This window comes from Nocardioides sp. Leaf307, assembly GCF_001423135.1.
Taxonomy (GTDB): Bacteria; Actinomycetota; Actinomycetes; order Propionibacteriales; family Nocardioidaceae; genus Nocardioides; species Nocardioides kribbensis.
The window spans coordinates 285,176-398,815 of the sequence record NZ_LMNY01000003.1 but is presented as its reverse complement, the minus strand read 5'-3'; the positions used below and the strand labels follow the sequence as shown (position 1 = coordinate 398,815).

Sequence of the window (113,640 nt, the reverse complement as noted above, 5' to 3'; positions counted from 1 at the left end):
CACGTACGGCGCCCGCGCCTGCTCGGCCACGTCGACGGCCGAGCACGCGTTGAGCACGAAGTCGCAGTCGAGGCCCTCGACGGTGCGCTCCACCGCCGCGGCCCAGGTGGCGTCGTCGGCGATGTCGTCGACCGAGAGGTCGAGCACGGCGGTCGGGGCGACGGTCGCGGCGGAGTACTGACCCAGGCGGCGGTCGAGCTCGGCCGCGATCGGGGCGTTGCGGGCCACCGCGCCCAGGCGGGCGCCCTGGCCGGTGACGAAGGCCGCGGTGAGCCGGCCCAGGCCGAGCACCGGTCGCGCGAGACCGGCCAGGCCCGCGCCCTCGGCCCCCTCGCCCTCGGCCTCGGCGAGGTCGGCGAGCGGGTCGAGCACGCAGTCGGGGAGGTAGGCGTCCCAGCCGGTGGGGTCGACGGCGGCGTAGCGGGCGTGGAGCGCCCGCTCGCTGGCCCGCACGTCGTCGGCGGTGTCGAGGGCGCGCGGCAGGCGCGGGGTCCGGTCGTCGGGCTCGCCCGTCGGGCCTCCCCCGGAGCTGCCGGCGCTGCCGGAGCTGCCGGGGTCGAGGTGCTCGAGCACGACGGTGACGCCGGCGGGCGCGAGGGCGTCGTAGCGCGCCTGGCGCCGGGCCAGCTCGGCGTCGTCGACGACGATGGGGGTGATGGCGAGCAGTCGCATCAGGCGGGGTCTCCCTGGGTCGGGTGGGTCGGGCCAGCGGGCGGTGCCGCGGGCGTGCCGGTCGCGGCGTACGTCGTCCCCGCGCCGGGCGGCTGCGCCTCGGGGCCGAGGCCCAGGGCGCGGGGGTCGTTGGGGTGCGCGGCGAGCGGGTGGACGGTGATGTCCATCCACGGGTGCAGCGGCAGCGAGGTCAGGCAGGCGTGCAGCTCGGTGGCGTCGGCGACGTCGTAGAGGCTCCAGTTGGCCCAGCGGCCCGGGATGCGCCAGAGCCGGCGCAGCTGGCCGGCGGCGGCGAGGCGCTGGCCCTGGGCGAGCTCGCGGGCGAAGACCTCCTCGCGCTGCTCGACCGGCGTCTCGGGCGGCCAGACGATCTCGATGTGCACCAGGAACTCCACGTGCTCCCCTCTCTTCTCTCTGCTCGCGCCCCTCGACCGTCGGTCGGGCCGGGCGGTCGCGCCGTGCGGTCGGGTCGGGCGGTCGGGGTCAGACCCCGAGGTAGGCCTCGCGCACGCGCGGGTCGTCGGCCAGCTCGGCGCCGGTGCCCTCGAGCACGATGGCGCCGCTCTCGATGACGTAGGCGCGGTCGGAGATGGCGAGGGCCTGGGAGGCGTTCTGCTCCACGATGAGCACGGTGACCCCGGAGTCGCGGATGCGGCGGATGGCCTCGAGCACCTGGGCGACGAGGTTGGGCGCGAGGCCCACCGACGGCTCGTCGAGGGTCAGGCAGGTGGGGCGCGCCATCATGGCCCGCCCGATGGCCAGCATCTGCTGCTGCCCGCCCGACATGGTCTCGGCCTTCTGGGCCCGCCGCGCGGCGAGGATCGGGAAGAGGTCGAAGACCTCCTCCAGGGAGGCCTTCACCGTGGAGCGGGGCTGGGAGTAGGCGCCCATCTCGAGGTTCTCGATGACCTGGAGGTCGCCGAAGAGGGCGCGGTCCTGGGCCACGTGGACGAGCCCGGCGCGCACGACCTGGTGGGGCTTCATCTTGTGCACCGCGGCGCCGTCGAAGCGGATCTCGCCGCCGGTGACCGAGACCAGCCCGGCGACGGCGCGCAGCGTGGTGGTCTTGCCCGCGCCGTTGGCGCCGATGAGGGAGACGATCTCGCCGCGCGCGACGTGCAGGTCGAGGCCGTGGAGGATCTCCAGGCGGCGGTAGCCGGCGTGCAGGTCGCGCAGCTGCAGCAGGGAGTCGCCCGGCGGGCGGTGCGGCGCGGGCGCCGTACCCGGGGTGGGAGCGGGTGTGGGGGTGCTCATGCGTAGTCCTCTCCGAGGTAGGCCTCGACGACCCGGGGGTCGGTGATGACCTCGTGGGGGTCGCCGAGGGCGAGCTCGGCGCCCTCGGCCATGACCAGCAGGCGCTCGGAGAGCGCCATCACCGCGGCCATGATGTGCTCGACGAACATCACCGTCATGCCGTCGGCGTGGATCTCGCGCAGCAGCTCGATCATGGGGGCGCGCTCGGCGGGCACGAGCCCGGCGAGCACCTCGTCGAGCAGCAGCAGCCGCGGCTCGAGGGCCAGGGCGCGGGCGAGCTCGAGGCGCTTGAGGCCGGCGGTGGGCAGGCTGCCCGACGGTGAGTGGACGTAGCGGTCCAGCTGCACCCGGTCGATGACCTCCAGCGCGGCGCGGCGCGCGGCCTTGCGGGAGCGGTGGCGGCCGTGGGCGGCGATGGCGACGTTGTCGAGCACGCTCATCGACTCGAAGGGCCGCATCAGCTGGAAGGTGCGCACCAGCCCGACGGAGGCGACCTTGGCCGGCCCCCAGCCGGTGATGTCCTGGCCGTCGAAGACGACGCGGCCGCGGGTGGGCTCGAGCTGGCCGGCGAGCAGCGAGAAGAGCGTGGTCTTGCCCGCGCCGTTGGGCCCGACGATGCCGAGGAACTCCCCGTCGGTGACGTCGACGTCGACGTCGCGCACGGCGGTGAGGCCGGCGAAGGTCTTGGTCAGCGACTCCACGTGCAGCAGCGTCATGAGCGGAACCGATCGCGCAGGGTGCCGTAGATGCCCTTGGGCATGAACAGCACGATGAGGACGAGCAGGGCGGCGTAGATGGCGACGTCGAGGCCGGTGACGCCCTGGAGGAAGGCGAGGAACTCCGGCGGGTCGCGCAGGATCTGGGCGATCCACTCCGAGAGCGGGCCGACGACCAGGGCGCCGACGAGCGGGCCGAAGACGGTGCCGATGCCGCCGATGACGGCGGGCACGATCGCGTTGACCGAGACCCCGGAGCCGAAGGCCTGCTCGGGGCCGACGAAGAAGTAGTACTGGGTGTAGAAGGCGCCGGCCAGCGAGGTGAAGGCGCAGCTGAGCGCGACCGTGACGAGGCGGTAGCGCATGACGCGGATGCCGAGGGAGGCGGCGGCGACCTCGTCGTCGCGCACGGCCTGCACGTACTGCCCCGCGCGGGAGTTGACGAAGGCGACCGTGCCGAAGAGGCCGAGGGCGAGCACGGCGAGCGGGATCCAGAAGTAGATCGGGCTGCCCTGCTCGAACTGCATCATCGACCAGGAGTCCTCCAGCAGCAGGGGCACGTTGAAGCCCTCGGTGCGGCGCAGGAAGTCGAGGTTCTGCACCGCGAGCAGGAAGACCTGGGCGAAGGCGAAGGTGGCCAGCGCGAAGTAGGCCCCGGCCAGGCGGTAGCGCAGGCACAGGAAGGCGATGAGGGTGCCGGCGGCCGCGGAGATCGCGGCACCCACCAGCATCGAGATCCACGGCGAGACGCCGTGCTCGACCAGGAGGTAGGCGTCGGTGTAGGCGCCGATGCCGAAGAAGGCGGCGTGGCCGAAGCTGAACATGCCGCCGTAGCCGCTCATGAGGTTCCACCCCACCGCCAGGATCGCGAAGATCAGGGTGCGGATGGCCACGGCCTCGGTCTGCTCGTCGAGCAGCAGGGGCAGCACGGCGAGCAGCGCGACGATGAGCGCCAGCGCGGCGTAGGTGCGTGAGGTGGAGCGGTCCTTCAGGCGCGGGTCGTCGAGACCGACGCTGGGGCGGCGCGTGGCGCCGGGGGCCGGGGTGCCGGGCGTGCCGGCGGTGCTGGTGGCGCTCATCGGGTCGCTCCGAAGATGCCCTGCGGGCGGAAGAAGAGGACGAGGACGAAGACGCCGAAGACCAGGATCAGCGAGCCGGTGCCGGGCAGGTAGAGCGCCCCGACGGTCTGCACGAGGCCGATGATCAGCCCGCCGACCACGGCACCGGCGACGTTGCCGAGGCCGCCGAGCACGACGATGACGAAGGCGAGGATGGTGAACTGCTCGCCCACCGACGGGGTCAGGCTGAGGAAGGGCGCCATGAGGCCGCCGGCCACGGCCACGCAGGCCGAGCCGATGCCGAAGGTCAGGGCGTAGACCCGGCTGACGTCGACGCCGACCAGACTGGCGCCCTGGGTGTTGGCGGAGACCGCGCGGATGGAGAGGCCGAAGGAGGTGCCGCGCAGCAGCAGGGTCAGCGCCCCGGCCACGAGCAGCGCTCCGCCGAAGGCGATGAGCCGCTCGTAGGACATGATCGCGTCGAGGATCTCCACGCGGCCGCTGACCGAGCCCGGCACGCGCAGCGGGCGGCCGCCGAAGATCATCAGCAGCACGTTGACGATGAGCAGCGAGAGCCCGAGCGTGATGAGCAGCGGGCCCTCCTCGTTGCCGGCCATGGTCAGCTTGTTGAGCAGGGTGGCCTGCACGAGCACGCCGAAGAGGAACATCACCGGCACGGCCAGCAGCGTCGCGACGTAGACCGGGATGCCGCCGGAGGTCGACATCTCGTAGACCAGGAACATCGCCATGGTGAGCATGGCGCCCTGGGCGAAGTTGACGATGCCGAGCACGCCGAAGATCAGCGTGAGCCCGACCGAGACGAGGGCGTAGACCCCGCCGAGCAGGAGGCCGGTGGCCACCGACTGGGTGACCAGGCCGGTCTCGCGCTGGCCCACGGTGTAGACGAGGGCCAGCGCGACCACGACGGCGGCCAGGACGAAGAGGGGCGCCGCCGGCAGCCTCAGGCTGCGGCGCTCCCGGTCGGGCTCCACGGTGGTGGGGCCTCCGGGATCGGTGGCGGTGGGGCTCGTTGTCATCCGGGTGTCATCCGTTCCTGACGGCGGGGGCCGCCTCAGCGGTTGGTCGGGTAGACGGGCTCGCTGGTCGTGAAGTCCTCGGGGAAGACCTGCTCGACCTTGCCGTCCTGGATCTGCATGACGATGACGGTGGCGTTCTCGTTCTGCCCGGTCTCGTCGAAGGTGATGGGGCCGTCGAAGGCCAGCAGCGGGTCGTCGACCTCGATGCCGGCGAGCGCCTCGCGCACGGCCTCGGGGTCGTCGGAGCCGGCCTCCTCGAGGGCCTGGGCGATGACGACGACGGCCTGGTAGGACAGCATCGAGGCCGTCTCCATGGGCTTGCCGTACTCCTCCTCGAAGCGGGTGCGGATGTCCTGCACGCGCTCGTCGGTGGCGGCGTAGTGGTAGTTGGCGCTGAGCACCTGGTTGCCCGCCTGGCCGGCGTCGCCGGGGAAGGCGCCGTCGTCGAAGCCGCCGTTGGCCACGCCGTAGACCGCGTCGACGTCGGGGCCGAGGGCCTCGACGGCCTGGGCGATGAGAAGGCTGTCGGGGTAGTAGCCGGTGGCGACGATGACGTCGGGGTCGGCCGCGGCGGCCTCGCGCACCTGGGTGGTGGCGTCGGTGAAGTTGGTGCCGGGGTAGGTGACCTCCTCCAGCACCTCCACGCCGTTGGCCTCGGCCTCCTCGGCGAAGGCGTCGAAGACGCTCTGGCCGAAGGCGCCCTCGATGTGGATGTAGGAGACCGACTCGATCGGCTCGTCGTTGGCCTCGGCCAGCGCGATGAGCGCCTTGGCGCCGTCGGTGCCCATGCTCGTGGCGTTGGGCTGGATGCGGAAGGTGTTCTGGTAGCCCTGCTCGAGGATCGAGTCGTCGACGGCGACGTCGATGACCAGCGGCACGCCGGAGCGCTCGGCCACGGCGGAGACGTTGGCGGTGACGTCGCTCTGGTAGGTGCCGACCAGGGCGACCGCGCCCTCGCTGATCAGGCGCTGGGCCTCGCTCTGGCCGCTGTCGGCGACGCCCTTGCTGTCGCCCTCGCCGAGGGTGAGCTGGGCGCCGTCGAGGGCCTCGATGCCGCCGGCGGCGTTGATGTCGTCGACGGCCATCTGGGCGCCGTTGTTCATCAGCGAGCCGACCCCGGCCAGGGCGCCGGTGAGCGGGTGGACCGCACCGATCATGATCTCGCCGTCGGCGCTGCCGGAGGAGCCGGAGCCACCGCAGGCGGAGAGGGCGAGGGCGCTCGCGGCGAGCGCCGCGGCGAGGGAGACCTTATTCATGGTGCTGGACCAACCTTTCGTGCCTGGGGCACAGTGTGCGTTCCTCTTGGGGGAACAGTGGCCTGAGTCGGTGCGTTCCGCTGAGCGGAGCGTCTGACGGGCACCCGAGTGGCCCTCGATCGACGTTCCAGTGAGTATGCACGCCTCTCACGGGGATTTCTAGGGGCTATCCCCCGCGAAACGCAAGCGTTACAGTTCCGGTCAGCGAAACGCTACGACGAAAGAAGGCGCCGTGAGCACAGACCCGATCCGCGGAGAGGCCGCCCGGGAGACCCCGGGCGGAACGGAGTCGGCCGACCGGGTCGCCGACGTACTGCTGCTTTTCGCGCGCTCCGAGGACCCCCTCGGCGTCTCCCGCATCGCCCGCGACCTGGCGCTGAGCAAGGCGGTGGTGCACCGGATCCTGCAGTCGCTGTCGTCGCGCTCGCTGGTGCAGCCCGTGCCGGGCGGCTCCAGCTACGTGCTCGGCCCGGCCGCTGCCGGGCTGGCCGCGCGGGCCTGGAGCCAGCTCGACGTGCGCTCGGTGGCCTCGCCGGTGCTGCGCAAGCTGCGCGACGCGACCCGGGAGACCACGACGCTCTCAGTGCTGGTGGGCGACCAGCGCATCTACCTCGACCAGTTCGAGAGCCCGCAGGAGATCAAGATGGTGGTCGAGATCGGCCCCCGCTTCCCCCTGCACTCGGGTGCCTCGAGCCGCGCGATCCTGGCCCACCTGCCGCAGCCGCTCATCGACGAGGCCGTGCGCCAGCTGGTCGCGCTCAAGCCCGACACCGACGTCGAGGCCTACCTCGCCGACCTCGCCACCTCCCGCGAGCGCGGCTACGCCGTCTCCCTCAACGAGCGCAACACCGGCGCCGCCTCGATCGCCGCGCCCTTCTTCGACGTCGCGGGCAACGTGCTCGGCTCGGTCAGCTCCTCGGGCCCGGTCTTCCGCTACGCCGACCTCGCCGACGGCGCCGACGAGCGCCAGACCCGCCTGGTGGTCGAGGCCGCCAACGACATCACCGACCGCCTCCGCTAAGGACCCCCGTGCTCCCCCGCTCCTTCCTCTACGTGCCCGGCAACCGCCCCGACCTCTTCGACAAGGCCGCCGGCGGCCCGGCCGACGCCGTCGTCCTCGACCTCGAGGACGCCGTGCCCCTGCCCGCCAAGGCCGAGGCCCGCGAGTCCGTACGCCGCTGGCTCGACGCCCGCGACCCGACCACCGGCGCCCAGGCCTGGGTCCGCGTCGACCCCGCCGCCCTCACCGCCGACCTCGACGCCGTCCTCCACCCCCACCTCGACGGCCTCTTCCTCGCCACCGCCACCCCCACCGCCCTCGACGCCCTCACCACCCACCCCCGGTGGTCAGGGAACGAGCGCCAGCGAGCGTCTCGAAACCACGACCCGAGCGGTGACCCGGTGGTTGAGGAGCAGGCGGTGGTTGAGGAGCGAGCGCCAGCGAGCGTCTCGAAACCCCCCACCCCCGCGGTGGTTGAGGAGCAAGCGCCAGCGAGCAGCCACCCGGTGGTTGAGGAGCGAGCGCCAGCGAGCGTCTCGAAACCACCAAGCGTCGTAGCCCTCATCGAATCCGCCGAAGGCCTCCAGACCCTTCAGCAGATGTCCACCCACCCCGCCCTGACCGCCTTCGGCATCGGCGAGGTCGACCTCCTCGGCGACCTCCGTGTCACGCGCACCCACCGCACCGAGACCGTGGTCCTCGCCCTGCGCACCCAGGTCGTCGTCGCCAGCGCCGCCGCCGGCCTGGAGGCCCCGGTCGCCCCGACGTCGACCGACTTCCGCGACCTCGACGCCTTCGCCGAGAGCACCCGCCTCGCCCTCGACCTCGGCTTCCGCTCCCGTACGGCGATCCACCCCGCCCAGGTGCCCGTCATCCATGACGTCCTCACCCCCACCGCCGACGAGGTCGCCGCCGCCCAGGACGTCGTCGGCCGCTACGAAGCCTCGGGAAGCAGCGTCGCCCTGGACAGCGCGGGGCGGCTCATCGACGGCGCTGTAGTACGGGGCGCCCGAGAGACTCTGGCGCGAGCGGGTACATAAGCGGCGGAAAGACGCGGGCCTCGAGCGAGGGTCGGCTGTCTGCGGGTACTCAGCGGTCAGGTGCCTACGCAATGACGCCCGAATCGAGCCCGACAGCAACATTCGGCAGATCCGCAAAGCGTCTAGGGTTCGACCGTGGCTACTGGATTCGATGAGCTCAACTACGTTCGCGAGACGCTCGAACTATTCGATGACGGCACACCGCTGTCGATCATCGTCCGTCGATGCCTTCGGTTGGCGCACGCTCGGGGGGATTGGAAGTCTTTAACATGGCTCGAACTCGAACAGCACGAATTCGGTGGCGACAAGCCCCGAGACAACGGCCTCGCGGCTGACCTGCTTAGGGACCTGGGACGAGATCCTGGTGACGCGGAGCGCATCGCAATCGTCGAGGAGTTCATCAGCCGACGCACCTTCGATGACAGAGCTGACGTCAGGAATGCTGGCCTAGTTTCCGGTCACAGCGTCGAACTGCTGGAGCAGCACATTCAGCTCTTCGATCGCGAGATTGCGAGCAGTGCTGCTGAGGTTGGCGGCTCACACCTCCATCAAGTCGACCGGGCGACGGCACGAACGCGGCTCGAGACGAGCAGGGAGGCGACACGCTCGACGTTGGCGAAGGTACGGAACGCGGTATTCGCGTTCTTGCTTAGAACCGAGCGCGAACTCATCTTCGTCGAGTTCAATGACGCGTTCTTCGCTCGTACCAAGGCCCTGGTCGATCGCCATCTGTCATTGGTATCGGCTGACGCAGTGGAGCGGTTCAACGCGGCGTATAGACGCCTGAAAGACGGGGACGGCGAGTCATTGTCGCAGGCAGCGGCATCCTGCCGACGAGTCTTACATGCGCTGGCGGACGCGGTATGCCCAGCACGAAGTGATCGGCCGCTTGATTCACGAGGGGTCCCGAGGGACCTCACGGCAGACAAGTACCGCAATCGCCTTCTGTGGTTCGTTTACGAAGTCTGTCCGAAGACAACGATGCGGCCGCTCCTCGACGCGGACGTCAAGCTGATGTCCGATCGGCTCGAGGCCCTCGACTCGCTGAGCGGAAAAGGAGTTCACGACGCAGTCTCAGCGCAGGAGGCCGAGGCCTTGGCGAGCCACGTGTACTTGGTGGCTGCCGAGATACTCAATTTGCACGAACGGTTCGGTTCGGCGGTAGCTTCGGACTAGTCTCCCGATTCTCTGCAAAAGGATGTTTGTCTTGCTCAGCGTAGTACGACGGACGCTGCTCCTTTGCGGCGGCGTGACGTTCAATGCCTGGGTTTGGTTGGTCAACCCCGCCGGCTAGCGACACCCGCTGCACACTCCGTTTTCGAGGTCAGGGGCCTTGCAGAAGCAGCTGCTGCACGTCCCTTGCGCGTTGTCACGGCGCTGGCAGTCGCAGTCGCCGCAGCGGGGACAAAATTGGTGACCGCACTTGTCACACGGCCAGCCGGTCGCCGTGCCGGCGAAGCCGCAGCGGCAACGCTTCCCGAGTCGAGGTGCCGCGGACTTCTCAGGTAGGGCCTGGCCTCCGTGGAACTTATCCACACCCCACAAGTCGGAAGTGCTAAACACGGCGTAGACACGCTTCTCGGTGGCTACCGCGCTCACGTAGAAGTCCTGGCGCCGTTCCCACTCGTCAGTCCAGTGGGTTTTCCTCGTCATTGTGTCGCCCGGCTCGAGAGTGAGTAGCGGATGGTCGAGGGGCACGTCTCCGTGCTTCCAGGGGTACACCTTCAGTGAGTCGCCGCGAAGAGCAGAGTGGATGACGCGCGCGTGGGCACGATCGATGATGACTACCGCCCCGGAGGAGAGCCTGTTCGACAAGGCAATGGCGCAGGCTGGGCCGCTCGCGGCCGACCGCGCGACGAGCTTCTTGAGATCTTCGCCGGTGATCGGACCGGTGCCGACGAGGTCGTCGAGCATGTCCTGCGGTACGACCAGGTCTGCTGCGATCTCTTCGCAGAGGCGCTCAACTTCGGCGTCCGGGTCGTCACGGTCGGCGAGCCAGTTGAGGGCGTCGTCGTCGCGTTCGATCAGAATGTGTCCGACCTCGTGAAGGAGGGTGAAGTTCTCCTTCTTCGAGCCTGGTGTCGGCGAGTACATGACGGTGTTGTGTTCGGCGAAGGACAGTCCGTCGCACAAGCCACCGGCGCCTCGCTGGGACGTGAGCGCCGGTTCGGCAACCACGGTGTAGCCGAGGCTTTCGATGCCGGTAAGGGGGTGGTTCGCGATGGCGGCACGTTGCGCCGGCCCGATCGCCGCGAGGAGGCGACGTGCGTGGTCGCGGCGGGTGCTCACGCCGGGTTCTCGAAACCGGGCAGGTTCTTGAAGTGCTGAAGGATCGCCAGGAGCGTCTGGGGTGTCGCAGAGGTGGCGTTGCGTTTGCCGGCGGTGGCAAGCAGTCGCTTGGAATGTTCAGCAAGTCGTCCGACGGGGACGTTGCTTTCCCGGGACCACTGGTCGAGGAAGACGGCGATGATCTCGTCGTCGAAGAGGACGTCGAGGGTCTGCGCCTGCAGTGTGTTGGTCGTCAGGATCGAGTCCGCGGCGACGTTGAGGACTTCGGCGACTGCGTTGATGGTCGCTGGTGGTGGATTGAGCTTGCCGCGTTCCCAGGAGAAAACCGTGTTGGTGGTGACGTCCCAGCCTCGCTGGTTCAATCGCTGTGCAAGCTCGCCGACGGAGAGGCCCGCTGACTTTCGTGCGGCGGCGAGCTGGCGGCCATTGATAAGAACTGCTGGGTCTTCGACGAGGCCGAGCATCTGAGCGATCGGGTCATCGACTCGCACTGGCGCCGGCCAGGTTTGGTCCGTCTCGGCGTCGAGCTCGGCAAGTGCTTCCGGAAGTCCAGGTGCCCACTTGGCAATGGCGGCGATCAAGTCACGTTCGTCGTCGGTGAGGTCGGCGGACGCCGGGTGCCCAGCCACCGTGTCGAGCAGTGCTTCGACGAATGGGTCGGTCGCGGGCGACGTGTTCTCGTTGTTCGGATCATTCATCCTCCGTCACCTCCTCGTGACACTTCTTGATAATGGTCTTGAGCTGGGCGCCGACGGCCTGGCCACTGACGCCGAGCTCCTCGCCGATCTGCTTGTTCGTCTCTCCCCTCAGGACGTGCCGGACGATCGTGACTTGCCGTTCGGTGAGGTTCGCGACAGCGGTGTTCAGTTTCCCCTGCCGTTGACGCGCGAGGTCCTCGGCGGCGGCGTAGTCCCCGAGCGGGTCATGGTCGATGATGCGAGGTGCCTCGGGATCACCGGGAGGGAACCTCTCCCGGGTCTTCTTCTCGGTGCGCACCAGGTCGACGCACCGGTTCAGCACCGCCCTGCGGAGGTAGCCGCGCCAACCCTCGCCCAGCTCGGTGAGCTTTTGCTCCTCGACCAGCTCGAGAAGGTGGGCAAACAGCAGGCCGATCGCCTCGTCGGCCAGGTCGGGCCGGTTGCCGTCAAAGAATCGGTTCGCAACCTTGCGAAGCCAGTCGTGGTGCTGCCGGTACTGGGCGGCGACGTCGGACGGGGTGCAGACGCGCGCGTCCGCACCCGGGTCATCCGGGTCGGCCAGCGCGTCGGTCACCCTTCCAGTATCGGCGATGCGCCTAACAGGGCAGGTGACATTTCGGCTCGATCGGCAGAGGAATCCGCCACACGTCCCACCTCGGTCGCTGAAAGGTCGCCGTACATCGTGCGGTACCAGCGTCGGCGTACGCCGGAGTGGCAGATGCACGTGCCGGTGGCGTCGGCGGGCGGCCGGCGCACGATCCCGGCCGGCAGACCGGCGACGTCAAGGTCTACCCGCCGGTCAGCGGTGGGAAAGCCCAGCATGTGCTTGACCAGCTCGGCGGCGATCAAGGTACCGGCGAACCAGGACACTTGTGGCGACGCAACCGCGATGACGTCGCCGTTACCGTTCGCCGCGTCCGCGCCAGCGTCGCCGCACTGGGGTCGCATCTCGGCCTCGGCGTACGCCTGACGGATCAGGTCGCTAAGCGGGGCGCTGACCAGAGCGTCACGTCGTTGCGCGGGAACGCGGCCGGCGGCGATCGCCATGTCGACGTCTGAGGCCGTCAAGACTGCTCCGTCCTGAAGAAGAGCAAGCACCCGCGGGATCGGGATACCGGTGATCTGGGAGTACACGCCGGCTTGGGTCAGTGGCGGGTCAGCGCGGACGTAATCGCAGAACGGGCAGGCGAACCCGTCAGCGAACCGCTCCCACTGCACGTGAAGCTCGGTGCCCGACACCCCTGCCGACAAGGTCGCCTTGCTAAGCACGTCGGCGACGTCGAGCCGCCCGCTCAGAGTGTCGACGCTTGAGACCACGACGCCGTGCCAGCCGGGCTCGTTCTTGGTGGTATTCCAGGTCGCAACGTCAGTGTCGTGAGCCTCGGCGGTCAGCCCGAGCCGCTGAAGGCGTTCGACCATTCCGGCGGACTTCTTGCCGGTCTCGCCTCCCAGCAGGGCCGGGTAACGGTACGGGTTCCGGTCGGGGTCGAAGACGTCCTTGTCGACCGCGGTCACCTCCAGCGCCGCGGCCAGTGCGGCCGTGGCCGCCGACCCGTTCAACACCGGCGAACATGCCGTCGCGAGCAAGGCCATCGCGCTGGTGCCAACCGATCCGACGCCAAGGAATCCGGTCCGCGCAACCTCGAACCCGGCCGACGGGTTCGTGACCGTAAGGTCGGTGGCGTCGACCAGGCGCAGACGATGGTCGATCAGGTTGGTCTCGACCGTCCCGGTCACCTCCACGCCCGGGAAGCCCAAGTCGGAGAGGACCTTGATGAGGACTTGGCTGACAGCCAGACTCCCTGCGGCATGAAGCCCGAGGCCGTGGACGGTGCTGGTCTCCATGACGACGGGGTGGTCGGCAAGCACGACATTCCAGTCGCCGCCGCCGACATAAACGTCGCAGACGGGCTCGACCATGCCGAAACCGACTGTGATCTGTCGGGTGGGGGGCAGGTCGGTAACCGGGCGCACCGGCGTCACCTTGTCAAGCAGGTCAGCCCACGATGCTGCCTGCCACCAGTTGTTCGGGAGACGACCGTCGCCGGCCGGGTCGTCGACGACGACAACGGGCACCAGGCGGGCAATCATCGTCACGAACGCTGCGACGGCGATGCGCGCAGCATCGTCGGCGTCCGCTGCGACAGCGACGGCGACTTCGGTCTCGTCGAGCCGGCGCAGGACCTGGGTTGCCGGCCCCTGCGCCCCGCCGACGGTCTGGCTCCCGAGGAGCCGCAGACGCGGGTCCGAGGCCGAAGAGTTCACGACGACTCTTCCGCGACGATCCAGCGGTCGCGGTCCGGTCCAGCGTTCAGCACAACCCAGTACCCGCCGTGGAAGAGGTAGACGGCGCAGGCGTCCAGGCCGCGCCGCAGGCCCAGCCCGAAGTACGGGACGACGATCGAGATCCCGCCCTCGAAGGAGATGACCGGGTTGGCGTCGTCGGCGGCAGAATGGAACGCATCACCGGGGTGGCTGTGGATGCGTGCCACGTACAGGTCGTCGGGGCCTAGGGCGAGGGCGAGGTCCATCTGACCTTCGCGGGGAACCTCGACGTTGACGCGGCCGTAGGGGTCGCGGTGGGCGTTCTGCCGAGGTATGACCAGCTCGAGGCCGGTGCCCTTCTTGATCATCGCGGTGCCTTCGAGGCCGAACGTTCCGCGGTCCTCGAAAAAGGTGCGCGCGTCCTGGAGGATCTTCGAGCTCAGCACCAGCGGTGCCCCCGCGGCCGGGGGCGTCGATGCGGGCGTGGAGGGGGTGTGGTTACGCACGGATGCTTGCCTTCCGGAGCAGGGATTCGATCAAGGAGTCGAGCCGCATGCTGAAGCGGTGGGTGTCCCAGCGCTCGGTGAAATGGCTCTCGTGGGCGTAGTAGCCGCGGGTGCCGCTTACGCACACGAACGGAACGCCGAGGCTGGGGTGGATGCCGAGACCGAAGCCAGGAATCCACTTCTCCACCGCAAGGATCTCGCTGGCGTCGTCGACCAGGGTCGCGTCGAACGGCTCGGAGTCGTAGCGGGAACCGTCCAGGAGCAGGTTCCATGAGCCGTCGTCACGGGTCAGGGTCATCACGATGTTCGACCCGTCCCGGTGGAGGTCGCCGGCCAGGTCGCCCAGCTTCAGGCGGGCCCGGCCGACCTCCGCCTCGAGGAGGTCGGCCAGAACAGCCGGGTGAAGAGCCACTGCCTGCTACTTGGTGAGGGGGATGCCGGCGCCGTCGACCTGGGGCTTGCGGTTGATCAGCACCAGGACGTCGCCCTCGACGATGCCGAGGTCGCCGAAGGTCGCCGACGGGTCGAGCTCGTTGTCGGAGACCCGGGGCAGGCTCAGCGAGTAGTCGCCGGCGGTCAGCCAGCCCTTGTCGATGAACAGCTTGACTTCCTTGTCGTCGACCTCGCCAACAGTGTCGGACGGCTTGACCGTCACCTTGTCGCTGTGGCCCGCCAGGGACCGGACGGTCACCTTGAAGGGGTGGTCGTCGCCGTGACCCGGCTTGGACATCGTGTCGCTCTCGGAGTGAGTGCTCACTGTGGGCTCCTTTCTGTTTGTGCCCGCTCTGCCTGATAGACGCCGTCGCGGGGGTCCGTGAAAGCCTGCTGCCGGAGAGAATTCAGCGGCATGCTCATTTCGGCGTCGTTGGGTGACCGCGCTGGGAGAGGCTGACGATCGCCTGACCCGGCACGCCAGAACCCGTCGAACGCGACGGTCCCATGGGCAGGTTCGGCAAACGGCCGGTCGGCGTCCCGTAGCCAGCCTCCAACTGTGCTGCGAGCCCTGAAGACTCCGGCTAACGTCAACTCGGGCGTAGGCGAGCGGGCGTGCTCACACGCCGGCGACGTAGGCCGTGAGGAAGTGGACTGCGTGCCGGTCGAGGTTGCCGCGGGCGCGGTCGTAGTGCTCCGTCGTGCGCGGGTCGGCATGGCGGGCGAGGATCTGGGCGTCTCGGAGTGGGACGCCTGCGTCGAGGGCGTTGGTGATGGCGGCGTGCCGCAGGGAGTGCGGGCTGATGTGGCGCGGGATGCCGGCGACCTTCGCGATTCGGGTGACCATCCGGTAGGCGTCGCGGCGATCGATTGGCTTTCCTGAGACTGGCCGGAGGATGAGCTGCCCGGTGGTGCGCTGGCCGCGGCAAGCCTCCAGGACTCGGAGGACTGGGACGGTGATCGGCATGGTGGCGGGCTTGTTTCCCTTGCCGACCAGGTGCAGCACGCGGTGGCCTCGAAGGGTTTCGGCGTAGTCCTCGATCCGCACGGCGGCGGCTTCGGATGCTCGGAGAGCGTTGATGCCGAGCAGGTAGGCCATGGCGCCGTGGTGAACGGTGAGGGTTTGAGCGACCTGGAGGAACCGGATGAGGTCGAGTCGGTCCAGTCCCTGGGTTCGGGATTCGTCGCGGTGGATCTTCGGGAGGCTCGCGTAGACGGCCGGGTTAGAGATGAGCCCGTCGATGTGCGCGAACCGGAAGAAGCCTCGGACCGCGTGCATCATCGTGACGACTTAGGAGTCCATCAGTCCCGAGTCGCCGAGGTGGCGGATGTAGAGCCCGATGTGAGCGCGTTGAATCCCTTGCAGTGGGTCAAGCCCGTGGTGTTCGCACCAGGTGAACCAGCGTCGTAGCTGGAACGCGTACTGCCGGTGGGTGTGTCCCGAGTCGCGGGCAAGGTAGAAGACCGCCGCGAGCTGGGCTGGGGACATCTCGGTCGGTTGGAAGGGCAAGAGTGCTGTCGTGCTGGACAGAACGCCGCGTCGCGCCGCCCGGCCCTGTCCGGACCGCCCACAGTCAACTCGACCGGACATCGCTGCCAACGGACGCTAGTCCTCTTCACCACCCACCGGCGTCTGTTGAGCGGGGGAATGACCCAGGCCCGCCGAGTTCCCCTTCGTATAAGGGCGAGTGCAGAGGCGAGATCCAAGACTCGTCGCTAGTCTGCCTTCCGTGGCGATTTCTATCGAGGCCTTCACGAATCAGAACGAGTCGTGGCGCGGAGGCAATCCGACCCTAATGAAGTTCGCTGTCGACTCAATCTCCCTGCAAGGGACGACCGTCCGTCTCCCATCGCCGGGCGTGACAGCGTTCGTTGGGGGAAACAACGTCGGAAAGTCCACCATCCTCCGTCAGTTGAACGCGTGGGTTGGTACGGATCCATCGGCTCCGATTCCTGGACCAACCCTGCTCGACAACGTCGACACCACTCGGGCAGGACGAGACGCAGACCTCGCCGCATGGCTCTTTACCCATAGACCGACTGGAATGCAGGGTCCTGACGTCGGAGTCCTGGATCAGGAACGCGGACTTCTAACGACAGCATCTGCGATCCATCAGTGGTCCAGAACGGGGGACGGAAGCCGCTTGGGGCACCTCGGCGCCACGCTGGTGCACTACGCGGGAACTCAGCAGCGACTAGAGATGTCACAACCCGCGGCACGGCGCGCTGACTTTACCGACCCACCGACCAACTCGCTTCAGCGCCTCGAAGACGAGCCAGCTCTCCTTTTGGAACTGTCGCGCATCGCGGAAGATGCGTTCCAGCAGCGTCTCGTGATGGATCCATTGAGCGCTCAACTTATCCTCCGGGTAGGAACTCCCGCTGTCGAAGCGCCGCCGATCGATGCGATTACGCCCGCCTATCGCGACGCGCTTGGGAGCCTTCGACCGCTGCACGAGCAGGGGGATGGAATGCGCAGCATGATAGGTCTTCTGCTGCCGGTCATTGCGAGCACATATCCAGTCGTTGTGGTCGATGAACCCGAGGCCTTCTTGCATCCACCGCAGGCACGCATTCTAGGACGTGAGCTTGCGCTTCTCGCCGAGTCACGTGGCATCCAAATTATTCTCGCCACACATGACAAGAACATTCTGACTGGTCTGCTCGACGCTACGTCCGCATCCGTGTCAGTCGTCCGACTCACTCGCCAAGGCGACCGGACGGCCGCTTCGCAGCTACCAGCGGAGCAGCTCCGCTCAGTGTGGGCCAACCCATCACTCCGGTACTCCAACATCCTCGACGGGTTGTTCCACCGAGCGGTCGTGCTTGCGGAGAACGAGCGAGATTGCCGGTTCTTCGCTGCGTCTGTCGACGCAGCGAATCGGCGAGAGTCTCTGAGCATTGCCCCGCACGACGTTCTGTTCGTGCCCACAGCCGGCAAGACGAACATCAAGCCACTAGCAGAGACCATGAAGGCCTGCGGAGTGCCTACCGTCGCGTGCGCTGACCTCGACCTAATTAACGACGAAGGCACGCTCGTCGGTGTTGTTGAGTCTCTCAATGGTGATTGGTCCGAGCTCGCGACGGACTACCGGATCGCAACGGCTCAGTTCAGGACACCAAGGAGAAAGCGGCAGAACCGCGATGCACTAGGTGCGGTTGCGACAATCCTCGACGAGGACCCAGAGGGTATTTACCATGGGGAAACGAAGTCGCGAGTCACTGAGGCGCTCGGGGTTGAAAGTCCTTGGCAGCCACTCAAAGACCATGGCATGAGTGCGTTTCGGTCCGAGCGCGCGCGAGCGGATTCGCTCGTAGCCTCCCTCGACCACGTTGGTGTGGTGTTAGTCAAGGAAGGAGAACTGGAGGGGCTGGCGCCCGACATCGGAGTTCGGAAGGGCCCCGGTTGGGTCCCGGCGGCCATCGACGCTGGGGCGCACGAGCAGGACCGCGCGCGTGACCACATCCACCGGCTCATTGAGGCTGCGCTCGTTCAGGAGACCGCACTGCTGAACAGGCGCGAACGGGTGTGCGCCTAACTTCAGAGCCAAAACCAAGGGCGTACAGCCGATGCTCGTGACCTGAGGCACAGAATGATCTGCCTCGTCGATCAAGGCGCGCTGTCGACCCTGACGTTTGGCTTTCGGAATCGTCAGCGTGCGAATCACGCCGCAAAACTGCAGCGTTCCCGGCAGTAGACCAGCATGAGTCATTCTGAGCGGAATGACGCGGCCACGGCGAGCCCGCTGGCGGGCCCGGGGGGCGGGTTATGACAGCGGGCCGCTGACCGCCCTTGCCCACGCCACCAGCGCTTGGTGCTACTGCATTGCGGCTGGTGGGAGCACCGCCAGTCGTCAAGCCAACGGAACGGCGCACTTGCGCATGCGGGTCCAGGCGACGACTGCAAGCGCGACGAGGACAGGCCACAGCGCCAGACGTTCGAGCAGGCCAGAGAAAGTCCCCTCGCCGGACAGGATGAACGCCACCGCGGCGGCAGCCGTCACCGCACCTGTCGCGAAAAGGCCTCTCGCCAGCCGCGGCTCACGGCGCCGGAGACGCGCACCGAGGATCAGTAGGGAGAGCGGCTGGGCCACGAAGAGCGGTGTCGCGGCCAGGGCGTGCAGGGTGGCGTCGCGGTCGAGTGGCGCGAGACCGGTGGCCACGGAGCTCAGCCCGGAGACCACCAGCAGCGCGGTGACCCACCAGCCGAGCGACCGGGCGAGCAGCAGCGCGCCGATTGCCAGCAGCAGGCCAAAGCCGATGAAGGAGAGGTTCATCAGCTCGTGGCACGGTGAGCAGTACGCGGCGGTGCAGCCGACCTCGCCGAGGCGGCTGACGGAGTCTGCGACGAAGCTGTAGCCGCCGGTGGTCGCTGCGGCGACGATGAACTCGGTGGCGACGTAGGCGGGCCGAACCATTAGCGCGACCGCACCCCAGCGAGCGGCGGCGTGGGCGGCCCGGCCGTGGCGGCGTACTGGAGGGCGAGGCACGCGCTCACGGTAGGCGCGGGGTGGTTCCGGTCTTGTCGCAGACTGGTCGGGTGGACGGTCAGTCGCGCCAGAACAGGTGGTGGACCACGCCGCTGGGGCTGGGGACGACGTCGCGGTGGTAGCGGTCGAGGAGGTCGTCGGGCGAGGTCCAGAGCCGGGAGCCGGCGCCGATCTCGATCGGGGCGACCGCGACGTGGAGGGTGTCGACCAGGCCGGCGTCGAGGAACTGGCGCACGGTGTCGGCGCCGCCGCCGAGGCGGACGTCCTTGCCGTCGGCGGCGTCCAGGGCCTGGGCCAGCACCGACGCGGGGTCGCCGCCGACGAAGTGGAACGTCGTGTCACCCAGGCTGAACGACGGGCGCGGGTGGTGGGTCATCACGAAGACCGGGGTGTGGAACGGCGGCTCGTCGCCCCACCAGCCCTGCCACTCCTCGTCGGCCCACGGGCCGCGGTGGGGGCTGAACTTGTTGCGCCCCATGATCTCCGCGCCGATGTCGCGGTGGAACTCGCGGACCAGGTGGTCGTCGAGGCCGCGGCTGCCGCCGGGCTCGCTGCGCCCGGGCCAGCTCGCCGTGCCCACAGCCCAGCTCATGAGGTCCCATCGGGTCGACGCTGCCGAAGGGGCGCTCGAGGCTCTGGCCCTCCCCCGCTGCGTAGCCATCGCTCGACACGGTGACGTTGTGGACCCTGACCAGCTGCGTCACGTGGTGCTCCTCGGTTGTCGTCAGGAGCTTCGACCGGCGGCGGGGTGCGGACTCATCGCTGCGGGGCGCCGGCTCGGCGGCCGCGGGCGTAGCCGACCCGGGCGGCGAGGAGGACCAGTCCGAGGGCGGCCAGACCGAGGCCGACGAGCTGCCAGGTGGACAAGTAGGTGCCGTCGGCCGACACGGTGTCGTCCCAGCCCATGACCCAGTCGGTCTGGGGGTCGAGCGGGGCGTAGGCGAACCAGCCGTCACCGGTCGGGTCGGCCTGGGTCGTCAGGAGCAGGACGACGCCGGCGAGCACGAGGGCGGCGGAGGCGAGCCACCAGGCGAGGGGTTTCACGGGGTGAGTATTGCTGGCGGGGCCGTGGTTTCGAGACGCTCGCTTCGCTCGCTCCTCAACCACCGGGGGTTGCGTGGTTTCGAGACGCTCGCTGGCGCTCGCTCCTCAACCACCGGAGGGGTGCGTGGTGGTTTCGAGACGCTCGCTTCGCTCGCTCCTCAACCACCGGGGTCGGGGTGGGTACTGGGTGGGGTGCGGCGGCGTACCGAGGTCGTGGTGTGGGGGGCCGGACCTCGGCACGCCGCGGCCGGGGTCAGGCGGGGTTGCCGGAGCGGCGGACGAACTGGCCGCGGGGGGTGCCGACGACGTCGCCGTCCTGGAGCACGGCGGAGCCGCGCAGGTAGGTGTCGGTGACGCGGGCGGTGAGCTCGAAGCCCTCGAAGGGGGTGTACTCCTGGGTGGAGAGGGAGTCGGCGGCGTGCACCTCGTAGGTGACGTCGTCGTCGACGAGGCAGAAGTCGGCGTCCTTGCCGACGGCCAGGTCGCCCTTCTGCTTCAGGCCGAAGCGCTCGGCGGGGTTGCGGGCGGTGAGCTCGGCGACGGCGCCGTAGGACAGGCCGCGACGGCGGCCCTCGGTGAGCAGGGCGGGCAGGAGGTACTCCGTGCCGCCGAAGCCCGACTTGGCCAGGAAGACGTCGTCCTTCGGGTCGCCGAACTTCGTCTCCTCCTTGCAGCAGGCGTGGTCGGAGGTGACCCAGGAGAAGTGGCCCGCGAGCAGGTGCTCCCACAGCGAGTCGACGTCCTCGGGCGAGCGCAGCGGCGGGTTGACCTTGCCGCCGAGGTTGGCGGTGGTGAAGTCGGCGACGAGGTGGCCGACGGTGACCTCGCGGCGGAAGTCGATGTGGGGGAAGGTCGACTGCATCATCATCGCCGCCTCGATCGCCTTGCGCGAGGTGAGGTGGAGCAGGTTGATGTTGGGCAGCTCGGTCTCGTGGGCGAGGTAGGAGGCGATGGTGATCGCCAGGCCCTCGGAGTGCGGCGGGCGCGAGGCGCTGTAGGCCTCCAGGCCGGTGAGCGTGCCGTCCTTCTCGACCAGCTTGGTGTAGGCCCGCATGATCTCGGCGGTCTCGCAGTGCAGCGAGAGCGAGATGGCATCGCGGTCCTGGGCGAAGCGCTCGTCGTTGCGGGCCTGCTGGATGCCGCGCATCACGAACTCGAAGTGGGCCAGGTCGTAGGACTGGTCCTCGGGCAGCATGAGGAACGAGCCCTGGTCGGCCGAGCGGCCGTGCAGGCCGTGGCTGCCGTAGAACATGAAGATCTTGAACGACGGCACCCCGAAGTCCTCGATCATCATCGGGATCTCCTCGATGTGCTCCTCGAGGATCGGCGCCACGTGGAAGGCGTAGTCGACGTAGGCCCGGCCGTCGGTGGCGGCCAGGACGTCGGGGAAGACCTCGCGGTAGGGGCCCGAGCGGTTCATGTAGTAGGCGCCCGTGCGGATGTAGGTGATGCCGGAGGTCACGCCGCCCTGCGCGGAGGCGCGGCTCTCGCTCTCGGCGTCCTCGCCCAGCTCGTTGTAGATGCCCCAGTGCTGGTGGACGTCGACGACGCCGGGGAAGAGCAGCTTGCCGCCCGCGTCGAGCACCTCGGCGCCGGTCGTGTCGAGGCCGGCCTCGACGGCGGCGAAGACGCCGTCCTTCACCGCGACGTCGAGCCGCTCGGGCTCGGCGTGGCCGGGGCGCACCACGCGCGCGTTCGTGATCACCAGGTCGTAGTCGCTCATGAGGTCACCCTTCACTTCGTGCTGTCGGTCGTGGTCATGGGGTCCACCGAGGTCAACGGCGCGAGCACCGCGCCGATGTCGGTGCAGGTCTCCAGCGCGGCGCACGCCTCGGCGAGTGCGTCGACCTGGTCGTCGGCCAGCGTGCGGCCGGCGTTGGCGCGGAACTTCGCGGCCAGCTCCTCGAAGGACAGCGGTCGCTGCGGCCCCCCGCGGGTGGTCAGGACCTCCTCCACCAGCTCGCGGCCGTCGACCAGGTGGGCGGTCAGCACGGCGGGGAACTGCGTGGGGAAGATGTCGGTGCAGCGCTGGTCGGGCACCACGTCGACCTTGGCCATCAGCGCACGCCGCTGCGGGTCGCGGGCCAGCTCGTCGGTGTAGTCCTCCACGCCGGCGCCGAGCCCGGCGCCGCCGAGCAGGCCGACGGCCACGGCGTACGGCCCGGAGAACTGCGCCATGTAGCCCGTCTCCGGGGTGCGCTTGACCTCGATCGGCTCCCCGATCGTGCGCAGGTTGGGCGCCGGCACCCCGAGCACCAGCCGCTCCACGTCGTCGGGCCGTACGCCGCGGGCGCGCAGCCGCCCGGCAGCGTCGACCGCGGCGTGGGTGAAGTGGTTGGCGGGGTAGGGCTTGAAGAAGATGTCGGGCACCGCCCACGTCTCCCCCAGGCCGTCGACGACCGCGGCGGCGTCGAAGCGCCCGTGCAGCCAGGCCTGGTAGAAGCCGAAGCGGCCCTCCAGCACCGTCGGCGGGCCGGTGAGGCCGAAGGAGACCAGCTCGGCGGCCGAGACCGCGGCGTGGGCGGCCCAGCCGCAGTGCAGCCGCTTGACCGTGCCGCCGGTGCGGTTGGCCTCGATGATGCCCGAGGCCATGGAGGCAGCGACGCCGAGGCTGTCGACCACCGCGTCGGCCTCGCCTCCGGCCAGGACGGTCGCGGCGACCGCGCCGCCCATCGCGCCGCAGATGGAGGTGGCGTGCTGGCCGTGCTCGAAGAAGGTGGAGTTCTTCGCCGCCTCGTCGTAGCCGGCCATGCCCAGGCGCACGCAGGTCTCCAGGCCCAGCGCGATCGCGCGCACCAGCTCCTGCCCGCTCGCGCCCGCGCGCTCGGCGGCGGCCAGCGCGACCGGCACGACCGTGGCGCTGGGGTGCAGCACCGAGGGCAGGTGGGTGTCGTCGTAGTCGAGGGAGTGGGCGAGCACGCCGTTGACGAACGCCGCCAGCCCGGCCGGCAGCCCCTCGGGCACGCCCACGGCCGAGGCCGCGGCGTGGCCGCCCTGGCTGCGCGCCCAGGCGCGGGCCGCGCGGCTGGTCTCCAACGGGGCCGCGGCCACCGCGATGCCGACGGTGTCGAGCACGCGCTTGCGCACGCTGTCGACCACTGCCTCGGGCAGGGCGTCGAAGGTCGTGGCCTCGGCGAAGGCGCCGAGCTGCTGGGCCAGGGTCGCGTCGCTCACGAGGCGGCTCCGCTTTGGTTCTGGCTCTGGCTCTGGTTCTGGCTCTGGGGCTGGGTCGAGCGCAGCGCGAGGGGGCGCACCGGGGAGCCGGTGGCGCCGAAGATGTTCATCGGCACGAGGACGAACGTGAACTCCGCCCACCCGGCCGCGGCCAGGCCCTCGAGGTCGAGCGCCTCGACGATGAAGATGCCCGCCTCGACCAGCAGCACCCGGTGGGCCGGCAGCAGCGCGTGGCCGCCGCCCGGCGCGAGCCGCTCGAAGGCGATGGTGTCGGCGCCCGCGGCGTGCACCCCGCGCTCGGCCAGCCACACGGCGCCGGCCTCCGCGACCCCGGGCACGCCCGAGGCGCCCCCGACGTACGCCGCGCCCTCGGCGAAGCGCGCGCCCCAGCCGCTGCGGACCAGCACGACGTCGCCCGCGCCGACGGTGACGCCGGCGCGCTCGGCGGTGGCCTCCAGGTCGGCGACGGTGATCTCGTAGCCGCCCTCGCAGTGGGTGAGGCCGAGGTGGCCCGCGACGTCGAGCAGCACACCGCGGCGCAGCATCGGGGCGATGGTGTGCACGCCGTGCTCCTCGTACTTGCCGCCCACGCAGGCCGCGGCCGCGTCGGCGCCGCCGTGGAGCTTGCCGTCGAAGGAGACGTGGGCCAGCGCGTCGATGTGGGTGCCGACGTGGGTGCCGGTGGTGATCATGTCGTTGGCGGCGCTGCTGCCGTCGGAGCGCACCATGTCGCCGTGGCGACGCGGCAGGGTGTGCCAGAACTGCGGGTGGTTGGGCGACTGCGGCATGCCCACGCGCAGCTGGCGGCCCAGGTCGATCGTCTCGACCCCGGCCTGCACGGCGCGGAGCAGGTCGTCGGCGCCGGCGACCGGGGCGGGGGCCGGGGTGCTGGCCGGGGTGCTGGCAGCGGTGGGGTCGGCGGGGGTGTGCGGGGTGGTCGTCGGGGTGTCGCTCACCGGACGGCCTCCTCTTCCTTGAGTCGGGTGATGGCCTCGGCGTCGTAGCCGAGCTCGCCGAGCACGGCGTCGGTGTCGTGGCCCAGGGCGCGGCCGGTGAAGCGGATGCGCCCGGGGGTGGCGCTCATGCGCCACATGACGTTGTGCTGGAGCAGGGGGCCGAGGTCGGGGTCGTCCACCTCGAGCAGCATCCCGGTCTCGCGCACGTGGGGGTCCTCGGTGAGGTCGCGGGAGTCGTAGACCGGCGCGATCGCGGCGCCGGCCTCGGTGAAGGCGGCCAGCACGGTCTCGCGGTCGCGCGCGGCGATCCAGGAGCCGACGTGCTCGTCGAGCAGGTCGACGTGCTCCGCGCGCCCGCCGCCGGTGGCGAACCACGGCTCGGCGATGACCTCGGGGTGGCCCACCAGCTCCATGACCCGCTCGGCGATGCGCTGGGCGCTGGTGGAGATCGCGACCCAGCGGTCGTCGGAGGTGCGGTAGGTGTTGCGGGGGGCGTTGTTGGTGGAGCGGTTGCCGTGGCGCTGGGCGATCTCGCCGGTCTGCTGGTAGACCGTCGGGCCCGGGCCGACCGCGGCCATGATCGGCTCGAGGATGCTGAGGTCGACGACCTGGCCCTCGCCGGTGCGGTCGCGGTGGCGCAGCGCCATGAGCACCGCCGAGGAGGCGGCGATGCCGCAGATGGAGTCGGCCAGGCCGAAGGCGGGCAGCGTGGGCGGGCCGTCGGCCTCGCCGGTGGCGGCCGCGAAGCCGCTCATCGCCTCGGCCAGGGTGCCGAAGCCGGCACGGCTGCTGTAGGGCCCGCTCTGCCCGAAGCCGGTCAGCCGCGCGAGGACCAGGCCGGGGTTGTCGGCGTGGAGCACCTCGGGGCCCAGGCCCCAGCGCTCGAGGGTGCCGGGGCGGAAGTTCTCGACCAGAACGTCGGCGCTCGCGGCCAGCCGGCGCAGCACCTCGGCGCCGCCGGGGGCCTTGAGGTCGACCGCGACGGTGCGCTTGTTGCGGCTGATCTCCTTCCACCACAGCGGCACGCCGTCCTTGCTGCGCCCGTGGCCGCGCATGTTGTCGCCGCCGCGGGGGTGCTCGACCTTGATCACCTCGGCGCCGTAGTCGCCGAGGATCTGGCAGCACAGCGGCCCGGCCAGGATCGTCGACACGTCGAGCACGCGCAGGCCGGCGAGCGGCCCGTCGGTGACGTCGACGGCAGCGTCGACCGCGGTGTCGACGGCGGGTGTGCCGTCGGGGCGGGGGTGGGAGTCAGACACGCAGCATCCGTTTCGCTGGAAGAAACGTTCGGGATCGAGACGTCACTCTAACCGGAACGGTCCGATCCGTGAAGGGGCTGCTTTCCGCCGTCTTGTCAGCCCCAGCGCGCGCTACGGTGGGCGCATGACCGATCCGGAGCCGTTCCTACTAGCGGAACGCACGTGCGACGCCATCACCGATCTGGTCGCCGCGGTCACCGTCGCGTACGACGACCTGCCCGCCCCGGTCGCGGCGCGACTGCCCGTGGTGCTCACCGACCTGGTGGGCGTGGCGGCGGCGGGGCTGCGCACCCCGGAGCTGCGCGCCCTGCTCGAGGCGTGGCCGCTGGCGCCGGGCCCGCACCCGCTGCCTGGCAGCGACGTGCGCACCACCCCGGAGACCGCGGCGCTGCTCACCGCGGCCGCGGCCTGCTCCCAGGAGCTCGACGAGGGCAACAAGCACGCCGCCGGCCACCCGGCCGTCCACGTCGTGCCCGCGGCGCTCGCCGCCGCGCAGCAGGCCGGCCGGCCCGTGGGCGGGCGGGACTTCCTGGCCGCGGTCGCCGGGGGCTACGAGGTCGCCGCGCGCTTCGGCCACGCCGTGCGCCGCGACCCCGCCTGGCACACCCACGGCCACTGGGGCGCCACCGGCGCGGCCTACGCCGCCGCCCGCATCCTCGGCGCCACGACCGGGCAGGTCGCCGCCGCCGTCGACGCCGCCACCGGGCTGATGGGCGTCACGCCGTGGTCGGCCGTGCTCTCCGGCGACGTCACCCGCAACCTGTGGGCCGGGCAGGCCGGCCTCGCCGGCCTGTCGGCCGCGCACCTCGCCCGGGCCGGGCTGGTCGCCAACCGCGGCGGCGCCGCGGCCGCCTTCGCCCTGCTCGGCGGGCTCGACCCCGACCTGCTGCTCGACGGGCTCGACCGCGGGGCGGACGGCCGGCCGGACGGTCGGTCGGACGGCCGGATGGGCGACGGGTCGGGGGACGTGGCCGGCCCACGGTGGCTGGCCGCCGAGGGCTACCTCAAGCAGCACGCCGCCTGCTCCTACACCCACGCCGCGATCGACCTCGTGCTCGCGCTGCGTGCCGCCGCGGGCGAGGGCTCGGCGTCGGTCGCCGCCGCCGGCGGGAGTGCCGTGGCCGGCTCGGCCGCGGACGCCGGCCCTGCGGGCGGCGCGGGCGCACCGGGCGGGTGGGAGGCGGGCGAGGTGCTCGGCGTACGCGTCGTGATCCACTCGCTGGCCGCTCCCCTGCTCCAGCGTCACCCGACCAACCGGCTGGCCGCGATGTTCTCGCTGCCCTTCGCCGTGGCCACCGCGGCGGTCAGCGGGGCCGTGACGCCCGCGACGATGGAGCCCGGCACCCCCGCCTTCGCCGCGGCCGAGGCCTTCAGCGACCGCGTGCACGTCGAGGTCTCCGCCGACCTCGACCGGTGGCTGCCCGCCCGCCGGGTCTGCGAGGTCGAGGTCGCGCTGCGCGACGGCCGCACCCTCGCTCTGGCCCAGCCCGACCCGATCGGCGACGCACGCCACTTCCCGCTCGACGACGCGGCCCTGGTGGCCAAGCTCGACGGTCTGCTCGGCCCCGGGGTCGGCGCTCCCCTGCGCGCCGCCGTCGACCGGCTCGTCGACGCCGACGACGTCGTCACCGCCTGGGCGGCCCTCCCGCTGGGGTGAGCGCGCCGCAGCTTCTTACTGACCGTTGCGACCTCTGGACGGGCGTCACGACGGTCAGGTAGTGGTCGCAACGGTCAGTAAGAGGCGGGGCCGCGCGCCTCAGGCGGTCGGCGCCGACGGCGCGGCGGCGTCGATGGCCGCGACCTCGGAGAAGTAGCGGCGGTGGACGTGGAGCACCTCGCCGATCAGGTCGAGGCGGTGCCACAGCAGCCCGCTCGGCGGCCCGACGGGGGTGTCGCGGGGCAGCTCGGCCATGAGCGTGGTGCACGAGGTCTGGGAGAACGTGCCGGAGTCGAAGATCAGCAGCCGCCGGTCGGTCGCGACGACCGTGCGGTAGCGGTCGGTGACCTGGAAGCGGATCGCGGTCTGCCCCGCGAAGGCTCCTTGCACCTGTTCGCCGGGCTCGAGGTGCTCCTGGGCGTTCTCGGTGATCTGGCGGCTCGCGCGTGACATCGGTGGCTCCCTGGGGTCGAAGGAGACCCCCACCGTGCCCAGGAAAGCTAAAGACCCATCTCACCCGACGGGGTGAGATGGGTCCTCGGCTGGTGCAGTGGTTTCGAGACGCTCGCTGGCGCTCGCTCCTCAACCACCGGGGCGAAGCGCTCGCTCCTCAACCACCGGGGCGAGGCGCTCGCCCCCGACCACCGGCGGGGTGGCTCAGGCGGCCTGCGTCATCTGCTTGCGGCGGGCCTGCTGGGTGAGGCGGGCCTGGGCGGCGCGGCGGACCTTGGGACCCTTGGTGGTCATGGCCCACAGGGTCTTGAGCTGCTCGGGGGCATTCTTGACCGTGGTGGTCTCGAGGAAGCCGTTGGGCAGCGAGAGGCGCACGACCTTGTGCCAGGCCGAGTAGACCTGGGCCGGCAGCGAGGCCTCGTGGTAGTTCAGCTCGTACTTGTCGAAGAGGGCCTTCACCTTCGGCGCGACCTCGGCGTAGCGGTTCGAGGGGAGGTCGGGGAAGAGGTGGTGCTCGATCTGGTGCGACAGGTTGCCGGTCATCAGGTGCATCGCCTTGGAGCCGGAGATGTTGGCCGAGCCGAGCATCTGGCGCAGGTACCACTCGCCGCGGGTCTCGTTGTCGGGGATCGACTTCTTCTCGAAGGTCTCGACGCCCTCGGGGAAGTGGCCGCACATGATCACCGAGTGCGACCAGACGTTGCGCACGAGGTTGGCGGTGAAGTTGGCGGCCAGGGTCGGCAGGAAGGAGCCGGTCGGCAGGGCCAGCGCCGGGTTGACCACGTAGTCCTTGGTGGCCTGCTTGCGGATCTTGCGCAGGGTGTTGGCGGCGTTCTTCTTGAAGGTCTCGCTGCGCTTCTCCTTCGGGATCGACAGGTTCTTGCCGAGCTCGAGGTCGTAGGCGGCGATGCCGTACTCGAAGAAGCAGGCGTTGATGAAGTTCCACAGCGGCTGCGCGAGGTACATCGGGATCCAGCGCTGGTCCTCGTCGACGCGCATGATGCCGTAGCCGAGGTCGTTGTCCTTGCCCACGATGTTGGTGTAGGTGTGGTGGATCTCGTTGTGCGAGTGCTTCCAGCCCTCGGCGGTCGAGGCGTTGTCCCACTCCCAGGTGGTTGAGTGGATCTTCGGGTCGCGCATCCAGTCCCACTGGCCGTGCATGACGTTGTGGCCGATCTCCATGTTCTCCAGGATCTTGGCGATCGAGAGACCGACGGTGCCGGCGACCCAGGCCGGCGGGAAGACCGAGGCCAGCAGCACCGCGCGCGAGCCCAGCTCGAGCTTGCGCTGCACGTCGACGACCTTGCGGATGTAGGCCGCGTCGCTGGCGCCGCGGTCGTCGAGCACGCTCTGACGGATCGCGTCGAGCTCCACGCCGATGGCCTCGATGTCCTCGGGGGTGAGGTGGGCGGTCGGGTTGACGGGCTGCTTGGTGATGACGGTCATGGTGCGCTCCTTCGGTGGGACGAGCGGGTGGATCAGGTGCAGGTCAGGGGGTGTCGCGGTGAGTCGGCGAGCGACTCAGTGGGTGATCTCGCACGGCCCGGCGGCCGCGCTGATGCAGGTCTGGATGTTGACGCCGTCGCCGGGCTGGGCCACGGTCAGCTCGCCGTTGCGCAGGTCGCGCACGGCGCCCTCGCGCAGCGGCAGGACGCAGCCGAAGCAGACGCCCATGCGGCAGCCGCTGGGCATCAGCACGCCCGCCGACTCGGCGGCGTCGAGGATGGTCGTGGCGCCGTCGGCCTCGACGACCGTGCCGCCGCCGGTGGGGCCGGTGAAGCTCAGCGTGCCGCCCTCGCCGGTGGCCACGACGGCGGTGCGGAAGCGCTCGATGTGCAGCGGCAGACCGGCCTCGCCGTGGTGGGCCTCGAGGGCGTCGAGCAGGCCGACCGGGCCGCAGGCGTACGTCGTGCGCTCGGCCAGGTCGGGCACGAGCGCGGCCAGCCCCGTGGTGGGGTCGGCGACGTCGAGCATGCCGTCGCGGTCGGTGTGCAGCTCCACGAGGCGCAGCCGGCCCTCCGCGGCGTACTGGCGCAGCTCGTCGCCGAAGATGACCTCCGAGCGCGAGAGCGCCGAGTGCAGCAGCACGATGTCGGCGCGCACCGGGGTGGCGCGGGAGAACATGTTGCGCAGCATGCCGATGACCGGGGTGATGCCGGAGCCCGCGGTGACCATGAGCAGCTTGGTCGGCAGCGGGTCGGGCAGGACGAAGTCGCCGTCGGCCTGGCCGAGGTGGATCATCTGGCCGGGCGCGAGGTGGTGCACGAGGTGGTTGGAGACCACGCCGTCGGGGATCGCCTTGACGGTGATCGAGATGCAGCCGTCGGCGCGGGGGCCGTGGGTCAGCGAGTAGGTGCGCCACAGGCGCACGCCGTCGACGTCGACGCCCACGCGGAGGTACTGCCCCGGCACGTGGCCGGCCCAGTCGCGGCCGGGCTTGAGCACGATGGTGGCCGACTGCGCGGTCTCGGGCTGCACCGCGACGACCTTGGCGCGCAGGTCGGCGCCCTTGCGCAGCGGGTGGAACACGTCGAGGACGTCGTCGAGCTCCAGCGGCGTGACCGCGGCCTCGGCGACGCGGCGCAGGCGCTGGCGCAGCGAGGGACGCCCGGTGGTCGGGCGCGGGCCGGTCGGCGCGGTGGTGGCGGCGCTCGCCGTCGTCGCGGCGGCGGCCGGGGCGGTGGCCTCGGTCGTCGTCTCGGCGGTGGTGGACACAGTGGCGCTCATGGGTTCCACTGTCCTACGCCAGGCCGTTAAAGTCCTGTGCCGGTGATGTGAAGTCACCGGGCTGTTTTGTTCGCAAGTGACAACTTGTGACGGTGACCGCGTCCATGTCGGGGTTGCGGACGGACGGGAGGGTCGGATGGTGCGCCGCATCACCCGTCGTACGGCAGGCCACGGGCTCCAGCTGCCGGCGCGTGCCGTGAGCGAGATGCGCTCGGAGCTGGCGGTCGTGGCCGACCGCGTCGTCGACGCCATCATCGCCGACGTGCCCGGCTACGAGGGCGCGCTCAGCGGCCCCATGGGCGAGAACATCCGCACCGCGGTGCAGCTGGCCCTCGGCGGCTTCCTGTCGCTGGCCAGCGGCCGGCGCGGCGTCGACCCCCGCACCCCCGCCGCGCCGTCGGTCGAGGGCGCCTACCAGCTGGGCCGCGGCGAGGCCCGCAGCGGCCGCTCGACCGACGCGCTGCTCGCGGCCTACCGGATCGGGGCCCGCGTGTCGTGGCGGGAGATGTCGGCCACCGCCGTGCGCAGCGGCATGCCGGCCGAGACGGTGGCCTCCTTCGCCGAGCTGGTCTTCGCCTACATCGACGAGCTCTCCGCGGCCAGCGTGGCCGGCCACGCCGACGAGGTCACCACCGCCGGGCGCGCCCGCCAGCGGCTGCTGGAGCGGCTGGCCCAGCACCTGCTCGACGACGACACCCCGGTGGAGACCGTGCTCGACGCCGCCCAGCGCGCCGAGTGGGAGCCGCCCACCACGCTGACCGCCGTCCTGGTGCCCGACTCCCAGCTGCGGCCCGTGCTCTCGGCGGTGTCCGCCAGCACCCTGGTCGTGCCCGAGCCGCCCGCGCGGCCCGGCGCCGACCGCGAGTCGCTCGTGCTCGTGCCCGACGCCCACGACCACCGCCGCGCGGCGCTGCTGCGCGTGCTCGGCGACCGCGGCGCGCTGGCGGGCCCTGCTCGGCCGTGGCTGGAGGTGCGCGCCTCCTACGAACGCGCCGTGCGCGCCCGCGACCTGGGCATGGAGCTCGACACCGAGGCCCACCTCACCGCCCTCGTGCTCAGCGCCGACGCCTCGGCCCGCGCGGACCTGCGGGCCCAGGTGCTCGCGCCGCTGGGCGACCTGCGCCCGGCCACCGCCGAGAAGCTGGTCGAGACGCTGCGCTCCTGGCTGCTGCACCAGGGTCGGCGCGAGGACGTCGCCGAGGCGCTCTTCGTGCACCCGCAGACCGTGCGCTACCGCATGGGCCAGCTGCGCGAGGTCTACGGCGAGCGCCTGGAGGACCCCGACTTCGTGCTCGCCCTCACCGTCGCCCTGGGCTGAGGCGCGGGCGGGGCGCGGGCGCGGGGCGCGGGCGCGTCCTACTGACCGTTGCGACCTCTACCTGACCGTCATGACTGTCAGGTAGAGGTCGCAACGGTCGGTAACACGAGGAGCAGGGGCCGTCTCCGCGGCCGGCCCGACCGCGGGGGTGAGACCCCCCTCATCCTTTTAGGGGGTATCCCGGGCCAGGTGCAACCGCGGGGGCCCCGGCGGGCGAAGCACAGGCATGGAGGTCATCGGAGCGCTCGAGGAGGAGCCGGTCGGCGCGCGTCTCGCACGCCGCGAGGAGACCGCCCTCGAGGAGGTCTACTCCGCCTACGGCCCCAGCCTGCTGGCCTACCTGCGCCGCTTCGTCGGCGACGACGCCGAGGACGTCCTGCAGCGCACGCTCATGGACGTGTGGCGCCAGGCCGACCGCTACGAGCCCACCATGCGGCTCAGCTCGTGGCTCTTCACGATCGCCCACCGCCGCGCCGTCGACACCCTGCGCACCCGCCGCCACGACGTCGTGCCCGTCGAAGACGCCCGCGACCTCGTGGGCGAGGACGGCCGCGAGACCGCGGAGCGGTACGCCGAGGCCGCCGACGTGCACGCCGCGCTGGCGCGACTGGGCGAGCGCGACCGCGAGGTGCTCGAGCTCGCCTACTTCGAGGGCCTCACCCAGCGCGAGATCGCCGACCACCTCGACCTGCCGCTGGGCACCGTCAAGGCCCGCGCCGCCCGCGCCTCGCGCCGCCTCGCCGACCTCGTGCGCACCGACGACCCGGACGGAGCCGACCGATGACCCCCCGCCGCCCCGACCTCCCCGGACGACCCGGCACCCCCGGCCTGCCTCCGGACGGGGAGGACCACCCCGACCTCCAGGCGCTGCTGCGCGCGGAGCTCGACAACGCCCGCGTGCTCGCCGTCGGCGACCACCTGGCCGGTTGCCCGCAGTGCCGCGCCGAGCTGGCCGAGCAGGCCGTCGGCCACGCCCTGCTGACCCGGGCCGCCCGCACCCTCACCGCCCGGCCGGGCACCGCCGGCGGGGCCGGCGGGGCTGGCGGGACCGTGGGCGCCGGTGGCGCCGGCGCGGTCGGTGGACGAGCTGCCGGGGGCATCCCCGGCGCGGCCGGCCTCGCCGGCCGCCCACCCCGGGGCGGCAGGCCGGCTCCCCGGACGCCGGCGACCGCGGGTGGCACCGCCTCGATGCCCGAGCCACCCCCGCTCGTGGTGTCGTCGCGACCCCGCGGTCGTCGGCCCCTGCTCGCGCTGGCCGCGGCGGTCGCCGTCGTCGCGGCCGGCGTGGGAGCCGCCGGGGGCTGGGCCCTCGCCGGCTCCGGACCCGACGCCACCGGATCCCTCCCCGCCGCGGGCGGCGCACCGCAGACCCCCTCGGCCGGCCCCAACGGCAGCCCTGACGACAGCCCTGGCGGCAGTCCGACCGGCGGGCCGACCGGGCCGAGCACCGGTCCCGAGCCGCGGCCGGTCGGAGCCGACCTGGCCCCGCTCGAGCGCCGCTTCCGCGACTCCGCCGGGGCGGTGGAGCTGGTCGACGTACCCGGAGGCACCCGCGTCACCATCACCGCCTCCGGACTGCCCGAGCCCCGGCGCGGGGAGTTCTACGAGGCGTGGCTGCTCGACCCCGCGACCAACAAGATGCTCCCCCTCGGCACCCTCGGCCCCGACGGCTCCGCGGTCGTCGAGCTGCCCGCCGGACTGGTCTCGGCCTACGCCGCCGTCGACGTCAGCCTCGAGCCCGACGACGGCGACCCCGCCCACTCCGTCACCTCCGCGCTGCGCGGCGCCTACGCCGGCCCGACCCGGGCCTGAGCGCCGCCGACCGGCTCCACCGGGCCCGACCGGCCCGACCGGCCACCACCCAGACCACCACTCGGACCGACCCGCCAGAGAAACACCCACACAGGAGAGAAACCCCATGAAGAAGATCACCACCGCCCTCGCCGCCACCGCCGCTGCCGCGACCCTCGCCGCCGGCGCCCTGGCCCCGGCCTCCGCCGCCCCGTCGGCCAAGCCGCAGGGTGAGACCAGCCTCGCCGAGGTGCTCGCCGCCGACGGCAACCGCTTCGACCACAAGTCGCAGGACTTCGACGTCCTCGAGCGCGCCGTGCTCGCCGTGCTCAAGGCCAAGCCGGAGAGCCCCGTCGGTCTGCTCACCCAGGGCGGGGAGCGCGCCACCGCCTTCCTGCCCACCGACGCGGCCTTCCGCAACCTCGTGCTCAAGCTGACCGGCGAGCGCCCCGGCAACGAGCGCCAGACCTTCCGCCAGGTCGCCGCCGCGGTCGACGTCGACACCCTCGAGGCCGTCCTGCTCTACCACGTGGTCGCCGGCAAGACGCTGGTCTCGGAGAAGGTCGTCGCCTCGAAGGGCGAGCCCACCACCACCGCGCTGGGCGCGACCTGGACCGTGCGGGTCAAGGGCGGTGAGGTGCGCCTGGAGGACCAGGACACCAACGCCCGCGACCCCCGCGTCATCGCCCTCGACGTCAACCGCGGCAACAAGCAGGTCGCCCACGCCATCGACCGCGTGCTGCGCCCGATCGACCTCTGAGTCGACCTCTGAGTCGACCTCTGCGTCCGGCCTCCGAGTCGGACCTGATCGGCCGCTGAACGGCGGGCACCCGCCCGCACCCACGACCGTCCGCCCCGGTGCCGCTGCGCCGGGGCGGACGGTCGTCGTACGCCGGTGGCGTCCTACTGATCGTTGAGCCCTCTGCGTGACCGTCATGACTGTCGGGTAGAGGTGGCAACGGTCAGTAGGCCGCGGGCCGCGGGCCGCGGGGCTGCGGCCGCCGGGGCTCAGAGCGCCAGGGAGGCCTCGGCGGGCAGGGCGAGGGTGAGTACGGCGTCCTCGATCATCGGGTCCTGCTCGACGTCGGCCTCCAGGCCCCGCAGGCGCACCGCGAGAGCCGACTCCGCGTCGTCGCCGACCAGGTCGACGGCGGCGACCACGAAGAGCCGCTGCGGGCCGACGTACTCGACGTGGAGGTAGGTGATCCGCTCGATCTGGGGGTGGGCCAGCAGGCTGCGCAGCACCCGGGCCTGCAGCTGCGGGCCGAGGCCCTCGCCGAGGAGGTAGGCCATGTTGCGCCGCATCAGGAAGACCGCGACCACCGCGAGCAGCACGCCGATGGCGATCGAGGCCAGCGCGTCCCACACCGGGTCGCCGGTGAGCTGGTGCAGGCCGATGCCCGCGGCGGCCAGCACGATGCCGACCAGCGCCGAGGCGTCCTCGAAGAAGACCGCGCGCAGCGTCGGGTTGGAGGTCTCGGCGACGTAGCGCAGCGGGTGCACGCCCCAGCGCCGGGCGTCGCCGCCCACCTGGCGCGAGGCCTGCACGAACGACGTGCCCTCCAGCACCAGCGCCACCCCGAGCACGACGTAGTTGACGACGAACGACGCCTCCTCCTCCGTGCTGCCCAGCTGGGTCACGCCGTGCCAGACCGACACCACCGCGCCCGCCGAGAACAGCCCGAAGGCCGCCACCAGCGACCAGACGTACGTCGCGCGCCCGTAGCCGCGCGGGTGCTCGGCGTCGCGGGGACGGCCTCCCGAGCGCTCGGCCACCAGCAGGAAGACCTCGTTGCCGGTGTCGGCCCACGAGTGCGCCGCCTCGGCCACCATCGCCGCCGAGCCGGTCACCACCGCCGCCACCGACTTGGCCAGCGCCAGCAGCGCGTTGGCCACGAGCGCGACCACGACGGTGAGCAGCGACTCGCCGCCGCCGCCCTCCCCCTCGCCGCGCGGAGGGCCCGCCGACGAGGTCGCGGACGGGTCGGTGGGCGGGCCGGTGGGCGGGTCGGTGGGCGGGTCGGTGGGCGGGTCGGTGGGCGGGTCGGTGGGCGCGGTGGTCGGCGCGGCCGTCGGCGCGGTCGGGCGGGGCGGGGCCGGTGCGGGGTCGGCGACCGGCTCGGGGCCGCCGCGGGTGTCGCTCATGACTCCGTCGTACTCCTGCCGTCCTGAGCGCGACACCCCCGGGTGGGGTGGGGCGACCCGCCGGGCCCGTACCGTCGACGCCATGACCGCTCGCCCCTCGGCCCGCCCGTCCCGCCGCGCCGCGGCCCCCGCCCGCCCCGCGACGCTGCGTCTCGCGGCCGCGCTGGCCGCCGGCGCGCTGCTCGTCACCGGCTGCAGCTCCTCGGGCGGCGACGAGCCCGACGACACCGCCGCACCCTCCCCCGAGACCTCCTCCAGCGCCCCCTCGACCAGCCCCTCGACCAGCCCCGGGTCCACCGCCGACGCGGGCGAGGGCAGCGGCGACTTCCCGCGCTACGTCGCCCTCGGCGACTCCTACACCGCGGCGCCGCTCGTGCCCGACACCGACCCGCAGGACGGCTGCCTGCGCTCCACGGGCAACTACCCCAGCCTCGTCGCCGCCGCCATCGACGGCACCGCGCTCACCGACGTCAGCTGCTCCGGCGCCACCACCACGTCGCTGGTCGGCGTGCAGGAGACCTTCGACGGCCAGGCGCGGCCGGCGCAGTTCGACGCGCTCACCGAGGACACCGACCTGGTGACCCTCGGCATGGGCGGCAACGACTTCAACCTCTTCGCCACCCTCATCGGCCGCTGCGGCCAGCTCGCCGCCGAGGACCCCGACGGCTCGCCCTGCGAGGACGCCGACCTGGTGAAGGACAACGTCTTCCGCCAGATCCGCGGCCAGCTCGCCGCCGCGCTCACCGGCGTCCTCGACCGCTCGCCCGACGCCCGGGTGCTGGCCGTCGGCTACCCCCAGATCCTGCCCGCCGAGGGCACCTGCCCCGACCGCATCGACCTCGCGGTCGGCGACTACCCCTACGCCCGCGACCTCAACGAGCGCCTCGACGCCGCCGTCGAGGGCGCCGCGAAGGACGCCGGGGTCGACTTCGTCGACGCCTTCGCCGCCACCGAGGGCCACGACCTGTGCGCCGAGGACCCGTGGATCAACGGGCGCACCACGCTCGAGGACGAGGCGCTCGCCTACCACCCGCTCGCCGCCGAGCAGGAGGCCGTCGCCGCCGAGGTGCTCGCCGTGCTGGGCCAGGACTGAGCCGCGGCCCCGATCGCCACTTACTGACCGTTGCGACCTCTACCTGACTGTCGTGACGGTCGGGTAGAGGTCGCAACGGTCAGTAACACGTGTCGCCGCCGGCCGGTCCGAGCCCGGGGCGGGTGGGGTCGGGGCGGGCCGGGTCAGAGGGTGGAGTGGACCTCGCGGCCGGCGACGTACGTCGCGGCGACGGGCATGGTGCGCAGCTGGGCCGCGGCCGCGGCGGGCGAGTCGCTGGGGGCCAGCGGGTCGCGGTCGAGCAGCACCAGGTCGCCGCGGGAGCCGGCGCCGACGGTGGGCTGGCCGTCGACGGAGGCGGCGAGCACCTCCTGCGGGGTCAGCGCCTGCTCGCCGTGCCACGCCTCCCGCTCGTCGGCGCTGCGGTGCACCGCGGCGGCCATCGCCAGCCACGGGTCCAGCGGCGAGACCGGGGCGTCGGAGCCGAGGGCCAGCTCGACGCCGTCGTCGAGCATCCAGCGGTAGGCGAAGCAGCGCGCGGAGCGCTGGCCCCAGATCTTCTCGGTCAGGTCGCGGTCGTCGAGCAGGTGGGCGGGCTGCACGCTGGCGCGGATGCCCAGCTCGGCCATGCGGCGCACGTCGGCGCGGTTGACCATCTGCGCGTGCTCGATCGAGCCGCGGGCGCCGGTCACGGCGTAGGCCTCGAGCGCCTCGGCGCAGGCGGCGTCGCCGATGGCGTGGGTGGCGACCTCGAGGCCGTGGGCGTGGGCGCGGGCCAGCAGCTCGCGCAGCTCCTCGCCCGACAGGTTGGGCTGCCCGGCGGGGTACTCCAGCCGGTGGGCGTCGCCGTAGGGCTCGCAGCACCACGCGGTGCGGGTGTTGAGGGAGCCGTCGCTGATGATCTTCAGCGGCCCCATCGTGGCGCGGTCGTCGCAGCCCGGCAGCGGGTCGCCGGTGCGCAGGCCCATGGCGATGACGTCGTCGAGGCCCTCGGCGTAGGTCGACATGCGCAGCCGCAGCAGGTCGCAGCCGTGCGACCAGCGCTCGGCCCACTCCGCGGCGCCCCCGGAGAACTCGTAGTCGACCAGGCCGACGATGCCCAGCGCGGCGGCGTGGTCGAGGGTGCGGCGGTAGGCCTCGGGCGAGGTGCCGTCGTCGCCGATGAGCGAGGACAGGCGCGCGTAGGCGCGGAACCACTCCGCCTCGCGCACCACCGAGTCGCGCACCGGCAGCGCGAGGTGCAGCAGCGCGGTGGTGTTGAGCCAGGCGTGGTGGGCGTCGCCGGAGATCAGCACCACCGGGGTGTCGCCGGTGACGGCGTCGAGCTCGGAGACGGTGACCTCGCGGTCCCAGCCGGCCGAGCGGTGGCCCCAGCCGATCACGGGCAGCTCGGGGTACTCCCGCACCCGCTCGGCCACCAGCGCCGTCGCCTGCTCCGGCGAGCGCGCCCCGGTGAGGTCGAGCCGCGCCGAGGTGAGGGTCCACTGGGCCAGGTGGACGTGCTGGTCCCACAGCCCCGGCGCCACCCAGCGCCCCGCGGCGTCGACCTCGCGGTGCTCGTCGTACGCCGTGGTCGGCGCGCTCAGCCGCGGCCCGACCGCCGTGACCCGGCCGTGCTCGACGAGCACGTCGACGGGGGCGTCGGGGGCTCGGTCGGTGCCGCGGTCGGCCGCGCGGACGGGCACGATCCGGGCGTTGCGCACGAGGAGGCTGCTCATGGGCGCCAACCGTAGGGACGTCGCGCACCCATCGCCGAACCGGCGACGAGGCGTGGACGGGCGTCTCCTGCGCGGTGGGCCGGGGCGGCTCGACGCAGCACCGCGCAGGGGCGGCGCAGGGACGGCGCAGGCGCGGCGCAGAGGCTGCGCTGCGACCGCCGAGGTGCCGCGGGTCTGTGGCGGCGGTCACCGCCGGTGAGAGCCGCAGGCCCGCCGTACGGCGCGGCCCTGGGCGGTCCCGGGGCGGTCCCGGGGCGGCCCGGACCGGGGCCGGAGGGGACCGGCCACCCGCACCTGCCGGGTAAAGACCCTCACGGCGCCGGGGGCCGCGGGGCGGTTACGGTGTCGCCATGGGTCTCCGGGGTGCGCTCGTCGCGATGGCGCTGGCCGTCGTCGGCGCGCTCGCCGGCGGCCTGCTCGCGGGGTCCCGCAGCGACGCCCCCGCGGCCTTCGGCCCGCCCGTGCCGGTGGCCGCCGCCTCCCCGGCCGTGCCCACCGACCCGCCGGTCGAGATCTCCCCCGACCCCGACTACCCCGCGCTGGTGCGGGGCCTGCCCACCACGCGCGTCGTCGTCGGCACCGCCCCCTTCACGCTGTCGGTGCCGATCCCCGACGGCTGGGTGCGCAGCGACTCCGCGGCCGGCGAGTGGCGCTGGTTCCCCGGGCCGCCCGACGACGTGAAGTACACCTACTTCCTGCGGGTGCGGCTGATCGGCAACGACTACCAGAGCATCGAGAGCGCCCTCACCTCACGGATCGCGGCCCTGGAGAGCGCGACCGCGGTGGAGGACCTCGACGTGGAGTACCGCTCGCGCGACACCTTCGTCTCCACCTACGTCGAGGGCGGCTACAAGCGCGTCAGCTACGAGCGCTTCATCGGCACCGGCCCCGCCGACCCCACGGCCTACGCCTCGATCGCCGTGATCGGTCGCGAGTCGGACCGCGACGGGCTCAGCGCGCTGCTGGAGAAGGTCACCGCCGGCGCACGCGCCTGAGACCCGCCCTCGCCGTCGTCCCCGACGCGCAACCGGAGGGGACGTCATGCGCCCGGTGGAGTCGCATCCACCCCTCGTATGACGTCCGCGCCACCCCCGCGAGCGCCACAGCCCCCGCGCCCTCACGCGCGGGCTCGGGCGCGGGCCGGCCCGACCCGGGCGCGGCGGGCCCCGGGTCAGAGCCCGTAGGTGCGGACGCTGTCGAGCACGCGGTAGGCCTCGGCGGTGGTGTCGCTGCGCACCTGCACCCACAGCAGCCGGTTGACCGCGACGCGCACGACCCGCTCCACGGTGACCCCGCCGGGGCAGCCGGTGTGCACGACGGTGCGGGTGGGGCGCCCGTCGACGGTGCTGGTGACCGGCTCCTGCGGGCTCTCGCACTCCGCGTGGCCGGGCATGAGGGTCGGCAGGGCGTCGCCGGCCATCAGGCCGAGGAAGACCCCCTCCCCGTCGCTGTCGGGGTCGGTCCAGGAGGCGTCGGTGCCGACGGAGAGGGCGTCGTACGACGCGTCGCCCGCCGGGCCGGCCCACGGCTCGTCGGCCTCGGCGGCGTCCCAGCCGGCCGGCACCTCGACGGCCAGGCGGCCGGTGGCGTCGCTGACGGTGAGCCGCTCGGGGGCCCGGCCGTCGACCCAGGCGTAGCCCGCGAGGGCGCCGGCGCCGAGGGCCAGCACGCCCGCGGCGGCGCCGACGAGCGCACCCGCGACCCGGCGGCGGCGCGTGGGCCGGGCGGTCCGGGCGGGCGGGGAGGGCTCGGGCAGCTCCCCCGACGGCTGGTGCACCGAGGGCCGCGCGCCGGGCTGGGTCAGCTCGGGGTCGAGGGGCAGCCACGGCCGCGAGATCGAGCCCGTCGACCCCTGCCGGCCCACCAGCGGGTCGAGCGCCGCCGAGAGCGCGGCCACGAAGGCCGTGACGTCGGGCCAGCGCTCGTCGCGGTCGACCGCGAGCGCGCGGCGCACCACGGCGTCGACCTCGGGCGGGAAGGGCCGCTCCTCGGTCGACAGCGGCGCCGGGTCGTCGGGGTGGGCCGCCGCCTGCAGGCTGGTGTGGGCGTGGGCGGGGCGGCCGGTGAGCAGCAGGTAGGCCAGCGCGCCCAGGGAGTACTGGTCGGCGCGGGCGTCGGGCGCCTCCGCGCGGGCCTGCTCGGGTGCGACGTAGGAGGGCGTCCCGGCCACCATCGTCAGCCGGCTCGACACGTCGAGGGCCTTGCCCAGCCCCAGGTCGCCCAGCAGGGCCTGCACGTCGCCGCTCGCGGCGGTGGCGTCGGCGGGGCCGCGGGTTTCACCGGCCGGCTGGTGAAACCCGCACCTGTCGGCCCACGCGTCGGCCGACAGGTGCGGGTCCGGGCCGACCGGTGGGGCGGGTGGGGCGGGCGGGGCGGACGGGGCCGGCCCGGCGTGGCCGCCGCGGGTGGTGCGGAAGAGGACGTTGGCGGGCTTCACGTCGCGGTGGAGGATGTCGAGGTCGTGCAGCGCCTGCAGCCCGAGACCGACCTGGCGGACGACCTCCAGCGCCTGGCGGGCGGTGAGGCCCTCCACCTCGAGGCGGTCGGCGAGCGTGCCCTGGTCGGCGTACGACATGACGAGGTAGGGGCGGCCGTCGTCGAGCTCGCCGGCGTCGTAGACGCGCACGACGTGCGGGGAGTCGACGCGGCGCAGGTAGCGACCCTCCTCCAGGAAGCGGCGGCGCACCTGGAGGTCCTCGGTCCAGTTGTCGGCCAGCACCTTGACCGCCACCGGGGAGTCGAGCTGCTCGTCGTAGGCCAGCCAGACCGTCGCGAAGCCGCCCGAGCCGACGCGTCGACGCACGGCGTAACGACCGAGACGCGAGGGCATGGACACGCGAGCATGATAAGAGCGGTCAGCCCCGGTTGGGGCGCCACCACGAGGGGAAGGAGGTCGGACATGCCCGGCACGCACAGCACCGACACCCCGGGGGCGCTGACCCCCGACGACATCGACGACCTCGCCCGGCGCGCCCAGGACGGCGACCGCGACGCCCTGGAGGACCTGCTGACAGCGGTGCGGCCCCGCGCGCTCAACGTCTGCCGCGGGGTCCTGCCCTACTCCTCCGACGCCGAGGACGCCTGCCAGGAGGCGCTGATCAACATCGCCGCCAAGATCGGCTCCTGGGGCGGCCGCGGCCGTTTCACCACCTGGATGCACGTGGTGGCCGTCAACAGCGCCCGCAGCACCTACCGCCGGATGAAGAACCAGGCCGTCGCCGCCGACCCGCAGGCCGGCGGTCCGCTCGCCGACCGTCCCGACCCGCGCACCACCAGCGTCATCGCCGGCACCCGCCTCGACCTGCTCGAGGCGATGGAGACCCTCGAGCGCGAGCACCCGCAGTACGTCGAGCCGCTCCTGCTCCGCGACGTCTACGGCCTGCCCTACGACGAGATCGCCCGCCTGCTCGCCCTGCCGCTCGGCACCGTCAAGGCCCAGATCCACCACGGCCGCAAGCTGGCCCGGCCGATGCTCAGCGGCGAGGGCTGAGGGCGCGGCTGCGGGTTTCACCAGCCGGCTGGCGAAACCCGCACCTGTCGGCCCACGCGTGGGCCGACAAGTGCGGGTCCGGGCCGACAGGTGTGACGGGTGGGGCGGACGGTGCGGGCCCGGGCGGGGACGGCGGCGCTCGGCCCGGACGACCTGGAGGTCGACCGGGGCAGCACGACCCTCGTGCTCGTTGGCCGCGCCTGACAGGCTCACCCCATGCGCATCCTCGTGCTCGGCGGCTCGGTCTTCCTCTCGCGCGCGGTCGCCCAGGAGGCGCTCGAGCGGGGCCACGAGGTCACCTGCGCCTCGCGCGGTCGCAGCGGCACCGTGCCGGAGGGCGCCGAGCACGTCGAGTGGGACCGCTCGACGCGCGTCGTGCCGCCGGCGCTGGCCTCGCAGCGGTGGGACGTCGTGGTCGACGTGGCCCGCACGCCCTCCTGGGTACGCCGCTCGGTGACGACCTGGCCCGAGGCCCACCACGTCTTCGTCTCCACCGTCAACGTCTACTCCGACGACGCCACCCCCGGCCAGACCCCCTCCCGCGGCGCGCTGCGCCCGGCCCAGCACGCCGACGTCGACCCCACCACCGACCCCGACGCCTACGGCGCCATGAAGGTCGCCTGCGAGGAGATCGTGCTCGCCGGCGCCGCACGCAGCCTCGTGCTGCGACCCGGGCTGCTGATCGGGCCCGGCGACCCCTCGGGCCGCTTCACCTACTGGCCGGCGCGGCTCGCGGAGGCCGGCGACGGCGAGCCCGTGCTGGCCGGCGGCTCGCCCCGCGACGTCGTGCAGGTCCTCGACGCCCGCGACCTCGCCACGTGGGTCGTCACCGCGGCCGAGCGCCGCCTCACCGGCGCCTACGACGCGGTCGGCCCCACCACCACCGCCGGCGAGCTGCTGGCCGAGGTCGCCGCCGGTGTCGGCGTCACCCCGCGGCTGCGGTGGGTCGCCTCCGACCGGCTCGAGGCGGCCGGCGTGCAGCCGTGGTCGGGCCCCGACTCGCTGCCGCTGTGGCTGCCGCGCCCGGCGTACGACGGGATGCTGGCCCACGACGCCACCCCCAGCCTGGCCGCGGGGCTGGTCGTGCGGCCGGTGGCCGACTCGGCCCGCGACACCCTGGCCTGGCTGCGCGCCACCCCCGGCGCCCCCACCACCGGCCTGACGCGCGAGGACGAAGCCGCGGTGCTCGCCGCGGGGTGAGGCTCCGCCCGCGGATCGGCCGCGGGGCGCAGGGTGGACGTCATACGAGGCGTGGATGCGCCTCCACCCCACGCATGACGTCCCACCCAGGAGCGGGCGACCTCAGAACAGCAGCGCCGAGGCGGGGTCCTCGAGGATCGAGGCGACGTCGGCGAGGAACTGCGAGCCGGCCTGGCCGTCGACGTGGCGGTGGTCGAAGGACAGCGCCAGCGTCGTCACCTGACGCACGACGATCTCGTCGACCCCGTCGCGGGTGACCACCCACGGCTTCTTGGTGACCGCACCGAAGCAGAGGATCGCCGACTCGCCGGGGTTGATGATCGGGGTGCCGGCGTCGACGCCGAAGACGCCGACGTTGGTGATGGTGAACGTGCCGCCCGCCATCTCCGCCGGCTGGGTGCGGCCCTCGCGCGCGGTGGCGGTGAGCTCGCCCAGCGCCGCGGCGAGCTCGGGCAGCGCCAGGTCGTGGGCGTCCTTCACGTTGGGCACCACCAGGCCGCGGGGGGTGGCGGCGGCGATGCCGAGGTTGACGTAGTGCTTGAGCACGACCTCCTGGGCGGCCTCGTCCCACGTGGAGTTGATGACCGGGGTGCGACGCATCGCGAGCACGCAGGCGCGGGCGAGCACCAGCAGCGGCGAGACCTTGAGCCCGCGCAGGTCGCGGTGGTCCTTGAGCCGCTCGACCAGCTCCATGGTGCGGGTGACGTCGACGGTGACCCACTCGGTGACGTGGGGCGCGGAGAACGCCGAGCCGACCATCGCGCCGGCCATCATCTTGCGCACGCCCTTGACCGGCTCGCGGGTCTCGCGGGCGCCACCGGCCGCGGCCGGCCGGGGCGTCGAGGCGGGCGTCGAGGCGGGCGTCGAGGCGGGCGTCGAGGCCGACATCGTGGCCGGCGTCGGCTCGGGAGCGGCCCCCCGGCCGGCGGCGGCGTGGACGTCGTCGCGAGTGACCGTGCCGCCGGGCCCGGAGGCACGGCAGGCGGCGAGGTCGACCCCGAGGTCCTTGGCCAGCTTGCGCACCGGCGGCTTGGCCAGGGCGCGTACGGCGGCGGGGTCGGTGGCCCGTGCCGGCACGAGCGCGTCGACCGGCTCGGGCGCCGGCGGGGCCGGGGTGGCGGGCACGGCCGGCTCGTCGGAGGCCACGACCTCGTCGGACTCCGCACCGCCCGGCGCGAAGGCGCCCTGGAGCTGCATCTGGGTGTTGGCGCCGGCCTCGGTCGAGGGCGAGGCCGACCCCTTGCGGGCGCGGCGCACGGGGCCGCGCTCGGCCTTGTTGCGCCCGACGAGGCTCTCTCCCTCCCCGCCCCCGGAGGCGGCGGGGTTGGACAGGTCGATGGCCATCTCGGGCTGGGGCGCGGCGGCGGCCGGCCCCGGCGCGGGCTCGCCGGTCGACGCGGGGTCGCCCACGCGGATGATCGGGGTGCCGACGTCGACGGTGACGCCCGCGTCGACCATCAGCGCGAGCACGGTGCCGGCGTAGGGCGAGGGCAGCTCGACGAGCGACTTGGCCGTCTCGATCTCCACGATGATGTCGTTGATCGCGATGACGTCGCCGACCGCGACCTTCCACTCGACGATCTCGGCCTCGGTGAGACCCTCGCCGACGTCGGGGAGGAGGAACTCCTGGGTGGGGGCCTGGGTGGTGGTCATCAGAACTCCATGCTGCGGTCGACGGCGTCGAGGACCCGGTCGAGGTCGGGGAGGAAGTCCTCCTCGATCCGCGAGGCGGGGTAGGGGGTGTCGAAGCCGCCCACCCGCAGCACCGGGGCCTCCAGGGAGTAGAAGCACTGCTCGGTGATGCGGGCCGACAGCTCCGCGCCCAGGCCGAGGTTGACGTGGGCCTCGTGGGCCACGACGGCCCGGCCCGTACGCCGCACCGACTCCAGCACCGGGGCCATGTCGAGGGGCGAGAGCGTGCGCAGGTCGATCACCTCGAGCGAGCGGCCCTCGGTGGCGGCGGCCTCGGCGGCCTTCATCGCCGTCTTGACCATCGGCCCGTAGGCCAGCAGCGTCACGTCGGTGCCGCGCCGCACCACCCGCGAGGTGAACAGCGGCGCGGGGGTGGCGGTGGTGTCGAGGTCGGCCTTGTCGGCGTGGTACTGCCGCTTGGGCTCCAGGAAGATCACCGGGTCGTCGGAGGCGATGGCCTGCTGGATCATCCAGTAGCCGTCGACGGGGTTGGAGCAGGTGACGACCTTGAGCCCGGGGGTGTGGGCGAACTGCGCCTCGGGCGACTCGCTGTGGTGCTCCACGGCGCCGATGCCGCCGCCGTAGGGGATCCGGATGACCATCGGCATCCTGGAGCGGCCCTTGGAGCGGTAGCTCATCTTGGCCACCTGGCACACGATCTGGTCGTAGGCGGGGTAGACGAACCCGTCGAACTGGATCTCCACGACCGGGCGGTAGCCGCGCAGCGCCATGCCGACCGCGGTGCCGACGATGCCCGACTCCGCGAGCGGGGAGTCGATGACGCGGTCCTCGCCGAAGTCCTTCTGCAGGCCGTCGGTGATGCGGAAGACGCCGCCGAGCTTGCCGACGTCCTCGCCCATGAGCAGGACCTTGGGGTCGTCCTCCATCGCGCGACGCAGGCCCATGTTGAGCGACTTGGCCAGCGTGACCTTGTGGGTGCTCATCGGTCGGCCCCCTCGAAGGACTCGAGGTAGGCGGCGAAACCGTCGCGCTGGGCGGCGAGCTCGTCGGTCATCTCGGCGTAGACGTGGTCGAACATGTCGAGCGGCTGCGGGTCGGGCATCGCCTTGCAGCCCTCGCGCAGGCGCGCGCCCAGGTCGTCGGCCTCGTCCTTGACCCCGGCGATGAAGGCGTCGTCGACCAGGCCGTTGCGGCGCAGGTAGACCTCGACGCGGGCGATCGGGTCCTTGAGCTTCCAGCTCTCCACGTCGTCGGAGAGGCGGTAGCGGGTCGGGTCGTCGGTGGTGGTGTGGGCGCCCATCCGGTAGGTGTAGGCCTCCACGAAGGTCGGGCCCTGCCCGTCGCGGGCGCGCTGCAGGGCGGCCTGGGTGACGGCGTAGGTGGCCAGCACGTCGTTTCCGTCGACGCGCACGCCGGGGAAGCCGAAGCCCAGGGCGCGCTGGTAGAGCGGGATGCGGGTCTGGCGCTCGATCGGCTCCGAGATGGCCCACTGGTTGTTCTGGCAGAAGAACACCACGGGGGCGTTGTAGGAGGCGGCGAAGATGAAGGCCTCGTTGACGTCGCCCTGCGAGGAGGCGCCGTCGCCGAAGTGGGCGATCACCGCGGCGTCGCGCTCGGGGTCGCCGGTGCCGACGACGCCGTCGCGCTGCATGCCCATGGCGTAGCCGGTGGCGTGGAGGGTCTGGGCGCCGATGACGATGGTGTAGAGCCCGAAGTGGTTCTCCTCGGGGTCCCACGCGCCGTGGTCGACGCCGCGGAAGAGCCCGAGCAGCTTGAGGGGGTCCACGCCCTTGCACCACGCGACGCCGTGCTCGCGGTAGGTCGGGAAGACGTGGTCCTGGGTGCGCAGCGCGCGGCCGGCGCCGATCTGCGCGGCCTCCTGGCCCAGCAGCTGGGCCCAGATGCCGAGCTCGCCGTGGCGCTGGAGCGCCGTGGCCTCGGTGTCGATGCGCCGGGTGAGCACCATGTCGCGGTAGAACCCGCGCAGCTGCTCGGCGCTGAAGTCCATATCGAACTCCGGGTGGTGGACGCGCTCGCCCTCCGGGGTCAGCAGCTGGACCAGCTCGGGGCCGCCGTCGCTCTGGGAGGGTCCGAAGACCTCCACCAGGTCGGGGCCGAACGTCGAGTCAGGGGACACGTGCGCACTCCTTCGCTCTCACCGGCCCGACGGGGTCTCCGAGGCCGTACGGCGTGTCCGAGCGGGCCGCCAGGGGCGGGGTGGTGCCCCTGTGACCCCGGACACATCGTGGTCGGGGACAACGTACCTGCGAGGGTGAGATGGCCGCCAATCACCCGCCGTAGCCTCGGCGCATGGCCTCCTCCGCACGCCCCGTCGTGACCGCCTCGGCCGTCGTCGACGCCCCGCCCGCCGTCGTCTTCGACATCCTGGCCGACCCCCGGCAGCACCCGCTCATCGACGGCTCCGGCACCGTGAGGGGCTCGACCAGCGGGCCCCCGCGGCTGGAGCTGGGCTCGACCTTCGGCATGGACATGCGCATCGGCGCGCCGTACAAGATCCGCAACAAGGTCGTCGAGCTCGAGCCCGACCGGCTGATCGCGTGGCGCCACGTCGGGCTGCACCGCTGGCGCTACGAGCTGGAGGAGCTCCCCGCCGGCGACACCGGCGGCCCGGCCCGCACGCGGGTCACCGAGACGTGGGACATCAGCCGCTACCCCGGCCTGGTGCAGGCCGCCTACCACCGCGCCGGCGTGGCCGCGAAGATCCAGCGCGGCATCGAGAAGACCCTGGTCAAGCTGGGCGCGGCCGCCGAGCAGGCGGCCCGGAAGGAGACGCGATGAGCATCCGCACCGGCACCGAGGTCAGCTGGTCGTGGGGTGGGGGCACCGCGAGCGGCACCGTCACCGAGGTCCACCACGACACGGTCGAGCGCACCACCAAGGGCTCGACGATCACCCGCCACGGCAGCGACGACGACCCGGCCTACGTCATCGAGCAGGACGACGGCACCGTCGTGCTGAAGCTGCGCTCCGAGGTCGACCGGGCCTGAGCCGCGGCGCCACGCGGGCCCGGTCGTCCCGGGAGGGGACGCGGCGGCGCGGTCGCCGGGCCGCGGGCGGGCGCCTCGGTGGAGACGTCGGTGGAGGCGTCAGTGGAGCTCGCCGAGGTCCTCGTGGGCGCCGTGGGAGACCGGCTCGACCTGGAAGGTCGCGTGGCGCACGTCGAAGTGCGCCGCGACGCAGTGGCACAGGTCGTCGAGCACGGCCCCGACGCCCCGCTCGGCCAGCGCCGCGTCGGTGACCGTCACGTGGGCCGAGAGGCTCGGCAGGCCGCTGGTGATGGTCCAGGCGTGGAGGTCGTGCACGTCGACGACGCCGGGCACGTCCTCGATGTGGCGGCTGACCTCGACCAGGTCGAGGCCGGCCGGGGCCACCTCCAGCAGCACCGCGAGAGCGTCGCGGGCCAGCACGAGGGCGCGCGGCAGGATCATCACCGCGATCAGCAGCGAGGCCACCGGGTCGGCCTGCAGCCAGCCCGTGGTGAGCACGACGACGCCGGCGGCGATGGCCAGCACCGAGCCGAGCAGGTCGGCGAAGACCTCGTTGGCGGCGCCGCGCAGGTTGAGCGAGCCCGACTCCGAGCGGCTGAGCACCAGCATCGACACGGCGTTGGCGAGCAGGCCGACCGTGGCGAAGGCGATCATCGGCCCCGCCTCCACCTCCTGGGGGTCGGCGAGCCGGCTCAGGCCGGCCCAGGCGAGGTAGCCGCAGACCACCAGCAGCACCAGCGCGTTGAGCAGCGCGGCGAGGATCTCCGCGCGGTGCAGGCCGAAGGTGGAGCGGGGGCCCGGGCGGAGCCCGGCGACGTACGACGCCCCGAGCGCGAGCACCACGGCGCCGGCGTCGGTGGCCATGTGGCCCGCGTCGGCGAGCAGCGCCAGGGACCCGGTGACCACGGCGCCGACGACCTCGAGCACCATGACGCTCGTGGTGACCGCCAGCACCACCCGCAGCCGCCGCCGGTCGGCGGCGCGACCCGCGGCGTGGCCGTCCGCCTGCCGGCCCGCGTGCCCGTGTCCGTGCCCGTGTCCGACTCCCACGCGCGCCAGCCTAGGTGGCCCGGGCAGGCGTGACGCGACGGCGCCCGGGGTAGGGGCGGCCATGTCCTCCCCCGCCGACCCTCCTCCCCGCACCCCCTCGCCCGAGCCCGCCGCTCCTGGGAGTCCCGCCGAGCCCGCCGGCCCCGCCGGCCCCGCCGAGCTGGCGCGGCTGGTCGAGACCGCCCGCTTCACCCCCGTGCGGCTGCGCAGCGGCTACGACATGGGCCAGGTCGACGACTTCCTCGCCGACCTGGTGCAGACCCTGCGCTCGGGCGGCGACCCGGTCGCCCCGGCCACCGCCGCCCGCTTCGCCACGGTCAGGCTGCGCGAGGGCTACGAGACCGCGAACGTCGACGCGCTCCTCGACGAGGTCGTGGTGCGCAGCGGCGGCACCCCGCGCGTGCGCCGGGACGCCGACGACCCCCGCCCCGCGGGCAGCCCGGCCCACGGCGCACCGGCCGGCACCGGCTCGGTCGTGCAGGAGCAGCGGGGCCTGCTGGCCCGGCTGTTCCACCGGTAGGCCCCACCGCGAGCCCCACCGCGAGCCCCACCGCGGGACCCACCACGAGGGCGGGGCCCCGCTCAGCCCAGGGACTCGCGCCCGTGGGGGGTGTGCCAGACGGCCGGGTCGGGGCCGGCGGGCACGATCCCGGAGGGGTTGATGTCGGTGTGCACGACGTAGTAGTGCGCCTTGATCTGGTCGAAGTCGATGGTCTCGCCGAAGCCCGGGGTCTGGAAGAGGTCGCGCGCGTAGCCCCACAGCGCCGGCATCTCGGTGAGCTTGTTGCGGTTGCACTTGAAGTGGCCGTGGTAGACCGCGTCGAAGCGGGCCAGGGTGGTGAAGAGCCGCACGTCGGCCTCGGTGATGGCCGACCCCATGAGGTAGCGGCGGTCGGTGAGCCGCTCCTCGAGCCAGTCCAGGGCGGTCCACAGCCGCTGGTAGGCCTCGTCGTAGGCCTCCTGGGAGCCGGCGAAGCCGCAGCGGTAGACGCCGTTGTTGACCTCGGTGAAGACGCGCTGCATGACCTCCTCCATCTCCTCGCGGACCTCGGCGGGCCACAGGTCGGGGGCGTCGGCGCGGTGGAAGTCGCGCCACTCGTGGAAGAGGTCGTGGGTGATCCACGGGAAGTCGTTGGTGACCAGCTCACCGCTGGACTCCTCCACCATCGCGGGCACGGTGATGCCGCGCTCGTAGTCGGGGAAGCGCGCGAGGTAGGCCTCCTGGAGCCGCTCGATGCCCAGCACGGGGTCCTTGCCGCCCGGGTCGAGGTCGAAGGTCCAGCTGCGGGCGTCGTGGGTGGGGCCGGGCAGACCGAGGGAGACGACGTCCTCGAGGCCCAGCAGGCCCCGCACGATGATGGCGCGGTTGGCCCACGGGCAGGCCTTGGCGGCGACCAGGCGGTAGCGGCCGGCCTCCACCGGCCACATCCGCCCGTCGGTGGGGCCGTGCTCGGGGGTGCGGGCCTCGCGGGTGATCCGGTCGGACACGTAGGTCGTGTCGCGCCGGAACTCCTTGCCCTTCTCGACGTACGTCGGGGTCTGGTCGTCGCTCATGCCCGCGACGCTAGGCGCCCGTCACCCGCCCCGGCTCACCCACCCGCACACATCGCCGCCCCGGTCGCCCTCCGCCCGGCGGGCCTCCCGCTGGTCGAGACCAGTAGCCGTGACGGCGGCGGAGGTGTTGAGTGTCCCCCTGCGCTGTCGATCGGGGGGATCATGGCGACACAGCCCGACGAGGGGTCCTGGGCAGCGCCCGCGCGCACCCACCACCCGGACCTGGACGACTGGTCCGACGCGTCGTCGCGCGCTGCGCTCCAGCTGCTCGTGGAGTCGGTGGCGCTGATGGTCGGCTTCGACGTGGCGACCCTGTCGGTCGTCGTCGACGACGACCTGGTCACCGTGGCCTACGCGGGGCCCGAGGAGCACCGCGAGGCCGTGCTGGCCACCGACTCCGTCGCGATCCTCGACCCCGTCGTGGCCGCCGCCGAGACCTGGGGCCGCTTCCGCTTCCTGCGCGCCGAGCACCACGACGGACGCCTCGACGGCACCTGGGTGCGCATCGACACCCCTGCGGCCGACGCCGACGCCGCGCCCCACGAGGTGTGGGACCCCTGGGACGTGCTCCTCGCGCTGCTCACCGACGCCGAGGGCCGGGTCGTCGGCGTGCTCTCCCTCGACGGCCCCCTCGACGGCCGGCGCCCCGACGGGGTGCGCCGCGCCCTGCTCGAGCGCTACGCCGCCCACGTCGAGCAGGCCCTGCTCAGCGCCCGCGACCGCGAGGAGGTCGGCCAGCGCGCCGCGCGGGCCCAGGCCACCCACCACCTCGTGCGCTCGACCCTCGCCCCGGAGCACCAGACCCCCGAGGAGCTGCTCACCGCCGCCCTGCCGCTGCTGGTGGAGGGCTTCGGCGCCGCGGCGGCCTGCGTGCAGCTGCTCGACCCGGCCGTGACCGTGCCCATCCACACCCTCGACGGCGCGCTGCTGCGCGCGCCCCGGTCGCTGCGCGTGCTCGCCCGGTCGCTCGGGCCGCACCTCGCCGACCCGCCGCGCGCGCTGGTGCTGCGCGCCGGGGAGCCCACCCCCGCGCTGGCCGGCCACCCCCGCCTCGACGCCCACGGCCAGCGGCTGCTGCAGGTCACCACGATGGGCGCGGCCCTCGCCGTGCCCGTGCTGCGCGGCACGACGTACGCCGGGATCTGCGTGCTCACCCGCGCGCCGGGCGCGGGGTCGTGGTCGCCGGTGGACGAGCAGGCCGCCCTCGTGGTCGGCGGCGACCTCGGCACCGCCCTCGCCGTCGCGCAGGTGCGCCAGCGTGAGCGGGCGCTGCTGCGTGAGCTGCAGGAGGTCGACGAGCGGCGCGCGCAGCTCATCGCCACCCTCACCCACGAGCTGCGCGGGCCCCTCACCGTGGTCTCGGGCAACCTCGAGCTGCTCGGCATGCTCGACCACCCCGAGCCGGCCGCGACCTTCGAGGCCTCGATCGGGCGCGGCGTGGCCAAGATGCGCGGCGTCGTCGACGACCTGCTCCGGCTGGCCCAGGCCGACGACCGTCAGCGCGCGGGCCTGCGCACCCGGGTCGACCTCGGGGCGCTCGTGCGCGACGTGGTCGGGCTCTACCAGGCCACGGCCGGCGTCGCCGGGGTCGCCCTCGAGGTCGGCCCCGGCGACCCGACGGCCGCGACGACCGGCGACCCGGTGGAGGTGGAGCGGCTGCTCGACAACGTGCTGACCAACGCGCTGAAGTACACCGACGCCGGCGGGCGCGTGGTCGTCTCCGCCGAGCGCCGCGGCAGCGAGGTCGCGCTCGTCGTGGCCGACGACGGCATCGGCATCTCCCCCGAGGACCAGGCCGGCCTCTTCGAGCCCTTCGTGCGCTCCTCCGACCCCGCCGCCCTGCGCCGACCGGGCACCGGCCTCGGGCTGAGCATCGTCGCCGGCATCGCCCAGCGCCACGGCGGGCGCGTCGAGGTCGACTCCGCTCTCGGCCGCGGCACCACCGTCACCGTCGTCCTCCCGGGCTGCGACTGAGCGACCGCGGGGCCGCCCTGCCCGCTGCCGGCGTACCGCCGCACCCGCCGCACCCGCCGCACCCGCCGCACCCGCCGCCGCCTGCGTCTTACTGACCATTGAGACCTCTACCTGACCGTCACGACTGTCAGGTAGAGGTCTCGACGGTCAGTAAGACGCGCAGCCGGCCGCCGCCGGCCCGGGGCGGGCGCAGGTCGGTCAGGGGCCGGGGCGCTCGCGCAGCGCGACCCGGTCGCCGCGGAAGCGGTCGAGGTCGGCGCGCACCTCGGGCGAGATCGGCCACGAGGCCTGGGCGGCGTGGTCCCAGAAGACCAGCGAGCTCTCGGCGACCACGGCCGGCGGGTGGTCACGCTCGACCCGCACCTCGGAGGAGATCGTGAACGACGAGCGGCCCACGTGGGCCAGCCAGATGCGCACCAGGAACGGCTGGTACGGCGCGAAGCGCATCTCCGCGTGGTAGTCGACGCGCTGGGAGCCCATCAGCTCCGAGACCCCGCCCGGCACCCGGGCCAGCAGACCGACGCCCGCGGGCAGGCCCAGCGGGGCGAAGCGGAAGAACTGCGTGCGCGCCTCGTCGAGCACCCGGATCGCCTCGACGTTGTCGACGTGCCCGCCCGTGTTGACGTCGCGGTAGCGCGCCTGGATCTCGCCGTCGAACACCTCGCCCATGCCGCGATCCTCCCATCCGCGCGCCGGGCCCTCGGGGCTCACCCGCGCCGGAAGGCCGCGGCCACCTCCAGCAGCCGGTCGTTGCCCTCGACCTCGCCGATCGAGACCCGGGCGCCCGCGCCGGCGAAGGGGCGCACGACGATGCCGGCGGCGTCGCAGGCGGCCGCGAAGTCGGCGGTGCGCTCGCCGAGGGGGAACCACACGAAGTTGCCCTGGGAGTCGGGGATCGACCAGCCCGCCGCCCGCAGCGCGGCGCCCACGCGGTCACGCTCGGCCACGAGGTCGGCGACCCGCTCGAGCAGCGCCTCCTCGGCGTCGAGGGAGGCCAGGGCGGCGGCCTGGGCGACCGAGGAGACGCCGAAGGGCAGGGAGACCGCCCGCAGCGCCGCGGCGACCTCGGCCTGCGCCACGGCGTAGCCGACCCGGAAGCCGGCGAGGCCGTAGGCCTTGGAGAAGGTGCGGAAGAGCACGACGTTGGGGTGGGCGCGGTAGGTCGCGAGACCGTCGACGGCGTCAGGCATCCGCACGAACTCCAGGTAGGCCTCGTCGACGACGACCACGACGTGCGACGGCACCTGGGCGAGGAAGGCGTCGAGCGCGGTCTGGGTCACCGAGGGGCCGGTGGGGTTGTTGGGGGTGCAGACGATGACGACCTTGGTGCGGTCGGTGACGGCGGCGGCCATCGCGTCGAGGTCGTGCTCGGCGTCGGCGGTCAGCGGCACCGGCACCGAGGTCGCGGCGGCGGAGGTGATCGCGATCGGGTAGGCCTCGAAGGAGCGCCAGGCGTGCACCACCTGGTCGCCGGGGTCGCAGAAGGCCTGGAGGAGCTGGTAGATCAGCGCCACCGAGCCGGTGCCGGCGGCCAGGTCGCCGACCGGCACGCCGAGCTTCTCCGACAGCCCGGCGTAGAGGGCGCTGTTGCCCATGTCGGGGTAGCGGTTGGCCAGGTCGACCGCGGCGTGGGCCGCCTCGATCACCCCGGGCAGGGGCGGGAAGGGGTTCTCGTTGGAGGAGAGCTTGTAGGTCACCAGGTCGTCACGGGGCACCGGCGGCTTGCCGGGCACGTACGCCGGGATCTGGGTGACGGTGGCCCGTGGCCGGGGGGTGCTCATGGGTGCAGGCTAGTGAGGCACGGGCCCGCGCTGCGACCCGCGGGCGCGCCAGGGCCGCAACACGACGGCGAGCAGCAGCCCGGCCCCGACACCGAGCGCCGCGCCGGTGACGTTGTCGAGGATGTCGGTGACGTCGCAGGCCCGGTCGAGGCGTGCCAGCTCGAGCTGGACCTTCTCGATGGCCGCGCTGTAGCCGGCCAGGAGCGCCAGCCCCAGCGGCACCAGCAGCCAGCCCGCGCGCCAGCGCGCCGCCACCAGGACCAGCAGGGCGCCCGAGGGCACGAAGAGCACCGTGTTGAGCAGGCGCTGGCCGCTCTCGAAGATCCAGAAGCCGTCGGGGGCCGGGCCGCCGATGTCGAAGGAGCAGGTGGCCAGCCGGCTCTCCACCGGCACCACCCCGGGCGCGCCGTTGGCGGGGATGAGGGTGACGCAGGCGATGACCGCCAGCGACCAGACCAGCCCGGCGACCGACCAGGCGTGCAGCGCGCCGCGGCGGCGCAGGGCGAGCGCCAGCAGCACGCAGAGCACGCCGGTGACGGCCGCGCCCGCGAGCATGACGTCGACTCCTCCGACCGGGAACACCCGCCCGAGGCTACCGACGCGGGCCGGGTCACACCGGTGCGCACCCCGGCGCTCCCCCGGGGCCGCTCCGGGGCCGCTCCGCGGTGCGCCCCGGGAGCGCTCAGCGCTGCTCGGCGCCCGCGGCCGGCGCCGGCGCGAGGTCGCGCCCCAGCCGCACGTCGACGGGGTTGGTGAGGCAGCGCACCGAGCCGCCGGCCTTGTGGAACTGCGAGACGTCGACCACGACCACCTCGAAGCCCCACGCCTCCAGCCGTGCCCGCACCCGCTCGGGGCAGGCCGGCATCACCACGGTGCGACCCACGACCACGGAGTTGGCGCAGAAGGTCGTCATCGCCTCCTCCTCGCTCACCACCAGCGGCTCGGACACCAGATCGAGCAGAAGCGCGGCCGACTCGGCGTCGAGGGCGGCCGGGCAGACGATCGCGCGGCGGGCGTCGAGGGGGCAGAAGGCCAGGTCGAGGTGGTACATCCCCGGGTGGGTCGTGCGCAGCCCCCGCACCGTCACGCCGAGGTCGGTGGCCAGGTGCTTGAGGGCCAGCTCGTCGGTGCGGGGGCCGTGGCCCACGACCAGCTCGCCACCGAAGGCGAAGGCGTCGCCGGCCTCGAGGTGGGCGCCCACGCCGTCGCGCCCGACGGAGGAGGTCGTGGCGCCCCGGTCCTCGAACCACCGCTGCGCGGACGCGGTCTCCATGCGGCGCTCGGGGTGGCGCATGTGGGAGAGCACGACGTGGCGCCGCCCGTCGGGGCGCTCGACGGCGAGGCCCAGGTTCATCGCGAAGACCATGTCGGGGGCGTCGGCGCGCTGCGGCATCACGTCGACCCGGGCGCCGAGGCGCTCCAGGGTGCGCACGAGCGCGTGCCACTGCCGCAGGGCCAGCTGCGGGTCGGGCTGGTCGGCGGGGTCCATGAAGGGGTTGATGGCGTAGTCGACGCGGAAGTGGGTCGGCTCGACGGCGACGTAGTGGCGACCCCAGGCGAGCGGGCGGGGACCGGGCGGGGTGGTGTCCATGCGACCTCCGTCACTGATATTGTCAGACAATCTGACAGGATGAGTGTGCGGCACGCCGGACCGGAGGCGCCACCGACACGCCACCTGCGGCACGATGGGGCCCATGTCCGAGGGCCCCCGACCGCTGCGCGCCGCCGACGGTGCGCCCGGCGGACCGTCGACCCCCCACCCGGGGCACCCGGACCACCAGTCCGCGGACCACGGGGCCGAGCGAGGGGCCGACCTGCCACCGGCCCCGGCTCCCGCCCAGCGCTTCGCGACGCTGCGCCTGGAGCACTCCTCCACCGTCGACCGGGTCGCCGAGGAGCTGCGCCGCGCCGTCTTCGACGGCGAGCTGGAGTCGGGCACGGCGCTGCGCGAGGTCGCGCTCGCCGAGTCGCTCGGGGTCTCGCGCCCCACGGTCCGCGAGGCGCTGACCGTGCTCGTGGCCGAGGGGCTGGCCACCCGTGAGCCCCACCGCGGCGTCAGCGTCGCGCGGCCCGACGTCACCTCCGTGCGCGACGTGTGCCGGGCCCGGCTGGTGCTGGAGGGCGCCGGCGTACGCCGGTGGGGCGAGGCCGGTGACGCCCTGCGCGACGCGGTGCGCACCACCCTGGTCCGCTACACCACCGCGGTGCGCGAGGGCGGGTCCTACCAGGAGCTCAACGAGCGCCACCTGGCCTTCCACGTCGCTCTCGTGGGGCTCACCGGGTCGCCGCGCCTGGTGGCGATGGCCGAGAACCTCGTCATCGAGCTCAAGCTGGCCTTGGCCCAGGTCGACCGCATCAAGCGCAACGCCCACGACCAGGCCGACTCCCACGCCGCCCTGCTCATGCTGCTGGAGCGCGACCGCGTCGAGGAGGCCCACGCCTTCCTGGTGCGCCACCTGGCCGACGCCGAGGTCGCCATCGTCGAGGCCCTCGACCTCTAGCCGGGCACCGGCCACGGCGGGCGGCCCCGCAGGCGAGCCCTCGAGCGACCCCGGCCACGACCACGCCCCAGGGCCCGGCGGCCTGTCAGACTGGCCGGCGTGCGCTTCCTCCTCTGGCTGGTCACCCACGCCGTCTCGCTCGCCGCCGCCGCGTGGCTCGTCGACGGCATCCGCTTCACCGGGCCGCGCTCGGGGATGGCCGAGGTGGAGGAGAAGATCCTCCCGCTGCTGCTGGTGGCGCTGATCCTGGGCGTGGTGTCGTCGTTCGTGAAGCCGGTGCTGCAGGTGCTCTCGATCCCCTTCATCATCGTCACGCTCGGGCTCTTCCTGCTGGTCATCAACGCCGCGATGCTCCTGCTCACCGGCTGGGTGGCCGAGCAGCTCGACATCGGCTTCCGGGTCACCGGCTTCTGGCCCGCCGTGCTCGGCGCCATCGTCATCACGGTCACCACCTGGATCGTCGACGGCGTCCTGGGCGCGGAGGAGCGCCGGTGAGCCCCGCCCTGCCCCCGGCCCTGCCGCCCGCCCGCACCCCGGGCGCGTACTCCGTCGCCCTGGTCTGCCTGGGCAACATCTGCCGCTCGCCCATGGCCGACGTCGTGCTCGCCCAGCGCGTCGACGACGCCGGGCTCGCCGCCCGCGTCACCGTGGCCAGCAGCGGCACCGGGGGCTGGCACGTCGGCCAGCCCATGGACCTGCGCGCCGCCTCGAGCCTGCTCGCCGAGGGCTACGACCCCAGCCCGCACCGCGCCCGGCAGTTCGACGCCGGCTGGCTGGAGCGCCACGACCTCGTCCTGGCCATGGACTCCCAGAACCTCGCCGACATCGGCGGCCGCTCCGAGCGGGTCCGGCTCTACCGCGACTTCGACCCCGTGCCGGTCGGCGACGACGGCCCCGACCGGGAGGTGCCCGACCCGTACTACGGTGGGGACGCCGGCTTCGAGGAGGTGCTCGCCATGGTGGAGCGCACGTCGGTCGCCCTGGTGGCGGCCCTGCAGCGCGACCCCGCGCTCGCCCCGGGGCCGCGATGACCCGCCAGCCCCTGCTGGCCCGACGTGCCGAGGAGCTCCTCGGCGCGGCCGTCGCCGCGACCTCCCCGGTCGCCGGCGGCGACATCTCCACCGCGACCCGGCTGCGGCTCTCCGACGGCTCGGTCGCGCTGATGAAGACCCTCCCCCACGCCCCCGACGGCTTCTTCGAGGCCGAGGCCGCCGGGCTGCGCTGGCTGGCCGAGGCCGCCGGCACCCAGGGCACCCAGGGCACCCAGGGCACCCAGGGCGGCGTCGCCGTGCCCGACCTGCTGGCCGCCGACCACGACTGCGTCATCCTGCGCTGGGTCGAGCCCGGCAAGGCCACCGCCGACGGCGCCGCCGACTTCGGTCGCGCGCTCGCCCGCACCCACGCGGCCGGAGCACCCACCCACGGCGGCGAGCGCGACGGCTTCATCGGCCGGCTGCCGCTGCCCAACCGGCCGGCGCCGTCGTGGGCGGAGTTCTACGCCGTGCGCCGGGTCCTTCCCTACCTCAAGCTCGCCCGCGACCGCGGCGCCGTCACCGCCGCGCAGGCCGCCCGCGTGGAGTCCGTCGTGCCCCGCCTGACCGGCCTGGTGCCCGAGGAGCCGCCCGCGCGGCTGCACGGCGACCTGTGGAACGGCAACGTGCTGTGGGGCGCCGACGGCCGCTCCTACCTCGTCGACCCCGCCGCCCACGGCGGCCACCGCGAGGTCGACCTGGCCATGCTGGCGCTCTTCGGGCTGCCCCACCTGCCGCGCGCGCTCGACGCCTACGACGAGGTCGCCCCGCTGGCCGACGGCTGGCAGGACCGGGTGGGCCTGCACCAGCTCTTCCCCCTGCTCGTGCACGCCTGCCTCTTCGGCGGTGGCTACGGCGCCCGCGCCGCCGACGTGGCCGCCCGCTACGCCTGAGGGGCTCCTCGCCGCCGTCGGGCCGCCGTCAGGCCACCGGCGTGCCGCCGTCGTGCCGCCGTCGGGCCGTGGTCAGCCGCGGTCAGCCGCGGGCGCGGCGGTAGAGCGCGCGCAGCGTCGGCGTACGGTCGCCGCGGTCGGGCACGACGAGGGCGTGCACCCGCGCGGAGCCGTCGGACCAGCGCCGGAAGACCCAGCGCCGTGCGTCGACGCGCTGCACCCGCGGCGCGGCGAGCGTGACCGTGGAGCCGGTGATGAAGGTGCGCACCCGCCCGGCGCGGACGCGCTCGCCCGCGACCGACAGCGAGGCGCCGCGCACGTTGGAGCCGAAGCGGACCCGCTGCGGGTCGGGCTCCAGCGTGAGCTCCCGGGTGGTGGTGAGCCCGCGGGAGTCGGTGGCGGCGACGGTGACCGCCAGCGAGGAGGGGTACTCGTGGTCGGGGGCGGTGAAAGTCGTGGTCGAGGTGTAGCTGACGACCTCCACGGGGTGGGTGTGGCAGATCGAGGGACAGTGCTTGATGCTCAGCCCGATCTGCCAGGCTCCGGGGTCGACCTCGCCGTCCTCGGCGTCGGTGGCGCTCGCCGAGACCGTGATCTGCTGGCCCACCGACCAGCGCAGGTCGGCGGTCGGCTCCGCGAGCGTCACCTCGGGCGGGGTGTCGCCGGGGAAGAGGGTGAGGGCCGCGCGGTCCGCGGCACCGGCGTCGGCGACCCGCACCGCGACGGGGGCGTTGCGGGCCTCGCTCCACGTCTGCTCGACCCGCGGCCCGGTGGCGTCGTCGTAGTCGCCGTCGGCGTCGAGGTCCCACGCGTAGGTCAGGGCGTCGCCGTCGGCGTCGGTGGAGCCGCTCGCGTCGAGCACCGTGGTCAGCGGGATCGGCCCCCAGGTGCGGTCGGCGCGCAGGTCGGCGACGGGCGGCTGGTTGCCGGGGTAGTGGCTGACGCGGTGCACCGCGCCGCCCGAGGCGGTGGGGTAGCCGAGGTCGTCGATGCCGAGGTCGAGGTAGAACAGGTCGCCCCCGGGCCCGGTCACCAGCCCGATCGGGCTGGCCGCGCCCTCCACCAGCGGCACGACCCGGTCGGGGTCGGGCAGGCCGTCCGCGCCCGCGGGCATCGCCCAGATGCAGCGGCGGGAGTAGTCGGAAAAGACCAGCGCCCCGCGCAGCCAGGCGGGGTAGTCGCTGTCCTGGGCCACGAAGTCGAGCCCCGAGACCGACGCCGAGCCCGTGGGGCAGGCCTCGCCCGCGGCGACGTGCTGCCCGCGGGTCGCGTAGCGGAAGAACGGCTCGGCCGCCGCGAGCGGGGTGCCGGCGTCGGCGTACAGGTCCTCGCACATCCGCACGTCGAGCACGTCGAAGGCGGGGTTGCGCTCACCGCCCTCGTAGCAGGGCCAGCCGAAGTTGCGCACGCCCGCGGTCGGGTCGGCGATCCGGTTGACCTCCTCGAAGCGCGAGCCGCCCACGTCGCCGACCCAGATCTCATCGGTGCCGGGGCGGAAGGTGAAGCGGAAGGGGTTGCGCAGGCCGTGGGCGACCATGCGCGCGGCGTTGGCGTCGCCGGAGTCGACCAGGGCGTTGTCGGGGGCGCCCAGGCCGGTGGTCGGGTCGAGGCGCACCACGGTGCCGTCGAGGCCGAGGGGGTCGCCGTAGGTGCGGATGTCCTGGCTGCGCAGCGAGCCGCCCTGGGCCTCGCGGGGGTGGCCGGGGTCGAAGGGGTCGCGGCACGGGTTGCCGCCGCCCTGGCCGTAGTCGTCGAAGGTGAAGCTGGCGCCCTCGCCGATGCTGGCGTAGAGGTAGCCGTCGGGGCCGAAGGCCACCGAGCCGGTGGCGTGGCTGGGGTACTGCAGGCAGCCGTCCTCGACGAGCACCTCCTCCTCGCCGACCATCCGGTCGCCCTCGGCGGTCAGCCGCGAGACCCGGGCGCCGACGGTGCAGCCGACGCCGACGGGGTCCGCGCACTCGTCGTAGTAAACCCCCGGCCGGCCCCACCGCGGCGCCGGCGCGGGATCGCCGGGCAGGTGGTCGTAGGCGTAGAGCACGTAGACCGAGGGGTCCTCGGGGAAGTCGGGCGCCAGCGTCATCCCGAGCAGGCCGCGGTCCCAGTAGTTCATGACGGTGGCGCTGAGGTCGGCGAAGACCTCTCCGGTGGGGTCGTCGAGGGAGTCGAAGACCTTCACCACACCGGGCTTCTCGGCCACGAAGACCCGGCCGTCGTCGGCGAAGTCGATCGCCGTTGGCTCGTCGAGCCGCGACATGACCACCGTGTCGCGGAAGCGGTCGGGCAGCTGCGGCGCCCGACGCGCCGCGGGCTGCTCCGTCGTACGCCGCTGCGCCGCGCCCGCCGCCGGCGCGAAGGGGGACCCCGCCGCGGGGGCCGGCACCGCAGCGCCCGGGGCACCCGCGGCGGGGGCGTGGACCTCGTGGGCGGCGGCGCCCGGGGAGCCGGCCACGGCGGGCAGCACCGCGGTCGGCAGCGCCAGCAGCAGGGCCGCGGCGAGCAGGCGGGTGCGCGGGCGCGCGGTGCAGGAGCGGTGCGACATCTGGGATTCCCCCCGGAAGGCCCGGCCGATGACGCCGGGCACAGCGGCAGGGTAAAGGACCCCGGCCGTCCTGGCGACGCCCTCGCGCCGACCGCACCGTGCGGGGTGCGCGGCCGACGGGCGGCGCGCTCTCAGCGCCGGCTCAGGCGCTGCTGGCAGCATGGGGCCGTGAACGCCGCCGCCCCGTCAGCCCCCAAGCCCCGCGCCCTGGTCGTCGACGACGACCGCGCGGTGCGCGAGTCGCTGCGCCGGTCGCTGCAGTTCAACGGCTACGACGTGGCGGTGGCCACCGACGGCGCCGAGGCGCTCGCGGTCATCGGCGCGACCTCGCCCGACGTCGTGGTGATGGACGTGATGATGCCCCGCCTCGACGGCATCGAGACGACGCGGGCGCTGCGGCAGGCCGGCAACGACGTGCCGATCCTCGTGCTCACCGCCCGCGACGCCGTCGGCGACCGGGTGGAGGGCCTCGACGCGGGCGCCGACGACTACCTCACCAAGCCCTTCGCCCTCCAGGAGCTGCTGGCGCGCCTGCGGGCGCTGCTGCGCCGCGCCGTGCCGCCCGAGGGCGACGCCGACGACGAGGTGCTCTCCTTCGCCGACCTGTCGATGAACGTCGCCACCCGCGAGGTCGTGCGCGCCGGGCGCCAGATCGAGCTGACCCGCACCGAGTTCACGCTGCTGGAGATGTTCCTGCGCCGCCCGCGCCGGGTGCTGGAGCGCTCGTTCATCCTCGAGGAGGTCTGGGGCTACGACTTCCCGACCACCGCCAACTCGCTCGAGGTCTACGTCGGCTACCTGCGCCGCAAGACCGAGGCCGAGGGCGAGGCCCGCCTGCTGCACACCGTGCGCGGCGTCGGCTACGTCCTCAAGGAGTCATGACCGAGGCGCCGGCGCCCGCGCGCTGGCGCTACCGCCGCTCGCTGGCCTCCCGGGTCACCCTGCTCACCACGATGGCGGTGGGCCTGGCCGTGGCCTTCGTGGCCCTCGGCGCCTACGCCACCGCGCGCATCCAGCTCCAGGACACCCTCGACGACTCGCTGCTCTCGCGCGCCGAGGGCGCCGCCGACTCCCCGGCGCTGCAGCGGCTCACCGTGGAGGGCCGCTTCCCGGCCTGGGCGCTGGGCGCCGCCGACGTGCGCATCGCCTTCATCTCCGTCTACTCCGGCGAGGCCACCTCGGTCGACGAGGGGCCGCCCTTCAACGTGGGGGCGCCGGAGTTCGCGGTGGCCGACGGCGCGAGCGACTACGCCATCCGCACCATCACCGCCGGCGACATCCGCTACCGCGTCGTCACCGTGCCCGCCCAGACCGACGGGCAGGCGCTCGTGCTCGCGCAGTCGCTGGAGCCGCAGGAGCAGGTGCTGCGCAAGCTCGGCGTGGTCACGCTGCTCTTCGGCCTGGCCGGCGTCATCGCCGCCGCCGTCGCGGGCATGGCCGTCGCCCGCAGCGGCCTGCGCCCGGTGCGGCGCCTCACCGGCGCGGTGGAGGAGATCGCGCGCACCGAGCGGCTCGACCCGATCCGCGTCGAGGGCGACGACGAGATCGCCCGGCTGGCCACGTCGTTCAACCAGATGCTGGTCGCCCTCGAGGCCTCCCGTGACCGCCAGCGCCGCCTCGTCGCCGACGCCGGGCACGAGCTGCGCACCCCGCTGACCTCGCTGCGCACCAACATCGAGCTGCTCGGCCAGTCCGACGCCGACCCCGACGGCGGCTTCCTGCCGCCCGAGGCCCGCGCCGAGCTGCTCGACGACGTCGCCGCGCAGATCGAGGAGCTCACCACGCTCATCGGCGACCTGGTCGAGCTGGCCCGCGACGACCCGATGGCCCACGTCGTGGAGCCCGTCGAGCTCACCGAGGTCCTCGAGCAGGCCCTCGCCCGCGTGCGCCGCCGCGCGCCCGGCATCGACTTCGAGGTCGCCGCCAGCCCCTGGACCGTCGAGGGCGAGTCGGGCGCGATCGAGCGGGCGATGACCAACCTGCTCGACAACGCCGCCAAGTGGAGCCCGCCCGCGGGCACCATCCACGTCAGCCTGGCCGAGGGAGTGCTCGTCGTCGACGACGAGGGCCCCGGCATCCCCGAGGCCGACCTGGCCAAGGTCTTCGAGCGCTTCTGGCGCTCCGAGGAGTCCCGCGCCATGCCCGGCTCGGGCCTCGGGCTGTCGATCGTGCACCAGACCGCCGAGCGCCACTCCGGCTCGGTGCGCGCCGAGCGCTCGCCGTACGGCGGGGCCCGCCTCGTGCTGCAGCTGCCCGGGCGGCCCTGACCGTCGGCGTCAGACGGCCCGCGCGACGCGCGGCGGGCCCGGCGACCCCGGGCGAGCGCGCCCGGGGCCCTAGGGGTTGGTCGTCGTCGTGGTGTGGGAGGTGTCGCGCCAGGAGCGCTCGAAGGGCAGGCGCCAGGCATGGGGCGCGATGAGCTGGTGGATGGCGTTGGGGCCCCACGAGCCCGGCTGGTAGCTGCGAACGGGCGCCGGGTGGTCGAGCAGCGGCATCGACTTGGCCCACAGCTCCTCGATGCCGGCGGCGGTGGTGAAGAGGGTGTGGTCGCCGCGCATCGCGTCGTGGATCAGCCGCTCGTAGGCCTCGAGCACCGAGCCCGCGGCGCTGGTGTCGTGGGTGGCGAACTGCATCGACATCTTGTCCAGCGTCATGCCCGGGCCGGGGCGCTTGCCGTAGAACGACAGCGACATCCGCGACTGGTCGGCCAGGTCGAAGGTGAGGTGGTCGGGGCCCTGGGTGCCGACGTTGGAGCCCTTCGGGAACATCGTCAGCGGGGGCTCCTTGAAGGCGATGGAGATGATCCGCGCCCCCTCGGCCAGCTTCTTGCCGGTGCGCAGGAAGAACGGCACGCCGGCCCAGCGCCAGTTGTCGATCTCGACCTTGAGCGCCACGAAGGTCTCGGTGTCGGAGTCGTCGGCGACGACGTCCTTGCCGCGGTATCCGGCGTACTGGCCGCGCACGACGTTCTGCGGCTCGATGGGGCGCATCGAGCGGAAGACCTTGAGCTTCTCGTCGCTGATCGGGCCGGGCGCCAGCGAGGTCGGCGGCTCCATGGCCATGAAGGCCAGCACCTGCATGAGGTGGGTGACGACCATGTCGCGGTAGGCGCCGGTGGTCTCGTAGAACTTCGTGCGCCCCTCGAGGCCGAGGGTCTCGGGCACGTCGATCTGCACGTGGTCGATGAAGTTGCGGTTCCAGATCGGCTCGAAGAGGCCGTTGGCGAAGCGGAAGGCCAGGATGTTCTGCGCGGCCTCCTTGCCCAGGAAGTGGTCGATGCGGAAGACCTGGCTCTCGTCGAAGACCTGGTGCACCTCGTGGTTGAGCCGCTGCGCCGACTCCAGGTCGGTGCCGAAGGGCTTCTCCATGATGATCCGCGAGCGCTCGACCAGGCCGGCGTCCTGGAGCTGGTGGATGACGTCGAGGGCGGCCTTCGGCGGCACCGAGAGGTAGTGCAGGCGCCGCTTGTCGGCGGTCTCGCCGGGCAGCTCGGCCTCGACGCGCTCGACCTCCTGGGCCAGCGCGTGCGGCCCCGACGACTGCGGCACGTAGCTGAGCATCGCGCCGAAGGGCGCCCAGCGGGCGTCGTCGATGTCGCCCTTCCCGAACTCCTCGCAGCCGTCGCGGGCGATCTTCGCGAACTGCTCGGTGCCGATGTCCTCCAGCGACGTGCCGACGATCTTCGCGTCGCGCAGCAGGCCGGCCTCGAAGAGGCGCAGCAGACCAGGCAGCAGCTTGCGGCGGGCGAGGTCACCGGTCGCCCCGAACAGCACGACGACGTGCGGCTTCTCCATGCGGTCGAGGCTATCGAGCGGGTGTTTCGCGGTCATGACACCCCATCGAACTCCTGCCCCAGCACCCGGAGCAAGCGCTCGGCCTTGACCTGCGTCTCCGCCCACTCCGAGTCGACGTCGGAGTGCACCGTCACCCCGCCCCCGGTGCCGAGGCGGTAGCGGCCGTCGCCGGTGGTCGTCAGGGAGCGGATGACCACGCCGAGGTCGGCCCGGCCGTCGGCCGCGACCCAGCCGAAGGCCCCGGCGTAGGCGCCGCGCGCGGTGGCCTCGACCTCCTCGACCACCTGCATCGTGCGCAGCTTGGGCGCCCCGGTCATCGAGCCCGCCGGGAAGAGCGCCCGCAGCGCCTCCACGGTGCCGACGCCCTCGCGCAGCCGCCCCCGCACCGTGGTGACGAGCTGGTGCACCGAGGCGTAGGACTCCACCGCCATCAGCTGCGGCACCTCCACCGTGCCGGGCTCGCAGACCATCGACAGGTCGTTGCGCAGCAGGTCGGTGACCATGAGGTTCTCGGCGCGGAAGCGCGGCTCGGTGGCCAGCTGCGCGCGCAGCCGCTCGTCCTCGGCCGGGTCGGGCGAGCGCGGCGTCGTGCCCTTGATCGGCTTGGTCTCGATCACCCCGTCGGCGCGCACCACCGCGTAGCGCTCCGGGCTGCTGCTCAGCAGCCAGCCCCGCGCCCCGTCGACGTCGTGCTGGCAGAAGCCGGCGTAGGGCGCCGGGTTGAGCGCCCGCAGCCGCAGGTAGGCCGCCACCGGGTCGAGGTCGCTGGCCGCCTCGAGGCGGTGGGTGAGGTTGACCTCGTAGGTGTTGCCCGCGTGCAGGTGCTCCTGCACGCGGTCGAAGGCCGCGCGGTAGGCCGGGGTGGGGCCGCCGCCGCGGGTTTCACCAGCCGGCCGGCGAAACCCGCACCTGTCGGCCCACGCGTCGGCCGACAGGTGCGGGTCCGGGCCGACCGGTGTGACGGGTGGGGCGGGCGGGGCCGGCGCCGGTACGGCGGCAGGGGTGGCGGCGGCAGGGGTGGCGGCGGACGGTACGGCGGCAGGGGTGGCGGCGGACGGTACGGCGGCAGGGGTGGCGGCGGCCGGTACGGCGGCGGGCTCGGGGTGGTCGAAGAGGCGCAGGTGGCTCGGGCGCATCAGCACCGCGTCGGGCACGTCGGTCGACGGGCGCGCGGGGAGGTCGGGGCGGCTGGCGTAGCCCAGGTAGCCGAACCACTGGTCGGCGCGGCCGGCGTCGCGGGCGGCTGCGAGCTCGGCCTCGAGCACGGCGAAGACGTCGTCGCCGACCACCTCGGCGCGGCCGTCGACATGGCGCATCACCTCGCGGCGGGCCGCGGAGTAGGACAGCGACACGTCGCCCGGCTCCAGCCAGCCCACCAGCGACCGGCGCCCCGACCACTCGCGCGCGCCGCCGCCGTCGAGCCAGAAGCAGCGCGGGTGGGTGGCCGCGACGTCGGCGAAGTAGGCCGCCGGGTCGCCCGCGCGCGCCCCGCCCCCGCCCCCGCCCCCGCCGCTCACGCCAGCCCCAGGAAGGTCGCCACGATCGCCTCACCGTGCTCGGAGAGCACCGACTCGGGGTGGAACTGCACGCCCGCGAGCGGCAGGTCGCGGTGCTCGACGGCCATCACCAGGCCCGACTCCTCGTCGACGGCGGTGGCGCGCAGGCAGGCGGGCAGCTCCACGGCGGCCAGCGAGTGGTAGCGCACCGCGGCGAAGGGCGACGGCAGCCCGGCGAGCACGCCCGTGCCGTCGTGGGCCACCCGGGCGAGCACGCCGTGGCCGGGCGCGACCCGCTCGACGCGCCCGCCGTACGCCGCGACCAGCCCCTGCATGCCCAGGCACACCCCGAGCACCGGGCGGCTGGCCGCCAGCAGCACCTCGCGACCCACCGCGAAGTCCGCGGCGACGGCGGGGTGGCCGGGGCCCGGCGAGAGCACGACGTGGCTGTGGGCGAGCACGTCGGCGGCGGAGACCTCGTCGTGCTGCACCACCCGCGGCAGCGCTCCGGTGACGGCGGCGACGAGGTGCACGAGGTTCCACGTGTAGGAGTCGTGGTGGTCGACCACGACGACGTCCACCTCGGCCACGGCCGCCAACCTAGGTCATCGAGCCGCAGCCGGCCCGGGCGGCGGCCCCGCCGCCGCCCCTCGCCGCCCCTGCCCGGCGCGGCCCGATCCGCCCAGCCCTCCCCGGCCCGATCCTCCCGGCCCGATCCGCCCGGCCCGACCGGACGGAGACGGGCCGGGAGGGACGGCGCGCCTCAGCCCAGGGCGCGCACCGCGGCGAGCACCTCCGCGGGCTCGGTGCGCTCGGTGTAGTCGGGCCGCACGTCGACGAAGCGCACGACGCCGTGGGCGTCGGCGACGACCACGGTCGGGCGGGGCAGCGTCCAGTCGCCGTCGGCGTTGATGGTCGTGAAGTCGTTGCCGAACGCGAGCTGGGCCTCCTGCACCTCGGGATCGAGGTCGAAGGTGAGCCCGAGCATGCGCGCGTAGCCGTTGCCGACGTCGCTGAGCACCGGGAAGGTCAGCGCGGCCGCCTCGGCGGCGCTCAGCGACCCGTCGGGGCCCTGTGGGCTGATCGCGACGAGCCGCACCCCGCGCTCGGTCAGCTCGGGGAGCAGCTCGCGCTGGTAGGCGCGCAGCGCGACGTCGCAGTAGGGGCACCAGGCGCCGCGGTAGAAGACCAGCACGGCCGGGCCGTCGCCGGGCACGGCCACCGGGCGGCCGGCGTGGTCGGTGAGGTGCGACTGCGGCAGCCGGTCGCCGACGCGGATCTGGGCCGGCGGCTCGGGGGCGTCGGCCAGCCGTCGCTGCTCGGCGGCGAAGACGTCGAAGAGGTCGGGCGGGGCGATGCCGCGCACGTGGGCGACGGTCGCGGCCAGGCGGCCGGCGAGGTCGCCGGAGCCGTCCTCCGGCCCCGTGGCTGCCTGGTCGGTGGTGGTCGAGGTCATGTCGGCGCTCCGTTCTGGGACGAGGCCCCGCGGACGCGCTGGCGGGCGTGCGCGAGCGGTTCGGGGCTGGACCCCAAACTGTACCAACTAACTCAACTTAGTTGCCTAAGCGTCGTCCAGCAGCAGCTCGACGACCAGCTCGTGCAGCAGGTCGTAGCCGTGCTCGGTGAGGATGGACTCGGCGTGGAACTGGATGCCCCGGTAGTGCGGCCCGCGCAGCAGGTGCACGTCGCCGCTGGCCTCGTCGGTCTCGACGCTGACCCCCGCGGGCAGCCCGGACTCGCCGACGCGGCCCACGAAGGTGTTGTAGAAGCCGACCCGCTCGGTGCGGCCCGCGATCGAGACCGGCGACTGCGTGCCCTGGAAGACGATGTCCTTGAAGGCCAGGTCGAGCCCGAGGGTGTGGCAGAGCGCCTGGTGGCCCAGGCAGACCGACAGGAAGGGCCGCTCCGCGGCCAGCAGCTCGGCGACCGCGGCGCGCAGGTTGGCCATCTTGGGGTCGGTGTCGTCGCGGGGGTCGCCGGGCCCGGGCCCGACGATCACCAGGTCGTAGCCGTCGAGCACGCCGGGGCGGTAGTCCTCGTGGCGCACGACCTCGCTGGTCATGCCGAGCACGCGCAGCACGTGGCGCAGCATGTTGACGAAGTCGTCCTCGCCGTCGAGCACGACCGCGCTCATGCCGCGCAGCCGCGGGTCGGGCGGCGAGCCGCCCTGGTCGGTGAGCCAGAAGCGTGAGAGCCGCTGGTTGCGGGCGTTGAGCGCGAGCAGCACGTCCTCGTCGTTGACCAGCTCCGCGACGTTGGTCGTCGGCACCGGCGCCGCGGGCACCAGCCCGAAGGCGCTGAGGATGCCCCCGGCCTTGGCGTGGGTCTCGGCCACCTCGTACGCCGGGTCGGAGTCGCGCACCAGCGTCGCCCCGGCGGTGACCTTGAGCGAGCCGTCGAGGCCGACGTCGGCGCTGCGGATGACGATGGGGCTGTCGACGACCGGCCCGCCGACCGCGTCGCGGCCCAGCACGGCCAGGGCGGCGCCGTAGTAGCCCCGGCCCTCGGTCTCGTACTTCTTGATCAGCCGGCACGCGTTCTCCACCGGCGACCCGGTGACGGTGGCGGCGTACATCGTGTCGCGCAGGACCTCGCGCGGGTCCTTGGTGGTGCGCCCGGCCAGGAGGTACTCGGTGTGCACCAGGCGGCTCATCGGCTTGAGAAAGGGCCCCAGCACCTGCCCGCCCTCGGTGCACAGGTCGCACATCATCTTGAGCTCCTCGTCGACGACCATGAAGAGCTCGTAGACCTCCTTCTCGTCGGCGAGGAAGTCGAGGAGCTGCTGCTTGGTGTCGCCGCCGGCGGGGATGCGGAAGGTGCCGCTGATGGGGTTCATCCGCACGTCGCCGCCGTGGATGCTCACGTGGCGCTCCGGGCTGGCGCCGATGAGGTAGCGGTCGCCGGTGAAGAAGACGTAGGTCCAGTAGGCGCCGCGCTCGCGCTCAAGCAGCCGCTTGAAGACCGTGAGCGCGGTCGCCGCGCTCCAGTCGGCGACCTGCGCGCGGTAGTGGCGCCCGATGACGAGGTTGGCGCCCTCGCCCTGGCCGATCTCCTCGTCGATGATGGTCTCGACCAGGCGGCCGTAGGTCTCGTCGTCGGTCTCGAAGCCGCCGCGGTCGGTGAACTCCACGCCGGTGTCGTCGATGGCCTCGACCACCTCGGCCACCGAGAACTCCTGCTCGGTCTCCACGTCGACGACCACCAGCGGGGTGGCGTCGTCGTGGGCCTCGAAGCCGCGCTCGGCGACCTGGCGGAAGGGCACGGCCAGCAGCCGGTCGGCGATGTGGCCCTCGGTCGGCACGCCCTCCTCCAGGGGTACGTCGAGCAGCGACTCGACCACGCTGCGCCGACCGCCCACCAGGCCGACCGTGTCGCGGTCGCCCGCCCGCGTCGAGCGCCGGATGATCGCCCACGCCTCGTGCTCCTGGAGCGCGTCGATCGCGGCCCGGGCGGCGGAGGGGGTGCTCATGGCCAGGAGCCTAGTGGGGCCGCCGCCCGCCCCCGGCCCGGTGGCCCGGCGGTGGATGCCGGGCAGCCCGGCCCGGGTCAGCCGACGGTGGTGAGCAGCTGCGTGGCGCGGGTGAGGACGACGTAGAGCGTCGCGCGCCCCGTCGCCGACTCGTCCTCGATCTCCTGCGGGCGCACGACCACGATGCCGTCGAACTCCAGCCCCTTGGTGTCGAGGCCCGTGAGCACCACCACGCGGTCCTCCCCCGAGGGCGAGGCGCTCGACCCGACCGCGGCGCGGGCGCCGGGGGCGTCCTCGGCGCGCTCGGGCCACGAGGCGAGCCAGCCGTTGACCTCGCTGCGCCGGGCGGCCGGCACCACGATGCCCACGGTGCCGCCGACGCGGCCGGCGGTCTCCGCGACCGCCGCGCGGGTGGCCTCCTCCAGGTCGGGCTCGCCGGGCAGGACCTGCGGCTCCTCGCCGGTGGAGCGCACGGCGGTGGGCAGGTCGGCGTCGAGGCCGACCCGCTCGGCGTACGCCGCGGCGAAGGCGTAGATCTCCGAGGAGTTGCGGTAGTTGGTGGAGAGGTGGAACTCGTGGACGGCCTTGCCCTCGAGCGCCTCGGCGCGCGCGGCGGCCGACTCCTCGGGCACCGGCCACGACGACTGGGCGGGGTCGCCCACGATCGTCCACGAGGCCGTGCGGCCCCGGCGGCCCACCATGCGCCACTGCATGGGCGTGAGGTCCTGGGCCTCGTCGACCAGCACGTGGGCGAAGGGGTCGTCCTCGATGCGGTGGGTCGGCGCCGACCACGAGCGCCCCGAGGGGGCGAACTCACGGTCGGCGGCGGTGAAGAGCTCCTGCATGTCGCGCCCGCCCTCGAGCAGGCCGGTGTCGTCGAGGTCGCGCTCGTCGTCGGTGCGCGCGGGCACGTCGCCGAGGGCGTAGCGCAGCTCGTCGAGCAGCGGGACGTCCTGCACGCTGAGGGTCTCCTCGCCACCCCACGACTTCAGCAGCAGCTGCTGGTCCTCGGCGCTGACCACGCCCTCGCCGACCCGCGCCAGCAGGTCGGGGTCGCGCAGCCACCCGAGCACCTCGCGGGCGTCGAGCGGGGGCCACCAGGCCGCGGCGAAGTCGAGGAAGGAGCGGTCGGAGAGCAGGTCGTCGTTGAAGGCCTCGCGGCCCCGCTCGCGCCCGCGCTCGCCGCGCACCTGGCGCCACAGCGCGTCGAGCAGCGCGTTGGCCACGCGCGGCAGCTGGCGGTTGCGCCGCCCCTGCGACATCAGCTGGCGGCGGATGCGCCCCAGCAGACCGCGGTCGAGCACCAGCACGTCGTCGCGGTAGAAGGTGCGGAAGGAGTCGGGGCCACCCGGCGCCTGCTGGCGCGCCACGCGGCGCAGCAGCTCGGCCATGCGCGCGGAGCCCTTGACGTCGGCCACGGCCGGCTCGTCGTGGCGGCCGGCCTTGACGCCGTCGACGACCTCACCGAGCGAGCGCAGCGCCACGGCGGTCTCGCCGAGGCTGGGCAGCACCCGCTCGATGTAGCGCATGAAGACGCCGCTCGGCCCGACGATGAGCACGCCGCCGGACTCGTAGCGCCGCCGGTCGTTGTAGAGCAGGTACGCCGCGCGGTGCAGCGCCACCACCGTCTTGCCCACCCCCGGGCCGCCGGAGATCGCGACGACGCCCTTGCCGGGCGCGCGGATCGCCTTGTCCTGCTCGGCCTGGATGGTGGCGACGATGGAGTGCATGGTGCGGTCGCGGGCGCGGGAGAGCTGGGCCATCAGGGCGCCCTCGCCGATGATCGGCAGGTCGGCGCCGGTCTCCTCGAGCCGCTGGGCGTCGAGCAGCTCGTCCTCGACGCCGGTCACCCGCGGTCCCGCGCAGCGCAGCACGCGGCGGCGGATCACCTGGTGCGGCTCGGCCGCCGTGGCCTGGTAGAACACCGCGGCCGCGGGCGCGCGCCAGTCGATGAGCAGCGAGTCGCGCTCGGCGTCACGCAGGCCGATGCGACCGACGTAGCGCGGAGCGGGGTCGAGGTCGGGGTCCATGTCGAGTCGACCGAAGACGACGCCCTCGTGGGCGGCGTCGAGCTGGGCGATGCGCTTGGCGGCCTGGAAGACCATCGCGTCGCGCTCGACCAGCCCGCCCTCGTGGCCCAGCCGACCGCGGTCGTGGCCCTCCCGGGCCAGCTCGCGCGCGCTGCGCGCCGACTCGGCCAGCTGGAGGTAGACCCTGTCGACGAACGCCTGCTCGGCTGCGACCTGCTGCTCGGCCTGCGCGTCCACGTCCTGACTCACTGCACTCCTCGACCTGCCCGTGCCACCCCCTGGTGGCAAGCACCTGACTTTACCCGTCGGCGGGCCCCGGCGGCACCGGCGGACCGTCGTTCGGCCAGGGACGTGCACCACACCCCGCCGCGGCGGGGCCCCGCGCCCGCTACTTCCGGCCGCGGGAGAGGAAGGCGGTCATCGCCGCCTTGGCCTCCTCGGAGCCGAAGAGGGAGGCCGAGAGGGCGGCGAGGTCGTCGCCGCGGGCCTCCACGTCGGCCAGCAGGGTGCGGTTGAGCAGGCGCTTGGTCTCGCGCAGGCCCTGGGCCGACCCGCTGGCGAAGGAGGCGCAGACCTCGGCCACGGCGGCGTCGAGCTCCTCGGCCGCCACCACGCGGGTCACCAGTCCCGACGCCTCGGCCGCCTCGGCGTCGAAGACCTCGCCGCCGAGCGCCGCCAGCGCCGCGGAGCGGGAGGTCATCCGGGGCAGCACGGTCAGGGAGATCGCGGCGGGGGCCAGACCGAGCTTGACCTCGGTGAGCGCGAAGGTCGCCTCCCGGGCGCAGACCGCGACGTCGGCGGCGGCCACGATGCCGGTGCCGCCGGCGCGCACCGGGCCCTGGGCGCGCACCACGACCGGGGTCGGGTGGGCCAGGATCCGGCGCTGCAGCTCGACGATGGTGCGTGCGCCCTCCTCCATCGATCCCGACGCCGCCTCCGACAGGTCGGCGCCGGAGCAGAAGACCCGCCCGGTGGCCGCCACGACCACGACGCGCACGTCGGGGTCGGCCGCCGCGCGGTCGAGGCCGTCGAGGAAGCCGGCCACCAGGCGACGCGAGAGCGCGTTGCGGTTGGTCGGGGAGTCGAGGGTCACGGTGGCGACCGCGCCCTCGACGGCGTACCGGACGACGGGCTGGTCGGGCTGGTCCGACGTCTGCTCCTGTGACATGGACGACATCCTGCCCCAGGCGGGCACGGTCCGGCGGTCGGGGATCCGGGCCCCGCCCCGGCCTCGGCTATCGTCGCCCGGGCCGGGGCAGCGACCGGTCACCGCTCGACCCACGGTCGTGCCCGCAGCACCCCGAGCCCGACCCGAGCCCCACCCGCGCACCGCCGCGCACGCCCAGCGCCCCCGAGACCTCCTGGACACCTGACGTGACACCGTTCCGCGCGATGATCGCGCTGACCGTCGTGCTCTCGTCGCTCGCGGTGGGCCTCGAGGTCAGGGACCACCAGGGCGCCTCGTCGTCGGCGCTCTCGCCGACGTCGTCGCAGCCGGTCATCGCCGCGGCCGAGGAGCCCGCCGACCCGGTCGGGCGCGACCTGCGCACGGCGCCCGAGGACGACCGGCCCAACATCGTCCTGGTCATCACCGACGACCAGCGCTACGACGAGATGCAGTTCCTCCCGCGCACCGAGCGGCTGCTCGGCGAGGCCGGGCTCACCGCGACCGAGGCGATCACCCCGCACCCGCTGTGCTGCCCGGCCCGCGCGGAGATGCTCACCGGCCAGCTGGCCCAGAACAACGGCGTGCACACCAACTTCGCGCCCCAGGGCGGCTACGACCGTCTCGACACGCGCCACACCATCGCCACCTGGCTGCAGGACGCCGGCTACAACACCGCCTTCCTCGGCAAGCACCTCAACGGCTACTCCCAGACCGACGGGCGCGACCCGGGCTGGAACATCTTCAACGCCAGCAGCCACGGGTTCTCCGACTACGTCGACTTCCACCAGTACGACAACGGCCGGCGCGTGCGCGTGCCGGGCTACTACACCGACTACGTCTCGCAGCGCACCGTCGACTACGCCCACGAGCTGAGCCGCGCCGACGCGCCCTTCTTCCTGTGGGTCAGCCACTTCGCCCCCCACGCGGCCCGCAAGACCCCCGACTGCCTGGCCGGGGAGACCTGCACGCTGCGGCCCCCGCTCCTCAGCCCGGCGCAGAACCTCCAGCGCGCCGTGCGCGGACGCACGACGACCGACGACCAGGCCCGGGAGTTCGCCGAGGGCATCGCGGCCAAGCCGTCGTACAACGAGCGCGACGTCTCCGACAAGCAGCACCTGGTGCGCTCCAAGCCGCGGGTCCCGGCCGACCAGGTCACCGACTTCGCCCTGGGGCGCGCGGCCGCGCTCGACGGCGTGGACCGCTCGGTGGACCGCCTGGTCGCGCAGCTGGCCGAGGACGGCGAGCTCGACAACACCTACCTCGTCTTCGTCACCGACAACGGCTACCAGCTCGGCGAGCACCGATTCTGGGGCAAGATCCTGCCCTACGAGGAGAACCTGCGGACCCCGCTGCTCGTGCGCGGCCCCGGGGTCGAGGCCGGCACCCGCACCGACCGTCCGATGACCCTCGTCGACCTCGCCCCCACCTTCCTCGACATCGCCGGCGCCCGCGCCGACCTGACCCTCGACGGCGTCTCGATGCTCGACCTGTGGCAGGGCGAGAAGGGTGAGGACCCCCACCGAGGCGGGCTGCTGATCCAGGCCGGGGCCTACAAGTCCGAGACCGGCAAGCGCGGCTGGCTCTACCGCGGCGTGCGCACCGAGCGCTACACCTACGCCCGCTTCTTCGACGGCTTCGTCGAGCTCTACGACCGCGAGCGCGACCCCTACGAGGTCGACTCGGTCGCCGAGGACCCGGCGTACGCCGCGCTGCGCGCCGAGCTCGACCGCCGCACGAGGCTGCTCCAGGACTGCGCCGGCCCGCAGGAGTGCAACCGCGACTTCGGGCCGCTCCCCGCGCCCGCGGGGTGACCCGGCTCGCGTCCCCCACCGGCGCGCGACGACATCCGCGGGCCCGCCCGCTCCGAACACCTCCCATGAGCTCCTCCCTGCGCACGCGTGTCGGCCCGACCGCCCTCTGGGGCATGTTCGGGGTCCTGGCCACCCTCGTCGGCATGGCCGCCGGCCACCTCCTGGCCTCCCTGACCACGCCTGCCGCCTCGCCGGTGCTGGCCGTCGGCTCCCGTGTCATCGACGCCACCCCCACACCGATGAAGGAGTGGGCGATCCGGCAGTTCGGCAGTGCCGACAAGCCGATCCTCATCGGGTCGGTCATGGTCGTCGTGCTGCTGCTCTCCGCGGTCGCGGGGCTGCTGGCCCGCAGGCGCTTCGTCTACGGCGCCGTGATGCTGGTCGTGCTGGTGGCCGTGGCCGCCTTCGCCGCCCTCACCTCCACCGGCGCGAAGGTCAGCGACGTCGTGCCGAGCCTGGTCGCCGCCGTCGCCGGCGTCGCCGCCCTCGGCTGGCTGCACCGCGCCGCGACCCGCGGCTCCCGCTCCGCCGACGCCGAGCCGGTGCCCGGCGCGACCGTGCGCTCCGACGACCCGGCCCCCCGCGGCGCCTCGCGACGCGGCGTGCTCGTGGCCACCGGCGTGCTCGCCCTGGCCGCGGCCGTCATGGGCGGCGCCGGCCGCTTCATCACCGGTCTGCGCACCCGCCCCGAGGACATCGAGCTGCCCACGGCCGCCGACCCCGCGCCCGCGCTGCCGACCGACCTGTCGGAGAAGTACCCCGGCATCTCCTCGCTGCGCACCTCCAACGCCGACTTCTACCGCGTCGACACCCGCCTCGACACCCCGATCCTCTCGGCCGACGACTGGACGCTGACCATCGACGGCGACGTCGACCAGGAGGTCACCCTCACCTTCGACGACCTCCTCGGCATGGAGCTCATCGAGCGCGACATCACCATGACCTGCGTGTCCAACAGCGTCGGCGGCAAGTTCGTCGGCGCCGCCACCTGGCTCGGCGTGCGCCTCACCGACGTGCTGGAGCGCGCCGGGATCGAGGGCACCAAGGCCGACCAGATCCTCGCCACCGACTTCGACGGCATGACCATCTCCACGCCGCTCGAGGTCGCCGTCGACGGGCGCGACACGATGCTGGTCGTCGGCATGAACGGCGAGCCCCTGCCCCGCGAGCACGGCTTCCCCGTGCGGATGATCACCCCGGGCCTCTACGGCTTCGTCGGCTCCTGCAAGTGGCTCACCCGCCTCACCCTCACCACCTACGACGACGCGCAGGCCTACTGGACCGAGCGCGACTGGGACACCGACGCCCCGATCAAGATCTCCACGCGCATCGACACCCCCAACGCCCTCGACCAGCTCGACAAGGGCGAGAACATCGTCGGCGGCGTCGCCTGGGCCCAGCAGAAGGGCGGTGTGGCCAAGGTGCAGGTGCAGGTCGACGGCGGCGGCTGGCAGGACGCCGAGCTCGGCCCCGAGGTCAACAACGACTACTGGCGCCAGTGGTTCTACCGCTGGGACGCCCAGGACGAGGGCCAGCACACCATCTCCGCGCGCTGCGTCGACGGCGACGGCAACGTGCAGACCGCGGCCCAGGCCCAGCCCTTCCCCGGCGGCTCCAGCGGCATCCACTCGCTGCTCGTCAGCGTCGCCTGAGCCCCGCCCGATCCGTCGCTGCGACCTCCCACCCGCACGCCCCCGCACCGCCACGCCGGCGGTGCGGGGGCGTGCGTCGTACGACGGGCACGCGCGGCGCGGAGCCATGGGGGCGGCGCACCCTAGCCCCGATCCCACCCTTCTGGGCTAGACGTCCCGAAACTTCCCCCTCCACCACCAATCCACCCCCGGCACAGGACCGAACTACCCGCGTCCAGTCACAAGACGGAAGGCATGAACTCCCATGAAGAACACCACGTTCCGCCGCACCAGCGCCGCCGCTGTTGCCACCCTGGCCCTCTCGCTCTCGCTGGTCGCCTGCGGCGACGAGGCCGACGAGGCCGCTGACACCGCCTCCGACGCCACCTCGGCCGCCGGCGACGCCGCTTCGGACGCCACCGAGGAGGCCTCGGAGTCCCCCTCGGAGGACGCCGCCGGTGAGGGCGCCGAGGCGCAGACCTTCGGCGAGGCCTGCTCGGCCGTCCCGACCTCGGGCCCCGGCTCGTTCGACGGCATGGTCCAGGACCCGGTCGCCACCGCCGCGAGCAACAACCCGCTGCTCTCCACCCTGGTCGACGCCGTCACCGCCGCCGACCTCGTGGGCACCCTGAACGACCTCCCGGCCGCGACCGTGTTCGCGCCCACCAACGACGCGTTCGCCGCGATCCCGAAGAAGGACCTCAAGGCCGTCCTGGCCGACAAGGAGCTCCTCTCCTCGATCCTGACCTACCACGTCATCGGTGAGCAGCTCGACCCCGAGGCCGTCGTGGGCGAGCAGGAGTCCGTGCAGGGTGGCACCGTCGAGGTCGAGGGCGACACCGAGGGCATGACCGTCAACGGCGCCAACGTGCTGTGCGGCAACATCCCCACCGCCAACGCCACGGTCTACGTCATCGACCAGGTCCTGATGCCCCCGGCCAACTGATCCTCGCGATCAGCACGGCACGGCAGCACCAGCACCAGCACCACCGCTCCCCCGGGAGCACCGCGTGACCTGCTCGACCAGCACCGGGCTGGCGACGGAAACCTCAGCACGAGAGAATGACTGACGTGGACGAAGCCAGGCCAGCAGTCGCGGGGGTCCCCTCTTCGGAGGGGACCCCGGCGGCCCACGCCGCCCCCGACCTCTCCGACCTCCTCAAGCAGTCGGCGCGAGGTGACCAGGCGGCGTTCGCGCGTCTCTACGACGCCACCTCCTCCCGGGTCTTCGGCCTGGCCGTCCGGGTCGTCCGCGACCCGGCGCAGGCCGAGGAGGTGACGCAGGAGGCCTTCCTGGAGATCTGGAAGACCGCCACCCGCTTCGACCCCGACCGGGGCAGCCCGCTCTCGTGGCTGCTCACGATCACCCACCGCAAGGCCGTCGACCGGGTCCGCTCGGCCGAGGCCTCCAGCCGGCGGGACGAGAAGTACCACCACCAGAACCAGCCGGTCGACCACGACTCGACCGCCGAGGCCGCACACGCCTCGCTCGAGGCGCGGCGCGTGCGCGGAGCACTCGCCAGCCTCACAGCCGTCCAGCGCGAAGCCGTGGAGCTGGCGTACTTCGGGGGCTACACACACACGGAAGTGGCGAAGCTGCTCGACCTCCCGGTCGGCACCGCCAAGACCCGCATCCGGGACGGACTGATCCGGTTGCGCGACACGATGGGAGTCGGGGGTTCATGAGCGACAGCCACGCGCTCTCGGGCGCCTACGCCCTCGACGCCCTCGACGACCTCGAGCGCGCCGAGTTCGAGCGCCACCTTGCCACCTGCCCGGCCTGCCGCGACGAGGTCGACGGCCTCGCCGAGGCGGCCTCGATGATGACCGAGATGAGCCTCACCGCGCCTCCTCCGGAGCTGCGCGACCGGGTGCTCTCCGGCATCGCCACCGTGCGGCCGATGCCGCCCGTGGTGGGCGAGGTCCGGGCCGAGGTGACGTCCCTGGCCGACCGGCGCGACCGCCGTCGATTTCGCGGGCTTCTGGCCGCCGCGGCCGCGGCGGTAGTCGTCGCCGGCACCGGCGGCGTCGTGTGGACCGCCGCCCAGGACGACACCTCCACCTACACCGCCGCCGAGGCCGTGCAGAACGCCGACGACGCGCAGCGCTTCCGCGTGCAGCTCGCCGAGGGTGTCGACCCGGACGCCGAGGCCACCGTCATCCGCTCCGAGGACCTCAACCGCGCCATCGTCACCACCGTCGACATGCCGCCGGCCCCCGAGGGCTACGTCTACGAGCTGTGGCTGCTGCGTGACGGTCAGTACGTCGCGGCGGGCCCGATGGCCACCGACTCCGACGAGACCGTCTTCAGCGGCCAGGCCGCCGACGCCACCGGCGCGGCCATCTCGATCGAGGAGGCCGGCACCCAGCCGGTCGAGCCCAGCGACGCCGTCGTCGGCACCGTCGAGTTCCAGGCATGACCCCCCGGCCCACCCGGCCGGAGCGGATCGCGGTCGTGGGGTCCGGCGTGGCCGGCCTGACGGCGGCGTACGTCGCCTCGCGCACGGCCCACGTCACGCTCTACGAGGCCGACGAGCGCCTCGGCGGCCACGCCGACACCCACGACGTGCTCGACCCCGCCACGGGTCGCACCCTGGGGATCGACACCGGCTTCATCGTGCACAACCGGCGCACCTACCCGGTGCTGCTGCGGCTGCTCGCCGAGCTCGGCGTCGCCACGCAGGAGTCGGAGATGTCGATGTCGATCCGCGACGACGACACCGGCCTGGAGTGGGCCGGCGCGCTCGGGCGCCGCGGCGTCTTCCCGCGCCGTGACAACCTCACGCGACCCGCCTACCTGCGGATGCTCACCGAGATCCCCCGCTTCCACCGCCGCGCCAAGGCGCTGCTGGCGGCCCCCGACACCGGCGTCGACCAGCCGCTGCGCGACTTCCTGGCCGAGGGCGGCTTCTCGGCGTACTTCACCCGCCACTTCATGGAGCCGCTCGTGGCGGCCGTGTGGTCGTGCGACCCGGAGGTCGCCCTCGACTACCCCGCGCGCTACCTCTTCACCTTCCTGCAGCACCACGGCATGCTCTCGATCTTCGGCTCGCCGACGTGGCGCACCGTGAGCGGCGGCAGCCGGGAGTACGTGCGGCGGGTCGGCGAGCGCATCCAGGAGGTGCGGCTCGGCGCCAAGGTGACCTCGGTGCTCGAGACCCCCTCCGGCGTGGAGGTCACCGACGGCAACGGCGAGGTCGCCACCTACGACGCCGTCGTCGTGGCCACCCACCCGGGCCAGGCCCTCGCACTGCTGGCCGACCCGACGCCCGCGCAGCGCGAGCTGCTGGGCGCCATGCCGTACTCCCCCAACACCGCGCTGCTGCACACCGACCTGTCGTTGATGCCCACCACGCACAACGCCTGGGCGTCGTGGAACTTCCAGCGCCCCGCCGCCGACGCGCCCCGCCCCGACGGCAGCCCCGGCGTGGTCGTCACCTACGACCTCACCCGGCTCCAGCGCCTCGACACCGACACCCACTACCTCGTGACCCTCGGCGGCGAGCACCTCGTCGACCCCGCGAGCGTCCTCGAGCGCATGGAGTACGAGCACCCGCTCTACAACCCCACCTCGGTCGCGGCCCAGCAGCGCCTGCGCGAGCTCGACTCCGCGCGGCTCACCTTCGCCGGGGCCTACCACGGCTGGGGCTTCCACGAGGACGGCGCGCGATCGGGCCTGGCCGCCGTCGAGCGGCTGGGGCTGGAGTGGCCGGCCGAGCCCGACGCGCAGCCGCGCGTCGAGACGCCGGTCGTCTACGACACCACGATCCGCCACACCCGCCGCCGGCCCTTCGCCCGGTCCTTCACCCACGCCTCCCACACCTGGCTGGTCGACCTCGACGAGCTGCCCGACCACGGTCGGCGTGCGGTGGCGCTGGGCAGCTTCGAGGCCCGCGACCACCTCGGCTCCCCCGGGCGCAGCATCCGGGAGAACCTCGAGACGTTCCTCGCCGCCGAGGGCGTCACGCTGCCCTCCGCCGCCGAGGGCGGCCGGGTGCTCATGGCCGCGCAGCCGCGCGCCTTCGGCTACTGCTTCAACCCGATCAGCGTCTTCTGGTGCCTCGACCGCTCCGGGCGGAGGGTCGCGACGGTGGTCGAGGTGCACAACACCTACGGCGACCGCCACGCCTACCTCGTCGACCCCGACGAGCAGGGCCGCGCCCGCACCGACAAGGCGATGTACGTCTCGCCGTTCCACGGCACCGACGGCCACTACGAGCTGGCCGTGCCGGTGCCCGACGAGCGGCTGCGCATCGCCGTCACCCTGCACAGCGACGACGGCGCGGTCTTCAGCGCCTCCCTCGACGGCCGGCGCTCCGGCACGGCCCCGTGGCGCGCCGCCCCGGCGGCTCTGAGAGGCTCCGTGCTGATCCGGGCCCACGGGGTCTGGCTGTGGCTGCGCCGACTGCCGATCCGGCCGCGGCCGCAGCACGTGCAGCCCCACGTCCAGCCCGGCGACCCGACCCCCACCCACGAAGGAGGCCAGCGGTGACCGTCACCCGCCCCACCCCCGACGGCAGCGGCCCGCAACCGCCGGCCCGCACCGCCCACCCGGCCACCCAGCGCTGGGGCGACCTCGACGTCGTCCCCACCGGCCCCCGCGTGCAGGTCTCCGCCCGGATCGCGCGGCGCCTCTTCACCGCGGCGGTCAACCGGCTCGCCGTCACCGTCGTCATCACCGAGGCCGACGGCCGCCGCACCACCCTCGGCAAGGGCGGCCCGGTGGCCACCGTGTCGCGGGCTGAGGAGTTCTTCGCCCGCCTCGGGCGCGACCAGCTGATCGGCTTCGGCGAGGCCTACCTCGTCGGCGCGTGGGACGCCGAGGACCTCGGCGGCTTCCTCACCGTGCTGGCCGAGCAGATGAGCGACCTCGTGCCGCGCCCGCTGCAGAGGCTGCGCGCCGTCGTCGCCAAGCGCCCGCCGCGCGCGCAGGTCAGCTCGAAGAAGAACTCCCGCGACAACATCGCGCACCACTACGACCTCTCCAACGACCTCTTCGAGCTCTTCCTCGACGAGTCGATGAGCTACTCCTCCGCCCTCTTCGACACCGACCGGCTCGACCGCGGCGACCACCACTCCGCCACCCCGCCCGGCGCGCCCACGGCCGAGGAGCTCCACCCCGCCCAGGTGCGCAAGATCGAGCGTCTCCTCGACGCCACCGGCGTCGGCGAGGGCAGCCGCGTGCTCGAGATCGGCTCGGGCTGGGGAGAGCTCGCGATGCGCGCCGCCCAGCGCGGCGCCGACGTCCTCACCATCACCCTCTCCACCGAGCAGCAGGCGCTGGCCCGGGAGCGGATCGCCGCGGCCGGGATGTCGGAGCGCGCCCGGGTCGAGCTGTGCGACTACCGCGCGGTGACCGGCGAGTTCGACGCCGTCGTGTCGGTGGAGATGATCGAGGCGGTCGGCCACCAGTACTGGACCACCTACTTCCAGACCATCGACAAGGTCCTGGCCCCCGGCGGCAAGGTCGGCATCCAGGCCATCACGATGCCCCACGACCGGATGCTCGCCACCCGCAACACGTGGACCTGGATCCACAAGTACATCTTCCCCGGCGGCTTCCTGCCCTCGGTCGACGTCATCGACGAGGTGACCCGCGAGCAGACCTCGCTGCGCCTCACCGACCGGCTCTCCTTCGGCACCCACTACGCCGAGACGCTGCGGCTGTGGGACGAGGCCTTCCTCGGCGACTCCGAGGCCGTGCTGGCCCTCGGCTTCGACGACACCTTCCTGCGCATGTGGCATTTCTACCTCGAGTACTCCCGCGCGGGCTTCGCCTCGGGCTACCTCGACGTCAACCAGGTCGTCCTGACCCGACCCGAGGAGCAGGCGTGAGCGCCTCCACCACCGACCGTCCCTCCGCCGCCCCCACCGCCGCGGGCGGCGTCGCCGCGCAGCTCGCCGAGGCGCTGCGCCCCTTCGTGGGCGGGGACCTGCCCGTGCGGCTGCGCGCGTGGGACGGCTCCGAGGCCGGCCCCGCCGACGCTCCGCTGGTGGAGATCCGCACCCCCGACGCCGTGCGCCGCCTGCTGTGGCGTCCCGGCGAGCTCGGCGCCGCCCAGGCCTACGTGACCGGTGAGATCGAGGTCCACGGCGACCTCGACGCCGCGCTCACCCACGCCTTCGCGGTGGCGAAGGAGCGCAACCTCTCCGGCGGCGGGCGCCCCTCGGCCGCGGCGATGAAGCAGGCGCTGCGCACCGCCAAGGACCTCGGCGTGCTCGGCCTGCCCCCGGCCCACCCCGCCTCGCAGGCCCGCATCCGCGGTCGGCTGCACTCCAAGCTGCGCGACATCCGCTCGATCAGCCACCACTACGACCTCTCGAACGAGTTCTACTCGCTGATCCTCGAGCCCAGCATGGCCTACTCCTCGGGCTACCACTCCTCCCCCGAGCAGCCGCTCGAGGAGGCCCAGGCGGCCAAGCTGTCGCTGGTGTGCCGCAAGCTCGGCCTCGAGCCCGGCATGCGCCTGCTCGACGTCGGCTGCGGCTGGGGCTCGCTGTCGCTGCACGCCGCCGAGCACTTCGGCGCGAAGGTCGTCGGCGTGACCATCGCTGCGGAGCAGAAGAAGTTCATCGACGCCCGCATCGCCGAGCGCGGCCTCCAGGACCGCGTCGAGATCCGGCTCCAGGACTACCGCGACGCCGTGCCCCCGGCCGGCCAGGAGTACGACGCGGTGTCCTCCATCGAGATGGGCGAGCACGTCGGGCAGTCCAACTACCCGACCTACGCCGGCGTCCTGCACGACGCCGTCAAGCCCGGCGGCCGCGTGCTCATCCAGCAGATGTCGCGCACCGGCCGCTGGCCCGGCGGTGGGCCCTTCATCGAGTCGTTCATCGCCCCCGACATGTACATGCGCCCCGTCGGCGAGACCGTCGCCTTCCTCGAGCGCGGCGGGCTCGAGGTGCGCGACGTGCACGCCATGCGCGAGCACTACGTGCACACCGTCGCCGGCTGGCTCGAGCGCTTCGAGGCCAACATCGACCGGCTCACCGAGCTCGTCGGCGAGGAGGTCGTGCGCGTGTGGCGGCTCTACCTCGTCGGCGGCGCCATGGCCTTCCGCGACGGACGCATGGGCGTCGACCAGATCCTCATGGTGCGCCCCGGCGCCGCCCACACCCTGCCCTGGGTGCGCGACTTCTGAGACCGGGCCACCCGGCCCACACCCGGGCCGCTGGGGTGGGGCGGGGTCGGCGTACGACGGGTTGACTGGGGTCATGACTCTCGTGCTCGTCCTCGCCGCCTGCCTGCTGGCGGTCGCGGTCGTGATGACCCTCACCGCCCTGCGGGCCCGCCAGCTCGGCGTCGTGGCCGTCGTCGACGTCGCCTGGGGCCTCGGCTTCGTGGTCGTCGCGCTGATCGCGGCCCTGCTCGGCTCGCTCTCCGACGAGGCCGACGCCCGCCGCTGGCTGGTGCTCGCCATGGTCGCCCTGTGGGGCGGTCGCCTGGCGTGGCACGTGCGCAGCCGCGCCCTGGGCGACCACCAGGGCAAGGAGGACCCGCGCTACGCCGAGATGCTGGGCGGGAGCCTCCAGGACGTCGGCATGAGGGCCGCCGTGCGCCGCGTCTTCCTCGTGCAGGGCGGGGCGCAGTGGTTCGTGTCGCTGCCCGTGCAGGTCGGCGCCGTGCTGGCCGTCGAGTGGTGGCCGGTGGTGTGGATCGGGCTGCTGGTGTGGGCCGTGGGCCTGACCTTCGAGGCCGTCGGCGACCGTCAGCTCAAGGCCTACAAGGCCCAGCCCAAGGAGTCGCGCCCGCAGGTGATGGACCAGGGGCTGTGGGCCTGGACCCGCCACCCGAACTACTTCGGTGACGCGATGGTCTGGTGGGGCCTGTGGCTCACCGCCGGTCTCGCCTCCGGCTGGCTGCCCGGCCTGCTCACCGTGGCCTGCCCGGCCGTGATGACCTTCTTCCTGCGCAACGTCACCGGCGCCAAGCTCCTGGAGAAGAAGATGATGGAGCGCGACGGGTTCCCCGAGTACGCCGAGCGCGTCTCAATGTTCTTCCCCACGCCCCCCAAGAAGCGCCGCTGACGCAACCCCCGGTGGTCGAGGAGCGCCAGCGAGCGTCTCCGAAACCACCCCACCCCCGGTGGTTGAGGAGCGAGCGCCAGCGAGCGTCTCGAAACCACCCAGCCCCTCGGTGGTCGAGGAGCGAGCCCTGCCGGGCGTCGCGACACCACCCAGCGTCACACGCCCCCGCCCCCGGTGCGGCGGCACCAGCGCTGTCGGTGGCGCCGCGTAGGTTGGTGACGTGAACAGCCGATGAGCAAGATGGATGCCCTGCGAGCCATGCGCGAGGCGCGCTACGAGGAGGCCGCCGCCCGCGCGGCCAAGCCGGGAGCAGCGCCGGCGCGGCCCGCCGTACGCCGCTCGGCGCCCGCGGCCGCCCCCGCCGCCAAGCGGCCCGCGAAGGCCGCTGCCGCGACGCCGGTGGAGCCGGGCGCGGAGCCCGGCCTGTGCGGCCACCGCAACATGAGCGGGCGCACCTGCACCCGCGAGCTCGGCCACGCCGCGAAGAGCCACCGCTACTCCTGAGCCGTCGGCGGGCCCGGGTCGGCCGGCGGGACGTGACGTCAGCCCCACCCCACGCGAGGAGGCCCGGCACGTGCACCGTCGGGTAGAGAGGGGTCATGCCGATCTTCCGCCGCCGTGAGGCGCCGACCCCCTCCCCCGAGCCCCGGCGCTCACCGACGCGCACGGGCGGCTGCGACCACCCTGCGCCACCGGCGACGCCGATCGCGACGACGCTGGCCGAGGCGGGGCGCTGGAGCCTGCGGATCCTGCTGGTGACGGCGGTCGTCGTGGGAGCGCTGTGGGTCGTCGGCCAGATGTGGGTGGTCGTGCTGCCCGCGCTCCTGGGCCTGCTGCTGAGCACCGCCCTGTGGCCGCTGGCCCGGCGCCTGCGCCGGGTGGTGCCGGCCGCCGCCGCGGCGGGCGCGGCGGTGGTGACCGGGCTGCTCGTGCTCGGCGGCCTGGTGGCCGCGGTGACCTACCTCGTGCTCGACGAGGTCGACTCGCTGAGCGAGCAGTTCTCCCAGGGGGTCGAGGACATCGAGGCGTGGCTCGCGGGCCCGCCGCTCGACCTCGGCGACGACGAGGTGGGCGACCTGGTCGGCCAGGCGGTCGACCAGGTGCAGGACAGCGCCCAGGACATCGCCGCCTGGACGCTGACCGGGGTCTCGACCGCCAGCTCCTGGGCGCTCACCGCGCTGCTGGCGCTCGTGCTGTGCTTCTTCTTCCTCAAGGACGGCCCGCGGTTCCTGCCGTGGCTCGAGCACTGGCTGTCCCCGGGCCCGGCGGCCCACGCCGCCGAGGTCTCGCGCCGCTCCTGGACGGTGCTGGGCGGCTTCGTGCGCGCGCAGGCCGCCGTGGGCCTGGTCGACGCGATCGGGATCGGGATCGGCCTGCTCGTGCTGGGCGTGCCGCTCGCGCTGCCGCTGGCGGTCATCACCTTCCTGGCCGCCTTCGTGCCGGTCGTGGGCGCCGTGGTCGCCGGCGCGCTCGCCGCGGTCGTCGCGCTCGCCACCCAGGGGCTGACCACCGCGCTGATCGTGGTCGGGCTCGTGCTGGTGGTGCAGCAGCTCGAGGGCAACGTGCTCCAGCCGCTACTCATGGGCAAGACGCTGTCACTGCACCCCGCGATGACCATCGTCGTGGTCACCCTCGGCAGCACGCTGGCCGGCATCACCGGAGCCTTCCTCGCCGTGCCCGTGCTCGCCGTGCTCACCACCACCGCCCGCTACGCCCGCGAGCTCACCGTCGCCGCCCGCGAGCGGGCCACCACCTAGCCGCGCCGCACCCGGACGTCATGCGACACGTGGATGCGCATCCACCACCCGTATGACGTCCCCCGCCGGCCTACTCACCGACCCCGCGCACCGCACCCGGACGTCATGCGACACGTGGATGCGCATCCACCACTCGCATGACGTCCCCCGCCTGTCCGCCGCAGCTGGCTCAGCCGCCCGCGGGAGCGCCGGGCTCGTCTTCGGAGCCCGACCGGCCCTGCTCACGGGCCTCGCGGGCCGCGCGCAGCCGCTGCCGCTCGGCCTCCTCGCGGGCCGCCTCCTCGCGGCGGGCCAGCTCGTGGCGGCGCCGCTGCTCCTCGGCGCGGGCGCGCACCTGACGCAGGAACTCGTCGTCGCGCCCGGCGTCGCCCGCGGCCATGCGGCCGGGCCGCTCGTACTCGGGGAAGCCGGGCGCCGCCCCCTGCGACCGGGTAAGCGGCCGCGCCCCCCGGTCGCGACCGAGCGCCAGCCAGGCGATCGAGCCGACGAACGGGAACAGCAGCACCAGCACGATCCAGGCCACCTTGGGCAGGTGCTTGACCCGCTGCGGCGGGGTGCCGATGGCGTCGACCAGGCAGTAGACCCACAGGGCGAAGCCGATGACGCCGGCGACGAGCTCGAGCTTGATCACGCGGGTGATCCTGGCCCATGTCACCCGCCGGCGTCACCAGGTCGGCGGAACCGGGTGCGGCGCCCGCGGGTCAGCGACGTCGCAGGAGCACCCTCTCGGTCGCGGCGGAGAGGTGTGCCGCCCCGTAGAGCTGCCGGTCGACGTCGTAGACGGCCCTGACCGTGACGGGCCGGGCCACCAGCAGACGGAGCTCGTAGCGGCCGCGGGCGTCGGTGCCGACCTCGACGGGTCGCCACTCACGCCCGGCGCGCGAGACGTAGACCGTGACGATCTGGCCGCCCACCCCCTTGCCGCGGACATCGGTCAGCCGCCCGCGCACGCCGGCTCCCCGCACGGGGTCGACGTACCACCGCTCGGCTGTCAGTCGGCTGCCTCGCAGCACCACGCGGGCCGGCTCCGTCGCCTCGCCACGGTCGTCGACGGCGAACACCGCCACGTGGTGGTCGCGACCGGGGCGCAGGCCGCCGAGGTGCACCCGCCCCTCGGTGCCGACGTACACCCCCCTTCCGTCCCGCGGCCCGGTCGGCGGCCTGGCACCCACCCGGACCACGGTGGTCTCGAACGTCGCCTGCACCGGGTCGAGCCACGTGAGGTCGGCTCCGGCCACGTGCGGGTCGGCGTCGAGCTGGGTGACAGGAGCCAGCACGGGCCGGGAGGCGGGTCCGGGCTCGTGGCGTTCGTCCGCCTCCCAGTGGAGGGCGCCGGTGACGCGCTCCTGGCCGTCGCAGACGCCGAAGGTGAGCGCGATCGAGAGCAGCTCCCCGTCCTCTCCGTAGCGCGCCTCGTGCACCGTGAAGTCCCGGGAGCGCGGGCAGATCGAACGGGGGAGGAAAAGCGCGGGGTGCGTGCCGTCGGGGAACCCGACGACGTCGGTGTAGGTGCGGCCGGCCTGCAGGCCGCCGTTGGGTGCGTTCACGAGGAGGAACGAGTTGCCGGCTTCATCGGGCAGCTCGGCGAAGGTCCGCATGCGGAGGGTCGAGGCGTCGCCCACCACCTCGATGTCCGCGCTGTCGAAAGTTGCTCGCTGCGTGCCCCTCGCGCTGTGGAGCACGAACTCCGTCAGCCCCTGGCGACCGCGCCCGTCGAGCTCGACGCGGTGCGTGCGGTCGCCGATCGAGAGCACCAGGGCATCGCGGTGCAGACCGGGGGACTCGGGATCGAACGCGAGCCGGACCTGGCAGTCCGCGCCGGGCGCCACCGTGCCGCAGGTGCTGTGGAGCAGGTCGAACGCCGGCGGACCAGGCTCGGTCGACGACGCGCTCGCCAGCGCGGCCGACACCTCGACCGGCGTGGAGCCCCGGTTCAGCACGACGACCGGCACGCCCCACCCCGACTGTCCGGGCTCCTCGTCGGGCCACGTCACGGCGGACACCGGCACCTCCACGGGCCCCTGGGCCGGGCCACCGATCCGGACCTCGCCGAAGGTCGTGCTCCCCGATCCCAGGCACCGCAGCGCATAGGTGACCCACACCGTGGACAGGTCATCGCTCAGCTCGTGCACCTCGAAGCGGCCGGCGACCTCGGGACAACGGACCCCGTCGCGCAGGAGCAGCATCCCGGCCTGGGGGCCACGCCGCTCGGCGGGCCCCACCACGTTGCGCTGCGCACCCACGGCGAGCCCCTCGCCCCGGGGGGCAGCGAGACGGAGGTCGACGTACTCGCTCTCGCTGCGCAGCGACAGGTCGAGCACCCGCTCCGTCCCTTCATCGGCCCACCGCGCGGTGACGGAGTCCTCCGAGGTCCACACCCGCGACGGGGTGCTGAAACGAGTGTGCATCGTCGCGTACGCCGTGCCCGGGGCCACCGCTGCGGCCCGCGTCGAGAGCCCGAGCGGCGTCGAGGAGGTCGCCGTCGACGCCGCAGCGGACACGACCTGCCCGACGCAGGAGGCGAGCAGGAGGAGCAGCGACACCAGAACGGGGACCAGGCGCCTCATCGCCGTCCCTCCCCACCGGTGGGGCGGACCCGCGTGACCGAGCCCAGGAGCAGGCTCTGTCCGGCGAAGACCACGCGAACGGCGACGGCGGCGCGCACTGATCGCTCGAAACGTCCCGAGGGCGTCGTCCTCACCGCGATCTCCTCGACGCCGCCGGAGCGGCGGACGACCTCCACCACCAGGGGGCGTCGCCCGACCGAGCGCCCGTCGACGGCGACGAGCCGGCCCCGCACCCGCTGAGCGGAAGCCCCTCCGTCCCGCAGCACCCCGGCAGGGCGGCGTGCCAGGCTGACCCGCAGCTCGGTGCCGCGCAGCGTCACCGAGGCCGGGGGCGGAGTGGGCCCGACCCGTGGGAGCGCGAACACCGAGACGCCGTAGTCGTGACCCGGGCGCAAGCCGTCGAGCCGGGCGTGGTCGTCGAGCGCCTCGAAGCCGCGGCCCTCCCCGGGCGCCTCCGGCGGCGGACCGTCCTCGCGCACCCGCACCGTGCCCTCCATACCGGAGCCGACCCGACCGAGGGCCTCCGGCGGGGTCCACGTCAGCGAGGCCGACCCGATCGTCGCGTGCGCCCGCAGGTCGCGGACGGGGTCGCTCTCCCAGGGCACCACCGGATCGGGGTCGGGCGCGGCCCCCGAGGCCTGCCACGAGAACGTGGCCTGAAACATGCCGACCGGCCCGTTGTGGGCGCACCGCTGGCTCAGCGTCATCGAGACCGCCTCGAGCTCGTCGCGCGGGGAGTACCTCGCCTCGTGCACGGTGACCCGACCGCCCTCGGGCATGCACCCCTCGATGGCAGGCACCCTGGTGCTCACTCGAGGAAAGCGGAGAGGAGCCACCAGCTCGCGGAGGCCGGTGAAGGTCCGACCGGGCAGCACCAGCTCGCCGGCCGGCGCGACCAGGACGACCGACCAGACGTCGTCGCCGCGCTGGGCGGAGACGGACACCGTCGAGGAGCTGCCGCGTGCCACGAAGGTCGCGTCTGCCGGCGTCACCACCGTCGACCCCGCCGCGGTGTCGACGCGGAGGCCCGTGACACCGGCCCGACCCGTGCCCCGCAGGGGCAGGACGACCTGGTCGCCGGCGACCGACGCGACGAGCTCGCCCGACCGGGGTCCCACGGCCACGGGTCGGAACGACACCTCCACGATGCAGCCCTCGCCAGGCGCGAGCAGTCCGCACCCGCGGGCATCGGCCGCGAAGTCCTCGCCTCGCACGGCCAGCGCGACCGTCGCCGGAGCGGGCCCGGTGTTGTCGAGCCGCACAGGCACGACTGCGGCGAGTGTCCCGGGGTCCTGCGTGGGCCAGGAGACCAGGTGGGGGGCGGCCGTCAGCGCCCCGCCGGCCGGCCCGCCCACGACCACGTCGCCGAAGACCCGACCCGCGTACGCCTCGCACGACAGGTCGTAGGTGATGCGGACGCGGGAGAGGTCGGGGGCGAGCTCGTGCACGACGAAGTCGCCGGCCACCCGGCCGCACGCCAGGTGGTCGAGCGCGAGCGCCGCACCGGGGTGGTGGCCGAAGCGGAAGTACGCCTCCTCGGCGTCCCGGTAGGACCCGACGGTGAGTGACTCGCCACGGGGCGCGGCGAACTCGAGCCGGCCGGCGTGGGAGGGGTCGGTCGCGGTGAGGACCAGGACGTCGTCCTCCCAGGCCACCTGCAGGTCCCCGTCGGCCGGGGACCAGGCGACGCTCTCGCCGCTCCACGAGTCGTCGTCGGCGTACATCGACACCGACCAGCCGCTCGTCGGGGCCACGACGGCCTGCGCGGCCGGCACGGCCCGGGCATCGGCCGCGGTGGCCGCGGTGGGGGCACCGGCGCCGAGCACCAGGGAGAGGGCCGAGCAGGCGAGGACCGCCGCCGTGCGACGAGGGGTGCGACGTGGGGCGTGATGATGCGCGCGGGGGCGACGGAAGGACGGCATGGCACTCTCCGGGGCAGGGACCACCGGCGCGCGGTCGCGCACGCCGAGGGGCTGCCGGTAGGCCGGAGATTAGCCCCTGCCGCACGCCGTCAGCCGGCGGAGGAGGACGCTCTCACCCGTTCGGTCGAGCCGCGGCCGAGGTCGGCAGGGTGATCTCCCCGGTGGCGGGGTCGGTGAAGGAGACCTCGACGTTCTCGAAGCCCTTGTGCCGCTGCGCGCGGGCGTAGCCGGCGTAGGCGCGACGGTCGGCGTCGGTGAGCTCGACGTTGTCGGTGAAGGGGGTGAGCAGCGCGCGCGGCCACAGCCGCCGGGCGAGGACGACGTTGATCTCCATGGCCAGCACGCCCATGACCGCGGCGATGTAGATGATGCCGATGAGCCCGAGGACGAGGCCGAAGGTCGCGTTCATCTGGCTGGTCTCGCCGAGCACGCGGGTGGCGTAGACCGTGCCGATGACCTGGAGCAGCTGCCACATCACGGCGAGCGCCAGGGCGCCGGGCACGGCGGCGCGCAGACCGTGCTGACGCGCGGAGGCGAGCCGGAAGACGAAGGTCAGCACGGCGCCGACGCCGAGCACGGTGGCCAGCCGGATCAGCCAGGTGATCGTGCCGTCGAGGCGCGGGCCGAAGACCTCGGTCTGGCTGCCGAGGGCCGAGACCACCGACACCGCGAGCACCGAGAGCCCCGCGGTGATGAGCAGCAGCAGGCTCTTGAGCCGCAGGAGCAGCGGGTTGGGGCGGGAGTTGCGCGGCACCGACCAGGCGATGTTCATGGCGTTCTGCAGCGCCTGGCCCAGGCCGAGCGAGCCGTAGAGCGCCGCGACGCCACCGACGACGACCGCGGTGGTCGAGCCTTGGAGCCCCTCGGGCCGGCCCAGCTGCTCCCCGATGATCGGGAACTGGCTCAGCGCCGAGTCGAGCACCTGGGTCTGCAGCTCGGGGTTGCCCTGGAGCAGGAAGCCGAGGATCGAGGAGGCCAGCAGCAGCAGCGGGAAGATCGCGATGAAGGCGTAGTAGGTGATGATCGCGGCCAGGTAGTTGCCCTGGTCGTCGAAGTGCTTGTAGACGATCGCCAGCGGGATCCCCACCGGCGGGAAGCGTCGCTGGAACCGGTCGGCTCCGTCCACGGCTCGTCCCACGGCGCTCACGCTATGCGATCGGGGCGCCGGCTAGGCGATCAGCGCGGTGATCAGGACGACCGCGGGCACGGAGGCCAGCGTGCTCACGAAGATGGCGTCGCGCGCCAGCAGCTCCGCGCGCCCGTAGCGGCTGGCGATGACGAAGACGTTCTGCGCCGTGGGCAGCGCGGAGAGCACGGTGACCGCGAGCAGCGCGTCGGCCTCCAGGCCCAGCGCCCAGCGGCCCACGGCGTAGGCCGCGAGCGGCTGCGCGACGAGCTTGAGCCCCACGGCCAGGCCCAGCTCGGAGGCCGGCACGCCCCGCCCCGGCAGCGGGCCGAGGCGCAGCGCCACGCCGTAGGCGATGAGCATCGCCGGCACCGCCATGCCCCCGACCAGGTCGAGCGGGTCGTGCACCGCGGCCGGCAGCCGTACGCCGCTCAGCGCCAGGGCGACCCCGGCGGCCGAGGCGATCGTGAGCGGGTTGGTGGCCGGGCGCGAGAGCACCTTGCGCAGGCTCAGCCGCGTCGGCGCGACCGCCACGTCGAGCAGGGTGAGGGCCAGCGGCTGGAGCACCAGCAGCTGCATGAGCAGGATCGGGGCGACCAGGGCGACGTCGCCCAGCACGTAGGCCGCGATCGGCACCCCGAGGTTGCCGGCGTTGACGTAGCCCGCCGCCATCGCCCCGACCGTCGCGCCGCCCAGGTCGAGCGGGCCGCGCAGTCGGCTGAGGCCGAGGTGCAGCAGCACCACGACGAGCACCGCCGCGGCGCTGGCGACCAGGGTGGTGGAGAACACCTCGGCGGGGTCGCTGTCCTCGAGCACGGTGAGCAGCAGCGCCGGGCTGGCGACGTAGAAGGCCAGCGTCGACAGCGTGCGCTGGCCCGCCAGGTCGATGACCCGCAGGTGGGCCAGCAGGATCCCCAGCGCGATGAGCACGCCGATCGTCGCGAACCCCGAGAACACCCCTGCCACGCCGCGACCCTAGGCCCGTGACCGCCGCCACCCGCACGGCGGGGCGGACGGGGCGGGCCGACGCGCGCCGGCTGTCACGCCGGGTCGCCCCTCCTGCCGCCCCCTCTGCCGCCCCGTCGTGACGGGGCGACAGGTCGGGTGACCCGGCGTGACAGCTGCGGCGGGGGCAGCCCGCTCAGTAGGACTTCGGCAGCCCCAGGGAGTGCATCGAGACGAAGTTGAGGATCATCTCGCGGCTTACGGGGGCGATCCGGCCGACGCGGGTGGCGACGAGGAGGCCGGCCATGCCGTACTCCTGGCTGGCGCCGTTGCCGCCGTGGGTCTGCACGGCGCGGTCGACGACGTCGCAGGCGGCCTCGGCGGCGGCGTACTTGGCCATGTTGGCGGCCTCGCCCGCGGCCATCTCGTCGCCGGCGTCGAAGAGCGCGGCGGCCTTCTGGTTCATCAGCCGGGCCAGCTCGATCTCGATGTGGCTCTGCGCGAGCGGGTGCGCGATGGCCTGGTGGGCCCCGATCGGCACGTCGAAGACCACGCGCTCCTTGGCGTAGGCGGTGGCCTTCTCCAGGGCGAAGCGGGCCAGGCCGAGGGAGAAGGCGGCGGCCATGATCCGCTCGGGGTTGAGCCCGGCGAAGAGCTGCGCGAGGCCGCCGTTCTCGTCGCCCACCAGCGCGTCGGCGGGCAGCTTGACGTCGTCGATGAACACCTGGAACTGGTTCTCCGGGGAGACGATCTCCATCGGGATCGCCCGGGCCTCGAAGCCCTCGGCGTCGGTCGGCACGACGAAGAGGCACGGCTTGAGCCGGCCGGTGCGGGCGTCCTCGGTGCGGGCCACGACCAGCACGTTCTGCGCCTCGTCGATGCCCGAGATCCAGATCTTGCGGCCGTTGAGCACCCAGCCGGCGCCGTCGCGGCGCGCGGTGGTGGTGATGTTGTGGGTGTTGGTGCCGGCGTCGGGCTCGGTGATGGCGAAGGCCATGGTGCCGGTGCCGTCGCACAGCCCGGGCAGCCAGCGCTGCTTCTGCTCCTCGGTGCCGTAGCGGCTGATGATCGTGCCGCAGATCGCGGGGCTGACCACCATGAGCAGCAGCGGGCAGCCCTGGGCGGCGAGCTCCTCGCAGACCGCGGCGATGTCGCCGATGCCGCCGCCCCCGCCGCCGTACTGCTCGGGGATGTTGATACCGAGGTAGCCGTTCTTGCCGATCTCGAGCCACAGGTCGGTGGTCTTGCCGCCGGAGCGGGCCCTCTCGGTGAAGTACTCCCGCCCGTACTTCGCGGCGAGCCGGGCGACCTGGGTGCGCAGCTCGCGGCGCTCCTCGGTCTCGGTGAAAGCGGTGGTGGTGGGCTGGACCTGCGTGGTCATGCGACCTCTCCTTCGACGACGGCGAGAACCTCTCCGGCGGCGACCTGCGCGCCGGGCTGGACGGTGATCCGGGCGAGCGTGCCGTCGGCGGGCGCGCTCACGGTGTGCTGCATCTTCATGGCCTCGAGCACCAGCACGGGCTGGCCCGCGACGACGGCCTGACCCTCCTCGACGGCGACGCTGACGACGGTGCCGGGCATGGGGGCCAGCAGGGAGCCGGCCGCGACCTGCTCGGCGGGGTCGACGAACCGCGGCACCCGCACCAGCCGGGCGTGACCTCCCGGCCCGTCGACGTCGACGACCTCGCGACCGCTCGGGCCCGACACCGCCACGGCGTACGACGAGCGCAGCCCGTCGCGCTCCAGGACCACCTCGGTCGGCCCGGCCGCGACGACGGTGCAGCCCTCCACGGTGTAGCCGTCGCGCCCGCCCCACCACTCCACGACGACCGGCTCGCCGGCGTGGTCGAGCTCGGTGCGCTGCGGCTGGCTCACGACGCTGCGCCAGGCCACCGGGATGCGGCCCTGCACCCGCCGGGCGGCGCGGGCCTGCTCGGCCAGCGCCAGCGCGGCGGCGACGGGCGCCCCCGGGTCGGCGGCGGGGGCGAGCGCCGGGTGGTCGGTGAGGAAGGCCGTGCTGAGGTCGCCCGCCACGAAGTCGGGCGAGCGCAGCACCTGCACGAGCAGGTCGCGGTTGGTCACCACGCCGTGCACCCGGGTGCGGGCCAGGGTGTCGGCCAGCCGGCGCACGGCCTGCTCGCGGGTGGGCGCCCAGGCGATCACCTTGGCCAGCATCGCGTCGTAGTGGGTGGACACCTCGCTGCCGCCGGCGAAGCCGGCGTCGAGGCGCACACCGGGGCGGTTGAGCAGGTCGAAGCGGGCGTCGACGCCGGGCACCTCGAGCACGCTCAGCGGTCCGCTCTGCGGCTGGTAGTCGGCGGCGGGGTCCTCGGCGTAGAGGCGCACCTCGACGGCGTGGCCGTAGGTCTCGCCGATGGCGCGGGGGTCGGGCACGCCGCCCTCGGCCACGGTGAGCTGGAGGTCGACCAGGTCGACGCCGTGGACCAGCTCGGTGACCGGGTGCTCGACCTGGAGGCGGGTGTTCATCTCCAGGAAGAAGAAGCGCTCCGTGGCGGGGTCGTAGAGGAACTCCACGGTGCCGGCGCCGCGGTAGTCGATCGCGGCGGCGGCCGCACGGGCGGCCTCGTGCAGGGCACCGCGCACGGCGTCGGGCAGGCCCGGCGCCGGCGACTCCTCGACCACCTTCTGGTGGCGCCGCTGCACCGAGCAGTCGCGCTCGCCGAGCACGAGGACGCCGTCGCGGTGGCCCACGACCTGCACCTCGACGTGGCGCCCGCGCTCGACGTAGGGCTCCACGAAGACCGTGCCGTCGCCGAAGGCCGACTGCGCCTCGGCCCGGGCCCGCTCGACCTCGCCGGGCAGGTCGGCCAGGTCGCGCACGACCCGCATGCCGCGCCCGCCGCCGCCCGCGGAGGCCTTGACCAGCAGCGGCAGGTCGGCGTCGGAGGCGTCGTCGACGGAGTGGTTGCGCAGCACCGGCACCCCGGCGGCCTCCATCAGCCGCTTCGACTCGATCTTGGAGCCCATCTGCTCGATCGAGGAGGGGTCGGGGCCGACCCAGGTGAGGCCGGCGCCGAGGACGGCGCGGGCGAAGTCGGCGCTCTCGGAGAGGAAGCCGTAGCCGGGGTGCACGGCGTCGGCGCCGCTGGCGCGCGCCGCCTCCAGCAGCAGGTCGACGCGCAGGTAGGTCTCCGCGGGCGTGGAGCCCGGCAGCCGTACGGCGACGTCGGCCTCCCCGACGTAGGGCAGCGCCGCGTCGGCGTCGGAGTGCACCGCGACCGTCGAGACGCCCAGGCGGCGGCAGGTGGCGAAGACGCGGCTGGCGATCTCGGCGCGGTTGGCGACGAGGAGACGGGTGATCACGGGAGGCCTCTCGGGGACGGTGCTGCGGGCACGGCGGTCGGCACGGGGCGGGTCACGGGCGCCTCACATCCGGAAGACGCCGAAGCGGTCGGTGCCGCGGAAGGCGCTGCTGTCGATGACCGAGAGGCAGATGCCCAGGACCGTGCGGGTGTCGCGGGGGTCGATGACGCCGTCGTCGTAGAGCATCCCGGAGAGGAAGTAGGGCAGCGACTGCTCCTCGATCTGGGCCTCCACCACCTGCTTGACGCCGGCGAAGCCCTCGGCGTCGAAGGTCTGCCCGCGCGACTCCGCCGACTGGCGGGCCACGATCTCCATGACGCCGGCGAGCTGGGCGGGGCCCATCACCGCCGACTTGGCCGAGGGCCAGGTGAAGAGGAAGCGGGGGTCGTAGGCGCGACCGTTCATGCCGTAGTTGCCGGCGCCGTAGGAAGCGCCCATGATCACCGTCAGGTGCGGCACGGTGGAGTTGGAGATGGCGTTGATCATCATCGCGCCGTGCTTGATGATGCCGCCCTGCTCGTACTCCTTGCCGACCATGTAGCCGGTGGTGTTGTGCAGGAAGAGCAGCGGGGTGTCGGTCTGGTTGGCCAACTGCACGAACTGCGTGGCCTTCTGCGCCTCCTCGCTGAAGAGCACGCCCTGGGCGTTGGCGAGGATGCCGACCGGGTGGCCGTGGATGCTGGCCCAGCCGGTGACCAGCGACGTGCCGTAGAGCGGCTTGAACTCGTCGAAGGCCACGCCGTTGGTCGCGCCGACGCCGTCGACGACGCGCGCGATCACCTCGCGGGGGTCGAAGGGCTCCTTGAGGTCGCTGGGGATCAGGTCGAGCAGACCGTCGGGGTCGTGGTCGGGCTCGGCGTACGCCGGGTCCGCGGCGGCCCCGGAGCCGCCGGCCTTGCGCCAGTTCAGCCGGGCCACGATGCGCCGGCCGATGCGGATCGCGTCGCGCTCGTCCTCGGCGAGGTAGTCGGCCAGGCCGGAGGTGCGCGCGTGCATCTCCGCGCCGCCCAGCGACTCGTCGTCGGACTCCTCGCCGGTGGCCATCTTCACCAACGGCGGGCCGCCCAGGAAGACCTTGGCCTGCTCGCGCACCATCACGGTGTAGTCGCTCATGCCGGGCACGTAGGCGCCGCCGGCGGTGGAGTTGCCGAAGACCAGCGCCACCGTGGGCAGCTTCATCGCCGAGCTGCGGGTGATGTCGCGGAAGGTCCTGCCGCCCGGGATGAAGATCTCCTTCTGGGTCGGCAGGTCGGCGCCGCCGGACTCCACGAGGGCGATCGTGGGCAGGCCGTTCTCCTCGGCGATCTGGTGGGCCCGGAAGGCCTTCTTGACCGTCCAGGGGTTGCTGGCGCCGCCCTTCACGGTGGGGTCGTTGGCGGTGATCATGCACTCGACGCCCTCGACCACCCCGATGCCGGTGACCATGCTGGCGCCGACGGCGAAGTCGGAGCCCCAGCCCGCCAGCGGGCTGAGCTCGAGGAAGGCCGAGCCCTCGTCGACCAGCAGCTCGATGCGCTCGCGGGGCAGCAGCTTGCCGCGGGCGTGGTGGCGTGCGACGTACTTCTCCCCGCCGCCGGCGACCGCCTTGGCGTGCTCGGCGGCCAGGGCCTCGAGCTTGGCCAGCATGGCCTCGCGGTGGGTGGGCCGGGCGTCGGACGACGTCGGGCTCACACCGGTGCTCGCCTCGGGGGCCGCGCTCATCGGGCGTAGCCCAGCAGCTTGGCGGCCAGGTCGGTGAGCACCTCGGTGGCACCACCGCCGATGGGCAGGATGCGGGCGTCGCGGTAGTGGCGCTCGACCTCGCTGCCGTGCATGTAGCCCGCGCCGCCGTGGAGCTGGACGGCCTCGTGGCACACCGCGGTGGCGGCGTCGCAGGCGGTCTGCTTGGCCAGGCAGGCCTCGGCGATGACGCTCTCGCCGGCGACGTGGCGGCGCACGACCTCGTGGGTGTAGGCGCGGGCCACCTCGACCTGGCGGTGCATCTCGACGAGCTTGTGGCGCACGACCTGGTTGGCCACCAGCGGCTTGCCGAAGGTCTCGCGCTCGCGGCACCACGCGGCGGTGAGGGCCAGCGAGCGGGCGGCGATGCCGTAGGCGTGCACGGCCAGGGCGATCCGCTCGACCACGAACTGCTCGGCGATGAGGTAGAAGCCGGCGTTCTCCTCCCCCACCAGGTGCGACACCGGCACGCGCACGTCGACGTAGGACAGCTCGGCGGTGTCGGAGCAGTGCCAGCCCATCTTGGCCAGCGAGCGGTCGACGGTGAGGCCGGGTGTGCCCTTCTCCACCACGAGCAGGCTGAGGCCGGCGTGGCCCTCGCCGCCGGTGCGCACCGCGGTGGTGACGAAGTCGCCGCGCACCGCGGAGGTGATGAAGGTCTTGGCGCCGTTGACGACGTAGTGGTCGCCGTCGCGGCGCGCGGTGGTGCGGATGCCGGCGACGTCGGAGCCGCCGCCGGGCTCGGTGACGCCGAGGGAGCCGATGAGCTCGCCGGCCAGGGTGGGCCGCACGAAGCGGTCGACCAGGTCGGGCGAGCCGTGGGCGGCGATGTGGGGCAGCGCGATGCCGCCGGTGAACAGCGCCGACATCAGCCCGCTGGAGGCGCCGGCGGCGAACATCGCCTCCTGCAGCGCCACCGAGTGCTCCAGGTCGCCGCCCTGGCCGCCGACCTCCTCGGCGAAGGAGACGCCGAGCAGGCCCTGCCGGGCCGCGGCGCGGTGCAGCGCGCGCGGCACCTCGCCGGCGTCCTCCCAGGCCTGCAGGTGGTGCGCCACCTCGCGGCGCACGAACTCCGCCGCGGTCTCGCGCAGCGCCTGCAGCTCCTCGGCGCGCGTCGCGCCCCGGTCGGTGGCGGGGTCGGTGGCGGGGTCGGTGGCGGGGTCGGTGGCGGGGTCGGTGGCGGGGTCGGTCAGCGTGGTCACAGCAGTCCCTCCTGGACGTGGACGGAGCGGGAGCGGACCCACTCCCCGAGGCCCTTGGCCTGCGGGTCGAAGCGGGTGGAGGCGGCGACGCCGCGGCCGAGCAGGCCGTGGATGACGACGTTGACGGCGCCGAGGTGGGGCAGCAGGTGGATCTCGACGGCGTCGGGCGGCAGGTCGGCGGCCTCCGGCACCAGCTCGCGGACCTTGCGCGGGCTCATCACCTTGGCCAGCCAGGTCACCCGGGCGTCGTAGCGCGGGGAGCCGTCGCGGGCGACCCACAGCCCGATGTTGGCGTCGCCGCCCTTGTCGCCCGAGCGGGCGTGCACGAAGCTGCCCAGCGGCATCCGACGGTTGAGGGTGTCGGCCGGGGCGGGGTAGGGCGAGGGGCGACGGCCCGCGTCGTGGTCGGCCTCGGAGAAGTCGACCGGGTCGGGCACGACCTCGCGGCGGCCGTCGGCGTGCACGACCGTGTGGGCGACCGCGGCGCGCTCGACGTACGCCGGTCGGTAGACGCCGTAGGGGGTGGGCTGCGGCGGGGGGCCGGTCAGGGTGAAGCCGGCGTACGACGCGAGCGCCAGCTCGACCGCGGGGCCGGTGAACGCCTTGGCGCACGGGCCTGCCTCGGGGTCCATGACGGTGCAGCGCAGCAGCACCGAGGCGGCCTCCTCGGTGGGGGCGTCGGGCTGCGGCTGGGCGAGCTGCGACCAGGTCACGCTCTGCGCGCTCAGCCGCGGCTCGAGCTGCGCGCGCACCCAGGCGGCCTTGGCCTCGGTGTCGAGGCCGGTGAGCACCAGCTCGATGCTGTTGCGCCAGCCGCCGAGCTCGTTGACGCAGACCTTGAGCCGCTCGGGCGGGGCCTGGCCGGTGACCCCGGAGACCGCGACCCGGTCGGGGCCGACCTGCTCGAGACGCACGGAGTCGAGGTGGGTGGTGACGTCGGGTCCGAGGTAGCGGGTGGACTGGATCTCGTAGACCAGCTGGGCGGTGACGGTGTCGCAGGTGACCGCACCGCCCGTGTCGTCGGGCTTGGTGATCACCGAGGCGCCGTCGGCGGCGAGCTCGGCGACGGGGAAGCCGAGGGGCACCGCGGGGTCCATACCCGCCTCGATCAGGGCGCGGAAGCCGCTGAAGTTGCCGCCGGTGGCCTGCGTGCCGCACTCGAGCACGTGACCGGCGACCACGGCACCGGCGAGCGCGTCGTGGTCGGTCGGGGCCCAGCCGAAGTGGGCGACCGCGGGGCCGACCACGAGGGAGGCGTCGGTGACACGGCCGGTGACCACGACGTCGGCGCCCTCGCGCAGGGCGGCGGCGATGCCGAAGCCGCCGAGGTAGGCGTTGGCGGTGAGCGCGTCGTGCCAGCCGTGCTCGCGGGCCACCGCCCGCAGGTCGTCGCCCTCGACGTGGGCGACCGCGGGGTCCAGGCCCAGGCCGCGCGCGACCTCGCGGACCTTCTCGGCCAGGCCGGCGGGGTTGAGGCCGCCGGCGTTGGCGACGATCCGCACCCCGCGCTCCAGGGCGAGGCCCAGGCTCTCCTCGAGCTGGCGCACGAAGGTGCGCGCGTAGCCCAGCGCCGGGTCCTTCATCGTGTCCTTGCCGAGGATGAGCATGGTCAGCTCGGCGAGGTAGTCGCCGGTGAGCACGTCGAGGTGGCGGCCCCGGGTGGTGCCCTCGACCATCTCGCGCATCGCGCTGAGGCGGTCGCCGTAGAAGCCGGAGCAGTTGCCGACCAGCAGGGTGCCGGGCGTGCCGGGGGCCGCAGTGGTGGCGGGGGTGGCGCCGGGGGCCGGGTCGGAGGTCATCGCTTCTCGCGTCCCTCGCCCGCGGGGCCGGCGAAGGCCTGGGCGATGTCGAGCCAGTGGTCGGCCTCGGCGCCCTCGGCGGCCAGGGCGGTGTCGCCGCGGTGCACCCGCTGGGTGACGAGCAGGCAGAAGTCGAGGGCCGGCCCGGTGACCCGCTGCGCGGCGTCGTCGGGGCCCCAGGCCCAGGTCTCGCCCGAGGGCGAGGTCAGCTCGACGCGCACCTCCTCGGTAGGAAGGGGCTCGCCGTGCACGGAGTGGGCGAAGCCGCGGGTGCGCACGCCGAGGTGGGCGACGTGGCGGATCCGGTCGCTGGCCGGCGGGGTGGTGCCGAGCGCCTCGTGGACGTCCTGGGCGTGGGCCCAGGTCTCCATGAAGCGCGCCGTGCCCATCGAGGTCGGCGACATCGGCGGGCCGAACCACGGCATCCGCTGCCCTGCCGGCACCGCGCGCAGCGCCTCGGCCAGCCCCGCGCGGGCGGCGTCCCACCGCGCGAGCAGCTCGGCCGGCGGGAGGGCGGCCAGGGCGAGGGCGGCCTCGTCGACGAAGCGGTCGGGGTCGCCGAGCGCGCCGGTGACGACCTCGTCCCACGCCGCCTTCCCCTCGGGGGTGCCGGCACGGGCCGCGAGGGCGGCGACCTCGTCGGTCCACAGCAGGTGGCCGACCTGGGTCGCCACGCTCCAGCCGGGCGCCGGGGTGGGCGTGGCCCAGCCGGCGGCGTCGAGGTCGGCCACCGTCGCGCGCAGCAGGTCGCCCTCGGCGCGCAGGTCCACGAGGAGCGCGTTGAGGAGGCCGCCGGCGGGCTGGGCGGGCGGCAGAGCCACCGCACCGGCCGACGAGGCGGGCGGGCTGTCCGGGGTGCTGGTCATCGGGGCTCCTGCGGGTCGGCGGGCGGGGCTGGCGGGCCGGGCGGGCCGGGCGTGGGGTCGGCGGAGCGCCCGGCGGCGGCCGGGCGGGGCGGCGTACGGGCCAGGGTGGCGTCGAGGGTCAGCGACCACTGGTCGAGGATGCGGGCGCGGCGGCGGGTGTCGTCGGTGATGGTGTCGGCGAGGCCGAGCCCGCGCACGAGGTCGAGGGTGGCCTGCACGAGCTCGCGGGTGCCGGGCTGCTCCTCGTCGGCGTCGAGCAGCTCGACGGTGAGGCGGTGGGCGTCGCGGCCCACCCGCTGCTCCAGCGGTGCGACGGCGGCGAGGAGGGTGGCGTCGGTGCGGGCCGCCACCCACAGCTCGAGGGCCGCGGTGAAGACCGGCGAGGTGAAGTGGTCGCCGAGCATGGCCAGCACGGCGCGGGTGCGGCGGCGCCCCGTGGGCAGCGCGGCCGCGGCCGCGGCGAGCTCGGCGCCGCGCACCTCGGTGAGGTGCTCGACGGCGGCGACCACGAGCGCGTTCTTGGAGGGGAAGTGGTGCAGCTGGGCGCCTCGGCTGACCCCGGCCCGCTCGGAGACCAGCGTGGTCGTGGTGCCGGCGAAGCCGCGCTCGACGAGCAGCTCGACCGTGGCCTCGAGCAGCCGCGCCCGCATGGCGCGGGTGCGCTCCTCCTGCGGCACGCGCGTCGAGGTGGTCTGGGTCACGCCACCACCCTGCCTGCGGACCCAACAAACAGTCAAGCCTGACTTTTTCTGCGGTCCGCCCGTCTTACTGACCGTTGCGACCACTACCCGACAGTCAGGACGGTCGGGTGGTGGTCGCAACGGTCGGTAACACGAGGGAGTGCGGCCTCAGTCGAGCCGCGCCACCAGGGGCAGCCGCGAGCGGGCGGTGAGGCCGACCACCGCGGCGGTGAGCAGCGGCAGGCCGAGCACGACGCCGGTGACCAAGAGCCACGGCACGTCGAGGTAGGTCGCCGGACCGCCGGTGGTCCCGCTGCTCCCGGGCCCGGTGAGCGGGTAGGTGATGGCGACGCCGGGGATCGCCCCCACCAGCGCTCCCAGCACCGCGCCCACGAGCCCCACCACGAGGGCGTACGCCGCGGCGATCGCGCGGCGGGTGCGCGGGCTGGCCCCCACCGCCGACAGCGTGGCCAGGTCGGGCCGGGCGTCGGAGAGGGCCAGGAACGTCGCCGTCAGGGTGCCGCCGAGCATGAGCACCGCTCCCAGCGCGGCCAGGATGAGCTGGACGACCACCGCCGCCTCGTCGGCCTGGTAGCCACGCTCGACGTAGGTCGTGGGGCTCCCGGGCAGGGCCGTCAGGGCCTCGTCGGCCCGCTCCTCGGCGGCGGTGTCGACCGGCCCGGGCACGAGCAGCCCGACCGTGCTGGCGGACCCGCCGAGCTCGGTGGCCACCGAGGACGGCACGACGGCCAGGACGGGGGCCCAGTCGTTCGGGACCTCCACCCAGTCGGCGTCGGCCCTCACGGAGGCCACCGTCTCCGGCCCCCCTCGCTCGCGGTAGGTCCTGGCCACCAGACGCGCCTCGTCGCCCTCGACCGGACGGTCGGCGAAGGCCACGACGCCTCCGGCGGCGAGCACGGCGTCGGCCCGCTCCATCGCGGGGCCGTCCACGACGCCGCCGAGGAGGGCTCGGGGCATGACGTCGGCGACCAGCACCGAGGCGTCGAAGGCCCCACCCCACGACTGCAGCGCCGACCCGTCGCCGTCGCCGGCCAGCACGCTGAGCTCGGCTCGCGTCCCGCCCTCCCGGAGGACCAACCCCTCCATCGCGGTCACCTCCGCGCCGGGCAAGGTGTCGGCGAGGCTCGCGCGGTAGGCGTCCCAGTCCCGGGGACGGTCGTAGGAGGTGACGAGCATGGCGCCCTCGGCCGCCGTGGGGCGGTAGGTCGCCTCGTTCTGGTGCTCGTCGCTCGACAGCCCGATGCCCAGCGCGACGACACCCGCGACGGTGGCGGCGACGGCGGCGACCGCCGGCACGGTGCGGGTGCGGTGGCGGGCCGCGTCACGGGCCGCGAAACGCAGCGCCAGGGGCAGGCGGGTGGCGAGCCGTGCCACGGCGACGACCACGACCGGCACCAGCAGCACCATGCCCAGCACGGAGACGACGGCCGACGCGGCGATGGCGATCTCGTTCCCGCCACCGACCGCTCCCCAGGCGGCCCCGGCCACACCGGCTCCGAGCAGCACGACACCGAGCAGCGGGGAGCGCCGCGAGGCGCGGGTGTCGCCCCGACGTCCGGCGAGCACCGCCACGACGTCCTGGCGCGAGGCGATCCAGGCCGGCACGGCAGCTGCCAGCAGGGCACTCACCACGCCGAAGAGGGCGATCACCGCCAGCTGCCACCAGCTGACCTCGAACGGGCCGAAGCGCGTGGTGGAGAAGCCCTGCAGGACGGGCAGCAGCGGCAGCGCCGCGATCAGGCCCAGGACCACCCCGAGCAGGGCCCCGGCCAGGCCGAGGACGACACCCGAGGCCAGCACCACTCGGCGGGCCTGGCGCGGCACCCCGCCGGCGGCCGCGAACAGGGCCAGCGTCCGCGACTGCCGACGCGCGCCGACCGCGAAGGCCGGGCCCGCGAGCAGGACCACCTCGATGAGGACCATGACCACCACCAGCACGAGCACCGTGACCGTGGCCTCGTCGAGCCCGCCCGGGGCGGAGCGGACGGCCGGGGGGATCGCGGAGGAGGGCGGCGGATCGGTCACCACCGCGCGGGAGAGCGCGACAGCGCCGATCGCGTTGAGTGCGCGGACGTCCTGCCAGGTGACCGGGGCGCCACCGACGAGCCACGTCGACTCCGTGGAGCGCGGGCCCTCGCCCGGCCCCGCGTCCGGATCGGCCCCGGGGCGGGTCGAGCCGGGCCGGGTCCAGGCCTGCGGGTAGCCGGTGTAGCTGGTCGACTCGGCGATGCCGACGACGTCGAGCACGGCGCCGTTGCGGAGGGTGAGCTGCTGGCCCGGCTCGGCGTCGCGACGCGCCAGCTCGGGGTTGACGACCACCTCGCCCGCGGAGCGCGGCAGCCGCCCGTCGACCAGCTCCACCAGGCCGCGGGTGAGGGGGTCGAGCAGGTCGGTCTCGGTGATGTCGGCCGGGACCTCGCCGCCGTCGGTCCTCACGTTGTAGCTGCCACTCGACAGCTGGACGGCCGGCGCGTCGGGCTCACCCAGGGCCTGGCGCACCTGCGCCAGCGTCGGCCTGCCGGGCTCGCGGCGCGCGCCCGTCGAGGTGAAGCCCATGAACGGGTCGACACCCTGCTCGACCGCGCGGTCGCCCGGGTCGAGGCGCACCAGCGCCTGGGCCGAGCCCAGCCTCCGGTCCAGGCCCTCGACCGGGGAGACCTCCTGGGTCGTGTAGAGCACCGACGCCGCCGAGACCGCCAGCACGGGCAGCGCGATCATGACGAGCACGAGCAGGCTGCGCCCCTTGGCCCGCCGGGCGTCGCGCCAGGCCAGGCGCAGCGGCAGCCGCCAGCCCGCGAGGGGCCCCCTCACCGGTGCGCGCCCTGGTCGAGCAGGGCGTCGACGGGCGTGGCGCCGGAGTCGTCGACGACGACGCCGTCGCGCAGGAAGACCACCCGGTCGGCCCAGGCGGCGTGGCGGGCCTCGTGGGTGACCATGACGCCGGCGGCGCCGGCGTCGCAGCGGGCGCGCAGCAGGCGCAGCACGTCCTCGCCCGACTCGGTGTCGAGGGCGCCGGTCGGCTCGTCGGCCAGGATCAGCCGCCGCTCGCCGACCACGGCGCGGGCGATGGCCACGCGCTGCTGCTGGCCGCCCGACATCAGGTCGGGGAAGCGGTCGGCGAGCTCGCCGATGCCGACCTCCTCCAGCGCGGTGCGCGCGGCCGCGCGGGCGACGCGGGTGCGCACGCCGTCGAGCTCGAGCGGCAGGGCGACGTTCTCCACGGCGGTCAGGGCCGGGACGAGGTTGAAGTCCTGGAAGACGTAGCCGATCGAGGTGCGGCGCATGCGGGCGCGCTCCTTGGCCCCCATCGCCCCGAGGTCGGAGCCCTCGACGCGCACGGCGCCGTCGGTGGGGGTGTCGAGACCGCCGGAGAGGGTCAGCAGGGTCGACTTGCCGGAGCCCGAGGGCCCCATCACCGCGACCAGCTCGCCGGCGTGGGCCGCGAAGGAGACCGCCCGCAGCGCGTGGACCTGCAGGTCGCCCTCGCCGTGCACGCGCGAGACGCGGTCGAGCTCGAGCACCGCGCTCATCGCACGGCCACCCGTCCCCGGGCTCCGCGCGTGGCGCGCGGGCAGGCCGCCAGCCGGCGGGCGCTCTGCGCCAGCCACCGGTCCTCGGCACGGCGCAGCACCACGGCCTGCTCGGCCAGGAGCACGCCGGGCCGGGGCGCCGCGGGCGCGGCGGCGGTGGGGGCACCCGGTCGGGTCGACCGGGACGACGAGGCGCTCATCGCAGGGCCTCGCCCTCGACGCGGGCGTCGGCCGACCGGTCGGCGGCCGACGGCTCGGGGCGCTCGAGCGCGGCGCGGCGCAGCCGGGCCTCGCAGTGGTCGAGCCAGCGGATCTCGGCCTCGGAGGCGAAGACCAGGGAGTCGAGCACGAGGCTCCAGGCGAGGTCGGCGCGCGGCGCCTCGCCCTGACGACCACCGGGGCCGGCCTGACCGGCCTGACGCTTGAGTCGGGTGTAGTCCTGCAGCGCGCGCATCGTGGCGCTGCGCTGCTGCTGGATCACCGCGCCGACGTCGACGCCGGGCACGGTGACCGCGAGGGCGAGCTTGATGGCCAGCTCGTCGCGCGGGGGCTGGGTGCGCGCCACGGGGGTGGTGAACCACGCCGCCACCTCCTCGCGCCCCGCCGGGGTCAGACGCCACCGCTCGTGGCCCTCCGCGTCGGCGCCGGCGGCCTCGACCAGTCCGTCGCGCTCCAGGCGCGTCAGCGTGGTGTAGACCTGCCCGACGTTGAGCGGCCAGGTCGACCCGGTGCGCTGCTCGAACTCCGTGCGGAGCTGGTTGCCGTACATCGGCTCCTGCTCCAGCAGCGCCAGCAGCGCCTGCTTGACCGACATGGGGACCTCCTCGTGGTGGGCGCACCCGCGCCCTACTCGGTATGTATACCACGTATGCATACCGGGTATCCAGCATCGCGGCGCAGGCCCGGAAACACCCGACGGCCGCCCCGCAGGTGCGGGACGGCCGTCGGGTGCTGCTGGGTGCTGCTCAGGTGCTGCTCAGCGGTGCGGGTGGGTCACGGCGTGGCCGTGGTGACCTCCAGCAGCGTGCTGATGCCGGTGTCGCCGTAGAGCACGCGACCGAGGTAGCGGGCGTCGGCGTCGAGACCGGTCCAGGCCAGGGAGTACGTCGACTCCTCGCCCGCGGTGACCTCGAGCGGGTCCGGGGTCGCGGTGAGCGAGCCCTGGGCCGCGGTGCCGAGGTCGTAGACGTCCATCCGGAAGTCCATCGGCGAGCCCTGCGGGCCGGAGGCGAAGCCGTCCACGAAGACCGCGACGGCCGGGGAGTCCGGAGCCTCGATGGTCACCGACTCGTCGGCCGAGCCGGTCGCCGAGACGACCTGGTCGCCGACCGCGGCCGAGCACTCGGCGTTGGTCGGGATGACGGTCAGGTCGAGGTCGGCGAGGTCGTCGGCGGCGTCGACGTCGATGCGCAGCAGCGGGCTGCCCTCGGTGACGGGCACGCAGTAGGCCGCCGAGTCGTTGACGGCCACGGAGTCCTCGACCGAGTCGGCCTGGGCCAGACCCTGGGTGGTGAGGTCGATCGTGCCCGTCGTACCGCTCGTCACGGTGACGTCGACGTCGCTGTCGGCGCCCTCGCCGGAGACGACCGCCGGGGCGTCGAGCGCGACCGGCTTGAGCGCGACCGGCATGCGGGCCGAGGTGGTGCCGGTGAGCTTGACGAAGCCCTTGGCCCAGCGGTTGAGCTCCACGCCGTCCTTGGCGGTGAAGGTGATCACGAGCTGGCGCTTGACGCCGGCCTTGCCCGCGCTGAAGGACTTCTTGCTGACCTGCGTGGTGAAGCCCGGCACGCTGGCCGAGACCTTCCACGTGCCCTTGCCCTGCGTGGTGACGGTGCGGGTGAAGGTCGTGCTCTGGACCACCGCGTGGTCGGCCATCGAGGGGATGTTGACGGCCTTGGCCTCGACCGGCTTCACGCCGGTGTCGAAGCCCTGGTCGGCGATGAGGCCGTACCACTGCCGCGAGGTCGAGGTGACGAAGAGACCCGGGCGGAACATCGAGGCCGGGGTGACCTGGCCGGCGCCCTGGGCGAAGGCGTCGCGCGAGGCCTTGTCGCCCGCGGTGCGGGTGCTGGTGGCGGTGGTCATCATCGCCGACTGGACCATCTGCGGGGTCCAGGTCGGGTTCTCGGCCATCAGCAGCGCGCCGAGACCGGCGATGTGCGGCGCGGCCATCGACGTGCCGGAGTAGAGGTCGAAGTCGCGGTCGCTGTTCGACGGCGGGGCGACCGCGGCGAGCACGCTCTGGCCGGGGGCGGAGATGTCGGGCTTGAGGATGTCGCTCTCGTTGGCGTTGGCCGGGCCCCGCGAGGAGAAGCCGGAGACCTGGGGCAGCGCCGCCGAGGGCAGGTCGGTCTGGTTGCCGGGCAGCAGGGCCGCGGTCGGCGCGTCGGTGTCGAGGTAGGCCTCGATCGCCGGCAGGTCGGTGCTCTGCAGGTGCACGGTCGGCACGGGGTGCAGGTCGGCGTCGAGGCTGCTCTCGGCCGGGTTGACCAGGATCATGCCGACGCCGCCGGCGCGGGCGACCTCCGTCGACTTCTCGACGCGGCCGTAGGTGCCGCGCAGGCAGACCACGACGGCGCCGTCGACGGCGGCCTCGTCGAGGCTGTCGGGCGCGCACAGCCCGGCCTCGGCGGCGTCGCCGCCGGCGACCCCGGCCTCGGCCGCGTCGACCAGCGGGGTCTGCTCCGGGACGCCGGTGCCGTCGATCATGGCGCCGAGGTAGCGGGTGCCGTCACCGAGCTCGACGGTGCCGTCGAAGTTGCGGTACGTCGACGCCGCCACGGTGGTCAGCCAGGGGCTGTTGTGGGCGACGGTCGAGGCGGTCGGGCCGCTGTTGCCGGCCGAGGCGGCGACGAAGACGCCCGCGTCGGCCGCGCCGGCGAAGGCGATCTCGACCGGGTCGACGACGGTGTCGGTCGCGCCGGAGATCGAGAAGTTGATGACGTCGACGCCGTCGCGCACGGCGTCGTCGATCGCGGAGAGGATCGCGTCGGTGTAGCAGCCGCCGGTGTCGGGGTCGGTGTCCTCCCAGCAGACCTTGTAGGAGGCGATCGAGGCGCCGGGCACCATGCCGGTGACCTCGCCGAACTCGATGCCGTCGACGCTCACGTCGTCGACGACGTTGCCGGCCGCGGTGCTCGCGGTGTGGCTGCCGTGGCCGCCGCCGTCGCGCGGGGAGATGAACTCGCCCTCGGCGACCTCCTCGGGGGGCACGGTGTCGACGAAGGTGTCGGGGTAGTAGCGCGCGCCGATGATCTTGGTCGAGCAGTCGCTGAGGTCCCAGTCGTCGCCGGTGCCGGTCTCGCAGGCGCCGCGGAAGGTGCCGCCGTCGGCCTTCTTCATGGTGGTGTTGCCCAGCGGGTCCATCCGCGCGGCCCACGGGCCGGTCGGGGCGCCGCTGAGCTCCTCGCCGGAGAAGGAGGGGTTCTCGGGCCAGATGCCGGTGTCGAGGTCGCCGACGACGATGCCGGAGCCGGCGTTCGCCTGGGTGCCGTGCTTGGCCCAGACGCCGCTCTTGCCGTACATGCCGAGGGTCTGCGCGGTGTTCTGCGGGACCGCGTCGGGGGTGCGGGCCTCGACCGGCACCAGGGCGTAGACGTCCTTGGCCGCGGCCAGGGCGGTGGCCTGCTCGCCGGTGAGCTGGGCGGCGAAGCCGTTGGTGGCGGTGGTGTAGCTGCGCGTCACGGTGGCGTCGACCGCGGCCGCGACCTGGCGCTGCTGCTTCTCCAGGAAGGTGCGGTAGGCCGTCGCCGCGCCGGAGCGCGGGTCGAAGCTGCGGCCGGCGGCCGGCTTCGTGGGCGCGAGGCCCTGGATGCCGCCGGTGTAGGCCGCGGCGCTGGGCTGCTGCATGAGGACGATGTAGCGACCGGCCTCGTAGGCGTCCACGGCGGCCCGGTCGAGCTTCTTGATGCCGCCGGCGCTGTCGGCGGCCTGGGCGGGTGCGACGGTCGAGACCGTCGCCACCAGCCCTACCGCGATCGCGCTCGCGGACACGACGCCCAGTGCGCGCTGGCGCGCACTGCGACGGGCGTGAAGATTCGTCACGAAAACTCCCTCACTCCGAGACGACCACGTGCCGACACCCGATGTTCCGGCAAATGACGCGGCCAGAAGACACCTGAATCCATCCGACCGGGTGATGTCAACGGCCCCGGCACCATGGATTCGAACCGTGTCTCATCCGAGACCTTGCGTGGCCCGGGTCACTCCGACGGCTCCGCGGGGCTGGTGGGGCGGTGCCGCGGGCCGCGGGTTTCGCCAGCCAGCCGGTGAAACCCGCACCTGTCGGCCCACGCGTCGGCCGACAGGTGCGGGTCCGGGCCGACAGGTGGGGCTGCCGTGGCTGGTGGGGACGCACGCTCGAGCCCAGCCCCGCGCGACGGCATGGCTGCCCGGCCCGGGCCGACGGGTTCCGGGGCGTCCGCGGGTTTCGCCAGCCGGCTGGCGAAACCCGCACCTGTCGGCCCACGCCTCGGCCGACAAGCGCGGGTCCGGGCCGACCGGTGGGGCGGAGGTGGCGGGTGGGACGACGGGGGTACGCCGGAGCCGGTGGCGGTCGGTGGGGGGTGCTGCGCCAGACTCGGGGCCATGCCGACCACCCTGATCACCGGCGCCTCCTCCGGGCTCGGCGCGGAGATGGCCCGCCAGCTCGCCGCCCGCGGGCACGACCTCGCCCTGTGCGCCCGGCGCACCGACCGCCTCGAGCAGTTGCGCGAGGAGGTGCTGGCCGCCCACCCCGGGCGGCGTGTCGAGCTGCGCGCCCTCGACGTCACCGACCACGAGGCCGTGCCGGCCGTGGTGGAGGACTTCCGCGCCACCTTCGGCCACCTCGACCGGGTGGTGGTCAACGCGGGGCTCGGCAAGGGCGCCGCGCTCGGCACCGGTCGCGCCGACGTCAACCGCGAGACCGCGATGACCAACTTCGTCGGCGCCCTGAGCCAGGTGGAGGCGGCCATGGCCGTCTTCCGCGCCCAGGAGGCCGGCCACCTGGTCGTGGTCTCCTCGATGTCGGCCATGCGGGCGCTGCCGAGGTCGATGACGACCTACGCCGCCACCAAGGTCGGCGCGGCGTTCCTCGCCGAGGGCGTGCGCCACGAGCTGCACGGCACGCCACTGGCCCGCACGGTCAAGGTCACCGTGCTCTACCCCGGCTACATCGCCTCGGAGACGAACGACCAGGTCGCCTCGTCGACCCCGCTCATGGCCTCGACCGAGAAGGGCGTGCGGGCGATGGTGGCCGCCATCGAGAAGCAGGTCGACTCCGCGTGCGTGCCGCCGCTGCCGTGGGCCCCGCTGTCGCTGGTGATGAAGCACGCGCCGCTCGGCGTGCTCAAGCGCCTGGTCTGACCCGGCCCTCCCCGGCACCCCGTCGACGTCCGACGAGCTCGACCAGCAGCCCCCAGCCGCCGGTGCACCACAGCGCCCAGGCGACCAGCGGCGGCTGGAAGAACAGCCGGGCCAGCCGCGCACCGTCGGTCTCGAGGCCGAAGGCGTCGGCACCGGTGAGCCACTGGCTCACGTTGCCCGGGAAGACCGCGACGAGGAAGGCCGCGACGACCAGGCCGACCTGCGCCCGTCGCCGCCCGCGCGCCAGCAGCAGCGCCGCGCCGAGGGCCAGCTCGACCACCCCGGAGACCAGCACCACCGCCTCGCGGGCCGGCAGCCATGGCGGCACCTGGGCGAGGAACGCCTCGACGTCGACGAGGTGGGCCACCCCGGCAACCAGGAGGAACGCCCCGAGCACGACCCGCGCCGTGTGGCGTACCCACGCGGTCCTCACGAGTCGCCCGTCACGAGCCGGTCACCGGAGGCTTCACCGGTAGGTGAGCGTGTCGCCGGAGACGTGCGGGTGCTCGTTGAAGGTGAGCAGGCGCGGCCCGGTCGAGCCGACCACCACGCGGGTCACCCCCGTGTTGACGCACACGGTGTTGAACCGGCTCCAGGCCCGGGCCAGCCGCGCCTCGTCGGTCTCCTCGGGGTCGACCAGCGCGGCGCAGGCCGCGGCGATCGCGCCGCCGGAGGTCACGACCAGCGTCGTGCCGCCGCTCCCGGTCGCCGCGGCGGCGGCGGTCAGCGCGCCGCGCACCCGGCCCAGGAACTCCCCCCACGACTCCGGGTACGCCGCCCCGTCGGCCCCCGGCTCGCCCGCGGTCCAGCGCCGCGTCGCCTCCACGAAAGCGGTCTGGAAGGCGCGCCGGTCGCTCCACGCGTCGTCGCCCAGCAGGTCGGGGTGCGCGCCCACGACCCCGAGGTGGTCGAACTCGTCCCAGCCGGCGTCGACCGTGACCCCGGGGGCCTCGGGTGTCCCGGGTGTCCCGGGGGGCTCGGGGGTCCCGGTGTCACCGCTCCCCCGGCCGGCGCCGTCGACGAGCGCCTCGAGGGTCTCGCGGTGCCGGCGCATCGACCCGCGCACCAGCGCCGTGGGGAGCGCGCCGGCGGCGGCCAGCGAGGCCCCCAGCAGGCGGCCCTGCTCCCACCCCGTGGGCGAGAGGACGTCGTAGTCGTCGGCGCCGAAGCTGGCCTGGCCGTGCCGCACGAGCAGCAGCAGACCCATCAGGCCCCGGCCCCGGCGTCGGGCCCGGAGTCGGGCTCGGCCCCGGCGTCGGACCCGGCCCCGGAGTCGGCCTCGCCGACCAGCCGGCGGCAGCGGGCCTCCAGGTAGGGGACGACCTGGCCCAGCACGGCGTACGACTCGTTGGTGGTCTGGCCGGTGGCGTAGCGGTACCAGATCTGCTGGGCGATCACCGCGAGGCGGAAGAGGCCGAAGACCTCGTAGAAGGTCCAGTCGCGCGCGCTGAGGGTGCGGCCGGTGCGCTCGCAGTAGCGGCGGGCCAGCTCCTCGCGGGTCCACATGCCCGGCGTGGTGGTGGGCTGGCGGCGGAAGAGCTGGAAGAGCTCGTCGTCGTCGGCCTGCACCCAGTAGGCCGAGGTGCAGCTGAGGTCCATCATCGGGCAGCCGACGGTGGCGAGCTCCCAGTCGAGCACACCGGCGACCTCGAGGTCGGGGCCGAGCACGAGGTTGTCGAAGCGGTAATCGTTGTGGATCAGCACCCGCCCGGCGTCGGGGGGCTGGTGGGCGTCGAGCCAGCCGGTGACGTCGGACCAGTCGCCGGTCTCCTCGGTGCGCGCGTCGGCCAGGCGGCGGGTCCAGCCGGAGACCTGGCGGGCGACGTAGCCCTCGCCACGGCTGAGCGCGGCCAGCTCGGGCACGGCGTCGACGTCGACGGAGTGCAGGTCGACCAGCACGTCGAGCGCGCGGCGGCACAGCGCGTCGGCGGTCTCGGGGGCCACCGGGCGCAGCTGCTCGGGGAAGTCCTGGCGCAGGATCGTGCCCTCGAGGCGCTCCATGACGTAGAACTCCGAGCCGATGACCGACTCGTCGTCGCAGTGGCCGACCTGGGGCGCGATGTAGGGGAAGACCGGCGCGAGGGCGGCCTGGATCCGGTGCTCGCGACCCATGTCGTGGGCGCCCTTGGCCTTGCGGCCCACCGGGGGCCGCCGCAGGATCAGGTCGGGGCCCTCGGCCATGCGCAGCAGGTAGGTCAGGTTGGAGGCGCCGCCGCGGAACTGGCGCACCTCCGTGATCGGCCCGCGCCCCAGCCAGCGCTCGACGGCCGCGGTGTCGAAGGCGTCCTCCTCGCGCAGGGCCTTGGCGGGGTTGCCGTCCGGGGCGGGCGCGTCGGTGGGGGTGCTCACGGTGCGTTCCTCTCGAGCTTGGCCGCCTGGGCGCGCATGACCTGGTCGTAGCCGGCGCGGTCGTGCTGCTTGAGCGCCCACGCGTCGCGCGCGGGCTGGTCGGGCACGATCAGCTCGGCGCCGGCGTCGAGGCCCTCGAGCACGGCCGCGGCGATGTCGGCGGCGGTGATCGGGGAGCGCTCCACCAGCCGCGCCATCGTGGCGCCCAGCGCGGCGTCGGCGCCCTGCAGGGAGTCCATCAGGTTGGTGCGGAAGTACGACGGGCAGACCGCGTGGGCGCTGACCCCGTGGCCGGCCAGCTCGTGGCCGGTGGTCTCGGTGAGCGCCAGGACCGCGGCCTTCACCGCGTTGTAGGACGCCATGCCGGCCGGGTGGACCAG

General features: G+C 73.7%; 102 protein-coding genes (2 of these 102 only partly in view). 35 read left to right on the top strand and 67 right to left on the bottom strand.

The features are described from left to right. The 7 genes from ASF50_RS16720 to ASF50_RS16690 form a co-directional block, all read right to left on the bottom strand. A protein-coding gene (locus ASF50_RS16720; RefSeq protein ID WP_056905245.1) for a hypothetical protein crosses the window boundary here: on the bottom strand, positions 1–672 show its 5' portion. 120 nt of this gene lie to the left of the window's left edge; 672 of the gene's 792 nt are visible here — the first part of the coding sequence; its start codon is at positions 670–672; the stop codon falls past the left edge of the window. Continuing rightward, positions 672–1,067: a muconolactone Delta-isomerase gene (locus ASF50_RS16715; protein ID WP_082503316.1), complete on the bottom strand. Its 396-nt coding sequence runs from the start codon at positions 1,065–1,067 to the stop codon at positions 672–674. Before ASF50_RS16715 ends, ASF50_RS16720 begins: the two co-directional genes overlap by 1 nt. An 88-nt stretch (positions 1,068–1,155) precedes the next feature. Beyond that, positions 1,156–1,926 carry an ABC transporter ATP-binding protein gene (locus tag ASF50_RS16710; RefSeq protein ID WP_235557719.1) on the bottom strand — a complete coding sequence of 257 codons (771 nt, stop codon included), beginning with the start codon at positions 1,924–1,926 and terminating at the stop codon, positions 1,156–1,158. Next, positions 1,923–2,642, bottom strand: coding sequence for an ABC transporter ATP-binding protein (locus ASF50_RS16705; RefSeq protein ID WP_082503315.1), 720 nt, complete (start codon positions 2,640–2,642; stop codon positions 1,923–1,925). The genes ASF50_RS16710 and ASF50_RS16705 overlap by 4 nt, the downstream gene beginning before the upstream one ends. Next, positions 2,639–3,721 carry a branched-chain amino acid ABC transporter permease gene (locus tag ASF50_RS16700; RefSeq protein WP_056864939.1) on the bottom strand — a complete coding sequence of 361 codons (1,083 nt, stop codon included), beginning with the start codon at positions 3,719–3,721 and terminating at the stop codon, positions 2,639–2,641. Before ASF50_RS16700 ends, ASF50_RS16705 begins: the two co-directional genes overlap by 4 nt. Further along, positions 3,718–4,737, bottom strand: coding sequence for a branched-chain amino acid ABC transporter permease (locus ASF50_RS16695; protein ID WP_056905244.1), 1,020 nt, complete (start codon positions 4,735–4,737; stop codon positions 3,718–3,720). The genes ASF50_RS16700 and ASF50_RS16695 overlap by 4 nt, the downstream gene beginning before the upstream one ends. A gap of 35 nt (positions 4,738–4,772) precedes the next feature. Next, on the bottom strand, positions 4,773–5,993 hold the full coding sequence (locus tag ASF50_RS16690; RefSeq protein ID WP_056905243.1) for an ABC transporter substrate-binding protein: 1,221 nt from the start codon (positions 5,991–5,993) through the stop codon (positions 4,773–4,775). Positions 5,994–6,225: 232 nt separating this feature from the next. Between ASF50_RS16690 and ASF50_RS16685 the strand changes: the two genes are divergently transcribed. The 3 genes from ASF50_RS16685 to ASF50_RS16675 all read left to right on the top strand — a co-directional run bounded on the left by ASF50_RS16685 (position 6,226) and on the right by ASF50_RS16675 (position 9,209). After that, on the top strand, positions 6,226–7,014 hold the full coding sequence (locus ASF50_RS16685) for an IclR family transcriptional regulator (protein ID WP_056864942.1): 789 nt from the start codon (positions 6,226–6,228) through the stop codon (positions 7,012–7,014). 8 nt (positions 7,015–7,022) lie between these two features. Next, positions 7,023–8,033, top strand: coding sequence for an HpcH/HpaI aldolase/citrate lyase family protein (locus tag ASF50_RS16680; protein WP_056905242.1), 1,011 nt, complete (start codon positions 7,023–7,025; stop codon positions 8,031–8,033). Positions 8,034–8,168: 135 nt separating this feature from the next. Further along, positions 8,169–9,209: a hypothetical protein gene (locus ASF50_RS16675; RefSeq protein ID WP_056905241.1), complete on the top strand. Its 1,041-nt coding sequence runs from the start codon at positions 8,169–8,171 to the stop codon at positions 9,207–9,209. 114 nt (positions 9,210–9,323) lie between these two features. Here the strand turns inward: ASF50_RS16675 and ASF50_RS16670 are convergent, their stop codons facing one another. The 9 genes from ASF50_RS16670 to ASF50_RS19800 form a co-directional block, all read right to left on the bottom strand. Beyond that, positions 9,324–10,322: an ImmA/IrrE family metallo-endopeptidase gene (locus ASF50_RS16670; RefSeq protein ID WP_056905240.1), complete on the bottom strand. Its 999-nt coding sequence runs from the start codon at positions 10,320–10,322 to the stop codon at positions 9,324–9,326. After that, positions 10,319–11,020 (bottom strand): helix-turn-helix domain-containing protein, encoded by a 702-nt coding sequence (locus ASF50_RS16665; protein WP_056905239.1) that lies wholly within the window; start codon positions 11,018–11,020, stop codon positions 10,319–10,321. The genes ASF50_RS16670 and ASF50_RS16665 overlap by 4 nt, the downstream gene beginning before the upstream one ends. Continuing rightward, positions 11,013–11,594, bottom strand: a complete 582-nt coding sequence (locus ASF50_RS16660) for a sigma-70 family RNA polymerase sigma factor (RefSeq protein WP_056905238.1) — start codon at positions 11,592–11,594, stop codon at positions 11,013–11,015. The genes ASF50_RS16665 and ASF50_RS16660 overlap by 8 nt, the downstream gene beginning before the upstream one ends. Continuing rightward, positions 11,591–13,285, bottom strand: coding sequence for a hypothetical protein (locus tag ASF50_RS19325; protein ID WP_056905237.1), 1,695 nt, complete (start codon positions 13,283–13,285; stop codon positions 11,591–11,593). The genes ASF50_RS16660 and ASF50_RS19325 overlap by 4 nt, the downstream gene beginning before the upstream one ends. After that, positions 13,282–13,791, bottom strand: a complete 510-nt coding sequence (locus ASF50_RS16650) for a Mov34/MPN/PAD-1 family protein (protein ID WP_156718357.1) — start codon at positions 13,789–13,791, stop codon at positions 13,282–13,284. The genes ASF50_RS19325 and ASF50_RS16650 overlap by 4 nt, the downstream gene beginning before the upstream one ends. Further along, the gene (locus tag ASF50_RS16645; protein ID WP_056905235.1) at positions 13,784–14,203 is read right to left on the bottom strand and encodes a hypothetical protein; all 420 of its coding nucleotides are present in this window, start codon (positions 14,201–14,203) and stop codon (positions 13,784–13,786) included. Before ASF50_RS16645 ends, ASF50_RS16650 begins: the two co-directional genes overlap by 8 nt. A gap of 6 nt (positions 14,204–14,209) precedes the next feature. Continuing rightward, positions 14,210–14,548, bottom strand: a complete 339-nt coding sequence (locus ASF50_RS16640; RefSeq protein ID WP_056905234.1) for a hypothetical protein — start codon at positions 14,546–14,548, stop codon at positions 14,210–14,212. Positions 14,549–14,842: 294 nt separating this feature from the next. Continuing rightward, positions 14,843–15,505 carry a tyrosine-type recombinase/integrase gene (locus tag ASF50_RS16635; protein ID WP_056905233.1) on the bottom strand — a complete coding sequence of 221 codons (663 nt, stop codon included), beginning with the start codon at positions 15,503–15,505 and terminating at the stop codon, positions 14,843–14,845. A 922-nt stretch (positions 15,506–16,427) separates the two neighbouring features. Then, positions 16,428–16,781 carry a hypothetical protein gene (locus tag ASF50_RS19800; protein WP_056905231.1) on the bottom strand — a complete coding sequence of 118 codons (354 nt, stop codon included), beginning with the start codon at positions 16,779–16,781 and terminating at the stop codon, positions 16,428–16,430. On the opposite strand from ASF50_RS19800, the gene ASF50_RS19795 reads away from it, so the two are divergent. Beyond that, complete coding sequence (locus ASF50_RS19795; RefSeq protein ID WP_414855750.1) at positions 16,695–17,762, top strand: ATP-dependent nuclease; 1,068 nt, start codon at positions 16,695–16,697, stop codon at positions 17,760–17,762. The two genes, ASF50_RS19800 and ASF50_RS19795, sit on opposite strands and share 87 nt — an antisense overlap. Before the next feature lie 315 nt (positions 17,763–18,077). Here the strand turns inward: ASF50_RS19795 and ASF50_RS16615 are convergent, their stop codons facing one another. The 7 genes from ASF50_RS16615 to ASF50_RS16585 all read right to left on the bottom strand — a co-directional run bounded on the left by ASF50_RS16615 (position 18,078) and on the right by ASF50_RS16585 (position 25,053). Then, positions 18,078–18,641 (bottom strand): DUF998 domain-containing protein, encoded by a 564-nt coding sequence (locus ASF50_RS16615; protein WP_056905229.1) that lies wholly within the window; start codon positions 18,639–18,641, stop codon positions 18,078–18,080. A 130-nt stretch (positions 18,642–18,771) separates the two neighbouring features. Continuing rightward, positions 18,772–19,305: a dihydrofolate reductase family protein gene (locus tag ASF50_RS16610; protein ID WP_235557717.1), complete on the bottom strand. Its 534-nt coding sequence runs from the start codon at positions 19,303–19,305 to the stop codon at positions 18,772–18,774. A 164-nt stretch (positions 19,306–19,469) separates the two neighbouring features. Further along, positions 19,470–19,757, bottom strand: coding sequence for a hypothetical protein (locus ASF50_RS16605; RefSeq protein WP_056905228.1), 288 nt, complete (start codon positions 19,755–19,757; stop codon positions 19,470–19,472). A 253-nt stretch (positions 19,758–20,010) separates the two neighbouring features. Beyond that, the gene (locus ASF50_RS16600) at positions 20,011–21,480 is read right to left on the bottom strand and encodes a dihydroorotase (RefSeq protein ID WP_056865269.1); all 1,470 of its coding nucleotides are present in this window, start codon (positions 21,478–21,480) and stop codon (positions 20,011–20,013) included. 11 nt (positions 21,481–21,491) lie between these two features. Next, positions 21,492–22,931, bottom strand: a complete 1,440-nt coding sequence (locus ASF50_RS16595) for an MmgE/PrpD family protein (protein ID WP_056905227.1) — start codon at positions 22,929–22,931, stop codon at positions 21,492–21,494. Next, a complete protein-coding gene (locus tag ASF50_RS16590; RefSeq protein WP_235557716.1) occupies positions 22,928–23,887 on the bottom strand; it encodes a cyclase family protein in 960 nt (319 codons plus the stop codon). Before ASF50_RS16590 ends, ASF50_RS16595 begins: the two co-directional genes overlap by 4 nt. Further along, entirely contained in the window at positions 23,884–25,053 is a 1,170-nt protein-coding gene (locus ASF50_RS16585; protein WP_056905435.1) for a CaiB/BaiF CoA transferase family protein, read from the bottom strand. Before ASF50_RS16585 ends, ASF50_RS16590 begins: the two co-directional genes overlap by 4 nt. A gap of 217 nt (positions 25,054–25,270) precedes the next feature. Here ASF50_RS16585 and ASF50_RS16580 point away from each other — a divergent pair, with 217 nt between their 5' ends. After that, entirely contained in the window at positions 25,271–26,803 is a 1,533-nt protein-coding gene (locus ASF50_RS16580) for an MmgE/PrpD family protein (RefSeq protein WP_056905226.1), read from the top strand. A gap of 99 nt (positions 26,804–26,902) precedes the next feature. On the opposite strand, the gene ASF50_RS16575 is transcribed toward ASF50_RS16580, so the two are convergent. The 3 genes from ASF50_RS16575 to ASF50_RS16565 form a co-directional block, all read right to left on the bottom strand. Next, the gene (locus ASF50_RS16575; RefSeq protein ID WP_056905225.1) at positions 26,903–27,256 is read right to left on the bottom strand and encodes a hypothetical protein; all 354 of its coding nucleotides are present in this window, start codon (positions 27,254–27,256) and stop codon (positions 26,903–26,905) included. A 204-nt stretch (positions 27,257–27,460) separates the two neighbouring features. After that, complete coding sequence (locus ASF50_RS16570) at positions 27,461–28,702, bottom strand: fatty acid desaturase family protein (RefSeq protein WP_056905224.1); 1,242 nt, start codon at positions 28,700–28,702, stop codon at positions 27,461–27,463. Positions 28,703–28,777: 75 nt separating this feature from the next. Further along, positions 28,778–29,983 carry a ferredoxin reductase gene (locus tag ASF50_RS16565; protein WP_082503311.1) on the bottom strand — a complete coding sequence of 402 codons (1,206 nt, stop codon included), beginning with the start codon at positions 29,981–29,983 and terminating at the stop codon, positions 28,778–28,780. Between the two features lie 136 nt (positions 29,984–30,119). Between ASF50_RS16565 and ASF50_RS16560 the strand changes: the two genes are divergently transcribed. From ASF50_RS16560 to ASF50_RS16545, 4 genes are all read left to right on the top strand, one after another. Beyond that, positions 30,120–31,301, top strand: a complete 1,182-nt coding sequence (locus ASF50_RS16560) for a PucR family transcriptional regulator (protein WP_056905223.1) — start codon at positions 30,120–30,122, stop codon at positions 31,299–31,301. A gap of 226 nt (positions 31,302–31,527) precedes the next feature. Next, the gene (locus tag ASF50_RS16555) at positions 31,528–32,085 is read left to right on the top strand and encodes an RNA polymerase sigma factor (protein ID WP_056864964.1); all 558 of its coding nucleotides are present in this window, start codon (positions 31,528–31,530) and stop codon (positions 32,083–32,085) included. Beyond that, positions 32,082–33,113, top strand: coding sequence for an anti-sigma factor domain-containing protein (locus ASF50_RS16550; protein WP_056905222.1), 1,032 nt, complete (start codon positions 32,082–32,084; stop codon positions 33,111–33,113). Before ASF50_RS16555 ends, ASF50_RS16550 begins: the two co-directional genes overlap by 4 nt. A 106-nt stretch (positions 33,114–33,219) precedes the next feature. Further along, positions 33,220–33,852: a fasciclin domain-containing protein gene (locus ASF50_RS16545; protein ID WP_056864966.1), complete on the top strand. Its 633-nt coding sequence runs from the start codon at positions 33,220–33,222 to the stop codon at positions 33,850–33,852. A 248-nt stretch (positions 33,853–34,100) separates the two neighbouring features. Here ASF50_RS16545 and ASF50_RS16540 read toward each other — a convergent pair whose 3' ends face one another. Beyond that, positions 34,101–35,237: a cation diffusion facilitator family transporter gene (locus ASF50_RS16540; RefSeq protein ID WP_082503310.1), complete on the bottom strand. Its 1,137-nt coding sequence runs from the start codon at positions 35,235–35,237 to the stop codon at positions 34,101–34,103. Positions 35,238–35,319: 82 nt separating this feature from the next. Here ASF50_RS16540 and ASF50_RS16535 point away from each other — a divergent pair, with 82 nt between their 5' ends. Continuing rightward, complete coding sequence (locus tag ASF50_RS16535; protein ID WP_056905221.1) at positions 35,320–36,330, top strand: SGNH/GDSL hydrolase family protein; 1,011 nt, start codon at positions 35,320–35,322, stop codon at positions 36,328–36,330. Between the two features lie 143 nt (positions 36,331–36,473). Here the strand turns inward: ASF50_RS16535 and ASF50_RS16530 are convergent, their stop codons facing one another. Further along, positions 36,474–38,006 (bottom strand): amidohydrolase, encoded by a 1,533-nt coding sequence (locus ASF50_RS16530; protein ID WP_056905220.1) that lies wholly within the window; start codon positions 38,004–38,006, stop codon positions 36,474–36,476. Positions 38,007–38,356: 350 nt separating this feature from the next. On the opposite strand from ASF50_RS16530, the gene ASF50_RS16525 reads away from it, so the two are divergent. After that, entirely contained in the window at positions 38,357–39,001 is a 645-nt protein-coding gene (locus ASF50_RS16525; protein WP_056864969.1) for a hypothetical protein, read from the top strand. 176 nt (positions 39,002–39,177) lie between these two features. Here ASF50_RS16525 and ASF50_RS19515 read toward each other — a convergent pair whose 3' ends face one another. Beyond that, positions 39,178–40,836: a serine/threonine-protein kinase gene (locus tag ASF50_RS19515; RefSeq protein WP_235557740.1), complete on the bottom strand. Its 1,659-nt coding sequence runs from the start codon at positions 40,834–40,836 to the stop codon at positions 39,178–39,180. Between the two features lie 69 nt (positions 40,837–40,905). Between ASF50_RS19515 and ASF50_RS16515 the strand changes: the two genes are divergently transcribed. Both ASF50_RS16515 and ASF50_RS16510 read left to right on the top strand, forming a co-directional pair. Beyond that, the gene (locus tag ASF50_RS16515) at positions 40,906–41,496 is read left to right on the top strand and encodes an RNA polymerase sigma factor (RefSeq protein ID WP_056905218.1); all 591 of its coding nucleotides are present in this window, start codon (positions 40,906–40,908) and stop codon (positions 41,494–41,496) included. A gap of 216 nt (positions 41,497–41,712) precedes the next feature. After that, on the top strand, positions 41,713–42,696 hold the full coding sequence (locus ASF50_RS16510) for an NAD-dependent epimerase/dehydratase family protein (RefSeq protein ID WP_056905217.1): 984 nt from the start codon (positions 41,713–41,715) through the stop codon (positions 42,694–42,696). Positions 42,697–42,798: 102 nt separating this feature from the next. Here ASF50_RS16510 and ASF50_RS16505 read toward each other — a convergent pair whose 3' ends face one another. From ASF50_RS16505 to pdhA, 3 genes are read right to left on the bottom strand one after another with little or no spacing between them, the layout of a single operon-like run. Further along, the gene (locus tag ASF50_RS16505) at positions 42,799–44,349 is read right to left on the bottom strand and encodes a dihydrolipoamide acetyltransferase family protein (protein ID WP_056905216.1); all 1,551 of its coding nucleotides are present in this window, start codon (positions 44,347–44,349) and stop codon (positions 42,799–42,801) included. Further along, complete coding sequence (locus ASF50_RS16500; RefSeq protein ID WP_056905215.1) at positions 44,349–45,332, bottom strand: alpha-ketoacid dehydrogenase subunit beta; 984 nt, start codon at positions 45,330–45,332, stop codon at positions 44,349–44,351. Before ASF50_RS16500 ends, ASF50_RS16505 begins: the two co-directional genes overlap by 1 nt. Next, a complete protein-coding gene (gene pdhA / locus ASF50_RS16495; RefSeq protein WP_082500409.1) occupies positions 45,329–46,486 on the bottom strand; it encodes a pyruvate dehydrogenase (acetyl-transferring) E1 component subunit alpha in 1,158 nt (385 codons plus the stop codon). The genes ASF50_RS16500 and pdhA overlap by 4 nt, the downstream gene beginning before the upstream one ends. 173 nt (positions 46,487–46,659) lie before the next feature. Here pdhA and ASF50_RS16490 point away from each other — a divergent pair, with 173 nt between their 5' ends. Both ASF50_RS16490 and ASF50_RS16485 read left to right on the top strand, forming a co-directional pair. Then, a complete protein-coding gene (locus ASF50_RS16490; RefSeq protein ID WP_056905214.1) occupies positions 46,660–47,148 on the top strand; it encodes an SRPBCC family protein in 489 nt (162 codons plus the stop codon). Further along, a complete protein-coding gene (locus tag ASF50_RS16485; protein WP_056905213.1) occupies positions 47,145–47,357 on the top strand; it encodes a DUF2945 domain-containing protein in 213 nt (70 codons plus the stop codon). The genes ASF50_RS16490 and ASF50_RS16485 overlap by 4 nt, the downstream gene beginning before the upstream one ends. Before the next feature lie 99 nt (positions 47,358–47,456). On the opposite strand, the gene ASF50_RS16480 is transcribed toward ASF50_RS16485, so the two are convergent. Further along, on the bottom strand, positions 47,457–48,407 hold the full coding sequence (locus ASF50_RS16480; RefSeq protein WP_056905212.1) for a cation diffusion facilitator family transporter: 951 nt from the start codon (positions 48,405–48,407) through the stop codon (positions 47,457–47,459). A 61-nt stretch (positions 48,408–48,468) separates the two neighbouring features. Between ASF50_RS16480 and ASF50_RS16475 the strand changes: the two genes are divergently transcribed. Continuing rightward, positions 48,469–48,927 (top strand): DivIVA domain-containing protein, encoded by a 459-nt coding sequence (locus ASF50_RS16475; RefSeq protein ID WP_056905211.1) that lies wholly within the window; start codon positions 48,469–48,471, stop codon positions 48,925–48,927. Between the two features lie 62 nt (positions 48,928–48,989). Here ASF50_RS16475 and ASF50_RS16470 read toward each other — a convergent pair whose 3' ends face one another. Beyond that, the gene (locus ASF50_RS16470; RefSeq protein WP_056864979.1) at positions 48,990–49,961 is read right to left on the bottom strand and encodes a glutathione S-transferase C-terminal domain-containing protein; all 972 of its coding nucleotides are present in this window, start codon (positions 49,959–49,961) and stop codon (positions 48,990–48,992) included. A 162-nt stretch (positions 49,962–50,123) separates the two neighbouring features. Between ASF50_RS16470 and ASF50_RS16465 the strand changes: the two genes are divergently transcribed. Beyond that, complete coding sequence (locus tag ASF50_RS16465; protein WP_056905210.1) at positions 50,124–51,935, top strand: sensor histidine kinase; 1,812 nt, start codon at positions 50,124–50,126, stop codon at positions 51,933–51,935. Positions 51,936–52,133: 198 nt separating this feature from the next. Here the strand turns inward: ASF50_RS16465 and ASF50_RS16460 are convergent, their stop codons facing one another. The 4 genes from ASF50_RS16460 to ASF50_RS16445 all read right to left on the bottom strand — a co-directional run bounded on the left by ASF50_RS16460 (position 52,134) and on the right by ASF50_RS16445 (position 55,307). Next, on the bottom strand, positions 52,134–52,604 hold the full coding sequence (locus tag ASF50_RS16460) for an acyl-CoA thioesterase (RefSeq protein WP_056864981.1): 471 nt from the start codon (positions 52,602–52,604) through the stop codon (positions 52,134–52,136). Positions 52,605–52,642: 38 nt separating this feature from the next. Next, positions 52,643–53,716: a histidinol-phosphate transaminase gene (hisC, locus tag ASF50_RS16455; RefSeq protein ID WP_056905209.1), complete on the bottom strand. Its 1,074-nt coding sequence runs from the start codon at positions 53,714–53,716 to the stop codon at positions 52,643–52,645. 9 nt (positions 53,717–53,725) lie between these two features. Then, positions 53,726–54,298 carry a VanZ family protein gene (locus tag ASF50_RS16450; protein ID WP_156697951.1) on the bottom strand — a complete coding sequence of 191 codons (573 nt, stop codon included), beginning with the start codon at positions 54,296–54,298 and terminating at the stop codon, positions 53,726–53,728. 100 nt (positions 54,299–54,398) lie between these two features. After that, a complete protein-coding gene (locus ASF50_RS16445; protein ID WP_056905208.1) occupies positions 54,399–55,307 on the bottom strand; it encodes a dimethylarginine dimethylaminohydrolase family protein in 909 nt (302 codons plus the stop codon). 103 nt (positions 55,308–55,410) lie between these two features. Here ASF50_RS16445 and ASF50_RS16440 point away from each other — a divergent pair, with 103 nt between their 5' ends. The 4 genes from ASF50_RS16440 (at position 55,411) to ASF50_RS16425 (ending at position 58,141) form a co-directional block, all read left to right on the top strand. Beyond that, entirely contained in the window at positions 55,411–56,217 is an 807-nt protein-coding gene (locus tag ASF50_RS16440; RefSeq protein ID WP_082500410.1) for a GntR family transcriptional regulator, read from the top strand. A gap of 99 nt (positions 56,218–56,316) precedes the next feature. Then, complete coding sequence (locus ASF50_RS16435; RefSeq protein ID WP_056864985.1) at positions 56,317–56,712, top strand: phage holin family protein; 396 nt, start codon at positions 56,317–56,319, stop codon at positions 56,710–56,712. Next, entirely contained in the window at positions 56,709–57,248 is a 540-nt protein-coding gene (locus ASF50_RS16430) for a low molecular weight protein-tyrosine-phosphatase (RefSeq protein ID WP_228942644.1), read from the top strand. The genes ASF50_RS16435 and ASF50_RS16430 overlap by 4 nt, the downstream gene beginning before the upstream one ends. Further along, positions 57,245–58,141: a fructosamine kinase family protein gene (locus ASF50_RS16425; protein ID WP_056905207.1), complete on the top strand. Its 897-nt coding sequence runs from the start codon at positions 57,245–57,247 to the stop codon at positions 58,139–58,141. The genes ASF50_RS16430 and ASF50_RS16425 overlap by 4 nt, the downstream gene beginning before the upstream one ends. 82 nt (positions 58,142–58,223) lie before the next feature. Here the strand turns inward: ASF50_RS16425 and ASF50_RS16420 are convergent, their stop codons facing one another. Further along, entirely contained in the window at positions 58,224–60,722 is a 2,499-nt protein-coding gene (locus tag ASF50_RS16420) for a PQQ-dependent sugar dehydrogenase (protein WP_056905206.1), read from the bottom strand. A gap of 126 nt (positions 60,723–60,848) precedes the next feature. Here ASF50_RS16420 and ASF50_RS16415 point away from each other — a divergent pair, with 126 nt between their 5' ends. Continuing rightward, positions 60,849–61,562, top strand: a complete 714-nt coding sequence (locus tag ASF50_RS16415) for a response regulator transcription factor (RefSeq protein ID WP_056864988.1) — start codon at positions 60,849–60,851, stop codon at positions 61,560–61,562. Further along, positions 61,559–62,947, top strand: a complete 1,389-nt coding sequence (locus tag ASF50_RS16410; RefSeq protein WP_056864989.1) for a sensor histidine kinase — start codon at positions 61,559–61,561, stop codon at positions 62,945–62,947. The genes ASF50_RS16415 and ASF50_RS16410 overlap by 4 nt, the downstream gene beginning before the upstream one ends. A 69-nt stretch (positions 62,948–63,016) precedes the next feature. Here the strand turns inward: ASF50_RS16410 and zwf are convergent, their stop codons facing one another. From zwf to ASF50_RS16375, 7 genes are all read right to left on the bottom strand, one after another. Further along, the gene (gene zwf, locus ASF50_RS16405) at positions 63,017–64,474 is read right to left on the bottom strand and encodes a glucose-6-phosphate dehydrogenase (protein ID WP_056864990.1); all 1,458 of its coding nucleotides are present in this window, start codon (positions 64,472–64,474) and stop codon (positions 63,017–63,019) included. 32 nt (positions 64,475–64,506) lie between these two features. Continuing rightward, positions 64,507–65,991, bottom strand: coding sequence for an anthranilate synthase component I family protein (locus ASF50_RS16400; RefSeq protein ID WP_056905205.1), 1,485 nt, complete (start codon positions 65,989–65,991; stop codon positions 64,507–64,509). Then, positions 65,988–66,560, bottom strand: a complete 573-nt coding sequence (locus tag ASF50_RS16395; protein ID WP_056865277.1) for an anthranilate synthase component II — start codon at positions 66,558–66,560, stop codon at positions 65,988–65,990. The genes ASF50_RS16400 and ASF50_RS16395 overlap by 4 nt, the downstream gene beginning before the upstream one ends. Positions 66,561–66,733: 173 nt before the next feature. After that, positions 66,734–67,426 carry a peroxiredoxin-like family protein gene (locus tag ASF50_RS16390; RefSeq protein WP_056905204.1) on the bottom strand — a complete coding sequence of 231 codons (693 nt, stop codon included), beginning with the start codon at positions 67,424–67,426 and terminating at the stop codon, positions 66,734–66,736. Positions 67,427–67,531: 105 nt separating this feature from the next. Further along, entirely contained in the window at positions 67,532–69,439 is a 1,908-nt protein-coding gene (locus tag ASF50_RS16385) for an anthranilate synthase family protein (protein ID WP_056905203.1), read from the bottom strand. Between the two features lie 77 nt (positions 69,440–69,516). Then, a complete protein-coding gene (locus ASF50_RS16380) occupies positions 69,517–71,718 on the bottom strand; it encodes a HelD family protein (RefSeq protein WP_056905202.1) in 2,202 nt (733 codons plus the stop codon). 139 nt (positions 71,719–71,857) lie between these two features. Then, positions 71,858–72,637, bottom strand: coding sequence for an enoyl-CoA hydratase-related protein (locus ASF50_RS16375; protein WP_156718352.1), 780 nt, complete (start codon positions 72,635–72,637; stop codon positions 71,858–71,860). Between the two features lie 206 nt (positions 72,638–72,843). On the opposite strand from ASF50_RS16375, the gene ASF50_RS16370 reads away from it, so the two are divergent. From ASF50_RS16370 to ASF50_RS16320, 11 genes are all read left to right on the top strand, one after another. Next, positions 72,844–74,448, top strand: coding sequence for a sulfatase (locus ASF50_RS16370; RefSeq protein ID WP_156718351.1), 1,605 nt, complete (start codon positions 72,844–72,846; stop codon positions 74,446–74,448). Positions 74,449–74,513: 65 nt separating this feature from the next. Further along, entirely contained in the window at positions 74,514–76,100 is a 1,587-nt protein-coding gene (locus ASF50_RS16365; RefSeq protein ID WP_228942635.1) for a molybdopterin-dependent oxidoreductase, read from the top strand. A 244-nt stretch (positions 76,101–76,344) separates the two neighbouring features. After that, positions 76,345–77,025, top strand: coding sequence for a fasciclin domain-containing protein (locus tag ASF50_RS16360; protein WP_056864996.1), 681 nt, complete (start codon positions 76,345–76,347; stop codon positions 77,023–77,025). A gap of 125 nt (positions 77,026–77,150) precedes the next feature. Next, the gene (gene sigK, locus ASF50_RS16355; RefSeq protein WP_235557715.1) at positions 77,151–77,765 is read left to right on the top strand and encodes an ECF RNA polymerase sigma factor SigK; all 615 of its coding nucleotides are present in this window, start codon (positions 77,151–77,153) and stop codon (positions 77,763–77,765) included. Then, a complete protein-coding gene (locus tag ASF50_RS16350; protein WP_056905199.1) occupies positions 77,762–78,499 on the top strand; it encodes an anti-sigma factor in 738 nt (245 codons plus the stop codon). The genes sigK and ASF50_RS16350 overlap by 4 nt, the downstream gene beginning before the upstream one ends. Next, positions 78,496–80,571: an FAD-dependent oxidoreductase gene (locus tag ASF50_RS16345; protein WP_056905198.1), complete on the top strand. Its 2,076-nt coding sequence runs from the start codon at positions 78,496–78,498 to the stop codon at positions 80,569–80,571. Before ASF50_RS16350 ends, ASF50_RS16345 begins: the two co-directional genes overlap by 4 nt. Then, complete coding sequence (locus ASF50_RS16340) at positions 80,568–81,914, top strand: SAM-dependent methyltransferase (protein WP_056905197.1); 1,347 nt, start codon at positions 80,568–80,570, stop codon at positions 81,912–81,914. The genes ASF50_RS16345 and ASF50_RS16340 overlap by 4 nt, the downstream gene beginning before the upstream one ends. Next, a complete protein-coding gene (locus ASF50_RS16335; RefSeq protein ID WP_056905196.1) occupies positions 81,911–83,221 on the top strand; it encodes an SAM-dependent methyltransferase in 1,311 nt (436 codons plus the stop codon). Before ASF50_RS16340 ends, ASF50_RS16335 begins: the two co-directional genes overlap by 4 nt. A gap of 73 nt (positions 83,222–83,294) precedes the next feature. After that, entirely contained in the window at positions 83,295–84,107 is an 813-nt protein-coding gene (locus ASF50_RS16330) for a DUF1295 domain-containing protein (RefSeq protein ID WP_056905195.1), read from the top strand. A 231-nt stretch (positions 84,108–84,338) separates the two neighbouring features. Then, positions 84,339–84,611, top strand: a complete 273-nt coding sequence (locus ASF50_RS16325; protein WP_056865003.1) for a hypothetical protein — start codon at positions 84,339–84,341, stop codon at positions 84,609–84,611. Between the two features lie 95 nt (positions 84,612–84,706). Continuing rightward, complete coding sequence (locus ASF50_RS16320; protein WP_056905194.1) at positions 84,707–85,864, top strand: AI-2E family transporter; 1,158 nt, start codon at positions 84,707–84,709, stop codon at positions 85,862–85,864. A 169-nt stretch (positions 85,865–86,033) separates the two neighbouring features. Here ASF50_RS16320 and ASF50_RS16315 read toward each other — a convergent pair whose 3' ends face one another. The 17 genes from ASF50_RS16315 to ASF50_RS16230 form a co-directional block, all read right to left on the bottom strand. Continuing rightward, positions 86,034–86,495, bottom strand: a complete 462-nt coding sequence (locus tag ASF50_RS16315) for a PLD nuclease N-terminal domain-containing protein (protein WP_082503306.1) — start codon at positions 86,493–86,495, stop codon at positions 86,034–86,036. Positions 86,496–86,565: 70 nt separating this feature from the next. Further along, positions 86,566–88,431: a hypothetical protein gene (locus ASF50_RS19140; protein WP_156718349.1), complete on the bottom strand. Its 1,866-nt coding sequence runs from the start codon at positions 88,429–88,431 to the stop codon at positions 86,566–86,568. Further along, complete coding sequence (locus tag ASF50_RS16300) at positions 88,428–90,257, bottom strand: fibronectin type III domain-containing protein (RefSeq protein WP_056905191.1); 1,830 nt, start codon at positions 90,255–90,257, stop codon at positions 88,428–88,430. Before ASF50_RS16300 ends, ASF50_RS19140 begins: the two co-directional genes overlap by 4 nt. Before the next feature lie 208 nt (positions 90,258–90,465). Further along, the gene (locus ASF50_RS16295) at positions 90,466–91,491 is read right to left on the bottom strand and encodes a YihY/virulence factor BrkB family protein (RefSeq protein WP_200920220.1); all 1,026 of its coding nucleotides are present in this window, start codon (positions 91,489–91,491) and stop codon (positions 90,466–90,468) included. A 30-nt stretch (positions 91,492–91,521) separates the two neighbouring features. Continuing rightward, the gene (locus ASF50_RS16290; protein WP_056905190.1) at positions 91,522–92,445 is read right to left on the bottom strand and encodes an AEC family transporter; all 924 of its coding nucleotides are present in this window, start codon (positions 92,443–92,445) and stop codon (positions 91,522–91,524) included. Positions 92,446–92,620: 175 nt separating this feature from the next. Beyond that, positions 92,621–93,805: an acyl-CoA dehydrogenase family protein gene (locus ASF50_RS16285; RefSeq protein ID WP_056905189.1), complete on the bottom strand. Its 1,185-nt coding sequence runs from the start codon at positions 93,803–93,805 to the stop codon at positions 92,621–92,623. Continuing rightward, the gene (locus ASF50_RS16280; protein ID WP_056905188.1) at positions 93,802–95,748 is read right to left on the bottom strand and encodes an acetyl/propionyl/methylcrotonyl-CoA carboxylase subunit alpha; all 1,947 of its coding nucleotides are present in this window, start codon (positions 95,746–95,748) and stop codon (positions 93,802–93,804) included. The genes ASF50_RS16285 and ASF50_RS16280 overlap by 4 nt, the downstream gene beginning before the upstream one ends. A gap of 63 nt (positions 95,749–95,811) precedes the next feature. Beyond that, on the bottom strand, positions 95,812–97,449 hold the full coding sequence (locus ASF50_RS16275) for a carboxyl transferase domain-containing protein (protein ID WP_082503304.1): 1,638 nt from the start codon (positions 97,447–97,449) through the stop codon (positions 95,812–95,814). Continuing rightward, positions 97,446–98,669, bottom strand: a complete 1,224-nt coding sequence (locus ASF50_RS16270) for an acyl-CoA dehydrogenase family protein (RefSeq protein WP_321163143.1) — start codon at positions 98,667–98,669, stop codon at positions 97,446–97,448. Before ASF50_RS16270 ends, ASF50_RS16275 begins: the two co-directional genes overlap by 4 nt. Beyond that, complete coding sequence (locus ASF50_RS16265) at positions 98,666–100,468, bottom strand: acyclic terpene utilization AtuA family protein (protein WP_082503303.1); 1,803 nt, start codon at positions 100,466–100,468, stop codon at positions 98,666–98,668. The genes ASF50_RS16270 and ASF50_RS16265 overlap by 4 nt, the downstream gene beginning before the upstream one ends. After that, complete coding sequence (locus ASF50_RS16260; protein ID WP_082503302.1) at positions 100,465–101,334, bottom strand: TIGR03084 family metal-binding protein; 870 nt, start codon at positions 101,332–101,334, stop codon at positions 100,465–100,467. Before ASF50_RS16260 ends, ASF50_RS16265 begins: the two co-directional genes overlap by 4 nt. Continuing rightward, on the bottom strand, positions 101,331–102,035 hold the full coding sequence (locus ASF50_RS16255) for a TetR/AcrR family transcriptional regulator (RefSeq protein WP_235557714.1): 705 nt from the start codon (positions 102,033–102,035) through the stop codon (positions 101,331–101,333). Before ASF50_RS16255 ends, ASF50_RS16260 begins: the two co-directional genes overlap by 4 nt. 147 nt (positions 102,036–102,182) lie before the next feature. Beyond that, complete coding sequence (locus ASF50_RS16250; RefSeq protein WP_056905187.1) at positions 102,183–104,846, bottom strand: FtsX-like permease family protein; 2,664 nt, start codon at positions 104,844–104,846, stop codon at positions 102,183–102,185. Next, complete coding sequence (locus ASF50_RS16245; RefSeq protein ID WP_056905186.1) at positions 104,843–105,565, bottom strand: ABC transporter ATP-binding protein; 723 nt, start codon at positions 105,563–105,565, stop codon at positions 104,843–104,845. Before ASF50_RS16245 ends, ASF50_RS16250 begins: the two co-directional genes overlap by 4 nt. Beyond that, entirely contained in the window at positions 105,562–105,765 is a 204-nt protein-coding gene (locus ASF50_RS16240) for a hypothetical protein (protein ID WP_056905185.1), read from the bottom strand. Before ASF50_RS16240 ends, ASF50_RS16245 begins: the two co-directional genes overlap by 4 nt. Beyond that, a complete protein-coding gene (locus ASF50_RS16235; RefSeq protein WP_056865012.1) occupies positions 105,762–106,379 on the bottom strand; it encodes a PadR family transcriptional regulator in 618 nt (205 codons plus the stop codon). The genes ASF50_RS16240 and ASF50_RS16235 overlap by 4 nt, the downstream gene beginning before the upstream one ends. 179 nt (positions 106,380–106,558) lie before the next feature. Then, complete coding sequence (locus ASF50_RS16230; RefSeq protein ID WP_156718348.1) at positions 106,559–109,558, bottom strand: S8 family serine peptidase; 3,000 nt, start codon at positions 109,556–109,558, stop codon at positions 106,559–106,561. Between the two features lie 594 nt (positions 109,559–110,152). Between ASF50_RS16230 and ASF50_RS16225 the strand changes: the two genes are divergently transcribed. After that, entirely contained in the window at positions 110,153–110,911 is a 759-nt protein-coding gene (locus ASF50_RS16225) for an SDR family oxidoreductase (protein WP_056905183.1), read from the top strand. Here the strand turns inward: ASF50_RS16225 and ASF50_RS16220 are convergent. The 4 genes in view from ASF50_RS16220 to ASF50_RS16205 are tightly spaced (at most 33 nt apart) and all read right to left on the bottom strand, a layout consistent with a single transcriptional unit that may run on beyond the window. Beyond that, positions 110,895–111,344: a MauE/DoxX family redox-associated membrane protein gene (locus ASF50_RS16220; protein WP_056905182.1), complete on the bottom strand. Its 450-nt coding sequence runs from the start codon at positions 111,342–111,344 to the stop codon at positions 110,895–110,897. The two genes, ASF50_RS16225 and ASF50_RS16220, sit on opposite strands and share 17 nt — an antisense overlap. A gap of 33 nt (positions 111,345–111,377) precedes the next feature. Further along, positions 111,378–112,118, bottom strand: coding sequence for a histidine phosphatase family protein (locus tag ASF50_RS16215; protein ID WP_056905181.1), 741 nt, complete (start codon positions 112,116–112,118; stop codon positions 111,378–111,380). Further along, the gene (locus ASF50_RS19965; protein WP_082503301.1) at positions 112,118–113,260 is read right to left on the bottom strand and encodes a phosphotransferase family protein; all 1,143 of its coding nucleotides are present in this window, start codon (positions 113,258–113,260) and stop codon (positions 112,118–112,120) included. Before ASF50_RS19965 ends, ASF50_RS16215 begins: the two co-directional genes overlap by 1 nt. Then, positions 113,257–113,640, bottom strand: the end of a protein-coding gene (locus ASF50_RS16205; RefSeq protein ID WP_056905180.1) for an SDR family NAD(P)-dependent oxidoreductase. The gene runs 408 nt beyond the window's last position; 384 of the gene's 792 nt are visible here — the last part of the coding sequence; the start codon falls outside the window, past its right edge; it ends in the stop codon at positions 113,257–113,259. The genes ASF50_RS19965 and ASF50_RS16205 overlap by 4 nt, the downstream gene beginning before the upstream one ends.

Bases quoted from the DNA above. Each gene is read 5' to 3' on its own strand.
- ASF50_RS19140 (WP_156718349.1), bottom strand. From the start codon at position 88,431: ATGAGGCGCCTGGTCCCCGTTCTGGTGTCGCTGCTCCTCCTGCTCGCC.
- ASF50_RS16440 (WP_082500410.1), top strand. From the start codon at position 55,411: ATGTCCGAGGGCCCCCGACCGCTGCGCGCCGCCGACGGTGCGCCCGGC.
- ASF50_RS16560 (WP_056905223.1), top strand. From the start codon at position 30,120: ATGGTGCGCCGCATCACCCGTCGTACGGCAGGCCACGGGCTCCAGCTG.
- ASF50_RS16265 (WP_082503303.1), bottom strand. From the start codon at position 100,468: ATGACCTCCGACCCGGCCCCCGGCGCCACCCCCGCCACCACTGCGGCC.
- ASF50_RS16490 (WP_056905214.1), top strand. From the start codon at position 46,660: ATGGCCTCCTCCGCACGCCCCGTCGTGACCGCCTCGGCCGTCGTCGAC.
- ASF50_RS16600 (WP_056865269.1), bottom strand. From the start codon at position 21,480: ATGAGCGACTACGACCTGGTGATCACGAACGCGCGCGTGGTGCGCCCC.
- ASF50_RS19800 (WP_056905231.1), bottom strand. From the start codon at position 16,781: ATGCAAGAAGGCCTCGGGTTCATCGACCACAACGACTGGATATGTGCT.
- ASF50_RS16505 (WP_056905216.1), bottom strand. From the start codon at position 44,349: ATGACCACCACCCAGGCCCCCACCCAGGAGTTCCTCCTCCCCGACGTC.
- ASF50_RS16710 (WP_235557719.1), bottom strand. From the start codon at position 1,926: ATGAGCACCCCCACACCCGCTCCCACCCCGGGTACGGCGCCCGCGCCG.
- ASF50_RS16215 (WP_056905181.1), bottom strand. From the start codon at position 112,118: ATGGGTCTGCTGCTGCTCGTGCGGCACGGCCAGGCCAGCTTCGGCGCC.
- ASF50_RS16580 (WP_056905226.1), top strand. From the start codon at position 25,271: ATGACCGATCCGGAGCCGTTCCTACTAGCGGAACGCACGTGCGACGCC.
- ASF50_RS16695 (WP_056905244.1), bottom strand. From the start codon at position 4,737: ATGACAACGAGCCCCACCGCCACCGATCCCGGAGGCCCCACCACCGTG.
- ASF50_RS16485 (WP_056905213.1), top strand. From the start codon at position 47,145: ATGAGCATCCGCACCGGCACCGAGGTCAGCTGGTCGTGGGGTGGGGGC.
- ASF50_RS16700 (WP_056864939.1), bottom strand. From the start codon at position 3,721: ATGAGCGCCACCAGCACCGCCGGCACGCCCGGCACCCCGGCCCCCGGC.
- ASF50_RS16390 (WP_056905204.1), bottom strand. From the start codon at position 67,426: ATGACCTCGACCACCACCGACCAGGCAGCCACGGGGCCGGAGGACGGC.
- ASF50_RS16275 (WP_082503304.1), bottom strand. From the start codon at position 97,449: ATGAGCGCGGCCCCCGAGGCGAGCACCGGTGTGAGCCCGACGTCGTCC.
- ASF50_RS16445 (WP_056905208.1), bottom strand. From the start codon at position 55,307: ATGGACACCACCCCGCCCGGTCCCCGCCCGCTCGCCTGGGGTCGCCAC.
- ASF50_RS16575 (WP_056905225.1), bottom strand. From the start codon at position 27,256: ATGTCACGCGCGAGCCGCCAGATCACCGAGAACGCCCAGGAGCACCTC.
- ASF50_RS16545 (WP_056864966.1), top strand. From the start codon at position 33,220: ATGAAGAAGATCACCACCGCCCTCGCCGCCACCGCCGCTGCCGCGACC.
- ASF50_RS16325 (WP_056865003.1), top strand. From the start codon at position 84,339: ATGAGCAAGATGGATGCCCTGCGAGCCATGCGCGAGGCGCGCTACGAG.
- ASF50_RS16550 (WP_056905222.1), top strand. From the start codon at position 32,082: ATGACCCCCCGCCGCCCCGACCTCCCCGGACGACCCGGCACCCCCGGC.
- ASF50_RS16510 (WP_056905217.1), top strand. From the start codon at position 41,713: ATGCGCATCCTCGTGCTCGGCGGCTCGGTCTTCCTCTCGCGCGCGGTC.
- zwf (WP_056864990.1), bottom strand. From the start codon at position 64,474: ATGGAGAAGCCGCACGTCGTCGTGCTGTTCGGGGCGACCGGTGACCTC.
- ASF50_RS16225 (WP_056905183.1), top strand. From the start codon at position 110,153: ATGCCGACCACCCTGATCACCGGCGCCTCCTCCGGGCTCGGCGCGGAG.
- ASF50_RS16705 (WP_082503315.1), bottom strand. From the start codon at position 2,642: ATGACGCTGCTGCACGTGGAGTCGCTGACCAAGACCTTCGCCGGCCTC.
- ASF50_RS16570 (WP_056905224.1), bottom strand. From the start codon at position 28,702: ATGACCGTCATCACCAAGCAGCCCGTCAACCCGACCGCCCACCTCACC.
- ASF50_RS16385 (WP_056905203.1), bottom strand. From the start codon at position 69,439: ATGAGCACCCCCTCCGCCGCCCGGGCCGCGATCGACGCGCTCCAGGAG.
- ASF50_RS16610 (WP_235557717.1), bottom strand. From the start codon at position 19,305: ATGAGCTGGGCTGTGGGCACGGCGAGCTGGCCCGGGCGCAGCGAGCCC.
- ASF50_RS16515 (WP_056905218.1), top strand. From the start codon at position 40,906: ATGCCCGGCACGCACAGCACCGACACCCCGGGGGCGCTGACCCCCGAC.
- ASF50_RS16530 (WP_056905220.1), bottom strand. From the start codon at position 38,006: ATGAGCAGCCTCCTCGTGCGCAACGCCCGGATCGTGCCCGTCCGCGCG.
- ASF50_RS16320 (WP_056905194.1), top strand. From the start codon at position 84,707: ATGCCGATCTTCCGCCGCCGTGAGGCGCCGACCCCCTCCCCCGAGCCC.
- ASF50_RS16535 (WP_056905221.1), top strand. From the start codon at position 35,320: ATGACCGCTCGCCCCTCGGCCCGCCCGTCCCGCCGCGCCGCGGCCCCC.
- ASF50_RS19795 (WP_414855750.1), top strand. From the start codon at position 16,695: ATGCGCAGCATGATAGGTCTTCTGCTGCCGGTCATTGCGAGCACATAT.
- ASF50_RS16245 (WP_056905186.1), bottom strand. From the start codon at position 105,565: ATGAGCGCGGTGCTCGAGCTCGACCGCGTCTCGCGCGTGCACGGCGAG.
- ASF50_RS16465 (WP_056905210.1), top strand. From the start codon at position 50,124: ATGGCGACACAGCCCGACGAGGGGTCCTGGGCAGCGCCCGCGCGCACC.
- ASF50_RS16525 (WP_056864969.1), top strand. From the start codon at position 38,357: ATGGGTCTCCGGGGTGCGCTCGTCGCGATGGCGCTGGCCGTCGTCGGC.
- hisC (WP_056905209.1), bottom strand. From the start codon at position 53,716: ATGAGCACCCCCCGGCCACGGGCCACCGTCACCCAGATCCCGGCGTAC.
- ASF50_RS16615 (WP_056905229.1), bottom strand. From the start codon at position 18,641: ATGGTTCGGCCCGCCTACGTCGCCACCGAGTTCATCGTCGCCGCAGCG.
- ASF50_RS16665 (WP_056905239.1), bottom strand. From the start codon at position 11,020: ATGAATGATCCGAACAACGAGAACACGTCGCCCGCGACCGACCCATTC.
- ASF50_RS16350 (WP_056905199.1), top strand. From the start codon at position 77,762: ATGAGCGACAGCCACGCGCTCTCGGGCGCCTACGCCCTCGACGCCCTC.
- ASF50_RS16360 (WP_056864996.1), top strand. From the start codon at position 76,345: ATGAAGAACACCACGTTCCGCCGCACCAGCGCCGCCGCTGTTGCCACC.
- ASF50_RS16460 (WP_056864981.1), bottom strand. From the start codon at position 52,604: ATGGGCGAGGTGTTCGACGGCGAGATCCAGGCGCGCTACCGCGACGTC.
- ASF50_RS16410 (WP_056864989.1), top strand. From the start codon at position 61,559: ATGACCGAGGCGCCGGCGCCCGCGCGCTGGCGCTACCGCCGCTCGCTG.
- ASF50_RS16345 (WP_056905198.1), top strand. From the start codon at position 78,496: ATGACCCCCCGGCCCACCCGGCCGGAGCGGATCGCGGTCGTGGGGTCC.
- ASF50_RS16540 (WP_082503310.1), bottom strand. From the start codon at position 35,237: ATGAGCGACACCCGCGGCGGCCCCGAGCCGGTCGCCGACCCCGCACCG.
- ASF50_RS16555 (WP_056864964.1), top strand. From the start codon at position 31,528: ATGGAGGTCATCGGAGCGCTCGAGGAGGAGCCGGTCGGCGCGCGTCTC.
- ASF50_RS16425 (WP_056905207.1), top strand. From the start codon at position 57,245: ATGACCCGCCAGCCCCTGCTGGCCCGACGTGCCGAGGAGCTCCTCGGC.
- ASF50_RS16690 (WP_056905243.1), bottom strand. From the start codon at position 5,993: ATGAATAAGGTCTCCCTCGCCGCGGCGCTCGCCGCGAGCGCCCTCGCC.
- ASF50_RS16330 (WP_056905195.1), top strand. From the start codon at position 83,295: ATGACTCTCGTGCTCGTCCTCGCCGCCTGCCTGCTGGCGGTCGCGGTC.
- ASF50_RS16375 (WP_156718352.1), bottom strand. From the start codon at position 72,637: ATGTCACAGGAGCAGACGTCGGACCAGCCCGACCAGCCCGTCGTCCGG.
- ASF50_RS16365 (WP_228942635.1), top strand. From the start codon at position 74,514: ATGAGCTCCTCCCTGCGCACGCGTGTCGGCCCGACCGCCCTCTGGGGC.
- ASF50_RS16240 (WP_056905185.1), bottom strand. From the start codon at position 105,765: ATGAGCGCCTCGTCGTCCCGGTCGACCCGACCGGGTGCCCCCACCGCC.
- ASF50_RS16235 (WP_056865012.1), bottom strand. From the start codon at position 106,379: ATGTCGGTCAAGCAGGCGCTGCTGGCGCTGCTGGAGCAGGAGCCGATG.
- ASF50_RS16285 (WP_056905189.1), bottom strand. From the start codon at position 93,805: ATGACCACGCAGGTCCAGCCCACCACCACCGCTTTCACCGAGACCGAG.
- ASF50_RS19515 (WP_235557740.1), bottom strand. From the start codon at position 40,836: ATGCCCTCGCGTCTCGGTCGTTACGCCGTGCGTCGACGCGTCGGCTCG.
- ASF50_RS16565 (WP_082503311.1), bottom strand. From the start codon at position 29,983: ATGAGCGCCACTGTGTCCACCACCGCCGAGACGACGACCGAGGCCACC.
- ASF50_RS16475 (WP_056905211.1), top strand. From the start codon at position 48,469: ATGTCCTCCCCCGCCGACCCTCCTCCCCGCACCCCCTCGCCCGAGCCC.
- ASF50_RS16470 (WP_056864979.1), bottom strand. From the start codon at position 49,961: ATGAGCGACGACCAGACCCCGACGTACGTCGAGAAGGGCAAGGAGTTC.
- ASF50_RS16635 (WP_056905233.1), bottom strand. From the start codon at position 15,505: ATGATGCACGCGGTCCGAGGCTTCTTCCGGTTCGCGCACATCGACGGG.
- ASF50_RS16260 (WP_082503302.1), bottom strand. From the start codon at position 101,334: ATGACCAGCACCCCGGACAGCCCGCCCGCCTCGTCGGCCGGTGCGGTG.
- ASF50_RS16500 (WP_056905215.1), bottom strand. From the start codon at position 45,332: ATGAGCACCCACAAGGTCACGCTGGCCAAGTCGCTCAACATGGGCCTG.